We start from the raw sequence: 115,343 nt of genomic DNA, 5'->3' as shown, positions 1-115,343 counted from the left end.
GGGAAATCTGGAGATTTACCTCCAAGAAAAGAATGTGCACCTCTATGGCATACTAGTTTATTAGATGAAATGAAAGAAATACAGCTGATTTTATTAATTGGTCAGTATTCCCAAAAATATTATTTGAAGAATAAAATGAACAAAAATATTACTGAAAACATTTTAAATTTTAACGATTATTTGCCTGATTATTTTCCTTTGCCTCATCCGTCACCACGAAATTTTATTTGGATGAATAAAAACCCATGGTTCAAAGAAAATGTGTTACCTGAATTAAAAAATAGAGTTAAAAATATTTTATAAATAAGTACTTTTGGGTATATTGATTATTTAATTTATGCTATGATTAATCAAGATTTATTAATCCAATTTGGAGGAGAAATTAGAAATCTAAAAAGAGGAGAAATTATTTTTGAAATTGGACATTTTCCTATTTATTATTATCAAATAATAGAAGGTAAAGTTAAAATGAATAATTTTTCTGAAGAAGGTAAAGAATTTATACAGAATTTTTTTATTAAAGGTCAAAGTTTTGGAGAACCTCCTTTATTTATTGATGAGCCATACCCTGCTAATGCGATAGCGGTGACGAATGGAAAAATAATACAAATTTCTAAAGTATCATTCTACAAACTATTGCATTCGCGTCCAGAAGTATCTTTAGAAGTTAACAAGAGTTTAGCACGTCGTTTGTACTATAAGTCAATTATGGCCCCCGAAATATCGTCGCAAAATCCAGAAAGAAGATTGGTAAAACTATTCGATTATTTGCGTAGTCATAACCAAAATAATGAACCAGAATATTTAATTGATTTATCTCGTCAACAGCTGGGGGATTTAACAGGATTGAGAGTGGAAACTGTCATACGAACAATTAAACTCTTAGAAAAAAAAGGAGAACTTGAAATAAGAGGTGGTAAAGTAATTTTAATTGCTAAAGACTAAAATTTTCAATGATATAAAAAGCTGCCCAAGCCATAAATATTATAATAAAAACCCAAACCCAAATTGGTATTGTTCGTGGATTTTCGCTTCCTTTTATAATAAAACTTTGGTTTTTTCCTGTATCATAAGCATTAATCATTAATGGCAATACTCCATTCACTTTTTCATTATCAGAAAGCCCTTCTATATGAAGTATTGGCCCATTAGAAACGGTAAAACGAATAATTTTTAACCCTTCTTTTTGGTCAAACTTGCTTACTATTTTTAATAAATGTTCTCCATCCGTCAATTTAGTTGTATCTAACTTGAACGTAACTGGTGGAACCAATTCTGCAATAGGTTTTTCTTCTTTGTCAATGTACAAGTACACAGTTATATTTTTTTCTGACATAATCCCTTTTTTATTAAAATTTTAAAACAATATTTTTGATATGTTTTTTATCTTTTTCGCCAGGTTTAATAAGAAATTTAAACGAATAAAATAATGTATATAATGTAATTATAGTAATCAAGATCACAATGAACCAATTCCAATTTGATTCGGGACCAGTTCCATGTGTAAAATCTTGCGTAATTTTTGGTTGTTGAAGTTTACAGGCATCACATGCTTTTGCATAGCTATATAAACCTAACAATAATATTGTTTTATATTTTGTCTGTTTCATTTTATTTAATTTTGTCCATGATAGCTTTCACTTCTTCTACTGTTACTTTTTTTCCATTATTTCCCCAGCTTGCTTTCTCATAATTTATAATTGCAGTAACATCTTCTGGTGTAAAATGTGCATTTTCTCCTACAGCTGGCATAGAAGCATATTCTGGTCTTGGATCGTAACCTTTCATGATAATCGTAATATAAAGTTCTAAATTTTCTCCTAAAACAATTGGGCTTCCTTTTAATGGTGGAAATGCTCCAGGTAAACCTTCTCCATTTGTTTGATGACAAGTTGCACAGTTTGTTCCAAATAGTGCTTCTCCGTCAGGAAGATTTGAATCGGTTGAATTTCCTTCAGATTTTTTTTCTTTTTTATATAAAAATTTCACAGGCTCAACATCTTCTGTAAGTTTTACTTGTTGTAGACTGAAGAGATAAGCTACTAAATCTTTTGCTTCTCTTGAAGGAACAATTTTTCCTTTAATTCCTATTCTAAATTCATCTGGAACATTTACTTCTATCTCTCCTTCGTCCAAATAATCTTTTACATTAAATAACCATTTATAAGAAGGCATTACAGATTCTGGTACAACAGATCTTGGATTATATAAATGTGAATATTGCCATTCTAAACTTGGTTGCTTACGACCAATATTAGTTAAATCAGGTCCTGTTCTCTCTGTTCCCATTAGTGTTGCTGTATTCTGAAAAAAGCTAATACGTTTATTTCGTGCATAATCTGCAGCAATACTTGGTCTTTCTCCAAAAACCTGATCCATATCTACATTTCTGATCTGTTGTGTATGACAAGCTACACAACCTTCTCTTATATAAATTTGCTTACCACGAACTTCCTCTTCTGTAGAGACATTACTTCCTGGCAAAGGACGATTTATTTTCTGATTATTAAGTGCAGGTAGAATACAAATAATCAATGTTAGAAAAAGAAAAAATGCCAATGCGGAAAGAAAAAGCTTTTTATGATTATTAAAAAAATCCATTATAATGTTGTTTTTTCTATATTAATAATATCTAAAAGTTCAGCTGGTGATTGCGGTATTTTTATTTCCTTTTTTGGTTTTAACATTCTATAAAAGTTATAAGCGAAAATAAAATGAGATATCCACATCATTGTACCTCCTATAGCCCTCCATAACCAATAGGGCATCATTAAAATTATACCTTCAAGAAACGGTTTTTTATCCATCCATAAAATTCCTTTTTCTGTAGATCCTATCATCAACGAAACAGTATAAACAAGTAAACCTATTAATGCAAACCAAAAATGTAAACCAACAGTAATACTTGGTGGTTCATGAGAAGTAAGTCTCGGTACAAGTGTATAAGTAAATGACCATAACATAAATGTGATAATACCATACATAGTTAAATGAGAATGAGCAACAGTGAAGTCGGTAAAATGCCAAACAAGATTAGTTACCCGAAATGCTTCTACAGTTCCTTGCATTGAACCAGTGAAATAGAAAATAATTGAAACGACATAAAATGGTAGTACATAACTTAATTTTAATCTGTGCCAAGAACCTCGAATAGTCATCATAAAATTAATGCTTCCTGCAGCTACAGGTATTATCATACCTACGCTCGCTACAATTGCAATAGTTTGCATCCACCATGGAATAGCACTAAATATAAAGTGATGAGTTCCAATTAGAGTGTAAAATAAGATTTGAGTCCAAAAAGCAAGTATACTTAGACTATATGAGTACACTGGGCTATTAAGTTCTTGTGGAAGGAAAAAATACATTAATCCAAGATTAAAAAACATGAACCACATACCAACACCTTGATGCATAAAATAACCTTGTGTAATGGTTTCACCTAATCCATCTTGCCAAAACGGAAGATAAGCAACAAGTAATATGACAACAACAAACATCATTGCAGATACTATATACCAATTCGAGACATAAATTTCTTCTGTTTTTCTTGATGATATTGTTTGGATATGATTATAAATACTGATAATAATTCCTATTGCAAAAAGAAGCATAACTGGCCAAACATATTCTCTGTATTCTCCACCGCTATTATTTATCCCAACCATTAAACAAATACTTCCTAATAAAACAGCTGAATTCATTAAAATTAGTGAAGTATAAGCTATTTTTAAGCTAAAGATTTTTGTATTACCTACTCTTGGAATAACATAATACGAAAAACCGACCATAGCAACAGATGCCCAACCCCAGAAAACAATATTCGTATGTACGGGTCTTAATCGACCAAAGCTTAACCAACTAACATGATCAGCATCAGGTGCGACAAATTTTATTCCCAAATACTCTCCTACGGTTGTTCCTATAATAAGCCATAAAATACCACATCCTAAGAACCAAAGTATAAGTTTTTTTTCGTTGTTAGGAATAACTATATTTTTTCTTTCTTTTCGTTTGGTTTGTAAAAAACGAATATCATGTATTTCATTTGTTTGATCTACTAATCCACGTGGATCTTCAACAGAATTATTTAATGAAAGTTCGTTTCCTATTAGTTTAAACTCAAGTTCTATCTTTCGTTTTTCAAGAGCAGCCACTTCTCCTGGTTGAAGATTCTTTAAATCTTCATAGATTTTTTTTAATTCTTTTTTTCTTAACACATTTGATATAATGCTATTGATTTTAATTAAAATAAGAATCAAAGCAAAAAATACAGGAATAAAGAAAAACAAGATAGTCAATTGAAGACCAGGTTCATTTAATAAATTATCCATTATAGTTCTGTTTATATAATTTTGATTTTCTAATTTACATAGGATAGCGTAACAAGACTTATGCGTGTGGTCATAGGTGTGTTAAATAATTGTACTTGTGTCTTTTACAGAAATTATTTATTTAATATTCATCTTATGAAAAGAAGGAAGCCTTATGGAAGAATTATTATTAAATAGAAAAATAGAAGAGTCTTATCGTAGAAAATATTAACCAATAAATTAAAATTTAATTTCTGAAAATTTAATTCTCAATACTTATATCTACTTTTTACAATACTTTAATTTGCATCAAGATTTCTCGAAGGTCATATGAATTCATTTGAAAAATAATAAGAATAAAAAGAGAAAGGAAGTTTTACATTTTAAATTTAAAATCGTAATATTGCGATGTAATAAAAAGAGAAATGGGAATTACTAAAACAGAGATGTTTACAGAAGAACAAAATAGATTAGCCGTGCTGTTTAAGGTTTTGGGACATCCGGCTCGTATTGCTATTTTACAACATATTATCAATCAAAAAGCGTGTATTTGTAACGATTTGGTAGATGAATTGGGCTTAGCACAAGCAACTATTTCTCAGCATTTAAAAGAATTAAAAAATATAGGAATTATACAAGGTTCTATAGAAGGAAAGTCTGTTTGTTATTGTATTGAAGAAAAAGTATGGAATGAGATACAAAACGAATTAGTCACTTTCTTTAATCAAGAGGTGAAAGTTAAACAATGCTGTTAAAGGCATTTTTTTTTAATCTATATACATCGTAATATTACGATGAATAAATAAAGAAAATAAATTTAAAAACTCAATTCATATGACACTTGAACAAATCAAAGAGATATTGCCAAATTTAGACAATGTTGAATTTCAATTAGAAGATGGGACATTTGTACCAGAACATTTCCACGTAACAGAAGTAGGACAAATCACCAAAAACTTTATTGATTGTGGTGGAACATTAAGAACTGAAAAAGTCGTGAATTTCCAACTATGGAATGCTGACGATTTTGAACATCGTTTAAAACCAAATAAATTGCTTCACATCATCCAGCTTTCAGAAAGTAAATTAGGGATTGAGAACAGCGAAATAGAAGTAGAATATCAAGCCGAAACAATTGGAAAGTATGATTTAGAATTCAATGGAAAACATTTTGTCTTAAAGAATAAACATACAGCCTGTTTAGCAGAAGATGCGTGTGGTATTTCAAATCAAAAACCTAAGGTAAAATTATCAGAAATTCAGTCATCTTGTTGCACACCAAATTCTGGTTGTTGTTAAAAATCAAAAACAATGTATCCGATATTAAAAGAAAACATAATTAAGTTTCAAAGTTTTGATACGATATCTATAGATAGAAAGGCTGTTTTACAGCCTTTGGTAGAATATATTCAACAAAAAGTAGATGATAAACTAGTTGTAAATCTCAATTTTATTTGCACGCACAATTCTCGCCGAAGTCATTTAGCACAAGTATGGGCACAAGTTTCTGCTTCGTTTTACAACATACAAGATGTACATTGCTATTCGGGAGGAACAGAAGAAACGTTGCTATTTCCTAAAGTAGTAGAAACTTTGATTAATCAAGGCCTTTACATTTACAAAATTTCAGAAAATAACAATCCAATTTACGCTATTAAATATAGCGAAAATGCTCTGCCTATGATAGGTTTTTCTAAAAAATATGATGATTTTTTCAATCCTATAAACCAATTTGGAGCAATTATGACTTGTTCGCAGGCTGATGGCGAATGTCCATTTATTGCGGGTGCAGAAAAAAGAATATCCCTAAGCTTCGAAGATCCCAAAACTTCAGATGGTATACCACAACAAAATCTTTTTTATACACAAAGAAGTACTGAAATAGCAACAGAAATGTTTTACGTTTTTTCTCGAGTTATATCACCCGATAATCGCTTTTTACCTGCTTCTAAAAATTCTTTATTCCACTTATAAAATTGAGATTGACTTATACTATATTTTCTACAAAGTTGGGCTATGGAGTTTCTGCTCGTTAAGCTTCCATTACAATTAAAATTTGTTCTTTGACTTCTTTTGCAAACTCAACACCATTACCATCAGGTAATTTTACATCACATAAAATAACTTCAGGAGTAAGTGTTTTAATTTTTTTTATCCCTGATTTTAAATTTTCTGCTTGATGTATTTCAAAACCTTCTAATTCGAGCTAGGAGTGTTCTGATTTTTGTTTTATCGTCTATGATTAAAATTGAATGCATTCTTATTACTTGTGAACAATGAAGGTATTATTTTATGCATATAGCTTTTATAAACTCATTATTTTTTTCTTCTTCAAACTTTTTCAAGAATTCCAAAAATATATCGAATGTGGGATTGAGTAACTTTTGAATCCATTGAAAGGAATTTGATTATTTACTATGTTTTTTATAAATCAATCGTCCGTTCTATTTTTATTTGTTCCAAAAATGCTTCGTCGTGTGATACAACGATTAGCGTTCCTTGATATTCGTTTATAGCTTTTGTCAAAATTTCAATGTTCTGAATATCCAAATTATTGGTAGGTTCGTCCAAAATAATAATGTCAGGAGCTTTACTGTTTATTGTTAAACAACAAAGTAATAAACGCATTCTTTCACCACCACTCAACATTAAGCAAGGTTTCTCTCAGTCGTCTTTTGAAAATAAAAATCGGTTTAAACGAATCTTGATTTCATGTTCTTGTAATGCTGAGGTATTGAATTGTTGTGCTTGCTCATAAACTTTTAGTTTATTATTAAGTAACGAATAATCTTGGTCAATGTAAATGGATTTATTTTCTACTCGATAAATTGTTCCTTTTTGCGGTTTTATCTTACCTAAAATAAGCTTTATCAACGTGGTTTTCCCTGAACCGTTTTTTCCTTTTAATGCAATGCGTTCGCGACTTGTAATCTCAAAATTTAAGTTGTTTTTCCAAATCAGTTTATCGTTATAACTAAAGTTAACGTTAGTTGCGGTAAATAAAACTTTTCCTTTATGTAAGTCTGAATGATCAAAACCAAATTTCATTTTATCTAAAGGAGATAAAGAGGAGCGAAGCGTTTGTAAATCTTGAGAAATTCCATTAATTTTTTCTGCATGAACACCTTTTAATTTTGATGTACTATTTTCGGCATTATTTCGCAAAGTGTTCATCATTATTCGAGCAACACCTGATTTTTCTTGTTTACTTTTTCCACGATTATCCAATTTTTGTTGTCGTTCTAAAGTATCTCGTTCTTTCTCTTTGGCTTTCCGCAATGCTTTTTCTTTGCTTTGAATATCTTGATTCAAGGCATTGTTTTCAATCTGTTTTTGAGCTTTATAAAAGTCGTAATTTCCACCATAAACTTTAATCCCGTTTTTACTTAACTCATAAACACTATTTAGAAGGTTTAGAAGTTTTCTGTCGTGGCTTACGATGATTAACGTGCTTTTTGTATCGAGAACTAGATCATATAAAAGTTGACGACTTACATTATCGAGATGATTGCTAGGTTCATCCAATAAAATTAATTCGGGCTGATGAATGGTAATTCCAGCTAAAAAAACCTTTGTTTTTTGTCCACCACTTAGAGTTTCCATTTTGTTGGATAAGTCTAAATTATTGAGTTGCCAATAACTTAATGCTTCATTGCAACGGTCTTCGATTGTCCAATCATCATCGAGTGAATTGAAATTATCTTCACTTGTGTTTCCTTTTAAAATTTCGTGCAATGCACTTAATTTATCTTCAATTTTCAGTACTTGAGCTATTGTTAACTGATCGAATTGTCCGAAAATTTGTGGAACATAATAAGGTTCGGTTTCAATGTTTATTATTCCGTTTGATGATTGACTTTTTTTGGCGATAATTTTCAATAAAGTAGATTTTCCAACTCCGTTATTACCAATTAAAGCAATTTTTTCTTGATTTTGTACTGTTAAATTAATGTCGCTAAACAGTATATCCTTGTTTGGATGTTGATATGAAATATTTTGTAAAGTAAGCATAATTCCTTTCTTTAGAAGTGAAACAATACAGCAACCGTTTTGAGGTTGTTGTTCTGATTTGTCTGAAAGAAATTATTTTTTACATTGTATCTTACTTAAATTTTGATTCTGCGAATATACGAAGTTTATTTAATTAATAAGAAATCAGAGGGAAGCTAAAGATTAGCTACATAGGAACATTAAATACTGATAAAATTTTACTTCTTTATACTCAACGCGCCTGAAGGACATTGGTGAACTTGTTTGATAAGTTCATCACTACTTGCATTTTCTGGTTTTAGCCAAGGTTTTTCTTTCGGATTATATACATTTGGAAGTAGTTTTACGCAAATACCTGCATGTTGACATAATTCAGGCTTCCAGATTATAGTAATTTCTCCGTTGGTATATTCGTGTTGGTTCATTTTGATATTTTTAGATGAATTGAAGTTACTTAAAAATTTTCAATATTCAACGTTAAAATAATTTTAGTTCCAATATTTTGCTTACTCTCAATTCGCATTTTAATATCAGACATTTTAGCTAATTGTGTTGCAATATTTAGTCCTAATCCAGAACCAGAAATATGGAGTGTTGAATCATTTTTAATTCGGAAAAATCGTTCTTGAACAAATTTTAAATCTTCTTGATTCATTCCAATTCCATTGTCTTCAAAAATCAATTCATAGCAATCATTTTCGATGTTAGAAAGAATTGTTATTTGACCTTTTAAGTTAGAATATTTTATAGCATTTGATATAATGTTATCTATAATAATCTCAAAAAATTCTTGGTAATTATCAATTTCAAAAGCTTGAAGTTGTTCCGTATCGACAGAAATTTGTTTTTCTTGTAACAAAACATCAAAACGTTCAATTGATTTTAAAACTTCTGATTTTAGTTCAAATAATGAAGTTTTTAGCTCCAAACTATTATTTTCTACGCGAGAAATCAATAAAAATTGTTCTACCAAACGATCCAAACGATTCACTTGTTTCAATGTGTAATCTATTTTTTCATTGTATTGCTCAGGCGTGCGTTCGCGTCGAATCAAAATTTCCAATGTTCCCTTTATAATCGCCAAAGGTGTTCGAAGTTCATGCGAAGCATCAGCCGAGAACTGTTTAGCTTTTAAAATTTGAAACTCTAATCGATCTAACAGTGAATTTATTGTCACTGAAAGTTGAAATAATTCATCTTTATTTTTAGGTAATTGAATGCGTTCTGAAAGATTATTTTCGGTGATCGATTGCGCTGTATGAATCACATTGAAAACAGGTTTAATCGATTTAGCCGCAATAAAACGAGCTAAAAGAAACGTCAATAAAACCGAAATAGGAAAGATAATAAGTAAGGCAGTTTTTAAATAATCCAATGCTAATTGATTGTGTTTTGTAGAAACGCCTATTACTAAATAACCAACAACTTCGCCATGATGAATCAATTTTGCTTGAGAAATTAATAACTGAATTGAATTATATTCAGCATAAAATGGCTTATTTTCTGGTTCTTCATTGTTCCAATCCAATTGATTTTGAACCATGTTTGGAGAACTTTCAACTAAGTTGAAATTTTTATCATAAATTGAGATAAAAACAGGATTCAGCGCAATGTCTGTATGTTCTACTTCTTCCCATTCGCGCGGTTGTACAAAACTTGTAAATGTAGGTTCGTGTAACACATAATCGACGTGACTGTTAATTTCTTCCTCTAACGTTTCGTACATTGTTTTGTTAATTCCCCTATTTACAACAAAGAAAATTAACCCAAAAATAATGAGTAAAACAGCAGAAAATAAAATGCTGTAAAAGGTTGCTATTCTATTTTTTACAGATAATTTTTTAAACATCGTTTGTTATATAACCCACGCCACGAATGGTATGTAAGCGCGGATCATCTTTTTTTAGATTTAATTTTTTACGAATCGCATTAATAAAAACATCAATCACACTTGTATCATATTCAAAATGAATGTGCCAAACGTTTTCAATGATTTCTTTGCGTGTACAAATTCGGTTTTTATTTTTGAAAAGGTAAGCTAAAAGTTGAAATTCTTTTAATGTTAATTCAACTAAATTATTATCTAAAAAAGTCTGATGTGTTTCTGGATTGATTGAAATATTTCCGAAATTCAAAAGATTATTCGATTCATTTTGACGAAGATAAACGTTAATTCGTGCTACCAATTCATTAAAATCAAATGGTTTTTTGATGTAGTCATTTGCACCAGCATTCAAACCTTCAATCGTATCTTGAACTGTATCTTTCGCTGTAATGAAAATAATTGGTGTTTTTTGGTTCATATTTTCAGAATTTCGGATTGCTTTACAAACGTCTAAGCCCGAAATATTTAACATCATCCAATCTAACAAAATAACATCAAATTTCTCGTTATTTATTTTCACTAAAGCATCTTCGCCGCTTAAACAGTGCGTTGGCGATAAATTTTCTTCTTCTAAACCTTGAAGCATAAAATTGGCAATTCCCAATTCATCTTCAACAATTAAAACTTTTGGTTTGTTCATTTTCTAATTCGGAACAATAACATTCAAAGCATTCGGAACAATCGAAACTTCAATCGAATTTTGGTTAAAAATAACAGCTTCACCATCAACTTGAGCAATTGTTTTAGGTTGGTTGGAATTGAATTTTACTGAATTGACTTGCAATACTTTTGCTTGCTTCATTTTTTCAATTCGTTTTCCTAAAACATTAGCCGAAAACTGAATTTGTTGTATAAAATTAAGCTTTTTTACTGCAAGAAAGTCTAATTTTCCATCATTTAATTTTGCATTGGGTGAAAATGAGATGCCATAACCCGCTTCGTTAGAGTTAGAGCAGAACACAAAATAAAAATCATCATCTAATGTATGTTGATCATCTAATTCGATGCTAAATTTTTTCGGTTGAAAGTTAAAAATCGCTTTTGTACTGGCAGTTACATATCCCAAAAAGTTTCTGGTTTTGGTTTGAGCATAATTGTTAATCACATCTGCATCAATTCCCAATCCCATATTGCTAAAAAAGTAATTTTCGTTGATTTTTCCTGCATCAATTTTATTGATTTTTGCATTCAAAATCGTTTCAAAAGCTTTTTCTGTGGTTTTAGGAATGTTCAAATTAGCCGCTAATCCATTTCCTGAACCAATCGGAATAATTCCCAAAGCAACATTGCTACCAACCAAGGCTTGAGCGACTTCGTTTATCGTTCCGTCGCCGCCACAAGCTACTATGATTTCAGGATTTTTTGTCAGAACTTGATTTGTAATTTCAGTTGCATGACCAATATTTTCAGTTAAAAATGTTTCGAAATCAACATTTTTTTGACTAAAATAGTGTTGAATTTCAGTTTCAATTATTCGTCCTTTTCCCTTTCCAGCAATAGGATTGATGATAAAAATGATTTTATTTTTCATTTAATAAATGATTGCTAAATAAATAATCGGCTGTTTGATAATTAGATATGATAGAACGCTCGAAAATAGGATCAACCTTTGTATCAATTAAATTTTTATCAATCCATTTGTATTGATTGATTTTCTTTTGATCGGATAAAATCGAAACATCTTTGCCTTTTTTCATTCCCAATTTAATATACGTACCAACAAAAGAACGCGATTTGTATTGCGGATCGAAGATGTCTTTTCCATAAAATTGAGACGTATATTTCCAATTGAACAACGAAAATAATGTTGGGAAAATATCAATTTGAGAAATTTCTTTTGTGACATTTTCGTTTGCGTGCGATTTTAAATTATAGATAAATGCCGGAATGTGATGATTTTTTACATCAATTGCATCTTTACCTGCGCTACTTGCACAGTGATCGGCAATAAACACAAAAACGGTATTGCTGAACCAAGGTTTTGTTTTCGCTTTTGCAATTAAATCTCCAATTGCATAATCGGCATATTTTACAGCTCCAGGTCGACCAGTTCCAGACGGAATATCAATTTTTCCATCTTCGTACGTATAAGGTTTGTGGTTTGAAGTTGACATCACAAATGCAAAAAATGGTTGTTTTGTTTTGTATTTCTCATCGGCAACTTTGATCACTTTTCTGTAAATATCATCATCGGCAATTCCCCAAGCATTTTCAAAAGTAACTTCTTCATCATTAATATTGTATCGATTAGTATTGATTTTATCACTCAAAACGCTACCACGGCCGCGATCGTAAATGTCAAAACCATTTCCACCATAAAACGCATTCATATTGTCAAAATATCCATCGCCACCATAAAAGAACATATTGTGGTAACCTTTTGCTTTGAAAACATTCGAAATGGTATATAAATTTTGATTATCAATACGCTTCACAATACTATTTCCAGGCGTAGGAGGAATTGATAATGTAACAGCTTCCATTCCACGAACGGTTCGCGTTCCGTTTGCAAACATATTTGAAAAATAAATGCTGTTATTCGCTATATCGTTGAGGTTTGGAGTGATTGATTTTCCGTTGAATTGCTCTTGCAAAAATGAAGCGCTCATACTTTCCATTAACACAAAAATCACGTTTGGTTTTTGTTCTGCTTGTGACGGATTACTCGCTAAAATTGTTCTTCGTATTGGATTTTTGAATTGTTGATCGAAAACAGTTTTTGAATCTTGCAATTCAGATTTAATCACTGCAAAAGCATCTTCAATAGGAATAGATTTATAATGTTCATCATATTTTAAATGATTATTTCGGAAAGCAGAAAAGAAAGAAAAAATTCCGGCTTTAGAAATTTCGTTGTTGTATCTGTTTTCTGAAGTTGAGCTGCTATCATTATTTAAAAGAAACAATGAGCCAATCGTAAGTAGTAAATTAAATACAAAAACACCAACTTTTTGGCTTGTTTTTGGTTTGTTATGAAATGTGTTGTAAAAGAAATAACCTTTTTTTGTTGCGAAAATCGTTAAGCCTGTAATTAAAACAATTCCGCCAATTAAAACTGATAAAGGATATGATTCTTGAATATTTTTAACAACTTCGTAGGTATAAATTAAATAATCGACCGCAATAAAATTGAATCGGCTTTTGAATTCGTCCCAAAATGTAACTTCGGCAAAAAATGTGAAATAAATGATTACCAAATACAATGTATAAACAAAATACACGAAAATTCGATCAAATAATGAATTGACGAATTTATTGGGTAAAATCATAAAATAAAATGATAAGAATAACGTGAAACAGCTTACAACACTAATGTCGTACACTAATCCGTAAAAAATAGTGTGTAATAACGAACCAATATTCCAGTCGAAATCACTTTTTACCCAAATCGCAAAAATTAGGCGTAGAATAAATGAAATTAGAATAAATAACGAACTGAAAAATAGTAAAATACTGTAACGTCCTTTTAAATTATTTGTAAACATTTTGTTTTTGAATTATTGTTCAAATGTATTGATATTTAATAGATTATTAACATGGAAAAGTGAATCTTAAGCGAATCTTAAGTTTGCGATTCTTGAATGAAAGATAGAAACTGAAAACGTTAATAATTCGTGAAAAAATGGTTTTGATTAGAAATAGTTGTAAATTTGTAATTGGTTTATAAAGTAGGTAGAATGGAAGAGATATTAATCAATGAAAAAGAAGAAAAGTTTTTAACATATTGGGAGAAAAGATTCTCTACAATTTTTAAAGACAATACAAGTTGGACAACTTTGTTTATGACAGTTAACAAAGCTACTTTTCCAGATTCATTAAATATAGAAACGTTTTGCAAAAAGTTTATGCAAGATTTCAATATGAAATTATCATATAAATATGATGAATCAGACAACGAATACGATTTGACAATTACAAGATAATTACGGAAAACGAAAAATCCTTATCAATTTTGATAAGGATTTTTTTGTTGTAAAAAGGGACATTTGATTGATAATCATGCTTAAATTTTAAGAAAAATATTTAACCAAAAAATTAAATAAAATATTGTTGATTTAGATTTGATTTTACTAATTAAAATGTTTAATTTTGCAGTTCACTTTTAAAGGTGATTTAGTTTTTAAAGTTTACAACATTTGTATAGCTCATAATAAGGTTGAGCGTCTCTACGGCAGACCATAAAAAATTGCCACTACAAATGAATTTTTTTTCTACAAAATGAGTCTTGAACCACTCTCGTTAGAAAATAGTTTGTTTGTTGATGTAGATGATACAAATGGTTTAAACACATTAAACCAAATAGTACAGCAAACAATACAATGAACCACAGACTTTTCATTCAGAAGAAATCAAATTTTGACGTTATCAGTCAGAAGACTACAATAGAACTCAAAAACCTTGTACCTACAATTGTGTGCAAGGTTTTTGTTATTTATGATCTATTTAATATAGAAGAAAGCCAATTACAAGAGGTTCAAAATAAGGTGTTTGTCGATCCTGTGACAGACGTTGTTTTCAAATACGTAGAAGATGCAGTTAACGAAAGCATTCCTTATTCTAAAAATTATTTTGCAACCGAATTTTTACCAGGTCAATATAATCAACGCGATGATTCTTCGGAACAATGTTTAGTGTTGATGAATGTTGAAAATGTAACCGTAAAATCTGGTTTACTATATGTTTTCAATGATGATTTGTCTGTGGAAGATTTAAAGAAAGTAAAAGATTACTTAATCAATCCAATTGAGTCGCGCGAGAAAGATCTTTCAAAAATGGAAATTCCAGCTAATCCAGAAGCTACAGAAGTTCCAATTATTGAAGGTTTTATTTCTGCTGACGAAAATAAACTACAAGACATTTACAACCAATTTGGATTATCGTTAGAGATGGATGATTTAGTTTTTATTCAAGACTATTTCAAATCAATCAATCGTAATCCAACCGAAACTGAGTTAAAAGTTTTAGATACTTATTGGTCTGATCACTGTCGTCATACAACTTTTGAGACGGAGATTACAGATGTTCAATTTAATTCTAAATTTAACGAAACACTTCAAAAAACATTCGATTATTACCAACAAGTTCGTCAAGAATTAGGAATAACTAAACCAATTCGTTTGATGGATTTAGCAACTGTGATGGGAAAATATCTTTCTCGTACAGGAGTTGTGAAAAATATTGATGTTTCTGAAGAAATTAACGCATGTTCTATTGTCGTTCCAATCGATGTAGATGGTGTTGAAGAAGAATGGTTATTACAATTCAAAAACGAAACACATAATCACCCAACAGAAGTGGAACCATTTGGTGGAGCTTCGACATGTGTTGGTGGAGCAATACGCGACCCTTTGAGTGGACGTTCTTACGTTTTCCAAGCGATGCGTATTACAGGAGCTGCAAATCCTTTAGAAAAAATTGAAGATACGTTACCAGGTAAATTACCACAACGTAAAATCTCTAAAGAAGCAGCAAACGGATACAGTTCTTATGGAAATCAAATTGGTTTAGCGACAACTTTTGTGAAAGAAATTTATGACGAAGGGTACAAAGCAAAACGCATGGAAGTTGGTTTTGTGGCTGGAGCTGTAAAAAAAGAATATGTTCGTCGTGAAGAACCAGTTGCAGGTGACCGAATTATTTTATTAGGAGGAGCAACAGGTCGTGATGGAGTAGGAGGAGCTTCTGGTTCATCTAAAACACACGATGGTCTTAAATTAGACGATTTATCAGCAGAAGTTCAAAAAGGAAATGCAATTGTTGAACGTAAAATTCAACGTTTATTCCGTAATCCAGATGTTTTAGCATTAATCAAAAAATGTAATGACTTTGGAGCAGGAGGTGTTTCTGTTGCAATTGGTGAAATTGCACGCGGAATTAATGTTAATTTAGATTTAGTTCCATTGAAATATGCTGGATTAAACGGAACAGAATTAGCGATTTCTGAATCTCAGGAACGTATGGCTGTTGCGGTTGAGGCTAAAGATGTGGAAACATTTATCTCATTAGCAAAAGAAGAAAATCTTGATGCGACTTGTGTTGCTGAGGTAACGGGAGATGATACAATGACTTTGGTTTGGAAAGGAACAAAAATTGTTGAATTAGACCGTAAATTTTTAGATACAAATGGCGTTCGTAAACAAGCTAAAATCGAAGTTACGGACGAAGAATATACAAATCCTTTTGAGAATAAAGCCTTCAATAAAGAAGCGTTTATTGCAATGATGCAAGAGTTAAATCATGCGTCGCAAAAAGGTATGGTAGAAATGTTTGACAATAACGTTGGACGTTCTACTATTTTGAATGCTTTTGGTGGACAAACAATGGATACACCAGAAGATGTTTCGGTACAAAAATTCCCAACAGACGGATTTACAAATGCAGTTTCTATTGCTTCATTTGGTTACAATCCTACAATTTCTCGTTGGTCAAATTATCACGGAGCTTATTTTGCGGTAATTGATTCGATGACAAAAATTGTTGCTGCTGGTGGAAATTACGCTGATATTCGTTTAACTTTTCAAGAATATTTTGAAAAATTACGTGATGAAGCTACGCGTTGGGGAAAACCATTTGCGGCTTTATTAGGAACGATTGAAGCACAAAAACAGTTCGGAATTCCTGCAATTGGAGGTAAAGATTCGATGTCTGGTTCTTACCAAGATATTGATGTTCCGCCAACGTTGATTTCTTTTGCAGTTGCGCCTTCTTTGGCTGAAAAAATTGTACAAGGAACTTTAGTTGAAAAGAATTCTAAACTTTCAGTTTTTATTCCAACATTAACAGAAGATTATTTAATCGACGAAGCAAATACAAAAGCTATTTTTGATTTTATCGGAACAATTAATGCTGATGTAAAATCAATGATGACGGTTAAATTTGGTGGAATTGCAGAAACTGTAGCGAATATGGCTTTTGGTAATGAAATCGGATTTGAAATCAAAACTGATTTAGATGTAGCAAAATATTATCCAGCTTCGATTGTAATTGAACATTCAGATGATTTAAATATTCCTGCTGAAATCGCTCAAAATTATCATGTTTTAGGTCAGACAAATGATTCAACTTCGTTCAACTTTAATGGAGAAGAAATTAATTTGATTGAATTAAAACAACAATGGAAAGAAACATTCAATTCATTGTTTCCATATAAATCAACTACTGAAACTGTTGTTGAGGAAAAAGATTTAAAAGCAGAACAAATTTGTTTTGCCTTCGCCGATCATAAAGTAGAAAACCCAAAAGTTTTCATTCCAATTTTCCCAGGAACAAATTCAGAATATGATTCAGCAAAAGCGTTCCGTAGAGAAGGAGCAATCGTTTCGACTTTGCCTTTCCGTAATTTAACACAACAAGATGTTGAAGAATCAGTTGATGCTTTTGTAAATGAAATCAATCAAGCCAATATTTTCTTTGTACCAGGAGGTTTTTCAGCTGCTGATGAGCCAGATGGATCAGGTAAATTTATTGCAACGGTTTTACGCAATGAGAAAATCAAAAATGCAATTCACAATTTATTAGAGCGCGATGGTTTGGTTTTAGGAATCTGTAATGGTTTTCAAGCATTGATTAAATCAGGATTATTGCCTTATGGACGTATTCAAGATTTAGAAGAAGATACACCAACATTAACGTTCAATGAAATTGGTCGTCACATTACACAATTAGCGAAAGTGAGAGTGAATAAATCGCACTCACCTTGGTTAAAAGGAATGGAAGGTCAAGAATTCTGGATTCCATTTTCGCATGGAGAAGGTCGTTTCGTAGCAAATGAGGTTGAATTAGAAAAGTTAATTGATAAAGGACAAATCGCAACTCAGTTTGTAGATTTGGATGGAAAATTAGCTGGAAAAATGCCTTATAATCCAAATGGATCTACGTTTGCGGTAGAAGGAATTGTATCGCCTTGTGGAAAAGTTTACGGACGAATGGGACATCCAGAGCGTTACGAAGAAGGATTATTCAAGAACATTCCAGGAAATGGATATATGAATATCTTCAAAAATGCGGTGGAGTATTTTAGAGGGTAGATTATAGATATGAGATATTAGAAGTTAGATATGAGAAAATTTAACTTCTAAAAATTAAATAAAAAATGTCATTTAGAGTTTGTTGAGGAATCTAAAAAGATTTTTCATTACGCCAAGGCTTCATTCAGAATGACAATTGAAGAATAAAGTTTGAGTCATCCTGAACTTGTTTCAGGAACTCATCTTAAAAAAGTGAGAAGCTGAACTGAATTCAGCTTGACATTGAAAATAAAATAAGGAATTTTGAAGTTAGAAATAAGGTAGAAGAAAAAAAATCTAAATATTAAATATCTAACATCTAAATACTAAAAAAAGAAACAAACAACAAACTAATACCAATTTCGATCCTGAACCAATCGAAATTAATCTCGAAAGTTAACCTTGAACAAGTTAATTTTCAAAACAAACAACAAACACGAAGTGGACTTTTTCATTTCAAACAAAACAAAAAAACGATGTAATGAAGTTAGAAATAAGAAACTAGAAGTTAGATGAATTTTAACTTTGAATTTCGAAAATCGAGCTTCGAAAAAACAAACAACAACGATGAGCTTAACAAAAAAAGACTTCATTTACGAAGGGAAAGCAAAACAAGTTTACTCAACAGAGGAAGCAGACAAAGTAATTGTTTATTACAAAGATGACGCAACTGCATTTAATGCACAAAAGCGCGGAACTGTTGAGGACAAAGGAGAAATGAACAACAAAATTTCGACTTTAATTTTCAACTATTTGATTGAAAAAGGAGTTAAAACTCATTTCATCGAGCAGTTGAATGATCGTGAGCAATTGGTGAAAAAAGTATCAATTATTCCAATTGAAATGGTTGTGCGCAACTATGTAGCTGGGTCTATGGCTCAACGTTTAGGATTAGAAGAAGGAGCGAAATCTCCAGTTACAATTTTTGATATCTGTTACAAAAAAGATGAATTAGGAGATCCATTAATCAACGATCATCATGCGGTTTTATTAGGAGCTGCAACATATGATGAGTTAGATGAAATGTACACACAAACAGAAGTAATTAACGAAGCGTTGAAAGAATTGTTCTTAAAAGCTGGATTAATTTTAGCTGATTTTAAAATTGAATTTGGTAAAGATGTTGATGGTAATATCATTTTAGCTGACGAAATTTCTCCAGACACATGTCGTTTATGGGATGTTGAAACAGGAAAAAAATTAGATAAAGACCGTTTTCGTCGTGATTTAGGTGATGTTTCAGAAGCTTATCACGAAGTATATAATCGTTTGACAGAAGTTTTAAAATAAACATTTTTTTCATTCTATAATGATTGATAAAAAATTACATAAAAGCCAATTAAAAGCTGAATATTTAACGAATTTCTACGAAAGAAATTTATTAAAAAAATATGCAGCCGATACTGTGGATAGTGTAAACGAAGAATGTGGTGTTTTTGGGGTTTATTCGCCAAATAATATCAACACATATTCTATTGCACAGTTTGGTTTATTTGCGCTTCAACACCGTGGACAGGAAGCGTGTGGTGTTTCTTTCTTGAAAGATGGAAACATTAAAACGGTGAAAAAAACAGGATTGGTATTAGACGTTTTCAAAACAATGGAAGCCGAGATTGAAGAATACCAAGGAAATGCTGCGATTGGACATACACGCTACACAACTGCTGGAGGTGGAAGTCGTCGTAACATTCAGCCACTTTACACGTACAATATTTATGGAAAACCTCATTTCTCTATTGCTCATAACGGAAATTTAATTGAAGTTGAAGCATTAAGAGCTGAATTAGAAGCAGAAGGTTTACCATTTTTAGCAACTTCGGATACGGAGGTTTTATTACGTTCTATTCAAAAATATTCGCATTTAGATATTGTAGAAGCTATACAGAAAGGTACAGAAAAGGTAAAAGGAGCTTATTCGGTTTTGTTATTAGCGAATAATCAAATGGCAGCTTTTCGCGATCCAAATGGTATTCGTCCTTTATGTTTAGGAAAATTGGACGATGCCTATGTTTTCTGTTCAGAAACATGTGCATTAGACGCTGTCGGAGCTGAATTTATCCGTGATGTAGAGCCAGGTGAATTGATTGTTGTAAATGAACAAGGTTTGAAATCTTATTCATTAAATCAACCAACGCAGCGTAATATTTGTGCTTTTGAGTACATTTATTTTGCACGTCCTGACTCGAATATCGAAGGAAATGAAATCTACGATTTACGTGTAGAATCTGGTCGAAAATTATACGAACAATCTCCTGTTGCTGCCGATATTGTAATTGGTGTTCCAGATTCTGGGATCCCGTCTGCAATTGGTTATTCAGAAGCTTCGGGTATTCCTTACGAACCAATTTTGATTAAGAATCGTTATATGTCGCGTTCGTTTATCGTTCCTTCACAAGAAATGCGTGAACGTGTGGTCAACTTAAAATTGAATCCCATCAAAAATAAAATCAAAGGAAAACGTTTGGTTGTTTTAGATGATTCGATTGTACGTGGAACAACTTCGAAACTTTTAATCAAAATCTTAAAAGAAGCAGGAGCAAAAGAAATTCATTTCCGTTCTGCTTCGCCTCCAATTATTGCACCTTGTTATTTAGGAATTGATATGCCTTCTAAAGCAGATTTAATTTCAGGAAATAAGTCAATTAAAGAGGTTGAAGATTATTTGAATGTCGATTCGTTAGATTTCTTAACAGTTGATAATCTGATTGATTTATTAGGAAGTAAAGAACATTGTTTTGGATGTTTTACAGAAAAATATCCCGTAAATTATTCTAATGAAGAATGTAAAGAGGTAAAACCTTTGCATATAGATTAATAAGTTATACGAATTTCGAATCTCGTATTTCGAAAAACTAAATCATAATTAAAATGAGCAATACATATAAACAAGCCGGAGTAGATAAGGAAGAAGGTTATCAAACGGTATCGAAAATTAAAGATGCAGTTGCAGCAACACACAATTCAAACGTGTTGAATGGAATTGGAAGTTTTGGTGCATTTTACCAATTAGGAGGTTACAAAAATCCTGTTTTGGTATCAGGAACCGATGGTGTAGGAACTAAACTACGTGTGGCTTTAGATTCTAAAGTTTACGATACAGTTGGGATTGATTGTTTCGCGATGTGTGCAAATGATATTTTGTGTCATGGAGCAAAACCATTATTTTTCTTAGATTATTTAGCTTGTGGAAAATTAGATTCTGATATCGCAGCAGAAATTGTAGGTGGAATTGCACAAGCGTGTAAAGAAACTGGAACAGCATTAATTGGTGGAGAAACAGCAGAAATGCCAGGAATGTACCAAGTTGGTGATTATGATGTTGCTGGATTTTGTGTTGGAGTAGTAGAACGAGATGAAATTATCGATGGTTCTAAAATAAAAGCTGGACAAGTAATTATTGCGTTACCATCAAGTGGTTTCCATTCGAATGGATTCTCTTTGGTTCGTAAAGTTTTCCCAGATTTTAACGAAGAATTTGAAGGTAAACCTTTGTTCGAAACATTATTAGTTCCAACAAAATTATATCAAAATGATATTTTCAAAATCAAAGATGCTGGAATCGAAATGTCTGGAATTGCTCATATTACAGGAGGTGGATTAATCGAGAATGTTCCTCGTATTATAAATGACGGATTAACTGCTGTAATAGAAAAAGCAAAAATAAATGTACCAACAGTGATGCAAGAATTAGCTAAACGCGGAGGAATTGCAGAAAACGAAATGTTTGGAACATTTAATATGGGTGTTGGAATGGTTGTCATCGTTGACCAAACTGATGCTGAAAAAGTATTGAATATTATTGATGGAAGTGCGTTGATTGGAGAAATTCAAGAAGGTGCTGACAAAATTATATTGAAATAGTAGATTAAATAGTTTAAAAAAGCCGGATAAGATTTCTTATCCGGTTTTTTTATTTTTTGGGATTATTTGTTTTTGATTAAGATTGATCCTTGTTATAAAATTTTGTAGTTTTTTTCTTAAATAAAAAAGCTTAATTAAAATACAATAGCTTTTAAAGTTAATTCATTTTCTTTTTTTTAATTTATTAAGCATTTCCTCACCTCATTCAATCTTCGTATCTTTGCATTTCATTCAAAAAACTCCAAATTCACTCATAAGTTATGCAACAATCAAAGGCTTTGGCAATTCTAAAATCTGGTCGAAATGTATTTTTAACAGGTTCTGCGGGTGCCGGAAAAACTTATGTGTTAAATCAATACATTCAATATCTTAAACAACATGGCGTTCCTGTTGCTATAACGGCTTCTACGGGAATTGCTGCGACGCACATGAATGGTCAAACGATACATTCTTGGGCTGGAATTGGAATAAAAGATTATGTTTCTGATCGATATTTGGCTTCGCTTCGCGACAAGAAATATTTCCGAGATAAAATGGACAAAGTAAAAGTCTTAATTATTGATGAAATCTCGATGCTGCACCGAAATCAGTTGGATGCGGTTGATTATGTTTTGAAGTTTTTCAAACAAAACGATGAACCTTTTGGAGGTGTTCAAGTAATTTTTTCGGGTGATTTTTTCCAGTTACCGCCGATTGGTGAAGAGTGGGAAGAATCGAAAGATAAATTCTGTTTTATGTCCGATGCTTGGGTTCAAGCAAAAGTGCATATTTGTTATTTGACAGAGCAATATCGTCAAACAAATAATGCATTGAATGATATTTTGAATGAAATTCGTTCGGGGAATATTTCGCAAAAAACAGTTGATTTATTAGAAACTCGAATCGAATATTTTCCAGATGAAATAGATTCACAAACTCGTTTGTATACACATAATATGGATGTGGACCGAATTAATAAAGGTCAATTGATTAATATTGATTCATCTTCCAAAACATTTGAAGCAAAAGTTGCGGGAAATCCAGCTTTGGTTGAGGTTCTTAAAAAATCTGTTTTAGCAGAAGAAGTTTTAGAATTGAAGATAGGAGCGAAAGTGATGTTTGTTCGTAACAATTTCGAAGTTGGTTTTGTAAACGGAACGCTTGGAAATGTTTCGGGGTATACTGAAAAAGACGAGCCAATTATCAAAACATTAGATGGAGAATTTTACATTGCAAAACCAGAAACGTGGGCAATAGAGGACGAAAGCGGAAAAGCATTGGCTTCATTTACACAAGTTCCGTTGCGTTTGGCTTGGGCGATTACGATTCATAAATCACAAGGAATGACGTTAGATTCTGCGTTTATTGATTTATCAAAAGCGTTCGAAAAAGGACAAGGGTATGTTGCACTTTCACGTTTACGAGATTTAAATTCGTTGATGTTACACGGATTGAATCAAACAGCTTTAGAAATTGATTCACTTGCAATGAAGGCTGATAGACGTTTTCAGGTTTTATCGAATGAAATGGATGAGTTTCTAGATGAAAAAGAATTGCAAAACTCTTGGGCTGCTTTTATCCGATATTCTGGTGGAACTTTGGATAAAAAACAAATTGCAAAAAATATCGAAAAGAATAAAACCAAAGAAAAAGGACAAAAGAAATCGACTTACGAAATTACATTAGAATATGTGAAAGAAGGTTTGTCTTTAGATCAAATCGCAGAGAAAAGAGGTTTAACTACTTCAGCAATTGTCGATCATATTGGTAAAATCAAAGAAAGTGAGCCTGATTTGGATTATTCAAAATTTAAACCTTCTGATAAAATTATTGATAAAGTTCGATTAGCGTATAGTGAAATCGAATTTGAAGAGAATAAAGTTTTAAAACCAATTTATGATTATTTCAATGGTGAAATTGGTTATGAAGACATCAAAAAAGCATTACTTTTTATAGATTAAATAAAAATTGTCAGTTCAAAAATCTAAATAACTGACAAAATTGGTCAAATTATTCGAAAGGAATAGTTGTTGTTAAAAGATAAGTATTAAAAATGAACGCTTTTTAAAAGCATCCATAATTTACAATTTATGTCAATAGAAAACAATAATGTAGTTTCAGTAAACTACTCATTACATACCATCGAAGCGAATGGTGAAAAAGTATTTGTAGAACAATCAAATACAGAAGAGCCATTAACTTTTTTATTTGGAGCTGGAATGATGATTCCAAAATTTGAAGAAGAATTAAAAGAATTAACAATTGGTGATAAAAAATCATTCGTAATTACTCCAGCAGAAGGATACGGTGAAAGAGTAGAAGAAGCTGTTGCTCAATTACCTTTAGATATGTTCAAAGAATCTGGATTGCCACCAGTTGGAGCAATTTTACCTTTGACTGATGATGCAGGAAATCAATTCCGTGCTTCAGTTGTAGAAGTGACAGAAGAGGCTGTAATTGCAGATTTGAATCCTCCAATGGCAGGAAAAACATTAGAATTTGAAGTTGAAATTCTTAATGTTCGTCCAGCAACTGAGGAAGAATTATCTCACGGACACGCACATGGAGTTGACGGAACTCAAGGGCACTAAAAAATATTTTCAAAAGGCTATTTCAATTTGAGATAGCCTTTTTTGTTTTTAATTGTGAATAAATCATTAATAAATAGATTAAATCCACGTTATATTTTTCGACTTGCATCAACTAAAATCTTATCTTTGTAAAACAAACAAGATTACTTACAAACAAACATGAAAATAGCTGTATTTGTTTCCGGTGGCGGAACAAATCTTCAAAATATTATTGATGCAGTTGAAGACGGAACGTTACCAAATGTCGAGATTTCGATGGTAATGGCAGACCGAGATTGTTATGCAATAGAACGATCGTTGGATAAAGATATCCGAACGTATGTCTTAGACCGAAAAACTTTTTCGGAAGATGCTGAACATAATTTAGAAGGAGAAGAAATCGACCTTATTGTTTTGGCAGGTTTTTTAACCATATTATCTCCAGAATTTACCTCGAAATGGGGCTCGAAAATGATTAATATTCATCCTGCATTATTACCAAAATTTGGTGGAAAAGGAATGTATGGCGCGAAAGTTCACAAAGCAGTTTTAGAAGCTGGTGAAAAAACATCAGGAGCAACTGTACATTTTGTAACGGCTGGTGTAGACGAAGGACAAATTATTTGTCAAGGAATTTTTGAAATTGAAGAAGGTGATGAAGTAGCAGATTTACAGCGTAAAGTTGCTGAGGTAGAAAGTGAAATCTACATTAAGGCAATCAAGCAAATCAGCGAAGCATAAAATATAGAATGCCTCAATGTTGTGTACATTGAGGTTTTTCATTTCCAATAAAATAGTAAACAAACAATAAACTTTAAAAACTAAACACAATGCAAAAACAAGCGCTAATAAGTGTTTCGGACAAGTCGAACTTGTTAGAATTTGCAAAATTCTTGGTTGAACAAGATTACAAAATCTTATCAACTGGAGGAACATTCAAACATTTACAAGACAACGGAATCGAAGTTACAGAAGTAAAAGATGTAACTGGTTTTCCTGAGATTTTAGATGGTCGCGTAAAATCTTTACATCCTGCAATTCATGGTGGTATTATGGCGCGTCGTTCGGACGAAAATCATATGGCAACAATTGCGGAACATGGAATTAACCCAATTGATATCGTTATTGTAAATCTTTATCCTTTCTTCGAAAAGATGAATACAGGTCTTTCTGAAGCGGAAATGATTGAATTTATTGATATCGGTGGTCCATCAATGTTACGTTCTTCTGCAAAGAATTTTTATGATGTAACAGTTGTAACGGATGTGAATGATTATGAAGTAGTGATGAATGAAATTCGTGAGAATGGTTCAACTTCTATCGAAACGCGTAAATTATGTGCTGGTAAAGTATTCAACTTAACTTCTGCTTATGATGCGGCGATTTCTACTTACATTTTAGGAGAAGATTTTCCTCAATTTTTAGAGTCTTCTTACGAGAAAGTGATGGATTTACGTTATGGAGAAAATCCACATCAAAAAGCAGCTTATTATGTTGATAAAACGAAAAATGGCGCAATGAAAGATTTCGAATATTTACAAGGAAAAGAACTTTCTTTCAACAATATTCGTGATATGGATTTGGCTTATAAAGTGGTTTCAGAATTTGAGGAAACAACTTGTTGTGCAGTGAAACATTCAACGCCTTGTGGAGTGGCAATTGGAGAGAATGTTTTAGAAGCTTATGAAAAAGCGTATGAATGTGATCCAATGTCAATTTTCGGTGGAATCATCGCTTTCAATAGAGAAGTTGATGGAAAAACTGCGGTTGAATTAAATAAAATTTTCTTAGAAATTGTAATTGCACCTTCATTTACAGAAGAAGCGTTAGAAATTTTTAAACAAAAGAAAAATTTACGTATCATCAAAGTGAAGAATCCTGTGTCGGATAAAGTAACTTACGTAAAAGTTGATGGAGGATTAATTGTTCAGTCTACAGATAATCAGTTTTCAACAGATCTTAAAGTTGTAACAGAAGCTCAACCAACAGATCGTCAAATGACTGATTTAGTTTTTGCTCAAAAAATTGTAAAATGGGTAAAATCTAACGCGATTGTTGTAGCGACAAATGGTCAAGCTTACGGAATCGGTGGAGGTCAAACGAATCGTATTTGGGCGGCTCAACAAGCGATTGCACGTGCAAAAGAAAAAGTGGAAGATGATTTAGTTTTAGCTTCAGATGCATTTTTCCCTTTCCGTGATGTAGCTGATTTTGCAGCAGAAAATGGAATTAAAGCAATTATTCAACCAGGAGGATCAATCAAAGATCAAGAGTCTATCGATGCTTGTAATGAACGCGAAATTCCGATGGTTTTCACAGGAATGAGACATTTTATGCACTAAAATTCGATATGCGATATTCGTTTTGCGATGTTGGAATTTAAGATTAACTTAGTGTAAATGAGAAGTTATAGAAATTTAGACATATGGCAAAAAAGTTTGGAAATTTTAAGACTGGTTTATAATCTTTCTAATAAATTTCCAGAATCAGAAAAGTATGGATTAACTGTTCAAATAAAAAGAGCAGTTGTTTCAATTCTTTCAAATATCGCAGAAGGTTCTGGAAGAAATTCAAATCAGCAAATGATTAATTTTCTATCTATTTCAAAAGGTTCTGATTTTGAGGTTGAAGCTCAATTAATAATAGCTTTTGAGTTGAATTATATAACAGAGTCAGAATTAAATGAAGCTTTAGAATTAATTGATCATTATTGTAGAATGAATAAAAATTTTCAAAACTATTTAACAAAGAAAAACAATGGAACAAAATAATAGCGCAAACCGCGAATCGCAAACCGCAACTCGCATCTTAGTAATCGGTTCAGGTGGTCGTGAACATGCAATAGGATGGAAGTTTGCTGAAGATTTCAAGCAAAAAGGACAAGATTTAGAATTGTTTTTTATTCCAGGAAATGCAGGAACAGCTCAAATCGGAACAAACGTTTCAGTTTCTTCGATTGAAGAAATGAAAAATTTCGCGAAAGAAAATCAAATCGATTTAACTTTTGTTGGACCAGAAGCTGAATTAGCAGAAGGTATCGTTGATATTTTTCAGAAAGAGAATTTAAATGTTTTTGGACCTCATAAAGCAGCTGCGCAATTAGAAGCTTCTAAAGCTTTTGCGAAGGATTTTATGGATAAATATGGTGTGAAAACAGCAAAATATAAAAATTTTCAAGGACCAATGTTGGCGATTGATTATTTGAAAACACAAGATTATCCAATTGTAGTGAAAGCCTCTGGTTTAGCGGCTGGAAAAGGAGTTATTATCTGCCAAGATTTTGAAGAAGCAAAACAAGCTGTTTTGGATATCATGGAAGATAAAACCTTTGGTGATGCAGGAAACGAAGTGGTTATTGAAGAATATTTAGAAGGTTTTGAAGCCTCTATTTTGTCTTTCTTTAACGGGAAAAAAATCGTTCCATTTGTTTCGGCAAAAGATCACAAGAAAATTGGTGAAGGAGAAACTGGTCTTAATACTGGTGGAATGGGCGTTATCGCTCCAAATCCATTGTTTACGGAAGAGCATTTCAAAATGTTCGAAGAAGAAATTATGGAGCCAACAAAATGTGGTTTAATTAAGGAAAGATCAGAGTTTGCTGGTGTTATTTTCTTTGGATTGATGATTACAACAAAAGGTGTTTATTTGTTGGAATATAACCTAAGAATGGGCGATCCAGAAACTCAAACAACTTTACCTTTGTTAGAAAATGATTTGGCTGAGGTTGTAAATAAAGCAATTAAAGGAGAAGATTTTGACTTGACTTTCAAAAATCAACATGCGTGTTGTGTGGTGATGGTTTCGGGAGGATATCCAGGAAATTACGACAAAGGTTTTGAGATTCGTGGTTTAGAAAATGTAACTTGTCCTAATTTTATTGCTGGTGCAAAATTATCAGGTGAACAAATTGTTACTTCTGGTGGACGCGTAATCAACATAGTTGGATTAGGAAATACATTAGAAGAAGCACGTGAAACTGCTTACGAAAACATCAAAAAAGTACATTTTGATTACGAATATTATCGAAATGATATTGGAGTAATTCAATAAAAAATACAGTTTATATTATTAAAAAATGCGTTTCAAATGAAACGCATTTTTTTTAATTTATTCTGAAAATTCGACGTGATAAACATCGCTTTTATTTCGATTTATTTTTCGATATTCAAATCCTCCAGCTTGCGGAATAATTTCGACTAAATCAAATGATTGACAACTTTTTGGCAAACCATTAAAAATTAAAGTGAAATGAAGAGACGAACCTTCTTCGATATACGTCCAATTTGGATACATTGTAATTCCGTCCGCAAAAACCAATTGACAACGTTTTCCTGATTGATTATCAATAATAAAAGTAGAAGGCCAAATACGTGCAGCATTTGCATATTCATCTGCCGCCATACAACAATGTATAATAACCTGACTTTCTTCTTCGATATTGGTTAAGAGCTCAGAATCAATAAAAATCTTTTCTTCAAGAATAGTTGCACTCATTATTTTGCAATTTTCTTAATGTACAATTCTTCTACTTTTGCACGTGCCCAATCTGTTTTTCGAAGAAATTTCAACGATGATTTCAAACTTGGATTATCATTAAAACATCTGATGTTAATTTGATTTCCCAAACCTTCCCAACCGCCGTAATAAATTACTAATTCTTCGATAATATCGTCTAAACGTTTTCCGTGTAATGGATTATTTTTTTGACTTTCCATTTTGCAAATTTACGAAAATGTTTTTGGTGAATTTAGAATAGTTCAAGCTTTCTAAAATTCATATTTTTCTTCCAATTGTTCTGCTAAATGTAAAATATCATTCACTCGCGCTAATTGCTCAATCCAATTGGTCGGAATTGTTTCTGCATCATAATAAATCCCTGCAATTCCACCAGCAATACAAGCAATTGTATCGGTATCATGTCCTAAATTCACCGCTTTCAAAACACAATCTTTATACGAACTTGTATGTAGCAAACACCAAATAGAAGCTTCTAAACTATCCATGACATAACCAGTTGATTTAATTTCATCTTCTTTTAAATCAATTAGTTTTCCACTTAAAATTCGTTCGAAATATGTAAATTCATTTTTATAAATTTCATTTTCTTCTAAGAATAATTTTAACCAAAAATTTGTGTTCAGATAAGCTTCTTCTAGATTTTCGGCATCTAAAACGTTCAACGCAAATTCAATATAATAAATACACGCCAAAACAGAACGATTGTGCGCATGCGTGATAGAAGAAACTTCTTTGACGATTTCACAGCGTTCATCAATCGATAAATCTTTCGTGAAAATTGCTAAAGGAAGAATACGCATTAACGATCCATTTCCATTATCAGATTCGGATGTAGAACCAGCCTCAATTGGATTTTTTACAACTCGTAAACGATTTATTGCTTTTCGTGTAGAAATTCCAACATCAAAGACTTCTCCGTCAGCCGTCCAATAACCTTCGTGCATCCACATCTGAAATTTTTCTGCAATATCATTCACATTATAACCATTACACAACGATTCAGCCAAGCAAAACATCATCGAACTATCGTCAGAAAAAGTGCCAGGAGGCATATTGTATGTTCCATAACCCATCATATCTGTGACAGGATTTTGTTGTAAATATTGCCTACTTTTAAACTCAACTGGAACTCCTAATGCGTCACCAACCGCCGATCCAATTAATATATTTTTCGAAAAATTTTTTCTATTCATAACTTTCTTTTATAAATGAAAAATAATTGATTTTTTTGAATATATCCAAATTATTTTTGAAAATTTATGAATTAATCATAATAAATTTATCTTTTTCGGATAAAATATTAAAAGGTTTAAAATAGATAAAAAAGAATAAGTCGTATTGTCAGTTTTGAAAAAATTGGAACTGATTTTGATTAAATTACCACACAAACTTATTATTACTATGGCTTTTATAGATTATTATACAACATTAGGTCTGCAAAAGACCGCATCACAAGATGAGATAAAAAAAGCTTATCGGAAATTGGCACGTAAGTATCATCCCGATCTTAATCCAAATAACGATGAAGCTGCACAGAAATTTAAAGAATTAAATGAAGCAAACGAAGTGTTGAGCGATCCAGAAAAACGTAAAAAATACGATAAATATGGAGAAAATTGGCAACATGGTGAAGAATATGAAAAAGCTCGTCAGCAACAACAGCAACAATATCAATATAGTAATAGCGATTTTGATGGAGCTGAAGGTTTTGGTGATTTTGATGGCTATTCAGATTTTTTCAGTTCGATGTTTGGACGCGAAGGAAGGAGTAGATCAACAGGTTATAAAGGGCAAGATGTTAATGCCAGTTTGACACTAAATTTGACAGATACATTGACTTCGCATAAACAAACTTTTGCTGTGAATGGTAAAAATATTCGAATTACAATTCCAGCTGGAGTAGAAGATGGGCAAACGATTAAGATAAAAGGTCACGGTGGAAAAGGTTATAACAATGGTCCAAATGGAGATTTGTATATCACGTTTCATATCGAAAATAATACGTCTTTTGAAGTTAATGGAGCAGATTTATCTACAATTGTTGAAATCGACTTATACGATGCAATTTTGGGTGGAGAAGCGATGATTGATACACTTTCTGGAAAAGTGAAAGTTCCAATAAAAGAAGGAACAGAGAATAATAAAAAGGTTAAATTGAAAGGAAAAGGTTTACCAATTTATAAGAAAGATGATCAATTTGGAGATTTGTATGTGACATTTTCAGTAAAAACTCCAACTAATTTATCAGCAGAAGAAAAAGAATTATTCGAGAAATTACGTTCACTTAAAAAAGCTTAAAACCATGAAAAATGTAACGATATCTGTTATTCAGTTTAGTAAATATCATCAGATTGAACCTCAATTTGTGATTGATTTGTATAAAAATGATTTGGTTGTTTTGCACGAGCGTAACCAAGAATATTTTATCGAAGAAAATGATTTGAAATTAATCGAACGATTTATTGAATTTCATTATAATTTGGGCGTTAATATAGAAGGTTTAGAAGTGATTCATCATCTTTTGAAACAAATCGAAACGCTACAAAAACAATTAAAATAAACGAATTCAAAAACAACCTTTGCAGAAAACTGCAAAGGTTGTCTTATTTTTGCATAAATATTTTTGTATGAATACTCCCGAAAAGAAGAGTAAATTAAAAAAATTACATTCGCGCAATCGTCATTTAGCGCCTTATAATTTCGAAAAATTGTGTGCGATTTATTCCCCACTTTCCAAATATATCAAACCCAATAAAGAGAACGAACCAACGATTAATTTCTCGGATAGAGAAGCTGTAAAAGCGTTGAATAAAGCGTTATTGAAAACATATTATGATATTGATTATTGGGAATTGCCAAAAGATAATTTGTGTCCACCAATTCCTGGTCGCGCCGATTATATTCATTATGTTGCCGATATTTTGGGTGAAAGTTTTGATGGTGTAATTCCGCGTGGAAAAGATGTAAAAGTCTTGGATGTTGGTGTTGGAGCGAATTGTATTTATCCGATTATTGGAAATTACGAATACGACTGGAACTTTGTTGGCGCAGAGTTGGATTATGCTTCTTTCAAAAATGCGGAAGAAATTGTCAAGAAAAATGCTCGATTACGTAACAAAGTTGAGATTAGAATGCAATTTAATCCAAACAATATTTTCAAAAAAATCATCAAACAAGGCGAAAAATTTGATATTACAATTTGTAATCCTCCATTTTTTAGATCGAATCAAGAAGTGATGGAGCAAACAATGCGTAAACTGAAAAACTTAGGTCAAAAATCTGATCAAAAACCAATTCAAAACTTTGGTGGGAATAATTCTGAGCTTTGGTGTAGAGGAGGAGAGCGTCTGTTTATCACGAAAATGATAAAAGAAAGTGCGGATTATAAACATCAAGTAAAATGGTTTACAACATTGGTTTCTAAGAAAGAAAATGTTCGAATTTTGGAAGGTATTTTGAAACGTGAAAAAGTAAGAGATTACCGAATTGTAAATATGCAACAAGGGAATAAAATTTCGCGTTTACTAGTTTGGAGATTTTAATTGATTTATTTTTAATTCATTAAAGGTTTTATTTAAAATTATTCCAAATTTTTCTGAAGGGTTTATTCAGTTTAAGATTTGTTTTACCTTTTATAAACAAAATTATTACAAATGAAAACAAATAGAATAATGGTTTCTTTGGTAGTTGTAGCGTTGATGTTTAGTATTTTTTCGTTTACGACTTCTCGTCAAATTGACACAGGAAAAGCAATTTCAAGTTCAGAATGGAAAAATCTAAAAGTGTTACCACAAAACATTTCGGAAGATAGTTTGAAAGGTTTGATGCGCGGATACAACGCTGCTTTAGGAGTGAAATGTAATTTTTGCCACGCCGAAAATCCAGATACGAAAAAGATGGATTTTGCAAGTGATGCAAAAAAAGAAAAGGAATTTGCACGTCATATGATTGTAATGACACGTGATATTAACGCGAAAAATTTCAATTGGGAAAATGCAAAAAATCCTGAAATGATCAATGTTGTAACATGTGTAATGTGTCACAGAGGAAATGAAAGTCCTACAAAATCATTGATTGAGCCTGTAAACGCTGAGTTAAAAAACGTGAAAGATGTTGCAAAAGAAAAATTAGCTCCCACATCTGGTTCAACGAAAGTTGAGAAAAAATAAAGAATAGAAATATAAGCTCCATTTTTGGAGCTTTTTTTATTTTCAAAATTCAATAAATCGTATAACTTTGCTTTCATAATTTAAAGAAATAAAATGTTTAAATTTATTCGTAAGGTTGTAATTTATCTTTTTGTAGCTCATCTTGTATACATTGTTGTGTTAAAGTGGATTAATCCGCCGTTCACGATTACGCAAGTTCAGCAAGGTTTTGAACAAGGAAAATTTAAGCGCGATTATATTTCCTATGAAGAAATGGGACGAAATATAAAATTGGCTGTAATTGGTTCCGAAGATCAAAAGTTTCCTGTACACAATGGATTTGATATGGATGGAATACAAGAAGCGATCGAAAAAAATAAAGAAGGGAAAAAACTTCGTGGAGGTTCTACGATTTCTCAACAAGTAGCGAAAAATGTGTTTTTGTGGCAAGGTCGTTCTTGGTTGAGAAAAGGATTGGAAGTTTATTTTACGTTTATGATCGAAAAAATTTGGGGCAAACAACGTATTTTAGAAATGTATTTGAACACTTCAGAAATGGGAATTGGTGTTTTTGGAGTTGAAGCAGCTTCAGAATATTATTTTAATAAACCAGCTAAAGATTTAACCAAAAATGAAGCGGCTCGAATTGCAGCAGCTTTGCCATTGCCACGAAAATATAATGTGAATCCGCCTTCGTCTTTTATCAGTAGACGCGCTAGTCATATAGAGCGACAAATGCGAAATATACAAGGAAGCACTGATTTGGAAAAGGTTTTAGGAGAATAAAATAGAAAAGAGAAGTTAATAAGCTTCTCTTTTTTGTTTTATTACTCTCTCCAATTAATTTTAACCGCAGAAATTTTCTCTAATTCCAAACGAATTTCAGGAAGTAAATTGAAATCATTTTTCATGTAAAAAGCCAACGGAGAACAATAAGGCTCTCCATTCGCTTTTGTATCTTTTTCATGGTCGATTACCCAACCATTTAGTTCTGTCGAAAATGTTTTTAATCGATTAAGAATTTTACGTCCCAAACCAATTTGATGCAACTCGCTATCCACAATTATTGCAAACCATTTTTCATAATCTCTTTCAAAAATAACCGCCCAAGCTCGCATTTGATTGTTTTCATCTACAGCAAAAAAATGTTTCGCTTCAATCAAACTATTCAAATAATTTTCGGTGTCCTGTAAACTCTCAAAAGCCAAATTAATAGGATATTCGTTGTTCCAAATTTTAAAAATATAGTCTTTATGAATTTGGTTTAATGTTGTAAATGAATAGATTTCGAATGAGTTAAGTTGAGACATAAAATGATTTCTTATTCCGCTAAATATACTAATTTATTTAGTCAAAATTTCTTTTAAAATCAAAGGTTTATCAGTTGTAATATAATCAGCTTTCATATCAATCATTTCTTGCATCACTTTTGGGTCGTTAACTGTCCAAACATTAACCAATAAGCCCAAATCTTTTGCTTCTTTCACCCAAGTAGGATTTTTCTGAAAAACGCTATAATGATAATCAATTCCATTCCAATTTCTCGCTTTTACTTCTTGAGGAGACAAATCTCCAGCTAAATAAGAAACGTGAAATTTTGGAGCTAATTTCTTGAATTCATCACAAATGTTTTTACTAAATGAAATGATTTCAACTTGTTTTTCTACTTTATGTTTTTTGATGATTTCAATTGCTTTTTTTACTGCACGATCTTCATTTTCTTTTGATGAGTGAGGTTTTAATTCGAAAATTAATTTAACTTTCTTATTCTTTTTTCCTTGTTCAAAATATTCTTCTAAAGTTGGCATATTTTCGTTGTTAGCTAATTTCAACGTTTTTAAAAGAGAAGAATTTGTAGTTTCTATTGTATGACCTTGGTAATGATCATCATGATTTACCATCAAAACATTATCAGCACTAATTAATACGTCAAATTCAGAACCATAAGCACTAATTTCTTGTGCAGATTTTAATGATTTAATTGAATTTTTTGCGTTGTTTTCGGTGTCCCAATAACCACGATGAGCAATAATTTTTTGAGCATTTGCCATGTTTGTAAGCATAAAGGTTGTTAAGGCAGTAAATATAATTTTTTTCATGATGAATTGTTTTTTCAAGGTAAAATTATTTCGATTAATCGGTTTTAAAGTTATGAAAATATTAAGTTCTTGGAAAACTATAAAAATCTGCCCAAAAGAATGAAAAATGACGTGAATAAAATTGTGATTGCGCCGAATTTCACTTAATTTTGCACAAAGACAAACACAATGACGCAAGGAATTATTATTTTAGATTTTGGCTCGCAATACAATCAATTAATCGCGCGCCGAATTCGAGAATTTGGAGTTTATACAGAAATTATTCCCTACAACACTTCGATCGAAGAAATCAAAAAACACAATCCAAAAGGAATTATTTTATCAGGAGGACCTTCTTCAGTTTTTGGAGATGAAGCCGCTTTGGTAGAAAAAGAATTATTCGAAATGGGCGTTCCTGTTTTAGGAATTTGCTATGGAATGCAATTGATTTCGCATTTATTAGGTGGAGAAGTTAAGAAAGGAGAAAAAGGAGAATATGGAAAATCTGAATTAACAGTTTTAGCTCAAAACAGTTTATTCGCAGGAGTTCCAGAACAATCTACAGTTTGGATGAGTCACTTCGATGAAGTGATGACAGCGCCAATAGGATTTACAATTTCAGGAAAATCAAATATAGATATTGCGGCAATCGCAAACGAAGATAAAAAGATTTTTGCGGTACAATTTCACCCAGAAGTTACACATTCAGAATATGGTTCAACAATGTTAGAAAACTTTGTTTTCAATATTTGTCAGGCTGAAAAGAATTGGGTTTTAAAAGATTTTATCGAAACAGAAATTGCTCGTATAAAAGAAGTAGTTGGTGATAAAAAAGTGATTTTAGGACTTTCAGGAGGTGTTGATTCTTCTGTTGCAGCGGTTTTAATTCATCGTGCAATTGGCGATCAATTAACGTGTATTTTTGTTGATACTGGTTTATTGAGAAAAGATGAAGGGAAAAAAGTAATGGAAAATTACGGAAAGCACTTCAACATGAACATCAAAATGGTAGATGCTTCAGAACGTTTCTTAACAAACTTGAAAGGTATCGATGAACCAGAAGCAAAACGTAAATCAATTGGTAAAGATTTCGTGGCTGTTTTTGATGAAGAATCAAATAAATTTGAAGATGCAGCATTCTTAGCGCAAGGAACTATTTATCCTGATGTAATCGAATCGCAATCTGTAAAAGGACCTTCTGCAACTATTAAATCTCACCACAATGTTGGTGGATTACCAGAAGATATGAAACTTCAATTATTAGAACCATTACGCGAATTATTCAAAGATGAAGTACGTAAAGTTGGAGTAGAATTAGGTATTCCTCGTGAATTAGTTTACCGCCATCCTTTCCCAGGACCAGGTTTAGGAATCCGTGTTTTAGGTGAAGTAGACGAAGAAAAAGTACGTATTTTACAAGAAGCAGATCAAATTTTTATTGACGAGCTTTATGCACATAATTTATACGACGAAGTTTCTCAAGCTTTCGTGGTTTTATTACCTGTAAAATCTGTTGGAGTAATGGGAGACGAGCGTACGTACGAATATACGGCGGTTGTTCGTTCTGCAAATACGATCGATTTTATGACAGCAACGTGGTCAAAATTACCTTACGAATTCTTAGAATTAGTTTCGAATAGAATTATCAATGAGGTAAAAGGAATTAACCGTGTAGCTTACGATATCAGCTCAAAACCACCAGCAACTATCGAGTGGGAATAAGCTGAAAAATATATCAAAGCCAGCCAATGTGCTGGCTTTTTTTCTATGTAAACTTTAAAAAACTAAATATTAAATGGAACTTTTAAAAGAAAGAATTCTGAAGGATGGAAAAAGTTTCGATGGTGGAATTCTAAAAGTTGATAGTTTTATCAACCACCAAATGGATCCTGTTCTGATGAAAGCAATTGCGTCGGAATTTGTCCAGCGATTTTCGGATTTAAACATTAATAAAATCATTACAATCGAAGCAAGCGGCATTGCTCCAGCGATTATGGTTGGATTAGAATTGAATTTGCCTGTTGTTTTTGTGAAGAAAGCAAAGCCTAAAACAATGACAGATTTTTATGCGTCGCAAGTGTATTCATTCACGAAAGACCGAACGTACGATGTTTGCGTAAGTAGTCAATTTTTGAATGAAAATGATCATGTTATTTTTATTGATGATTTTTTAGCGAATGGAAATGCAGCGTTGGGTGTTGAAAATTTGATTAAACAATCTGGCGCAAACCTTTTGGGAATGGGCTTTATAATTGAGAAATCATTTCAAGAAGGACGCGATCGCTTATTGAATGAAAATATCAGAGTTGAATCTTTAGTAAGATTAAAATCTTTGGGAGACAACTCAATTATTTTTGAAGAATAAAAAATATCAACCAAAAGCCAATTTATATTGGCTTTCTTTTTACTTTTAAAAAACAAAAAACTTACCTTGATAATATGAAAATAAAATTACTTGCCTTAACGCTCTCTTTACTATTCTTTACAAATTGTAATTCGTACAAATCGGCGAATTCAGCATTGGTTTCTGGTAATTTTCAGCAAGCTTTTGAACAATCTACGCAAGCTTATTTCAAAAATCCATCGGAGAAAAATGGAATCAAATATGTTCCATTAATTTTTGAAGCTTATAACAAAGGACAGCAAGAAGATGAAAATAGATTGAAACAAATCGAAACGTTGACTAATCCTTCTAAATATCAGGAAGCGTATCAAATTATTAATCGTTTGCAAGAAAGACAAAAAACGATTGCTGGAATTGATGGAAGATCGATTAGCGGGAAAACGTATAATTTCAAAACAAAAGATTATTCAGTAGCTTATAAAACGATTCAAGAAAAGTATGCGCAATTTTTGTACGATGAAGGAAAATCTTTTCTAAATCAAGGAGGAAAACTGAATGCACAAACGGCTTATCAAAAGTTTCAAGTTTTAGAAAGTGTTTATTCAAATTATAAAGATACTCGTAGTTTGATGAATACGGCTCGTACAAACGGAATGTATAAAGTTTTGGTGCAATTGGTGAACAACACAGAAGTTGTTATTCCTAAACTATTAGAGAAAGATTTGTTAGATTTTAATTCGTATGGATTGGATTCTAATTGGACTGAATTTTACACGGGAAAATTAAATAGTTCTTATGATTATGTAATTCAATTAAGTTTTGAGACGATAAATGTTTCACCTGAACGAGAAAAAATTGAGGTGCATAATTTTGAGAAAAAAATTGTTGATGGTAAAGAAGAATTGGTGCAAAATGGAGTAGTGGTAAAAGATAAAGACGGAAAACCCGTGATGGTAGATCGTTATATTACAGTAAAAAGTCGTTTTGAAGAAGTACAACGCATCAAGGAAGCTGCAATTACGGCAAAATATTATTTGATCGATAATCAAAAAGAGCAAGCCATCGATTCTAAAAATTTAGCAAGTCAGTTTATTTTTAGAGATTCTTACGGAACTTACAAAGGTGATCGACGTTCTTTGGATCGAGATTATATAAATATGATTGGTAGAAGACCAGCTCCATTTCCATCAAATGAGCAAATGATTTTTGATTGTGGGCAAGATTTGAAACGTAAATTCAAGAACGAAATCATCCGTATGAAGCTTTGATAAAAAAAATGTAAAAAATTTAATCATTTTTTAAAATTCATTTTCAATAGCTTATCACATAAAACGTCTGTTTTAGCTAAAAACTTGTAAAATTAGTTTTGGTGAATTAAAAAACCTTTCTATATTTGCACAGCAATTAAGACATAGACCCATGGTGTAACGGTAGCACATCGGTTTTTGGTGCCGCTAGTTGGGGTTCGAATCCCTGTGGGTCTACAAAAGTCTTATGCCTCGATAAGCAATTGTTGAGGCATTTTTATCTAACCTAGTTAAGAGAAAAGTTGCAAAAATTGAAATAAAATTTAGTCAGACCCATGGTGTAACGGTAGCACATCGGTTTTTGGTGCCGCTAGTTGGGGTTCGAATCCCTGTGGGTCTACAATTTTTTCTTTTCAATTTTAACATAATAATCATGGACAGACCCATGGTGTAACGGTAGCACATCGGTTTTTGGTGCCGCTAGTTGGGGTTCGAATCCCTGTGGGTCTACAGATTTTAAGCTTCAATATTTTTATTGAAGCTTTTTTTATACTATATATTTTGTTATATTTATCATAATTGATTTAGTAAATGACATTAGAGGACATAATTTTAGAAGCTAAAAAAGGGAAACGAAATGCTCAGAACGCAGTGATAGAGGTTTTGTGGAACAAAGTTTATCATTATGTATTTTCTAAGATTAGAAACGAAGAAGAAGCCGAAGATATCGCTATAGAAACGTTTACGAAGGTTTTTACAAAATTGAAATTATATAACGAAGATTTTGACTTTACGACTTGGGTAATTTCTATCGCACATAATACGATGATTGATCATATCAGAAGATCTCCAAAACTGAATATTTCTCTTGATGATGAAACCAATTTTTTAGAAATTTTAGAAGATCATCCTTCGCCAGAAGAACATTTGATTTTAAAACAAGATAATGACACGCTGATAAAAGCTATTGCAAAATTGAGAGAACCTTATCAAAAAATTATAGAATTGCGTTATATCGAAGATAAAACATACAAAGAGATTGCTGAAGAACTCAATTTGACCTTACCAAATGTTAAAGTTCGTCTTTTAAGAGCCAAACAATTGTTAACAGAGGTGATGCAAGATAATATTTAGTAAATTTATTCGTTGAAAATTTGTTGAAGAAAACTGGATCGAAAATGAAGAAGCACATATACCTTACAACAATTATTATCGCAAGTTTATTCTTGACGTCTTGTGGAAGTAGTAAAGTAACTTCGTATAAGAAAACTGGTTCTAAAAAAGTTTATACTTCTTCCAAAAAAAACGAATCTACAGAGGTTTTTCGTTCTAAAAATGCTGATGATAGTGCGCCTCGTGATATAAATAAAATTCTAAAAACGGCAAAATCTTACTTAGGAACACCTTACAAATATGGTGGAGTTACGAAAACAGGTTTCGATTGTTCGGGACTGGTTTATGTAAGTTTCAAGGAAATGAATTTAGAATTGCCTCGTCGTTCGAGTGATCAAGCTGAATATGGAAAAGAAATTACAATCGAAAATGTTAAAATAGGTGATTTAATATTTTTTAATACTTCAGGAAATTCAATCTCTCATGTAGGTATTGTAGAAAGTATTAATCATGACGGATCAATCAGTTTTGTACATTCTTCAACTTCGAAAGGTGTCATCATTTCTTCCCTTGATGAAAATTATTGGAAAACTAGATTTGTAAAAGCGGTTAGACTTTTATAACTTGACGTGTGCTTAAAAAAAGAACTATATTATTAACTTTTTTTGGATTACTATTTTTTAGTTTATCCATAGTTGTTAATGCTCAAGAAGATAGTGTCAAAATTGATACAGTTAGAATTGAGAATAAAAATCATTCTAAGTTTAGAAAGTTTTACCAAAAATTATTATTCAAGAAAAAACCAACGAGTTTTCCTATTCAGCCCAATAATAATGTAGGTGATGGAAAATATCAAGGAAAAATTATTCGAAATATTTACTACAAAACACAAGACCCTTTCGGATATTCTTTGCAGGACACGACAAGAAAACCGACAAAATGGATTGAAAGAACTGGAAATACACTACACGGGAAATCTAAGCAATTTGTGTTGCGTCAAAATATGTTGCTGAAACTAGGAGATAAATATGATTCTGTAAAAGCAGCTGAATCTGAGCGTTTAATACGTACCAATCGTTCTATTCGTCGAGTAGAGATTAAGGAAGAAGCTGTCGGGAATGATTCGGTTGATTTATATGTCAATTCAATTGACTCTTGGAGTATGTTTATTACAGGTTCGGTTTCGAGTTCAAAAGCTGGAATTCGCATTAGAGAGCGAAATTTTTTAGGTTTAGGACATGTGTTTGATAATCGTTACCGTCACAATTACAAAACAGGAAATTCGTTATATCAATTTAATTATACGGTTCCAAATATTGCCCAAACTCGAATTATTGGGAATGTACGTTATTTCAAAAATGAAGATAATCATTATACAAAATCAATCAGTTTTGTACGACCTTTTTATTCGCCATTAGCACATTATGCAGGTGGAGTTTCGGTTGGACAAGTGTATTTTAAAGATTCATTAGATTTCGAAAAACCTATTTTGGTTGATAACCATTTCAAATATAATTACCAAGATTATTGGTTGGCAAGAGCGTTTAGAATTGATGATGGTCATTCAGAAAATATTACCAATTTTATTGTTTCAGGGCGATTTTATGATCGATCTTATACCGAAACACCAACTCCAGAAAACGATCCTGTGAACTTTTTTTCTGACCAAACGAATTATTTAGTAGGGATAGGAATTTCTTCAAAACGATATATCAAAACAAAATATATTTTCAATTATGATATTGAAGAAGATATTGCGATAGGGAAATCATTGGGCATTATAGGAGGAATTCAAAATATTCGTCAAACTGATCGTTATTATCTTGGCGGAAAAGCTTCTGCTGGAGGTTTTTTAAATACCGGTTTTTGGGGATTTGGAGTTGAGTTTGGAGGATTTTTTAATAAAGGAAAATTTGAACAAAAAACGCTGTCTGTAGAATTACAATATATGGCAAAGTTGATAAATTGGGGAAAATGGAAGTTCAGAAACTTCATGAAAACTAATTATCTTTTGGGAAATGATCGTTTAGATTCTCCTGCGGATCAACTTTCGCTTCATGAACATGATTATTTGGGAATGGCAGGTTTCAAATCGGATAGAGGATTAACAGGTCAACAAAAATTAATGTTCGAGTATCAATTGCAATCCTATACACCTTACGAGTTTTTAGGATTTCGTATTTCGCCATTTTTTAATGCGATGGTCGCGGCAATTGGAGATAACAAAAAATTTATACTAAATAATAACCCAATTTATTCGCGTTTTAGTTTGGGTGTGATGTTGACAAATGATTATTTTGTGTTCAATAATATTCGTTTTTCATTGTCGTATTATCCTTCAATTCCTGGACAAGGTGATAATCTAATCAAGACAAATTTATTGGATAATAGAGATTTCCAAATGATGGATTTCGACTTCTCAAAACCAAATTATATTCGTTGGAATAGGTGGGATTAAAGCATAAAAAAAGCTTGAAGATTTCTTCAAGCTTTTTTTATGTCTTAATATTTTTTATTTCACTTGTCTGGAAACGATCCACGAAACCAAACTTCCCAAACCTAAAACAGTTACAATAACTGCAACAAAATTTTCGACAGAAAAGATAAATGGAAACGCAACAGTTGGCGAAGCCATAACCAAACCAAAATCTATTTGTAATAATCCAATAACAGAGGCGATTAATAAACCTGTTGTCATCGCAATAAAGGTGATAATAAAACCAGTTTGGAAGAAAATATTACGAATGTTTTTTCGAGATAATCCAAAACTATACATCGTCTGAATTTCTTTCTTTTTATCCAAAATCAAGATAATAATTGTTCCTGCCAAATTGAAACATGCAATAATAATGACTAACGTGAAAATCAAATAACTGATTAAATTTTCCATATTCATTACTTTCAAGAAAGCTGAATCCAGATCTTGTCTGGTTTCGATTTTATAATGAGAACCCAATGCTTTTTGAAGTTGAATTTTCACTTCATTAAACGATTTTTTTCCAGTCGTTTTTACTTCAATCGAATAACACTGATTTTCGTTTAACAACAATAATTCTTGCGCCAAACCTAATGTCGTAAAGATGTGCTTGTCATATTGTTCGTTCAAAATAAAAACGCCAACGCTGTACGCATCTTTGCGAGTAAAAGCATCGCTTTCTTGTTTTATTAAACCTGTTCCAGCTTTTGGCATCATCAAATCTGCTGGCGTTATCGGATCGATATAAAGTTGTAAACGCTCTGCAATTCCATTCGAAACAATAAAATTATCATCGCGATTAAAATCTAAATATTGTCCACCATAAATCACTGTATCTAAACGCGTAACTTTGGTAAAGTTTTCGTCAACACCTTTCAAATAGGCAATATCTTGTTTTCCTTTGTAATCGATGTAGACTTTTTCTTCGATGATTTTAGAAAAAGCTTTGACATCTTTTTGTTGCTTCAATTGATCCACAACAAAAGTTAAACTGTCCAATACTTTTCCTTTCGAAGGTGATATTTTAATTTCAGGATTTACATTGCTATAATACTTTAAATTCATTTTTTCTAAGCCCGAAAAAACGGATAAAATAATAAACAAAGCTGCTGTAGCAACCAAAATAGCACCAACAGCAATCGATGTAATAATGTTTACAGCGTTTGTATTCGTTTTCGAAAAAATGTAGCGTTTCGCAATGTAAAGTGAAATGTTTCTCATTATAAGATTGGATTATTTCCTTCTCCTCTTAGCGCTTTGTCGATTTTATCCATTTCGTCTAATGAATTATCTAAAATGAAAATTAATTCTGGCGTAATACGCATTTGTTTAGAAGCGCTTTTTGATAAAATTCCTCTAAATAATGGTGTATTAACTCTAATTTCTTTAAAAATTTCGTCTTTTTGAGTACTTGGAAAAATACTTACATAGATTTTAGAAACGCTCAAATCTGGTGTTACTTTTACTTCTGTAACACTAATCAAATTTCCAGGGAATTCCTTTACAGCCCATTTTCTAAAAGCTTCTGCTAATTCTTCTTGAAATAATTTACTTACTTTTTGTTGTCTATTGCTATCCAATTCTATTCATTTTTATGAGACTGTAAAATTACTGCATTTTTTCGTGATTAAAAACATTGATGAATTGAATTAAGTTCTTTGTAAATTTGTTTTAATGAAAAAAGATATCGAAACTTCAGAAGATGTTGCTTTATTGGTGAATACGTTTTACGATAAAGTGCAAAAAGATGATGTCATTGGTTACTTTTTTTCGGAAGTTGCAAAGGTAAATTGGGACGAACATTTGCCACATATGATTCAGTTTTGGGAAACTGTTTTGTTAGGAAAAGCAACTTTTGAAGGCTGGCCAATGCGAACACATTTGGTTTTGAGTCAAAAAGAGAAATTAAAACCACACCATTTCGAGCGTTGGATTGAATTGTGGTACGGAATAATTGACGAAAAATTTGAAGGAGAAATAGCAAATGAAGCAAAAAATCGAGCAAAAATTATGCGTGATTTAATTCTTTTCAAAATTGACCAAATGGAACAAAAACAAGGATTTATTCAATAAAAAAATGCAACTTTATAAAAGTTGCATTTTTTTATTATTTTAGATATGATTGAAAAATTATTTCGCAATCATGATTAATTTTTTATTGATAAATTCCATAATTCCAGCTTTAGAAAGTTCGCGTCCGTACCCCGAATGTTTAACACCTCCGAAAGGTAAATCTGGACTTGATGAAACTTGTTTGTTTACGTAAACCATTCCCGAATCTATTCTACGAGCGATTTTCTCCGCATTCGGAACATCTTCTGTATAAATAGAAGCACCTAACCCGTAAGGCGTATCATTCGCAATTTTGATTGCTTCTTCTACATCTTTGACTTTCCAAATACAAACCACAGGTCCAAAAACTTCTTCGTCATAAGCCTTCATTCCAGGTTTTAAATCTGTCAAAATTGTTGGTTGTAAAAAGAAACCATCACGATCAATACGTTTTCCTCCTGAAACAATTGTTGCTCCTTTATTAGCTGAATCATTAATTTGATCCAATAATTTTTCTAACGCGCTTTCCGAACTTACAGGTCCCATATTGGTGTCAGCATGTGTAGGGTCGCCAACTTTCATTCCGTTTATATAGTCCGTAATTTTTTTCAAATATTCATCGTAAATACCTTCTTGTACTATAATACGTTTCGAAGAAGTACAAGCTTGTCCAGCATTACGTAAACGACCGTTAATGGTTCCGTTCATCACTTTTTCGATATCCGCATCATTCAAAACGATCATTGGATCAGAACCACCAAGTTCTAAAACCGAAGGTTTTACATTTTTACCAGCGATACTTGCAACCTCTGCACCAGCAGCTTCTGAACCAGTTAAAGATACACCAACAATTTTTGGATTATTAATAATCGAATCTGTGTCTTTTCCTGACATCAATAAGTTTTTGTACAAACCTTTTGGAGCGCCAGCAGCAGTAAACATTTCTTCGAAAGCGATTCCACATTGCGGAATATTAGAAGCCGTTTTCAAAACAACTGTGTTACCAGCCATAATGTGAGGCCCAGCAAAACGTGCAATTTGAGAAAAAGGAAAGTTCCAAGGCATGACACCTAATAACACACCAATAGGTTCTGAAACCACATAAGCGTCACCTTTTTCTGTTTGTATAGGAACATTTGCCAAGAATTCTTCTGCATTATCAGCGTAATATTCGATGATATTTGCACTATAATCAATTTCGATTTCACTTTCATACAATGGTTTTCCCATTTCTGTTGTAATCAAAGCAGCTAATCGAGCTTTTTGCTTACGCATTTCGTTTGCGACACGTTTCATTACAGCTTTTCTTTCTTCGAAAGATTCGAATCGCCATGTTTGATATAATTCGTTTGCGTCGTCTATATATTGATTGATTTCTTCGCTTGTGTAGGCTTGAAATTCTTTTTCGATTTTACCTGTAGCAGGATTTAATGTTCTGATTGAACTTGCCATTTCACTCTTTATTTAATGTATACAAAGTTGTAGCAATTCTCGTTCCTAACAAAACTTTTAGGATAAATAAAACTGATAGTTGATGAGATTTTAGAAGGTTTGAACAATAAAGTAAGTATAAATGAACAATAGAAATTAGAAGAATGATTATTTATCTAAATCAGTTGCTGAATTTGTTCGTGATAAAAACCAAATTGTTCCGTTTTTACTTTTCATTTTTTTATTTGCTAAAATAATTCCTAATATTAATCCTGTTAGAATGAAGATAGAACCAATAATTAAATTAGAAATTGATTTATTTTGAAAATAAATCAACAATCCAATTATGAAGCCAATAATAAAGGGTGATATAAAGATTTGAATCCAACCATAAAGTTCTGCAATAAATTCTAGATTCTTTTTCATAAAGTAAATATTTATGATTGATTAAAATTATCAAATCTTAATAGAACAATTCGTTCAAAATAAAATCATTCTTTTAAAACGGTAAATTATCGTCGTCGTTGTTCATCGAACTTGTGAATTCTCCGCCGAAATCTCCAAAAGCATCAGAAGGATCGATAGCAGATAAATTCATTGCACTTCCCATTTCTTGAGAACCATCATTCATCGAGCTTTGAATTTCGAAATCTCCACCAAATGAAGTTTCTAAATCGGTAAATTTAGCTTGCTCATTAATGAATCGTAGACGCACATTTTCTAACGCACCATTACGGTGTTTAGCAATGATAAATTCGGCTTGACCAGCGCAAGGTTCACTTTCATCATCCCAATATTCTAATTTATAATATTCGGGACGATAAATAAACGAAACGATATCGGCATCTTGCTCAATCGCTCCAGATTCACGTAAATCCGATAATAATGGACGCTTGCTTCCTCCACGAGTTTCTACCGAACGAGATAACTGCGAAAGTGCAATAACAGGAATACTTAACTCTTTTGCGATTGCTTTTAAGGAGCGCGAAATCATCGAAATTTCTTGCTCACGGTTTCCATTTGCTTTTCCACCAGCAGTCATTAACTGTAAGTAGTCAATCAAAATCATTTTTACACCATGTTGAGAAACCAAACGACGCGCTTTTGCTCTTAAATCGAAGATAGAAAGGGCAGGCGTATCGTCAATGTAAAGCGGTGCATTTTCAAGACCTTTTACTTTTGTATATAATTGTTTCCATTCGTGATCGGCTAATTTTGCTTTACGCAATTTTTCACCCGAAATTCCAGTTTCACCCGAAATCATACGCGTAATCAACTGAACAGAAGACATCTCTAATGAAAAAACAGCAACTGGAATATTTTTGTCCACCGTCATATTTTTCGCCATCGAAAGGATAAAAGCGGTTTTCCCCATACCAGGACGAGCGGCTAAGATAATCAAATCCGATTCTTGCCAACCCGAAGTAATTTTATCAATTTCTGTAAATCCAGAAGATAAACCAGACATTCCTTCTTTGGTAGATTGGGCTTTAATTTTGTCAATCGCTTCTGTAACTAAATCTCTTGCTTCCGAATAACTACGCTTGATTCCACCTTCTGTAATTTCGAATAATTTCGATTCAGAATAATCCAGTAAATCAAATACATCGGCAGTATCATCGTATGATTTTTCAATGACTTGATTCGAAATTTCAATTAAACGACGAAGAATATATTTTTCTTGAATGACACGAGCATAATACTCCACGTGTGCAGAAGAAGAAACTTTTTGCGTTAATTGAATCAAATAATAATCACCGCCAACACGATCTAATTTGCCTTCACTTTTCAACTCATTCGAAACCGTTAATAAATCAATAGGTTCTGAATCGTTAAATAATTTTTGAATGACAGCATAAATCGCTTGATGCTCTGGACGATAAAAAACTTGCGGTGTAAGAATGTCAATGACTTCATCCAACCCTTTTTTATCAATCATCATCGCACCAAGTACAGCTTGCTCTAAATCAACAGCTTGTGGAGGAAGTTTACCTTTCTCTAAACCAATGACATTGTGCTTGTTAGCTGGTATTTCGGGATTATAATTTGCTTGTTCCATAAGAGTTTCAAAATTAAATAAAAAAACGAGATATAACTAATTTTATATCTCGTTTTAAAATTGTATATTCTACAATAAGTATTATTGTAAAACAATATTTTATCCTGAAAATTCTCCGAATTTGATGTAACGTTCTTGACGTTGTTGTTGTAATTCTTTTGGAGAAAGTTTTTTCAATTCGTTGTAAGTGTCTAAAACTTTATTTTTCAAGTTTGTGTACGCAACTTCTGGTTTGTAGTGTGCTCCACCAAGCGGTTCTTGAATGATGTCTTCAATTAATCCTAATTCTAACATATCAGGACCAGTTAATTTCATTTGCGAAGCAGCTTGCTCTTTGTAATCCCAACTTCTCCATAAAATTGTAGAACAGTTTTCTGGTGAAATTACAGAATACCAAGTGTTTTCTAACATGAAAACTTTGTTCCCAACTCCAATTCCTAATGCTCCACCTGAAGCTCCTTCACCAATTACAATTGTAATGATAGGAACTGTAAGTTTCAACATTTCGTAGATGTTTTTAGCGATAGCTTCACCTTGACCTCTTTCTTCAGCTTCTAAACCAGGATATGCACCAGGAGTGTCGACTAAAGTCAAGACAGGAATATTAAACTTTTCTGCTAACTTCATCAAACGTAAAGCTTTGCGGTAACCATCTGGATTAGACATTCCGAAACGACGATATTGTCTTTCTTTGGTATTTTTTCCTTTTTGTTGACCAATAATCATAAAAGTTTGACCATTGATTTTTCCCATACCACCAACCATTGCTTTATCATCAGCAAAAGTTCTATCTCCGTGAATTTCGATAAACGTGTTATCTGTGATCGCGTAAGCGTAGTCTAAAGTATAAGGGCGAGAAGGATGACGAGACAATTGTACACGTTGCCATGGCGTTAAATTACCATAGATTTCCTTCTTTTTATTTTCAATTGCAATTTCAATTTCAACGCAAGCCTGTTTGATGTTAACACCGCTTCCTTCGCCGACGATTTGACAGCTTTGTAACTGTTCTTCTAAATCTTTGATAGGTTGTTCAAATTCTAAATATTCCATACAAAAGTGTTTGTTCAATCCAACAAATATAGAAAAGGTTTTTAAGCCAATTATAATAAATGTCGAATGTTTTTCAGATTTTTTACAAGTATTTTAATTTCAAAAGATAAAAAAGCGTCTACAGATTAGACGCTTTCATCGTGTATTTGATCTAAAATTAGATTTTTTCGATAATCATTGCAGATGCTCCACCGCCACCATTACAGATAGCTGCACCACCAATTTTTCCTCCGTTTTGCTCTAAAACATTTAATAATGTAACCAAAATTCTTGATCCAGAATTTCCAAGTGGATGACCAATAGAAACCGCACCACCATTTACATTGACTTTAGAAGCATCAAGGTTTAATAATTTAGTATTTGCAATTCCAACAACTGAAAACGCTTCGTTAAATTCCCAGAAATCAACATCAGCAGCTGTCATATTTGCTTTTTTCAATAATTTTTCAACCGCTTTAGCTGGTGCAGTTGTAAATTTTGAAGGTTCTTGAGAAGCATCAGCATAAGCAATAACTTTTGCAAGAGGTTTTAATCCTAATTCGTTTGCTTTATCTAAAGACATTAATACTAAAGCAGAAGCTCCATCATTAATTGTAGAAGCATTTGCAGCAGTTACAGTTCCGTCTTTAGAGAAAACAGCGCGCAAACCTGGAACTTTATCAAAGTTTACATTTTTATATTCTTCGTCTTCTTTAAAAATAACTGGTTCTCCTTTGCGTTGAGGAATTTCTACAGGAACAACTTCGTTGTCAAATTTTCCAGCAGCCCAAGCAGCAGCAGATTTTTTGTAAGAATTAATTGCAAACTCATCTTGCTCTTCACGAGAAATATTGAACTCAGTTGCACAAGTATCTCCGAAAAGTCCCATCATTTCTTTGCTGTAGTAATCTTGTAAACCATCGTTCACAATTCCATCTAACAAAACAGTATTTCCGTATTTATTTCCAGTTCTTGCATTTGGTGAATAGAAAGGAACCATCGACATGTTTTCCATTCCTCCAGCAACTACAACATCTGCGTCACCTAAACGAATTGCTTGTGTAGCAAACATTACAGCTTTCATACCAGAGGCACAAACTTTGTTTACCGTTGTTGCAGGAATTGTATTTGGTAAACCTGCTTTTATCATTGCTTGCTTAGCAGGTGCTTGTCCTTCACCAGCTTGCAATACATTTCCCATATATACTTCATCAACCAAAGATCCATCTAAGTTGATTTTATCTAAAGCTCCTTTAATAGCTGTTGCGCCTAAATCTGTAGCTGGAACGTTAGATAAACTTCCCAAAAAAGATCCCATTGCTGTACGAACAGCTGAAACTATTACGACTTCTTTCATTTAATTTGTGATTTGTTGTTTTTATTATGATAACTTAATAATGCAAGATATAAAATTTATAGTAGTATTAATTTGATTTACTTTTTAAAGATTTTTTAAATTTGTTATTGACTTAATATAGATAATTGATTTTTTTTGTTAAAATGATAATTATCTTAGAATAGAATATTTTTTGAAGAATAAAATGATTAAAATGCTGAAGAATAAAATGATATTATTTGGTTTGATTTCGTGTTTTGTAATTACAATCGGAAATGCGCAAACCTTTGATCAAAAATATTTTAAATCAATTTTAGATTCGCTTACGTCAAATTCGTTTGCTGGCAGAGGTTATGTAGAAAATGGAATGACAAATGCTGGAATTTATTTACAAAACGAATTTCAAAAAAATGGATTGAAGTCTTTTTCTAATCGTTATAATCAAACATTTACTTTTCCGATTAATATTATCAAAGATGCAAAACTGAAAATTAATGGAAAAGAATTAAAATATGGAATTGATTTTATTGTAAAACCAATTTCTAAATCAATTTCGAAAACCAATTCACCTTTTTATATTTTTGACACAAAAGCCTATGTGGAATCTTTTCAGTCGAAAGATAAAACGAGGGATTTTATTGTGAAAGATGATGAATCGCAAAAAGGAAAACATATTATTTTGCCGCCTTTAGTGACTTCTGTAGATTCTATTCAGAAATATTACAAACAATGGGCGAATATTTATGAGAAAAATGAAAATAAAAATCGAGCGATTTTTAGATTTACATCAGATAAATTGACTTCAAGTCTTAGTCAACGACAATCTTCTATTTCAGAATTTATTATTTCGGATAAATTTTATTCTAAAAATTTAAAAATAAACGATTATTCTATTGATTCAGAGTTAAATAATTCATTCGAAGCAAATAATATAATTGGTTACATTGACGGAAAGAACAATGATAGCGTAATTGTTATTTCTGCTCATTATGATCATTTAGGGAAAGTTGGACAAACTATTTTTCCTGGAGCGAGTGATAATGCGAGCGGAACTGCAATGATGATGGCGCTGATGAAGTATTATTCAAAACATCAGCCTAATTATAGAACAGTTTTTATGGCTTTTGCAGGTGAAGAAGCGGGGATTTTAGGCGCAGATTATTATGTTAATCATCCTCTTTTTCCATTGAATCAAATCAAATTTTTAGTCAATTTAGATATTATGGGAGCGGGCGATCAAGGAATTCAAGTTGTGAATGGTAAAGTTTTTAAAAATCAATTTGAAAAATTAGTTGAATTCAATCAAACAAATAAATACCTAAAAGAAGTTAAAATTCGAGGAGAATCGTGTAATTCCGATCATTGTCCGTTTTATTTGAAAGGTGTTCCGTCGTTTTTTATTTACACATTAGGAGGAAAAGGTTTTTATCATGATCCCAATGATACAGCTGAAAGTTTGGATTTGAGTTCCTCTGAAAAAGTATATAATTTGTTGAAAGCTTTTATTGATAAGCTATAAAAAAATAATCCGTTCAAAGTGAACGGATTACTAACCAACCTAAACTACTATAAAAAACTCTAAAAAGTAAAAAGAGTGCGAGTAATTCCAAACTTCATAAATCAATTTCGTTATACTCGTTGTTACTCTTTGTCTTACTATCTATGAATAAATTATTTGACACTGCAAATGTCTAACTTTTATGTCTTGTTTGGAAAAATTGTAAAAGATTTTATTTATAATAGTTATAGAGAATATTTATAATAAACGTTTGTTGTCGGATATTAAACTTTGTATTAATTTGTTAAAAATAAACAATAATAGTTAAAGTGTAATTGTATGAAAGCGTACTTTAACACCTTTTTAACTATTTGTTTACGAAAATATGATGAAATGATAAGATTTGAAATCTTTTCAACTAAATTTGATTTTTGAATCGTAAAGACTTCATAAATTTAAACAAATTTTAAACCAAAACGCCAAAATGAGACTTTTTTTATTGGTTTTTTCCTTACATATTGTGTTATTTGTTGATGCGCAAAATGTTAACCCAAATCAAATTCGAACAAAAATTTACGATACTATTTTACAAGATATCCAAAAACAAAGTTTAGAATTTCCGAACAAAAAAATTGTGGTAGATCCTACGATTAATAAGTTTGAAGATTATAAAATGGACGAATTTGGGCTGAAATTAGATTCGGCGAAATATCTACAAGACACTTCAATTTGTTCTAAATTAACAACCTATAAATGCGTTTCGAAATTTGAGATTGATAATTATTCGATTACCAATGTTTACAAAGATGAAGCAGATGCGTTATATCCTGACTTTTATGGGATTTATGCACCAATCGATTCGTGGTACAATTTGATTTATTATGCGGCTGTTAATCATTTTGAGAAGGATAGAGAATTTCAATTTAACGTCTTAATTCCAGTTCGAAATGTGCAAATGAAAAATAAAACGATGAAGGAAAAAATGTTCTTTTATAACGTTTTGTTTGATGAGCAATTTAAGATTCTAAAATTTGAAAAATTATTATTAAAACATTAAAATTCAATCAGAAAAGTTGTAAATTAGCAAGACTCAAATTTTTAATTGATGTTAAACGTTAGCGCTTATATAGACGAGCTTTTGCAGTTATCAAAAGGCAATTTACGGATTTGCCGTATGAATTGGTGGCTTTTAAAATACGAAGATGAATTTGAGAAAGCAATAGAACAAACGTCTTGTAAAAAGTGGCAAAGATGGCTTTATAATGGAGAACATCCATATCCATGTGTTTGTCCAAAGCGCGAAAAATTATGCGTTTTTATCGATTTATATCGCGAATTGGATCGTTTGACACAAGTGCAACGTTTAGAGAATTTTTTTCAAGAATATTTTCAAAAATTTGAGTTGATTAAAGATTCAAAAGAATCTTTGAGAAATTGGATGAATGATATTCGTCCAACGATTTCTTCCATTTATTTATTATTGGATAAGAATGATAATCTAAAAATTAGATTTTATAATTCGGATCCAGTTTTGGAAGTGGATATCAATAAAAATGATTATAAATACACCTTGTTGTGTTTGGATATTTTTAACTACAACATGTACGTAAGAGGAATGTAAAAGAAAAGAGAGTTGACGAAAATCAACTCTCTTTTTTATGAAATATTAGATTAAATATGGCTTATTTAATTAAACCAATTTCTCTTAAACGCTGAGTTAAGAAATCCCCAGCTGTAATATCTTCAAATTGTTTTGGATTTTCTTCTGTTACACAATCTTCTAAAACAGATAAGTCCATTTCAGAAACTGGATGCATAAAGAATGGAATAGAAAAACGAGATGTTCCCCATAATTCTTTCTCTGGATTAACCACTTGGTGAATTGTAGATTTCAATCTGTTGTTTGTGTGACGAGATAACATATCACCAACATTAATCACCAATTCGTCGTCAGCAGCAATAGCATCAACCCAAGTTCCATCGTGACGTTGCACTTGTAATCCACGACCTTGCGCTCCCATTAACAATGTAATCAAGTTAATATCTCCGTGAGCACCTGCGCGAACCGCATCTTTAGGCTCTTCTGTGATAGGAGGATAGTGAATTGCTCTCAAAATAGAGTTTCCGTTTTTCACTTTATCATCAAAGTAAAACTCGTCTAAACCTAAGAATAAAGCCAAAGCACGTAAAACGTAAACACCAGTTTTTTCTAATTGTTTGTATGTCTCTTCACCATAAGTGTTAAAACCTGGAACTTCGTTTACATCAACATTTTCTGGATAGTTGTATTTCGCTTTATCTTCTTCAGTTAAATACTGTCCAAAATGCCAAAATTCTTTCAAGTCACCAACAGTTCTACCTTTAGCATGTTCGTTTCCGAAAGCTGTATAACCGCGTTGACCACCAATTCCTTCTACTACATAAGTTTGTTTTGTTTCTGTAGGTAAAGCGTAAAATTCGCGAACGCTTTTATATAAATTTTCAACTAATTCGTCAGATAAAAAATGTCCTTTCAAAGCAACGAATCCGATTTCTTCGTATGCTTGTCCAATTTCGTTGACAAATTTTTGTTTTCTTGCTGGATCATCAGATAAAAAGTCTGCTAAATTAACCGATGGAATTCCGTTTTGTGACATTTATATTTTGTTTTATAAAATTTCTTCTGCAAAGGTATAGAAAGATTTCTTTTGTGAATAATATTGTTAATAACTTTTTTGGATTGCTATTGGTTTGATTTAAAATTAAATCGTTTAAATGATTTTAATTGGCTAAAATATTTATTTTTAATGCTATTAAGTTTATTTTGAAGGTTCTATTGATTTTGATAAATATAAGTATTTACTATTTAAAATTGTATTTTAATATATATTACTTATAATTCTGATAATGGATATGGGTTTTGTTATATTACAAAAAATTAAAATGAATGAAATTACTATTTACTTTTTTATTATTTAGTTCAATTGTCTTTGCTCAAGAAAAAGGGAAGGCTAGGATGATGATTTATCCTGGTTGTGAAAAATTTGAAAAGAAAGGTGTAAAGAAGTTAGCAGACTGTTTTAGTAAGGATTTTAATAAACAGCTATTGCTTGAAGTTGAACAGGTGTTAAAAAATAATGGTTTGACAATTAATGAAATAAATGTAAATGCAAAAGTTAAATTTGAGATAAATAAAGAAGGTGAATTTCAAGATTTAGAAATAAATGGGAATGATTCAGAAAAATTACTTATAGAAGAGGCTTTTGTGAATTATGTTTTAAAATTGAAAAAAGACAACAAAAAAATAATTCCAGCTTTTACTGAAAAAGGAGAACCTGCAAGATTAATTTTTGATATACCATTTAAAATTATAAATTAAGGTTTGAAATTTTATTAATCTTAAGGCTAATTTTATCACAAGGAGATTTCATTCTATATTTGCAAAAATATTTATGATGAAAGATCAATTTTTTCAATATATACAAGACTTACAAAGTAAAATTATAGCCAAACTTGAAGAAGTTGATGGTAAAGCTAAATTTTTACGAGATAATTGGGAACGCGAAGAAGGAGGTGGTGGATTATCTTGTGTTTTAACTGACGGAGCTGTTTTTGAGAAAGCTGGCGTTAATATATCTAAGGTTTATGGTGAATTACCAGAAACCATGCAAAAGGCTTTGAATGTTTCTTCGGGTAAATTTTTTGCTTGTGGATTGAGTTTGGTTATTCATCCAACAAGTCCACATATTCCGACGACTCATGCAAATTGGAGATATTTTGAAATGTATGACAAAGAAGGAAATATTGTCGATCAATGGTTTGGAGGAGGTCAAGATTTGACGCCATATTATTTGGATGAAAAAGATGTGATGCATTGGCATACAATCTGTAAAAAAAGTTGTGATGCGCATGATGCGGCTTTTTATTTAAAGTATAAAGAAGAATGTGATAAATATTTTTGGAATACGCATCGAGAAGAAGCGCGTGGAATAGGAGGTTTGTTCTTTGATTACTTGAAACCAACTTCAGAAAAAACAGTTGAACAATGGTATGATTTCGTAACAGAAGTAGGAAACTCATTTTTGGAGGCGTATATTCCGATTGTTGAAAAGCACAAAAATGATGAATTTTCTGATGAACAAAAGGAATGGCAAGAAATTAGAAGAGGTCGTTATGTGGAATTTAATCTAATTCATGATAGAGGAACTTTGTTTGGTTTGAAAACCAATGGACGAATAGAATCTATTTTGATGAGTTTACCCAAACATGTACAATGGCATTATAATCATCAGCCAGAAGAAGGTTCTGAAGAATATAGATTAGTAGACGTGTTAAAACATCCAAAAGATTGGATTTAATCAATAAAATATAAAATGCCTGAACATTTGTTCAGGCATTTTTTTAATCTTCTCTCGATCCGTCATCTGCCATTCTGACCATTTTAGGTGTAAAAGTAGCCACAACATCAACCAGATCTTGTTGTGCAGCCATTACTTCGTGAATATCTTTATACGCCATCGGCGCTTCATCTTTTCCGCCTCCAATTAGTGTAATTCCAAAATCATTCAAATAATCGTTTATCTTGTTTTGTGATAATGATTTAATTGCTTGTGTTCGGCTCATCTTTCGACCAGCACCATGAGAAGCCGAATGAATAGAATTTTCTTCACCTTTTCCGCGAACCAAAAATCCTGGCGCAGTCATTGAACCTGGAATAATTCCCATCACATCTTTAGAAGCTGGTGTTGCACCTTTTCGATGAACAATTACTTCTTCGCCATTGTAAATTTCTTTCCAAGCAAAATTATGATGATTTTCTACTTTAGCTAAAACTTCTGCACCGATAGATTTTTTAATTTTTTGATGAATAATTTCGTGACAAGCCGAAGCATATTCACCAGCCAAATTCATCGTAATCCAATATTCTTGACCTTCTGCAGAATCCAAATCCAAATAAGCTAAATTTTGTGCTTTATAAGGAAGTTTACAAATTTCTTTTGCAATTTTTGTATAATGTCCAGCGATTGTAGCACCGAAACCTCTCGATCCAGAATGCGTTAATAACGCTAAATACGAACCTTTTTTGATGTTCAGTTTCTTATCATCTTCTTTGAAATCAATCAGACCAAATTCTACAAAATGATTTCCTCCTCCAGAAGAACCCAATTGCGACCACGCTTTATCTTTTAAATTTTGAATAAATGAATTTGTTTCGAATTTTGCATCATCCAAAATCTGATGTTCGGCTTTGTATTGACCATGAAAACCATGTCCTGCACCAAACTTTGTGTTTTTTATTAAAGTTTTTTTTAAAGAATCATGATGCTTAAAATAATAAGAAGCAGGTAAATCATAAATCGATAAAGCCATTCTACATCCAATATCAACGCCGACACCATAAGGAATAATTGCATTTTTTGTTGCTAAAACTCCGCCAATCGGTAAACCATAACCTTGATGAGCATCTGGCATTATTGCGCCGGCAACTGTTACAGGAAGTTTCATGGCTACTTTCATTTGTTCTAAAGCACCATCTTCAATATTTTTTGCACCATAAATGTTGAAATCGTTCGGATTTTCATTCAATTCAATTAAGTTTTCATCTTGTTGAGGTAAATGAATTCCATTGATAAAACCATTTGCAAGCGTTTTGAAAATTTTATCTTCTAAGAAATCTTGTGGCGAAGACAAAACTTGCGCATATTTATCAAGCATTTCGGCTTTTGTATAACCATTTCTTTTTCGGTTAATTTTTAAGGCAATTCCTAAAATTTCATTCTCAGGATAACCCAAGGCAATCAAATCATTTCCATTAATTGGTTTGTTTTGTTGTTCGGTTGTTTTCATATAATTTGGTTAGAATATTATTTAGTAAACATTGTTTTTAGTTCATTTAACACATTCGATCCACCAGAAATTGAGATTTCTCCCACTTTATCGGCAATTTTTTCGATGTATTCCATTTCTTTTAATTTCCATAACGTTTCGTTTTCTTCCATCAATTTCGCAGTGTTCAATAAACTTCTTGTCGAAGCAGTTTCCTCACGACGCGTAATCGAATTAGCTTGAGCCGTTTTTTCGGCAATCAAAACACGGTTCATAATTTCTCTTATTTCTCCAGGAAGAATAATGTCTTTCATACCTGCGTCAATCAATTTTAGACCAATTTCTTGGCATTCAGCTTGATATTTTTGAATGATATAATTCGTTACCGAATTTTTATCTGACATCAAATCATCAAAATTCATGTTTCCAATAAATTCTCTCAAACCTAATTGAATCGCTTGATAAATCATTTTTTCGAAATCTTTGTTCGATTGATAAGCGTTTAACAAATCAGTAATTTGATAATTTACCATAAAATTGATTCGTAATTGCGCTTTATCTTTCGTCAAAATTTCTTGTCCCGAAATTTCAATTGTTTGCGGACGCATATCAAAAGATACCATCGAGATTTTAACTTCGTTGTTATAAAATTTATACTCGCCAGCTTTTAAAACTGAATTAAATTCATTGTCTTTAAATAAAATTCCTTCATGATAAGTTGGAATAGAAATAATACGAATCGCACCAGCTTTTCTTAAAATATCTATTTCTCTTTTTGTTAAATTCTTAATTTCGTCAGTAGAATTTAAATCAAATTTTACAGCTTTTAATTGAGTCGAATTTTTCCAAATCATCACGTTTTTATTGTAAAATGAATCATAGATTTGATTGTTTTTGTAAATAATCAACACTTCGTTATGTAAAACTTCGATAAAATCTACCATATTTTTTAATGTTTCATTTTCTAAAAATATTGCATAGTATTTTTCATCAATTATTTCGTTAATGTTTAATTTTTCGATGTTTTTATTAAAGAAAATCCAATAGTTTCCTTTTGTATAAATTTTTTCTACTTCGTTATTTTTGATATAGATTCCAATTTCTTGGTTGTTAATTGGTAATTTTTTCATTATCTAATTTTTTATAGGTTTTTACTATTTTATATTTCTCCTTTATCGAAGAATCTTTTTCTAAATTTTTTAATTAAAAAAGCTAAATCATTTTCCTTTTTTAAAACGGAATTTGAAGTTTGAGCAGCTTATTTTGATTTCTTGTTTTAATCATTTTTTTCAAATCATTTTGACTTGATTTTTTAGTTTAAACTTTTGAAATCAATCATCAACTAAAGTTTCAAATTCAGGTTTTAAAGAAGTTTTTGATCTTATTTCAAATTCATTTCTAGGAAATATATTCTCTATTCGAAAAGAAAACTTTTTAGCTTTTGTTTCCAATGGTACCCTTTCGGGCGATAAACAGATTAAAGTCTGTGTGAATTGCTCTACCCACTGAGCTATTTCAGTTTCCTGAAAGTAGGAATCGAACCTACGACCCATCCGCTGGAGATTTTAATTATTCAGAATAGAAGTGATGAAACAATTTCTACTACAATGCTATACTGAAACATTTGTCAAGGAATAATTAAAATCGTTTGGTTTTTAAACCTTTGACAAAGTTGGAGTAGAAGTGTGCAAGTGAATTGCGCAATAAAATATTTTTTCGAAATAATTTGTAAACGATGATTAACAGAGGGTTTTATATTGAAAATATTTTGAATAAAATTTGAAATAAAAATTTCTGCGCAAATAGATTGCGTACTTTGATTTGAAATTTGTAGTATTGAACAAAGAAATCAACCATGGCAACCAATAAAATTGCATTAATACGTTATCAAACGATCGATAAATGTCTTCAAAATCATTTCAGAAAATGGACATTAGAAGATTTGATAGAAAAAGTTTCGGAAGCTTTGTATGAATACGAAGGAATAACTTCTGGCGTTTCGAAACGGACAATTCAAAGCGACATTCAGGTGATGCGAAGTGATAAATTGGGTTATAATGCGCCAATTGTTGTTCGAGAAAAAAAGTTTTATGAATATAAAGATCATGACTATTCGATTCATAATTCACCAGTTTCTTCTGCTGATTTAGATAAAATGAAAGAAGTGATTTCGGTAATGAAACAATTGAATGGGTTTAATTATTTTGATGATATGAACGAGATTATTACGCGTCTCGAAAATAATTTATCCAAACAAACGCATCAACAACCAAATTATATTCAGTTTGAGGAAAATCCATTGTTAAAAGGTTTGGAGCATTTGAATCGATTGTATCAAGCAATAGTGAAGAAGCAACCTCTGTTGATTTCTTATCAATCATTCAAAGCAAAAAATCAAGAACCAAAACAACAAGTTTATTATCCGTATTTGTTGAAAGAATACCGTAATCGCTGGTTTTTATTGGCTAAATCGAGAAAAGATAAAAATTTGTATACGTTGGCTTTGGATAGAATTGTTGAGTTTTATGAATTGGCAAATGAACCTTTTGTAGATGAGCAAGAAATTAATTTTGATACGTATTATAACAATGCGATTGGCGTAACGAAAAGTGTGAAAGAAAGGGAGCAGCGTGTTGTTTTTCGTGTGAATAAAAAATTAGCGCCCTATGTGGTGACAAAACCAATTCATGCGACGCAAAAAGTGTTGGAAGTGACGGACGAAGGAACTTTATTTTCGATAGAAGTTGTACATAATTTTGAGTTGGAACGAGAACTTTTAGGATTTGGAGAAGAAATAGAAATTCTTGCTCCAAGATTAGTGAAAAAAAGAATCAAAACACGATTAGAAAAAGCATTAGAAAAATATAAAAAATAGAATTTCTTTCATACATTTAATTCATTAAAAACTAACTTAAATGATATGGAATAAAAGAATAATGACACTTTTGAGTGTCTTTTTATTAATCTTCTCGACAAGTTTGTTTGCACAGAAAGCGAGTGATTCTGTGAAAAAATATATCTATTTAACTTTTGATGATGGACCTTTGAATGGAAGTGAAAATATTGATGAGGTTTTCAAAAATGAGAAGTTAAAAGTGACTGTTTTTCTTGTTGGAGAACATGTGGAGAAAAATAAAACAATGACGGATTATTTTAAATATTACGAAGATAATCCTTACATCGAAGAATGTAATCATAGTTGGACGCATGCGAATGATCAGTACAAAAAGTTTTATAGTAACGAGCAAACGTCGGTTGAGGATATTTTGAAAAACCAATCGATACTAAAATTACAAGATAAAATTGTTCGTTTACCAGGAAGAAACATGTGGAGATTGGACGGAAAATCGAAGAATGATGGAGCTTCTGGTGTACAAACGGCTGATGGTTTAGCAAAGTTGGGTTATAAAGTTATTGGTTGGGATTTGGAATGGACGCATCATGGAAAAGATGGAACACCGGTGCAATCTGTTCAAGCGATTTATAAACAAATTGTTAATCAATTAGAATCGAATAAAACCTTTACAAATAATAATATAGTTGTGTTAATTCATGATGAGATGTTTCAGAATAAATGGGAAGAGTCCGAATTGAAACAATTGGTTGATCTTCTTAAAAAACATGATAACTATATTTTTGAGCAAATAAAATTTTATCCTCAATAAAACTTTTATAAAATACAAAAGCTGTCCAAAATTAGACAGCTTTTTATATGTAGTAATTTGTATAAATTAGTCTCCCATCATTCCTCCAACTAAAGAATTGACAATTGCTAAAACAATACCAAATAATAATGCGTACCAGAATCCGTCAACATGAAAACTATCTCCCATAATTGCGCTTGCTAATAAGATAATAATTGCTGTAATCACAAAAGAAAATAAACCTAATGTTAAGATTGTTACAGGTAAACTAATAATGTTTAAAATTGGTTTTACAACGGCATTTAAAAGTCCGATAACAAGTGCAACAATAATCGCAGAACCATATCCTTTTACAGATACTCCAGGTAAAATGTTAGCAAGTCCGAAAACAACTAATGCTGATACCAAAAGATTAATAATAAAGCCCATAATTTGTATTTTTTAGATTAATATATCTAAATTAAAATCAAAAGTTTTGCCAAATTGTTAAAAATTTTAATAAAAATGAAAAAAGCTCAGAAATTTCTGAGCTTTAGTATTATTGTATTGAGAAGATATTCTTTTTATAATTGTTCAAAAAGATATTTCATGTTGACTTCTTTGTCGATAATTTGAGCTAACTCATTAATATTAACACGTTTTTGCTCCATTGTATCACGGTAACGTAAAGTAACAGAATTATCGTTTAATGAATCGTGGTCAACAGTGATACAGAAAGGTGTTCCAATCGCATCCATACGACGGTAACGTTTACCGATAGTATCTTTTTCTTCGTACATTACGTTGTAATCTAAACGTAATTTCTTCAAAATTTCTTTCGCTAATTCTGGTAAACCATCTTTCTTTACCAATGGTAAAACAGCAGCTTTAATTGGCGCTAATGCAGCTGGTAAAGATAATACAACACGTTCTGATCCATCTTCTAAAACTTCTTCTTTCAATGAATTTGAGAAAACTGCTAAGAACATACGATCCAAACCTACAGAAGTTTCTACAACATAAGGTGTGTATGATTCGTTTGTTTCGTTATCGAAATATTGAATTTTTTTACCTGAATGTTGTTCGTGTGCTTTCAAATCGAAATCTGTACGTGAGTGAATTCCTTCTAATTCTTTGAATCCGAATGGGAATTTAAACTCAATATCAGCAGCAGCATTTGCATAGTGCGCTAATTTTTCGTGGTCGTGGAAACGATAATTTTCATTTCCTAAACCTAAAGTTTGATGCCAACGTAAACGTGTTTCTTTCCATTTTTCGTACCATTCTAATTCAGTTCCTGGTTTTACGAAAAATTGCATTTCCATTTGTTCAAACTCACGTTGACGGAAAATAAATTGACGTGCAACAATCTCATTACGGAAAGCTTTACCAATCTGAGCAATTCCGAAAGGTAATTTCATACGTCCAGATTTTTGTACGTTCAAGTAATTTAAGAAAATACCTTGAGCCGTTTCTGGGCGTAAATATAAATCCATTGCTTGATCTGCTGTTGCTCCTAATTTTGTTCCGAACATCAAGTTGAATTGACGAACTTCTGTCCAATTTTTAGAACCAGTTACAGGATCAGCAATTTCTAATTCTTCAATCAAAGCTTTTATATCGTCTAAATCTTCGTTTTCCAAAGATTTTCCCATGCGCGCTAAAATTGTATTGATTTGATTTTGATATTCTACAACACGAGGATTTGTCGCAACAAATTGATCTTTATCAAAAGCATCACCGAAACGTTTTGCAGCTTTCGCAACTTCTTTCTCTATTTTACCTTCAATTTTTGCACAATGATCTTCAATTAAAACATCGGCACGGTAACGTTTTTTAGAATCTTTGTTATCAATCAAAGGATCATTAAACGCGTCAACGTGGCCCGAAGCTTTCCAAGTAGTAGGGTGCATAAAAATAGCAGAATCAATGCCGACAATGTTTTCGTGCATTTGTACCATTGCTTTCCACCAATATTGTTTGATGTTATTTTTTAGCTCAGCTCCGTTTTGACCATAATCGTAAACGGCTGATAATCCATCATAAATCTCACTCGATTGAAAAATGAAACCATATTCTTTCGCATGAGAAACTACTTTCTTGAAAATATCTTCTGACATAATTAATTGTGTGTTCTTATTTAAAGTGCAATTTTAGTGATTTTTGATGACTATTGAGGTATATTTTGATAAAATCGTAAGGCTTTAATCGCTTATTCTATTTTTTGAGAAGATTATTAACAAAATGATTGATTTTACTATTCGAGTTATTTCAATTTCAATCAAAAAAAACATACTTTTAAATCATTAAAAAATGATAACCTTATGAAAAAGTTTATTCTTCCTATTCTATTATTAAGTTTTGTTACAAGTTGTAATTCTAATAATTCATCTAGTTCATCAACAGAAAATAAAATTGAAAGTGAAGTGAAAGATTCGGTTAAAGAATCGGATGTTAATTATAATGTTGCGCTTGATTTTATGAATAATTATGTTGATTATATCATGGATACAATTGTTAAAATAAACGAAGATGAGTATATCAAGCAAAATGAATTGTTGACGCAAAGTTTTAAAGATCGATACAAATTTGTGCAAGATTCTGCTTTTAAAGTTGAGCCAGAAGTTGGGTTGGATTTTGATCCAATTGTCGATGGACAAGATTTTCCTGATAAAGGATTTAAAATAAAATCGATTGATAAAGCAACAGGTTTAGTGACTTTGCAAGGGATAGATTGGCAAAATTTTGAAGTTGTTTTGAAAATTGTTAACGAAAACGATAAATCGTTGGTAAATGGTTCTGGGATTATTAATATTCCGACGAACAAACAGGCAAGAAGATAAAGTGATGAAAACTGAAAATTCTATAAGAAACTTTGAAAATGATATAAATTTCAGTTTGTTTTGATTTGAATTTTTTGTTTATTTTTGTCCAACATGAAAATGCAACATTACATAAAGTATGTTTTGTCGGTGGTTTTGATTTTTTCAAATCTTAGCTACGCATTTTCTATGCATTTTTGTCAAGGAGTGGTGGAGCAAGTGAAGTTGAATCATTTGGATAATAATTCGCACGAAATGGGAGTTTCTACTTCGTGTTGTCCTCCAAAAACAGAAAAAAAACATTGCGAATTACCGGAAAACAATAAATCTAAAAAAGATGATTGCTGTAAGGATATTTCATATTCGGATAAGTTTGTAGAAAAGCAAACTGTCAAAATTCAAAAACTTATTCCGATTAGTTTTATAGTTTCTGAAATTCTTCAAATTAGAATTCCGATTCAAGATGAAGAGGTGAGCAATCAATCTAGTTTCCTTGATTTTTATGTTGCGTCAAATGCACCGCCAAATTATATACTCAATTCTCAGTTAACATTTTACGAAGGGTAATACCCGTTTATTTTTTGATTAAATTAATCAGAAAACAATACGCTATTATCTAAATATTAAAGTATTTGATGAAAATCTAATCAACAAGTACACAATAATAAATAGGCATTGAGCCTTAAATCGTAAAAATGAAAAAAATATTCACTTCAGTATTTATACTAAGTGCTGCGTTTTCTTACGCACAATCTACTTTAAAAGGAAAAATTACAGATCAAAATCAACAACCAATCGTTGGAGCAGAAGTGTTTTGGCAATCGTCAGATATTACTGTTATTACAGATGAAAAAGGAAACTTTGAGATCGAAAATTATCAACCAACCTCAATTTTAGGTGTTTTTTATGACAATGAAACAACAACTTTTAAGGAATTAAAAGACGAATTTCAGAATATCACCATCAATGTAAAAGATCATTTTGGGGATACTTCGTTGAATGAAGTTGTGGTTCGTGATACAAGTAGTTCGCTTAAAAAATCGAAGTTTGCAACCAATATGACGACAATGACTGGAAAAGAATTGTTGAAAGCAGCATGTTGTAATTTAGCTGAATCTTTCGAGACAAATCCTTCTATTGATGTCAATTTTTCGGATGCTGTAATGGGAAATAAGCAAATTAAAATGTTGGGTTTAACCTCTCCTTATATTTTGATTGCAGAAGAAAATATACCAAATGTTCGTGGAGCTTCGCAAGCTTTTGGGCTTAGTTTTACGCCAGGAACTTGGGTAGAAAGTATTCAGGTGACGAAAGGTGCGGGAACGGTGATTAATGGTTATGAAAGTATTTCTGGGCAGATTAATACAGAATTAATCAAACCTTCAAATGATATTCCGTTGTTTGTGAATCTTTATGGTTCTACAGATTCGCGCTTCGAAGGGAATGTGCATTTGAACAAAAAATTGAATGATAAATGGAGTACTTCTTTGTTTATGCATGGAAATGCACGCGTTTCGAAGAATGATATGAACGATGATGGGTTTTTAGATAATCCGCTTGGACATCAAGTTAATGTGATGAATCGTTGGCAATATCAAAACTTAGAAAAAGGTTGGGTTGGATTTTTATCTGCAAGATATTTGAATGATACAAAACAAGCAGGACAAGTTGATTTTGATAAAGATCGTGATAAATTAACAACAAATTATTGGGGGTCAGAAATCAATACAAATCGTGTGGATGTTTCGTCAAAAATTGGGTATGTTTTTCCAGAAATGCCTTATCAAAGTATGGGATTACAAACGGCGTTTAGCTATCATAAACAAGATTCTTACTTTGGATTGAATCAATATGATATTGAGCAACAAAGTTTTTATTCCAACTATATTTTCAGTTCGATTATTAGCAATACAAAAAATAAATTCTCTACAGGAGCGAGTTTTACGTATAATAAATTCAAGGAATTTGTAGCGCTTCCGATTGATGCGAATTATGATCGAATTGATAATTCTGCAGGAGCATTTTTCGAATATACGTTTGATAATATGAAGAATTTCAATATGATTGCTGGGCTTCGTGGAGATTATCATAATCGAATGGGATTTTTCTTAACACCTCGTTTGCATACACGTTATACACCTGTAAAAGGAACAACAATAAAAGCTTCGGTTGGTCGTGGAAAACGAATCAATAATATATTTGCAGAAAATCAGAATTTATTTGCTTCTTCAAGACAATTTAATATTTTGGGCGATGGAAATGGAAAAATATATGGTTTAGATCCAGAAATTGCATGGAATTATGGATTTAGCGTAACTCAAGAATTCAAATTATTTGGAAAAAATGCTGATGTTACAGCAGATTTTTATCGAACAGATTTCGAAAATCAAATTGTGACGGATATCGATTATTCAGCGCGCCAAGTTAGGTTTTATAATTTAGAAGGAGATTCGTATGCAAATTCGTTCCAATTCGATTTTAATTATAATCCATTTACGCATTTCAAAATTAGAGCATCATACAAATATTATGATATAGCAACCGATTATGAAAACGGAAAATTAGAACGTCCATTGCAAGCGAAGCATCGTTTCTTTACAAATCTTGAATATGAAACACATGAAAGAAATGGAAGAAATTGGCGTTTTGATGCGACGTATAATTGGATTGGAAAACAGCGTTTACCAAATACATCAGATAATTTGCCAGAAAATCAGTTGAATGAATATTCGAATCCATTTGGGACAATTAATTTCCAGATTACACGTGTTTTTTCAAAACATTTTGAAGTATATATTGGAGGAGAAAATGTAACGAATTATCAACAACATCGCGTAATTTTAGGAGCAGATAATCCTTTTGGTTCAAATTATTTCGATAGTTCGATTGTTTATGCACCAATTTTTGGACAAATGTATTACGCTGGATTAAGATTTAGTTTAAAATAAAAATCATAAAAAATATAAAATAATGAAAAAATTATTAGCCTTTGCTTTGGTTGCGACTTTAGGAATTAGCGCACAAGCACAAAATAAAAATGCGAAACACGATTTACACGTTAAAGGAAATTGTGGACAATGTAAAGACCGTATTGAAAGAGCGGCTTATGGTGTAAAAGGCGTAAAATCTGCTGAATGGGATAGTAATACGCAAAATTTACATATTATATTGAATGAAAAAAAGAGTAAAGTGGATGATGTAGAAAACGCTGTAGTAGCGGTTGGACACGATACTGATAATAAACGTGCAGAAGAAAAAGTGTACGGAAGTTTACCTTCTTGTTGTTCGTATGATCGTGAAGGTTCAGCTGGGGAAGCTAACACGCATAGTCATTAAAAGATTTTAAAATATAAAAAAATCCATCTCATTTGAGATGGATTTTTTTATATCATTTGATTTTCAATTACTGAAACATATCTTTCACACGTTCAAAGAATGATTTTTCATTTTTCGAAGGTTCTGGTGAGAAATGATCATCGTCTCTCATTTTTTCAAAATACGCTTCTTGATCTTTCGATAAATGAGTTGGTGTCCAAATGTTAACATGCACAAATAAATCACCTTTTCCGTAACCGTTCAAATCTGGTAAACCTTGACCTTTTAAACGTAATACTTTTCCTGATTGAGTTCCTTTGTCAACTTTAATTTTCACTTTTCCGTTAACCGTCGGAATTTCTTTCGAAGCACCTAAAACAGCATCAGGAATAGAAACATACAAATCAAAATGTAAGTTGTTTCCATCACGTTTTAATGTATCGTGTTCTTCTTCTTCAATCAAAACAAGTAAATCACCAGGAATACCATCAAAAGGCGCATCGTTACCTTTTCCACGAACTTGTAATTGAATTCCTTCTCTTGCTCCAGCAGGAATTTTAAGATCGATTGTTTCCTCAACTTTGATTAATCCTTGATTATTTGCTCCCGAAGGAATTTTGTCTGCAACTTTTCCTACTCCTTGACATGTTCCACAAGTTGTAGCAGTTTGCATTTGTCCTAAAAATGTGTTGGTAACACGAACTTGTTGTCCAGAACCGCCACAAGATGGACATGTTTTAGATGTAACGCCATCTGCTTGTTTAAAACGTTTAACTTTTACTTTCTTTTCGCAACCGTTAACCATTTCTTCTAAGTTCAATTTTACGCGAATACGCAAATCAGAACCTTTCATTCGACGTGGACCACGAGATTGACCTCCAAATCCACCACCGAATCCTCCGCCTCCAAAGATATCGCCGAAATGAGAGAAAATATCTTCCATATTCATTCCGCCGCCACCGCCGAATCCTGCGCCAGCAGCTCCGCCCATTCCTGCATGTCCGAATTGGTCGTAACGTGCACGTTTGTTGTCGTCGCTTAAAACTTCGTAAGCTTCTGCAGCTTCTTTAAATTTATCTTCTGCCTCTTTGTCACCAGGATTTTTGTCAGGGTGATATTTGATGGCAAGTTTACGATAGGCTTTCTTGATATGCTCTGATGTTGCAGATCTTTCGACCTGCAATATTTCGTAATAATCTCTTTTTGATGACATTTTCTTAATCTAAATTATAATCCAACAACAACTTTAGCGTAGCGAACTACCACATCATTTAATAAATAACCCGTTTCTACAACGTCTACAATTTTTCCTTTTAAATCCTCTGTTGGAGCAGTAATTTGAGTAATTGCTTCGTGTAAATCAGTATTGAAATCGTCTCCAGCTTTAGTTTCCATTTCTTTCAAACCTTTTGCACGTAACGTTTCTACTAATTTATTATTGATTAATTCAACACCTTGATGTAAGCTGTCGTCTCCAGACTTTTCAATTTGATTTAAAGCGCGTCCAAAATCGTCTAAAACAGGCAATAAAGACGTAATAACTTCTTTATTTGCTGTCTTGAAAATGTCCATGCGTTCGCGCGAAGTACGTTTTTTGAAGTTGTCAAACTCTGCAAATAAGCGTAAATATTGGTCTTTTTCTTTTGCTAATTGTTCCTTAACAATTTCTAATTCTGACTTTCCAGCAGTTTCTTCTTGTGGTTGTTCTACAGTGTTATCACTCTCTTGAACGTTTTCTTGAAGATTCTCGTTCTCTAATTCTTCGTGTATATTTTGGTCAGACATATTCTTATTAGTTTTTTTGTTTCTGATTGAATCAAATAGTTTGCCAATGCCCATTATGTGTCGTTTTGTCAGATTTTAAATAAAAAAGAAGCACTTCTGTCGCGAGAAGTGCTTCGGTAAATGTATAAAGTTTTTTTTGATTTGAGTTTTACTTTGAGGATGCGAAGTTGAAATGAATTCAACTTGACAAAGAGCGTATAAAAAAACATTTTATTCTTTACAATTATCTTAGCCTGTCTTTTTGTCTTTCCATTTTTTTGGAAAAAAATTAGTATAACCCGTTGTGCATTTTGATTAATAAAGAATAAAGTTGTTCATTTGATTGAAAATCAGTAAATTGTTTTAACTACAAAACATTTACAATGAACAACTTACTTGCAAATTACGAAAGAATATTGGAAGTTCTACGGAAAATATCAACAGATACACTTTTAATTTATCAACGTAGAAGACCTAAACTTTTTGATTTAGAACTCATCAGTCTTGTCTTAACCGCTGAATTTATGGGTATTGATAGTGAAAATCATTTATTTCGAAATCTTCCTAATGCGTTAAGTTGTAAAATTGAGCGTAGTATTTACAATCGTAGAAAACGTAAATTATCAGAGCAAATTAATAGTATTCGCCTCAAATTAGCGAAAGAATTTAATGAATTTGAAAATTGTTTCATAGTTGATAGTATGCCGTTGGAAGTGTGTAAAATAGCAAGAATTAATCGCTCGAAAATTTGCAAAGAACATCAGTATAGTGCACCAAATAGAGGTTTTTGTGCTTCTCAGCAAATGTCTTTTTATGGCTATAAACTTCATGCTATTTGTTCTTTAAATGGTGTTTTCCAGAGTATTGATATCAGTCCCGCATCTGTTCATGACATTCATTTTTTGAAAGATGTTAAAACTCAAATGTATGATTGTTTGCTACTTGGAGACAAAGGATATTTGTCACAAACAATTCAAATTGACTTATTTAATGAAGCTAATATTCGATTAGAAACTCCGAAAAGATCCAATCAAAAAGATTATAAACCTCAGTTTTATCCATTTAAAAAGTATCGAAAAAGAATTGAAACGTTATTTTCTCAACTATGTGATCAGTTTATGATTAGACGTAATTATGCAAAGACTTTCGAAAGGTTTAAAACCAGAATTCTAGCTAAAATTACTGCACTTACTGTGGTTCAGTACATTAATAAAACATACTTTAATCGAAATATTAATAAGCTAAAAACCCAAATTATTTAAAATGCACAACGGGTTAGTATACTTTGTTTCTTTTATTATTCTTACTTTTTAAATATAAAATAAATGGAGTTAGTATTCCTGATATAATTGAAATTGGAAATATCCAAAATGGAAGTAAAATCCATAAAAAATAATATTCTAAAGTTTTATAAAAATTGAAAAAAGTAAAACCTTTTAAGTTTTGATTTTCAAAGATTTCATTTAATGATATGAAAAATAGTAAAAATGAAAATAACCAAAATATAAAACTATAAGTCTTTAAATATTTTATTTTACCTATTTTCTTGTTCATGAAAAAAATAGGTAAAATTGAAAAAATAAATATAATTGGAATGATGATATAACCGATATATTTTTGAAAATCCATTATTAATAAGAATTAATTTATCCTAATATTAATTTTGAATAGTTTTAAAACATAAAATTAATCTTTCCATTCAAGAAACGTCCTGTCAAATAATTTGGCATTGTGTAAACTGCACTCGAATTTACGTCGCGAATCCATGAATTACTGATTTCGTTTTTAATATCAAATACATTGAAAACATCTACACCAATTGAAATTTCTTTGAAATTACTCCAGAATGTTCCTTTTGATGGTTTCAATTCTTTTTGATTAATAATTTCTTTTACAAAACCAATGTCAACACGTTTGTAATCTGTCAACGTTGTTTGGTATTGGTAAGGATCTACAAATTGTGGTGCTCCATTTGGCAAACCAGAAGCATAAATCAAATTTACATTCACTTTGAAAGATGGTAAAAACTCCATATAATCTTGGAAAAATGCAGATAATTTGAAACGAGGATCTGTTGGTAATGGAATATTTCCTCTGTCATCAATATTTTGATAAGCTCTCGCATACGAAGCCGAGAACCAAGAATCTATACCAGGAACAAACTGCCCAAATAAACGCATGTCAAGTCCATACGCATAACCTTTGGAGTTATTATCTGCCGTATAACGAATTCTTACATTGTCTACATAATACGGATTCAAATCGTTTAAGATTTTGTAATAAACCTCAGTTGTTAATTTGAACGGACGATCCATCCATTTGAATTCGTAATCGTTTCCAAATATAAAATGAATTGATTGTTGCGATTTTACTTTATTATTCAAAGAACCATCTAAACGACGAATTTCGCGATAGAAGGGAGGTTGATAATAAATACCTGTCGAAATACGGAACAACATATCGCTTTCCCAATCTGGTTTAACAGCGATTTGAGCACGAGGCGAAATAGTTGTTTCTTCGTTAAAATCCCAATAAGCCGTACGCACACCAGCATTGAACAATACTTTTGAATCATTCCACATAAATTTGCTCGTATATTGCGCATAACCTGAAATACGATTTGTTTTTAAATTATTTTTAGAGTTCACATAATAACTTAAATTCAAACCATTTCCTGGATTTGGATTCACAACATATCCTGTCGAATCGATTGCTTGCCATTCACCTAATAAATCACGAATATCTTCTTGTTGAAATTTTGCACCCCACTCAATATCATTGTTTCCATTGATTTTATATTTTCCTTTGTGTTGAATTCCAGCAACCAACGCATCAAAATTATTTCGTGCATGATCGATTTGCGAACCAACATCATTCGTAGAAGTTGCAAAGCCTTTTTCGTCTACTTCGGAAATGAAATAAGAACCTTGAATATCAAAATATTCGCGCTCTTTCGAATGATAAGCAAAAAGATCTAACCCTAAATCTACTTTAGAATTTGGTTGATATGTAAATGATAAACTTCCTGTTTCTGTCGCAAATTTATCATCTTCTTTTCCGTCATAAAAAACAGTTAGCAACAACGGCGTATCCATTGTATTGATATAAGTTTCACGTTTTATAGGAAACATTTCGTAGCGCGAACGCGACATTGTTCCCAAAAATGCAACATTCCATTTATCATTTAATTTATAATTGATATTGGCTTGTACATCGTAATATTCAGGATTGAAATTGGTATCACCTTTTAAGGTATTCAACACTAAATTTCTGTTTTGATAGCGCGCTCCAACAATTGCTGAAAGTTTTTTGTCTTTAGAACCTCCGCCTAATGTCAAACTTCCGCCCATTAAACTTGCTTCTAATTGTCCTTCAAATTTAGTGGGACGTTTGTAGGTAACATCTAAAACAGAAGACATTTTGTCGCCGTATTTTGCTTCCCAACCACCAGCAGAAAAGTTGATAAATTGCGTCATCGCAGGATTTACAAAACCTAAACCTTCTTGTTCGCCAGAACGAATCAATTGAGGTTTATAAACTTCGATTCCGTTAACGTAAATTAAATTTTCGTCATAATTTCCTCCGCGAACCATATATTGCGAACTCAATTCTGTATTCGAATTTACGAAAGGTAACGTTTTCAATAAATCGGCAACTCCGCCAGTCAAACTTGGTCCTTGTTGCATTTGCGCAGCACTCAAAACGGTACTTTGCAAAGGTTTATTTTTATTAGATTGAAAAGAAATTGTTGCTTCACCTAATTCAATCGCATTGGTTTGATCAGGAACTAATTGAACAAAAATTTCTTTCTTGTTTTTATCTTTTAGCGTAAATGTTTGTGCAAACGAATGATAACCATTGTTGTTAAAAGTTACGGTAACGGAAGAGTTTGATGGAATTTCTATTTTGAAATTACCATTTTGATCCGTAAAATAAGATTGATCGTTGACAATAATCTCAGCTTCACTAATTGGAATTCTATTTTCGTCGACAACTTTACCATTAATTTGCGCAGTTTGAGCAAATAAAATTCCACCCAAAAGAGATAAACTTATGGTACTAAGAAATCTTTTTGAATGTTGTAGAGTACGTTGCTGTGTTGTTTTTTTCATCTTTCACGTTTAATTCTAATTGATGGTCACCAACCGAAATCTGTTCTTTGTTCAAATTAATCGATAATCGTTTAATTTTTTGATCATATTCGGCTAAAACCCACTTACCATCGATATAAGCTTTATAATCTTTTATCCCAGATTGTGCATCATCAATTGTAAATTTGATAATAGCATTAGCTTGAGTAAATTGACTATCTGATTTGATATTTAACGGAGTAATTGTCGGTTTAGTATTGTCAATTAAAATAGAAAAAACACCAAAATCTTTTGGATTTGCAACAAGCTTTCCATTTTTGAGCTCTGTTGTTAAATAATCTTTTTTCCAAGCACCTCTTTTTTGATATTCGCGTACAATAACAGCTTTGTCCAATTGCGCTGTCGGAATGTCAGCAGTCGGTTCTATTGCTAACGTGTAAGTTTGATGAACTGGCATATAATAATCGCCCACCCAATGTTTACCATTCGAGAATTTATAAGCTAAATCAAAATCTTCATAAAAAATATTTTTAGGGAAAAATATTTCGATTCCATCAGATTTGAAATGATTTTCTTTGTTCCATAACATTGGATTTGTTTCAGGAAGTTTCGCAGAATCTACAAATGCTTTTCCATTAACAGTAAAAGATTGCGAAGATAAATTTCCTGCATAATCAGAAACATCAATTTTTACTTTGTATGATTTTCCATCTTCAAGCTCTAAAATTCCATTGTTTTTTAAGTTAGAATACATTCTGACAGGATTTCCATTTTTTACAAATCCTTGGTACACCCAGCTATTATTTTTCTGAATATCGCCATAATCGCAAACTGTATTTATAGCTCGCGCTTCATCAAACGAAAAACGGCTAGAAGTAAACGTATAAATAGGTTCATCATTCACATAAATATTTATTTGATGAACACCGTTATTATTTTCTGCTCCATTGTGCTTGTCATACGCTTTTACACCAAAACCTATTACACCAGAAGCAGAAATTGTTCCACCATTTGCCACAACAATTCGATTGGTTTTTTGATTCACATCGCCATAAATAGGATAAGCATATAAACCTAAAATAGATGGTTTTCGTGTATCAGGCAAATCAAAACCAAAATAAAAAGGATTAATTGGTTCTTCCGCTTCGGTATCACGAATTTCGAAATGTAAATGTGGACCACCAGAGCCTCCAGAATTCCCTGAAAGCGCAATCAAATCGCCCATTTTAACAGGAATTTCGTTTGGTTTTGGATGCAATTCGATCTTAAACGTTTCATTCGCATATTGTTGTTTGCGCACATATTCTTGCAATTCTGGTATAAATTCTCTCAAATGCGCATAAACAGAAGTATATCCATTTGGATGATCGATATAAAGAGCATTTCCATATCCTGTTGGCGAAATATTAATACGAGAAATGTAACCATCTCCAACCGCTTTTACTTTCAGACCTTCGCGTTGTTGCGTTTTGATATCAAGCCCAGCGTGGAAATGATTGGCACGTAATTCTCCAAAATTACCAGCCAAATAATTGGTGATTTCTAAAGGATTTTGGAAGATATTTTTTGGATACGTTTCGGATTTTGGTTGTTCTGCTCGTTGTCCAAAAACAACAGAACTTAGTAATAAGTTTAGGAAAATTGGCTTAATCACTTTCATTTTTTCTTTTCAATAATTAACAAATCAGTTAAAAGTAAACTAAATCTTTTACAAACATCTTTAATCTTTTGAATTTCTGAAAATTATTTCAAGATAAATCTTTGAAAAATAAAATTAAACAATTGATTATAAATAGCTTGTATTTGTAAAATAATAAACAAGTAAAAGAAAAGGATTTTGGTGAATGATTGAAAAATGATGCAACTAATTTTAAATCAACCATTAAAAAACATCATTATTAGAAAAATTATTTTAGCACTTTTTATAGGTGCTTCTATCGCAAGTTGTAATGAATACAAAGGTTCAGAAAGTAATGCAGAATTGGCTGCTGATGCGAAAGAAGAAGTTGCGGTTTCTAATGCTGCAAATTTAGAAGTAGAAGGGAAGGTTTTTAAATCGAATGCGTTGATCGAAATGAAAGTAAAAGATGCGATGAAAGATGCGGTTCAAATCGAAGAAAATGCGATTTCGTTGAATGGATTTGTTTTGAATAGTGAAATGATTAATCAAATTTTAGATTCGGATATAGTTGAATTATCTGAAGAAAGCGTTAAGAAAATAGACAAAATTCAACGTTCTTATTTGATTGAATTGAAAGTTCCGTCAAATAAATTGCGTGAGCATGTCAAATTTGCAGTGGAGAAAGGAATTATTATCGATCATATTTTGATTAATAATGAAGAAATGACCTTTGAGAAATATGAAAATGAGTTGAAAAATGAAAACAATAAAGCAATGAAAATCTCGAAACAAATCGAAAATAAAGTGAATAAAGCGTTGATAAATGATGCTACTTCTTATGCGACTATTGCGTATCAATTATCAGAAGAACCACGAGTTGTAACGAATATTTTACCACAAACTGATTTGAAAGCTTATAGAGAAATCAACTTAGGATATGAGTTAAAACAAAGTTGGAAAGATGGAATGTATTATTTCAAATCAATTTTGATTATTTTCTGTCAATTTCTGCCAACTATTCTTTCGGTATTGTTTTTGTTTTTTAGTATCAAGTATGTTGTGAAAGTAGTGAAGAATAGAGAAACGAAACAAAAAATGTAAGTAAATCTCTATTTGTCAAATGAATAAGAAAAAACTGATAATATTTAGGTTATTGTATTGATTAGAAGTAAAAAAATACTATTTTTGCAATAGAAGCTAGAATAATTGAAATTCTCAGGAGATGGAAAAAATGGTAAAATTTAATGAACTTGAAAACAAAGTTTTAAGTGTTTTAGGCCAACTTGGGAATTATAAAGATATATTGAAGGGCGCTGAAAACTCGATACAAGAATTGGAAAAATTGCAAAATGAAATCAATTCTCTAAAAGAAGAAAATGCCCGATTGAAAAATAAATTGAGAGATTCGCAAGCGAATAACTTAAATTTAAATGAGGAAGTAAAACGATTAAAAGTCGTTAATGCAATGAGCGGAAATCAGGAGTACAAACAAATGATGAAGCAAAGAATGAACAAATTAATAAAAGAAGTCGATACGTGCATCGCTCAAATTAAAACTAATAATTAATAAAAGAATGTCAACTCAACGAATTGAGATAAAAATTGCTTCACGTCATTACCCAATGACGATTAATTCTGACGAGGAAGAAATGTTACTTTCTTGTGCAGAAGAAATAAATGGTATTTTGAAACAATTTGAACAAAAGTACGCTGTTTCTGACAAACAAGACGCGCTTGCAATGGTGACAATTCAGTTAGCTTTACGTGAAGCAAAGCTGAAAAAGCAAGTGAAAGATAACGAAGAAATGACAACAGAGCGCATTTCGAAGTTATTAGAATTGATTGATCAGTCAATCGCAAAATAAGAGAAGTTCTGACAGTTGTGAAACTGTCCACTAAACAATATTCCTACATTAGTTCTAGCTATTTTGGTTAACTCAACACTAGTTTTGTTACCGAGTGAACACCGTTCGGAAAGCGGGCCGCAACCTTTTAGGTTCATTTATTTGACAGCGGATACTTGACTGACGGACTAACTCAAATCCTGTTTACAGGAGTTAACTCAAAACATACTTTACTAATGTAGGTTTTTTTATATATAAACATTACATAATCTATGGACCCAATTATGACAATAATTATTGCAATTGTTACATTAATCATAGGTGCAGCGGTGGGATATTTCTTATCAAAAAAATCAGTTGATAAACAGAATCAAGAACTGATTGACGAAGCAACTCGCAAAGCACAAAATTTGATTAATGATGCTGAGAAAGATGGTGAAGCCATTAAAAAAGAGAAAATTTTTCAAGCCAAAGAAAAATTTTTAGAATTAAAATCTAAACACGAAGAAGTTGTTAATCAACGTGAAAGAAAAGTAGCTGATGCTGAGCTTAAAGTAAAAGAACGTGAAGAGAGAATCAAAACGGACTTAGCAGAAATTCAGAAACAAAAAGATCAGATTAAATCTGAGAAAGGAAATATACAAGCACGTACAGAGAAGCTTAACATTAAGCAAAAAGAAGTGGATACGATGCACAAAAAACAAGTAGAAATCCTTGAGAAAATTTCAAACTATTCTGCTGATGAAGCACGTGCTGAATTGATTGAAGTCTTGAAAGACGAAGCAAGAACGAAAGCACAAGCTCATATCCAAGAAATTATGGAAGAGGCTGAATTGGATGCGAAAAATGAAGCGCGTAAAATTGTGATTTCTTCTATTCAACGAATCGGAACAGAGCAAGCGATAGAGAATGCAGTTTCTGTGTTTAACATTGAATCTGATGAAATCAAAGGACGTATCATTGGTCGTGAAGGACGTAATATTCGTGCAATAGAAGCTGCTACAGGAGTTGAAGTGATTGTTGATGATACGCCAGAAGCGATTATTCTTTCATGTTTTGATCCTGTTCGTCGTGAAATTGCTCGTTTATCTTTGCACCGTTTAGTAACGGATGGGCGTATTCACCCAGCACGTATTGAGGAAGTTGTGGCAAAAACAACAAAACAAATTGAGGATGAAATTATCGAAGTTGGTAAGAAAACAATTTTAGATTTGGGAATTCACGGTTTACACAAAGATTTGGTTCGTATTGTTGGACGAATGAAATATCGTTCTTCTTATGGTCAAAACCTGTTACAACACTCTCGCGAGGTGGCAAATTTGGCAGGAACCTTGGCTGCAGAATTAGGATTAAATCCTAAGTTAGCGAAACGTGCAGGTTTATTACACGATATTGGTAAAGTTCCGGAGCAAGAATCTGAATTGCCTCACGCAATTTTGGGGATGCAATGGGCAGAGAAATATGGAGAACATCCAGACGTAATTAATGCAATTGGAGCTCACCACGATGAAATAGAGATGACTTCTTTAATTTCGCCACTTATACAAGTTGCCGATGCAATTTCTGGTGCTCGTCCAGGGGCTCGTCGTCAAGTTGTGGAATCGTATATGCAACGTCTGAAAGATTTAGAAGCTACGGCTCTTAACTTTGATGGTGTGGAAAAAGCATACGCTATCCAAGCTGGTCGTGAGTTGCGTGTGATTGTAGAAAGTGATAAAGTTGATGACACAAAAGCAGCTGAATTATCGTTCTTAATTTCGGATAAAATTCAAAACGAAATGACTTATCCAGGTCAAGTTCGTGTAACTGTAATTCGTGAAACACGTGCAGTAAATATTGCAAGATAAAATTTAGAATTTAATCATATTCTTTAGGCAAGTCTATAACAAGGCTTGCCTATTTTTTTGTTAAATTATAGAAAATTAATCCAAGTTATAGTTGTTGTTTTGATAAAAATTATTAAATTATAACGAATAAAAATTCAAAAATAATTAATTAATAATCAAATAATTAACAACTTGTTGATAACCTTTTTATTTTTTAAGATTACAAAATTTTTAATTGTAAAATCTTATCTTAATTTTGAAAGAATCGATGAGTAATTGAAACGAAAATGTAACCCTATTGAGGTTCAAATTTCTAAATAAAATAAAAGAACCAACTTCATTTATTTTGATGAAAGAATTCGTTTTTACCAAAGTTTATTAATCTAAAAAGTCCAAAAAACTATGTCTATTTTTGATAAAAGGGTAAATTATAAACCATTTGAATATCCTGAAATTTTAACCTTTACAGAAGCAATCCAAAAAGCATATTGGGTACACGGAGAAGTAGATTTTACTTCAGATATCCAAGATTATCATGCCAATTTAGATGATGCGAAACGCGAAATTCACAAACGTTCTATTTTATCAATTGCGCAAGTTGAGGTAACGGTAAAAGGATTTTGGGGAGATTTGTATCACTATTTTCCAAAACCCGAATTGAATGGATTAGGTGCTACTTTTGCAGAATGTGAGTTTAGACATAGTGAAGCGTATTCGCGTATTTTGGAGGTAAATGGTTATTTAGATGAGTTTAATGTAGCCTTGCAAAATCCAATTTTCAAAAGTTATAATACGTTTGTTGGAGAAATTATGCGTGACGAGAACAAATCAATTGTAGAGAAATTATTGTTCTTTGCATTGGTAATCGAAGATAGTTCGTTATTCTCGAAATTTGCAAATATTTTGGCATTTACACGTTTTGATGGTTTAATGAAAAATACAGCAAATATCATTGCTTGGACATCTACAGATGAGCAAATTCACGCAAATGCTGGGATTTATTTGATTAATAAAATTCGTGAAGAAGGTTTATTACCAGAGGAATTAGATCAAAATTGGGTAGAAACTGCTGTTCGTGGTTATATTGACCAAGAAGAAATGATGTTAGATTGGATTTTCGAGAAAGGAGAATTTAGTTATTACTCAAAAGCAGATTTATTAAATTATATGAAATACCGTATTGATGAAGCAATTGCTAAAATTGGATACAAAAAAATATTTCATATTTCCCAAGAACAATATAAGCCGATGGCTTGGTTTGAGGAAGAAGTTTTTGCAAGTAGCTTAGATGATTTCTTCGCAAAAAGACCAGTAGATTATACTAAACACGACAAAAGTATTTCGGCCGACGATTTATTTTAAACCGCCAAAACTTTTTATCAAAAACACAACTATAAATAAAATTATTTAACAATATCACATCATTATAAATTCTAAAGCTATGGACAATCCAATACCACACGACGACATTCAAAATATATTTTTTGACGGTGAAGCACCAAAATTATGGTGGAAAAACTCTGAATCTGAACAAATTTTGAATAGAGGTTATTTATTGAAAGGGGAAACAGTTGAAGGAGCTATAGATCGTATCACGGCTGCGGCTGCAAAACGTTTATACAAACCAGAATTGCAAGAATCTTTCAAAGAAATGATAGAAAGAGGTTGGATGAGTTTATCATCTCCAATTTGGGCAAATATGGGAACAGAGCGTGGTTTACCAATTTCTTGTTTCAATGTTCATATTCCAGATAGTATTGAAGGAATTACGCATAAATTAGGAGAAGTTATTATGCAAACTAAAATCGGTGGTGGTACTTCTGGTTATTTTGGTGAATTGCGTGAGCGTGGAGCGGCGATTACAGATAACGGAAAGAGTAGTGGTGCTGTTTCGTTTATGGAATTGTTCAATTCTGCGATGAATGTGGTTTCTCAAGGTTCTACACGTCGTGGAGCTTTTGCGGCTTATTTGGATATTGATCATGATGATATCGAAGAATTTTTGAAAATTAAATCGATAGGAAGTTCAATTCAGAATTTATTTTATGGTGTTTGTGTGCCAGATTATTGGATGCAAGAAATGATTGATGGAGATGCGGATAAACGTCAAATTTGGGCGAAAGTTTTAGAATCACGTCAAGAAAAAGGATTACCATATTTATTCTTTACAGATAACGTAAATAAAAATAAACCACAGGTTTACAAAGATTTAGGAATGTCAATTAATGCTTCTAATCTTTGTTCAGAAATTATGTTGCCTTCATCTGCTGATGAATCATTTATTTGTTGTTTATCTTCTATGAACTTAGAGCTATACGATGAATGGAAAGATACTGAGGCAGTACGTTTAGCAATTTTCTTTTTAGATGCAGTTTTACAAGAATTCATCGAAAAAACAGAAGGAAATCATTATTTAGCATCAGCTAATCGTTTTGCAAAACGTCACCGTGCATTAGGTTTAGGTGTATTAGGGTGGCACTCTTACTTACAACGCAACATGATTCCTTTTGAAGGAATGGAAGCGAAATTACGTACAACAGAAATTTTCAAGCATATTCAATCTAAAGCAGATAAAGCTTCGGAAGAATTAGCTCGTATTTATGGTGAACCAGAGGTTTTAAAAGGCTACGGACGTCGTAATACAACAACTTGTGCAATTGCACCAACTACGTCTTCTTCTGCGATTTTAGGACAAACTTCTCCAGGAATTGAGCCGTTTGCTTCAAATTATTACAAAGCAGGTTTATCGAAAGGAAACTTTATGCGTAAGAATAAATATTTGACTAAATTATTACAAGAAAAAGGAATCGATAACGAAGATATTTGGCGCGAAATCATGTTGAATGGTGGCTCTGTGCAACATTTAGAACAATTGACAAAAGAGGAAAAAGATGTGTTCAAAACATTCAAAGAAATTTCTCAATTAGAAATTGTTCAACAAGCAGCGATTCGTCAAAAATATGTAGATCAATCGCAGTCATTAAACCTAAATATTCCACCAGATTTACCTGTGAAAGAAGTTAACCGTTTGATGATCGAAGCTTGGCAATTAGGTGTAAAAACATTGTACTATCAGCGTTCACAATCAGTTTCTAAGGAATTAGTTGCAAACTTAGTTTCTTGTTCTTCTTGTGAAGCTTAATAGGAAATGATATATTTTATTACAAATAGAAAATCCGCTCATTGAGCGGATTTTTAGATTTTATGAATTTTTTAGATTTAGTTATTATTGAACAAAAATTTACTGATTTAAAGTCGTTGAAAAGAACGGCTTTATTAATTAATATTATTGGATGCATTTTAGGTTTGAGTACATTAGTTTTTCAGTTTTTTAATGAAATTTTAATTTATTTATCTTTTGTTTATCCTATTTTTTGCATCATTTTAGTTAGATATTATCGAGGTTTGATCTCAATTGAGCCTGAAATTAGACCAAATCTTCCAACAATTTCTATAGGTTTTATGTTATCTTGTTTTGGATTAATCATTAGAACTGCTATGGATTACAATGTCTTAGATTATAAAAATGTATGGGTTCCTTCGAGTGTTATAGCGTTATTAATCTTAATAATCTATTATTTTAATCAATTTAAAATATTGATTTACAACAAGAAAAATTTTGTTTATAATGTTTTTATCATAATATTAATTGAAGTATTTTCTATTTATTCTGTTATATTCATTAATTGTAAGTATGATCAATCTACTCCTCAAATTTATGAAACTCAGATTTTGAAAAAAATTAAGAAAAATAGTAAAGGAGGTAGTAGTTATTATTTAATAATTGAAGATTGGAACAATACATTTATAGAAAAAGAGATAAAAGTAGATTATAAAAAGTATTACTCAAGTTTTGAAGGAGAAAAGCTTAAAGTAGCAGAAAGACGAGGAAGATTTGATATACCTTGGTCTTATTTTATAGAGTAATTATCATCTAAAAGACTCGTTACAAATTGTAACGAGTTTTTTTGATTGAATAGAAGTATTTTACTTCTTACTATCTTGCGCTCCGAAAACCTGTTGTAACAACGATGTTGTACGCAAAGCTTTATTCCCGCGAATTCCTTCTTCTTTTTCTGCAACCATGTTAAACACACCATTTATTGTTTGTTGTGTTACATAAGCATTCAGGTTTGGATCAATTTGATTTCCAGTTAACGTATTGTATTTTGTAATCAAATTATTCCAAACTTTATCCGCACTAACTTTACCTAAAGACGCTTCCACTTTTGGTTGAAAAGCCTTTGTTAAATCAGATGTTGTTTTTAGTTTTAAATAATTGGTAGCCGAATTATTTCCTCCTAATAAAATATCTTTCGCATCTGTAATTGTCATTGATGTCACAGCGTTTACGAAAATAGGAGCAGCTTCAGAAACAGCATCTTCAGCAGCAGAATTTAATAATTTGATTCCTTTATCTGCCAAAGTTCCCATTCCCAAAGAACGTAAAGTTTTTTCTACATTTTGTAATTCTTCTGGCATCAAGATTTTCGCAACTGAATTATTGTAAAAACCATTTTTTTGACCCAATGTTTTTATTCCGTCCGTTAATCCTAATGACAAAGCTTCTTTTAATCCAGAGGCAACAGTTGCGTTAGATAAACCATTTAACTTTGTTAAGGATTCGGCAGAAATTGTTTTAGTATCAGTTGAACCATTTACAACTTTTATAGAGTCAACTTTTACAGTTGAGGTATTTTCTTTTGATGTAGTTTGAGCGTTAGCTTTTTCGAATTCTTTCTTTAAAGTTCCAAAAATTGATTTCAAATCTTGTGCTTTTGCATTAACGGCAAACGCTGAAATCAATGTTAAACTTAATATGATCTTTTTCATTTAGATTTTTTCTAAAAAATATTTCAGTTGGTTAATTCAATTATCTGACCAAAATTTAAAACTCACTTACAAAATGTAATTTCACTGAAGGAAATTTATCTTGCGTCATTTGAATTGTAAAAGCAGAATCTGCTAAAAATACCAATTGATTAAATTTATCTCTCGCTAAGTAACGTTGTTTAACACGTTTGAATTCTAAGAATTCTTCTGATTTTTCATCTTCAACTTCTACCCAACACGCTTTGTGAACAGAGAAAGGTTCGTACGTTGCTTTTGCACCATATTCGTGCTCCAAACGATATTGGATAACCTCATATTGCAGTGCACCAACGGTTCCGATAACTTTACGATTATTCATTTCTAATGTAAATAACTGCGCAACACCTTCGTCCATTAATTGATCAATTCCTTTTTCCAATTGTTTTGCTTTCATTGGATCAGCATTGTTGATGTAACGGAAATGTTCTGGCGAGAAAGCAGGAATTCCTTTGAAAGAAAATTTTTCACCTTCTGTCAACGTATCACCAATTCTAAAGTTTCCTGTATCGTGTAAACCAACGATATCACCCGCAAACGATTCGTCAACCACTTCTTTTTTATCAGCAAAGAAAGCATTTGGCGCAGCGAATTTCATGTTTTTACCTTGGCGAACGTGGAAATAGTTGGTATTACGTTCAAATTTACCAGAAACGATTTTGATAAAGGCTAAACGGTCGCGGTGTTTCGGATCCATATTCGCGTGAATTTTGAACACGAAGCCAGAAAATTTATTTTCATAAGGTTCGACAATTCTCAAATCTGTTTCTTTAGATTGTGGAGTTGGTGCAATATCAACGAAAGCGTCTAACAATTCGCGAACACCAAAATTATTAAGAGCAGAACCAAAAAATACAGGTTGTAAATTTCCGTCCATATATTCTTGCATGTCAAATTCTGGATAAACTCCATCAATTAAATCAATCTCATTACGAAGATTTTCGGCGTAAGTTGTTCCAATTAATGTGTCTAAATCTGGACTTGATAAATCCTCAACTTTCGTTGTTTCAGAAATTTTTTGTTTATTATCTCCAGAAAAAATATTGATGTTTTTCTCCCAAATATTATAAATTCCTTTGAAAGTTGCTCCAATACCAATTGGCCAAGAAAGAGGTGTTACTTGTAAGTCTAACTTTTGTTCAACTTCGTCCATTAAATCAAACGCATCTTTTCCTTCGCGGTCCATTTTGTTAATGAAAACCAACATCGGAATTTTGCGCATACGACAAACTTCTACCAATTTGATTGTTTGTTCCTCAACCCCTTTTGCAACGTCGATTACCACAATCGCAGAATCTACGGCAGTTAGTGTACGGAAAGTGTCTTCGGCGAAATCCTTGTGACCAGGCGTATCTAAGATATTAATCTTTTTTCCTTTATATTCGAATGCTAAAACTGAAGTAGCAACCGAAATACCACGTTGGCGTTCAATTTCCATAAAATCGGAAGTTGCTCCTTTTTTAATTTTGTTACTTTTTACGGCACCAGCTTCTTGAATTGCGCCTCCAAAAAGTAATAACTTCTCTGTTAAAGTTGTTTTACCAGCATCGGGATGGGCGATAATTCCAAAGGTTTTTCTTTTATTTATTTCTTGTTCTAAAGACATCTTAATCAAATTTTCAGGTTGCAAAGATAGTTTATCTCACGAAAATTAGAAACATTATGGTTGATAGAATATTCTAAAGTAAATTGCGTTATTCTAAAAATAGTTGACGAAAGACGTATGAAAAAGATATTTTACTTTTTATTGTTGATAATTAGTGGGATTGTTTGGGGGCAGCATCTGTAATCTTCCCCTTGTTAAGAACACTTAAAAGTAGAGTTTTTATTTAATATTATTGTATTATTATTTTGATTAATTTGAAATGTAGGAAAATCATTAGGATTTTTGACCTTACCATATTTCAATAAAAAGTTTCTAGGAGAAAGATATTGCAAAGAACTATGTGGTCTTTCATTGTTATACATCCACATCCAAATTTCTGTATAATTTTTCATTTCTTTGATATTTTCAAATAAATAAGCATTTAAAAAATCTGTTCTAAAAGTTCTATTAAATCTTTCAATCAAAGAGTTTTGCGTAGGTTTCCCAGGTTGAATATAATATAATTCAATGGCTTTTTTTGACAAAATAGTTTTAGTTTTTCAGCAATAAATTCTGTACCATTATCTACTCTAATTTTCTCAGGTTTCCCTCGCCATTCGATTAGTTTTTCTAGTTCAGAAATTACTTTAGCTGAAGGTAAACTTGTGTCGATACAAATACTCAAAATTTCTCGATTAAAATCGTCTATAATATTCAAACTTCTCACGCTTTTTCCGTTTTCTAAACTATCATGCATAAAATCCATACTCCACGTTACATTTGGATAAATCGGACGTAAAAGCGGCTCTTTAATACTTGCAGGAAGTCTTTTTTTACGTTTATTACGTAGGTTAAGTTTCATCGAAGTATAAATTCGATAAACTCGTTTATGGTTCCAAGTAAAGCCTAAATTTCGTAAACGATAATGCATCATCCAAAAGCCCCAAGTTTGATGCTCGTTAGATAGTGCTATCAATTGAAAACGTATTTTATCATCCTCATCTTTACGTACTTTTTGATAATAAAAAACGGATGTTCTTAAGCTAAATAGACGACAAGCCCTGCGAGAACTTAGTTGATGTTTTGCTTTTGAATACAACACCAATTCTCGTTTTTCACAAGGCGTTATAGCTTTTTTTCGATAACATCTTTTAAAACTACGTTTTCTAAAGTAAGCTCTGCTACAATTTTTTTATATCGGGACAATTGCTTCTCTAGTTCCTTTAATTGAGCTAATTGATGGGCTTCCATTCCGCCATATTTACTCTTCCATTTATAAAAAGTGGGTTGGCTTATTCCATGTTCACGACAAATTTCATTGACTGTTTTGCCTTGATTTTGTTTTGATAAGATCTTGACGATCTGAACTTCTGTAAAATTGCTTTGTTTCATAATTATCCCTAAGTTAATAAACTATATTTTTAAACGTTCCGTTTTTTAGGGAAGATTACAACATAACAAAAGAGAAGGGTTTAAAGGGTGGTAAATTAAATGATTGTATATCAAATTCTACAGATGGTTTTGTAAGTGCTTTTGAAAATGGAAGTAAGTTAAAAGAAGGAGAAATTATTGTAATAGCAATTTATGGTACAGATAATCCAATTTTAGAGTTAACAATTAGTGGAGCTAAAACAGTAGATAATCTTGTTTTTGATAACCATTGTTATACAGATGATTATTTATTATCAGATGTGAAGACCAAAATTATAAATGATATTAGAGTTTCAGACCCAAGTATAAATGTTGGGAATATAGAATTTTATAAACCAGATAATACATCTACAAATGATAATATCAGCTATATTAACGGAATAGAACAAATTTTGTATGCCAGAGTTTATGATAATTCTAATAAATTAGTTTATATCTATAAATCTATAAAATTCAAATTTATTCCAGAGTTGATTTATACAGTTCAAAACAAAACAGAACAATATTGTGCTACGTCAATAACTTTTTTAAAAGAGGATTTAATTAGTAGAATATCTCCATCTATTAATTCCTCTAAATATGCAGATTATGAAGTATATGTTGATGACGCAATTGTTAATGGAAATATTCCTTTAAATAATTCTAATAATTATAGAATCAAATTAAAATATATTGGTGCTGAGTTCTGTTCTATAGATTTATTTTCAAGAGAAGTTGAATTTAAGCTAATTAACTCAAATCTTATTTTACCTTCTGGAAAATTTGCAGAAGTTTGTAATACTGAAATTTTATCAGAAGCTGAAATTTTAACTGCTTTAGGAGTTGACTCAACTATTTATCGTTTAGTGAATATGCCAACAACACCTTATAATTTTATTGGGAATGAAGCTAAGTTTAATGTTCAGATTGAAGATCGTTCTGATGCATCTTGTACAAGTAATATTGTAGAGTTTACAGTTAAGAAAAAAAACAAATGTAGATTTGGATAATTTGACTTTAACTTTTTGCCGAAGTGATTTTTCTTTTTCTGAATTTGAATTAATCATCAATAATGTAAAAAAGAATGATAATTTAGTTACTATAAATTTGGTTTATAATGGTACAAGTTATATTGAATCACAACTTCAAAATTTGTATAATGAGATTTACAACAATAGAACACAAACAAGTTTTAATTTATCAATTACAGGAAATAAAGCTGGTTTTTGTGAATCTACAGCTCCGTTGAAAATTACGTTAAATGATTCTTCTATTCCTACAAAACCTTTTGAAGTTTTATTCAATCCTGTTTGTTTAGGTGTGACACAAAATTATACTTTTGATATAGATGAAATAAAAGAACATATTAAAGATAAATTTGGAATTTCAAACATTACAGATTTTGATATTTTTAATTTAGATGGAACACCATTTTTACCAGTTAATGTTAATGCAAATTCTAATCAAACATTAAGTTTTAAAATAAAAAAAGTTGGTGAAAGCTGTTTTTCAGAAGATATGTATTTAATTGTAAAAACAGTTAATCAACCAAATGTTGTATCTGCAACATTTTCAGGTGTGTTTTGCGAAGGAGAAACATTAACAATTGATGATGATTTATTAAAAAATAATTTCGGACTAAATGTTTTTGATTACAAAATATTTATTGATGGAACAGAATATATTCAAGGAAATTCTATCCAAAGAATATTGAATTTTGGAGGAAATACTTCTTTGAATATTCCAATTGAATTTAAAAATACATTAAGAGAGATTTGTTTAACAGCTGTAGAATTAACGGTCAATAAAAAACAAGATTTAATTGTTGATGTTCCTTCATTAGAAAGTTATACAAAAGCGAATCCAATTGTTTTTTGTGAAGGTGAAAACGATGATGCGAAAACTCAAATTCAAGCAATTTTAGATTACATTCAAACTAATTATTCTTTAACAAGTTCTAAAACAAAAGATCAAATTTTTGATCAATTTAATTCTAATCAAGGTTCAGTAGATGTTGATTTTTATAATTTGGACTATTGTGGTGTGATTACCTTAAAATTAAACTACAAGAAAAATTCTTTACCTAATATCGAGGTTGAAAATCCAGATCCATTGTGTACAGGAGAAAAATATAAGTTAGATTTTACAACTCAAACAGATTACGATAAGTATTATTATGAGGTAGAAAAAGAAGATGGAACTAGAATTTTAGGAACATATATTTTTGAGCTTGATGCAGGTAATTATAAAATTACAATTGAAGATAAATTATCGGGTTGTTCTATTGTTAAAACGTTAGTTGTTTCTCTTTCAGTATTGCCTACAATTGATAAAATTACAATCAACGAAAAAAGTATAATTGTTTCTGCAAAAGGAAATGGAAAGTTAGAATACGCTTTATTTGATTCTAAAGGTGATATAATTATAGATTGGCAAACAAAGAATGAATTAATTATTCCAGATAATATCAAAAATAATAATTTTACAGTAAGAGTAAGATTGAATAATTGTGGAGTTTCGGAGCGTAAAAATGTTATTTACCTTGCTTTACCAAATGTTGTAACACCAAATAATGATGGTTTTAATGATGTTTGGCAACCAATGACAAAAGATGGTAAAGTTACCGATACATCAAATTCGTACAAATTGATTATTTTTGACCGTTATGGAAAACAGATATTGACACAAGAAGGAACAGATATTATAAAATGGGACGGAACGCTGAATGGTAAACCTGTTGCAGATGGAACATATTGGTATTTGTTAGAATTTTCGAAGCAATCAGATGATTTACAAGTTTTATATTCTGGTAGTATATTAGTTAAACGAAAAATCAATTAATTGATTGAAAAATATTTATGAAAAAAATAACACTATTCATATTAACACTATTTTCACTTTCGAAAGTAGAAGCACAACAAGGATTACCGTTTTACAATCATTATTTGGTGAGCGATAAAATGTTAATTAATCCTTCGTACGCAGGACAAGACCCGAATGTGATTTCTATAACAGGAACGCATCGCAATCAGTGGGACGATTTACCTGAAAGTCCAAGTACACAAACGGTAAGTGCGCACGGAATTATTGTCGATCGTTTGGCGTTGGGAATGCAATTTTTCAACGATAGAAATGGGGCAGTTAAAATGACTGGTTTCGGAATTAATGCAGCATATCACATTCCTATTGATGATAGAAGTTATGATGGAGATGAAATCTATGTTTTCTCTTTCGGTGTTGGTGCTTCTAATGTTTCGCAGCGTTTTGATTATTCAAAAATTATCGCGGAAGATCCGAATGACCCTGCTTTACAAGAAGATAAATATTCTACATATTTTGCGAATTTGGGATTGTCTTTCAAATATGCTGGTTTCTCCGCTGGAGTGTCGGTTTTGGATATTCCGTTAAGCCAAAATGTGTATTATGTGAACAATGTAGAGCCTTTGCCAACGTGGTATTATTTCAATGTTGGATATAAATGGAACGTTTCCGAAGGAATTGCGTTAGAACCTTCTTTGGTGTATATTTGAACTCGAATTCGGAGCGTCATTTGGATATAAACTTGATGTCGCATATTGGTTTTGGAGACAATAATCAAGGCGTTGATATTGGAGTAGGGTACAAGCAAGGAATGGATTCTAAAAATAGCAATCCGTTGTTTGTTTCTCCAATTCTAAAGTTTAAAGTAGGTTCTTTAAAAGCAGGAATTTCATACGATATTGGTTTGTCCGATTATCAAGTGGATGGACGTAAGAACGGAATGTTATTTAGTTTAGGTTTCGATTTACAAAATCCTTGGGGAGCAAGATTTGATTAATGATTTAAGTATAAAACACTAAACAATTATACTATGAAATTATCGTTATTACTTTTTATTATTTCATTCAATATTTATGCACAAAATATTGAAGTTTTGTACGAAAAGTATACAATTTTTGATGCGCAAAAGTCAAATTATTCTATGACTGTAAATGATGTAAAGCTATCAAAATCAGAGGTTGTAAAAAGACTAAATGAACAAATGAAGATTCCAAAAGAATTTAGTTTAATAACCAATAAAGAAATTTCTAATTATAAAGCGTACGAAAAAATTGATAATAATAATGAAGGATCAAGAACAACAAGCTATACATTATCTTCGAATGGAGGAAATGGTGATTTAGTAAAACAATTTGTATCTGGATTTTATTACCATGAAGCTGATGTTTATGGAAAAAAGTTTGTTATAAAGGATACATTGCAAAACTTTAATTGGGTTCTTACGAAAGAAACAAAAACAATAAATGGATTCAATGTTAAAAAAGCTACAGCAAAAATAAAAGATGTTAATTTAACAGCATGGTATGCAGTTGATTTGCCTTATAAAACTGGTCCGGATAAATATCAGGGATTACCAGGGTTAATCTTAGAGGTTGTACAGGTGAATAATGATGATATTAATACTGTGATTTCTTATAAAGCCGTTTCCATAATAGAAAATAAAAAGAATAAATTAGAACTTCCTAAAAAAGGAAAAATTGTTTCATTAGAAGAATATAAAGTCAATTATAAAGAAATTATTGATAAACAGAATGAAATGATTAGTGAGGGGGTTAGTAAAGATTAATAAAAAAACCTTCCAATTCGGAAGGTTTTTGTTATTGTATCGGTTGTTCTAAATTATTAATCTGAACTTCTCTTTTAAATATGTAATAAGGTTGAAGACTTTCGCGCGTCACAATTTTCTGTCCACGTTGTGATCCTACAAATCGCGTAAATCCAGCGCCAATTCCAAAACCAACTTCATTTTTTAGGATATAAATTTCGCGATAAAAAGGATAAACACCATATTTCAAATTCGGAATAGTTGGTAATGCTAAATTTCCTTTATCATCTGCAATGGCTAATATTTTTACCTTTTTTAGGTATTCTTCAACTTTCGGATTTCCTTTGTCGCTCAAAATATTCAAGCCTATAATCCCGATTGCTGTTTTATCTTTTTGCAAATAATCAATCACTTTTTCTGCATCGCCCATTGCATTTACTTTTGCCCCTTTTTCTACTGTTAATTTTAGTTTATCATTTACAGTATTGTAATTGGCAGAGTTTGGATGATCAAAAACAAAGGTCATTTTCGGATCATTTTTATACAAATTATCTTTGATATCTGTAGTCGTAATAGAATTGATTGGATGATCAACAGAAGTAATGAAAACAGTTGCATCCAATGCAATTACAGATGAGATATACTTGGTTGTCGTTTTGTTAAATAAGTGTTGTTCTTGTGCTTTTGTTAACGGTTTACTTACCATTAATAATGGAATTTTACCTTCATAAAAATCTTTGATTGCTTTTTCTTCAATCTCTTCATTTATTGTGATTTTTACATCTGGATAATCAACCATATACATATTTGCCAACGAATTAGCCAAATTTTTAAAACTTGGATCTACGGTCATTGTCAAATTTCCATATTCGTGTAAAGCTCGTTTAACAGGAGTTTTTTGTTCGGCTTTTGTTAATTTTTCTTTGTCTTTACAACTAAAAGTGGAAAAAACAAGAAAGGCTGAAAGTGAAAGTAAACTAATTTTTTTGATCATTTTTATAAGATTTTATTCCACGATATACGCGAAAAGCTCCATAAACAATAAATAAAATCCCCATTAACATCGCGTTTGTATCATCTAATTTGACGATAAAAAACTGATATTTCCAAGTAAAAATTCCGATCAAAAAATAACCGAAACCAATCAATCCGTAAACAATACTCTTATTCATAATTCGCGACGAAGTTACAATTTTATTGTGTTAAGATTGACTTAAAACTTAAATTTTATACGATATATATTCATTTTTAGCTAAGTTTTTTTGAGAAATTATTTCTTAAACAAGATGAAACCATCGCACTTAAAAATAGAATGCAATGGTTTCAGAAAGAAAAGTATGATGAATTATTCTGCTGTTTGAAATTTGACAGGGATAGAGAAAATTAAATTTGCATCAGAACCATCTTCTAATTTGGCAGGTGTTATTTTTTTACCTTTTCGTAGAATTTGTTTATTGATTCGTTCTAATGCAGATTTAGCTTCTTTTCCTAAATCTTGATTACTTCCGTTTAATGGTTTTACCTGCGAAATTTCACCATTTTTATTCACGACAAATTGCATTTTTGCAACCGCTGTACTCAAATTATTTCGAGATGCAGTTTCACTAAAATCACTTAATTCATATCCCAATTCTTTTGAGATTTTATCGCTCATACATTTTGTTAAAGCGACATTTCCTTTTTTACTTTCATTTTCACAACCAGGATAAATCGCCATCACAGCAGCATTTTTAGCTGTAATTGTAACATTCGTATTAATCATAGGTTTTTCAACTTTTGGTCCTTCTGCAATACTTGTGTTTTGTCCGCCAGTTTTATTCCCTGTGTCACTTACTTCGCCGCCACCAACTTGTCCAGTTGATGCTTCCTTCTCTATTTTCTGTTCCAAGATCAACACCTTTCAATTCATTAACAGGTTTTATCGTTTCTTCAACTTGAGGATTCTCTTTTGGTGTTGGGATAACATATTTCACTTGTTCTGTTTTCAATTGAATTGTTTTCTCTTCCATCGGAGGATCTTCTTTTGGTGGAGTTACATCTTCTTTTTTTGGAGGTTTTACAGGGTTAAAATCTTCCATATTAACAGTAACTCCAGGAAGATCAGTAGAAATTGTTGTAGCTTTCATTGCTCTGTTATTCGCATAAATAGTTCCTCCTGTAATTAATGCAACAAGACCAATCCCTACAAAAAGAGATTTCATCAAATCTCGACTTGCAACTTGTCTTAGTTGATAAGCACCATATTCTTTGTTTCGATTTTCGAAAAGAATGTCTAAAAAAGCTTTGTTACTCATATCAATATAATTTTAAGGTTAATACTTGTTTTTTCTTTATAGATTCATCTTTTAACAAAAAGGTTGGTTGAGGTTTGAAAAATTTTCGAAAAAAGTTTAATTTTATTGAAAAGTATTGGATATTATGTTGAGGTTTTATTGTAGTTTTTTAATGATTTATTGTTTTAATTATATAATTTTTGGGCAAAATAGAGTTTCAGATTCTATCCAGATTAATGGGGTTTATCGCGATGTCGATGGGTTTGCAATGGCAGATTATGATGTAAAATTATATGATAGCAACATTTCGACTAAAACAGATGATAATGGAAAGTTTACTTTAAAAATTCCAATAGAAATAAAGGATAGAGTTTATTTGGAATACAAAGATTTTAATGAGGTCATTTATAAATTAAAAGTGGATGATTTTCAAAAAGAATTACGACTTAGAATGTACGAAAATCCAGCTGTTAAAAAGAGTTATGTAACAACTTCAGATGGTCCAAGAAATTATAATTTTATTGTTAAAGAGAAATCATTTTTCAGAAAAATAGGTCGCACAATTTCTTGGCCATTTCGGCAAATTGGGAAGCTTTTTTAGTTCATCCATATGTTTTTCGTCATTCTAGTCAATTAATTCAAATAAACTTCTCGTTACAATTGGTGCATTTCGTTGATTAAGTTTATCTTTGCTTCTTAAATTTTTAAACAAATGCCAAGAATACTTACAGGAGTTCAAGCTACTGGAACTCCGCACTTAGGAAATATTTTAGGAGCAATTTCTCCAGCAATCGAATTAACGGAGAAAGAAGGAAATGACTCTTTCATTTTTATTGCTGATTTACACGCTTTAACGCAAATTAAAGATGCGGAAGTGTTAAAACAAAATACGTACGAAGTGGCTGCAACTTGGCTGGCATTAGGTTTAGATCCTTCGAAAGTAGTTTTTTACCGTCAATCTGATGTGACTGAAACAACAGAATTAACATGGTATTTATTGAACTTCTTTCCATTTCAACGTCTTACTTTAGCGCATTCTTTCAAAGATAAAGCAGATTATTTAGCAGATGTAAATGCAGGATTATTTACGTATCCAATTTTGATGGCTGCGGATATTTTATTGTATGATGCTGAAGTTGTACCTGTTGGGAAAGATCAATTGCAACATTTAGAAATTACACGTAGTGTTGCCGAAAAATTCAATCACCAAATGGGAGAAACTTTTGTTTTACCACAAGCTGCAATTGATGAAAATATTATGTTGATTCCAGGAACTGATGGAAACAAAATGTCTAAATCAAGAAATAATTTTATCAATATTTTCTTACCAGAGAAACAATTGCGCAAGCAAGTAATGTCGATTGAAACGGATTCAACTCCATTAGAAGATCCTAAAAATCCAGATACAGACAATGTTTTTGCTTTATACAAATTATTGGCAACGCCAGAACAAGTAGAGGAAATGCGTCAAAATTATTTGAATGGAGGTTACGGATATGGTCATGCAAAACAGACTTTATACGAATTAATTTTAGAGAAATATGCTGATGCGCGTACTAAATTTGATGAGTTGATGAATGATAAAGTGACTTTGGATGCATTTTTAGAAAATGGTGCATTGAAAGCAAGAGATGTTGCACAAAAAGTATTGAAACGTACGCGAAACAAATTGGGATTGAAGTAATTTGATCAAATTGTAAGTTGGCGATAAATAATATAACTTAAGCGATTGTTAATATTTATATCGTTCATTATTTGAAGTCATTTTAAATAAGTATCTTTGCAATATAAAATTAGAATCAAATGATTAAGGTTTCAGAATCAGCAAAAAATAAAATAATATCACTTTTACAAGAAGAAGGAACTTCTATAGAAGAATCTTTTGTTCGCGTAGGAGTTACGAGTGGAGGATGTTCAGGTTTAAACTATAATTTAGAGTTTACGAAAGAACAAAGTGCAGAAGACAAATTGTTTGACGACAATGGTGTAAGAATTTTGGTTGACAAAAAATCATTCTTATACCTTGTTGGAATGACATTAGAATATTCAGGAGGGTTGAATGGAAAAGGTTTCGTGTTCAATAATCCAAATGCATCTCGCACGTGTGGTTGTGGAGAAAGTTTTGCAGTTTAAGATGAAAAAAATAGCTTTATTCGTTACGTTTTTGATTGGTTTTGTCGCTTTTGGACAAAATACAATTGTAGAAAAAGATTTGATGGTTTTTCAACCAACAGAATCTTCAAAAAAGTTGAATAAAGCTTATTCAGAACATATGTTTTTCGGTTTGTTTAATGTAAAACCTTTTATAAAAGCGTTAGACTTAGACGAATCAAAAATCAAAACAATTACCATTACCAATGCATCAAACAAAAAAGTTGCGTACAAAGCAAATTATGATGCGACAGGAAATCTTCTTGATTTTGAATTGACAGATGAGGTTGCAACGCCAACTAAAGTAAGTTATACGTACAAAGATGGTGTAATTTCTGCCGAAACAATAGCAAGAAAAGGAAGTGAAGTAAAAACAAATCAATTCTTTTACGACCAAGAAAATATGTATGTCAAAAACGGAAATAAACTTTTTGATATCATTTGGTTAGAAGGAGATGTGATGTTGAAGAAAACCTATATGGAGCAGAAAATTGGTTTTGAAGACCGATTAATGCACGATTGTAGAATTACAAAATCATTAGGTCAAGACATAAATAAGATTTGTTATAGCAATTCGACATTTAAGGTGCCATTCAAAATAAAAGAATATACGCCAGATGTTGCACCAAAAACAGAAAGAATTAATTTGGTAGAAGGACCTTTGTCAGAAATTAAATTAATTGCTCAAAATAAATATCAGATTTCGAAAAATAATCAACCACAATTTGAGGTGATTTTAGATCAAAATCAACGATTAAAAGAATTCAAATTTTTAGGAAATAAAGCTGATAAACAGCAACCTTTACAGTTTAATTTTACCTATACATTTTATAAATAATAAGATGAGTAACACAAAATATACAGAAGACGATCTACGTGAAGATCTTGCTAGCCAAAAGCAATATGAGTTTGGTTGGACGACTGAAATGGAATATGAAGAATTCCCAGTTGGATTGAATGAAGATATCGTGCGTGCTATTTCAGCCAAAAAAGAGGAGCCTGAGTGGATGACGGAATGGCGTTTGGAAGCTTACCGCGCTTGGGTTAAAATGGAAGAACCAGAATGGGCAAACGTAACTTACGAAAAGCCAGATTTTCAGGCTATTCAGTATTATGCAGCTCCAAAACCAAAGAAAGAATTAGCAAGTTTAGACGAAGTTGATCCTGAATTATTAAAAACTTTCGAGAAATTAGGAATTTCTTTAGATGAACAAAAACGTTTGTCTGGAGTTGCGATTGATGTGGTTTTTGATTCAGTTTCAGTAAAAACAACTTTCCGCGAAACATTAGCAGAAAAAGGAATTATTTTTATGTCAATTTCGGAAGCAATTAAAGAACATCCAGAATTGGTGAAAAAATACATTGGTAAAGTAGTTCCGCCAACAGATAACTTTTATGCAGCTTTAAACTCGGCAGTTTTCTCGGACGGATCATTCTGTTATATTCCAAAAGGTGTTCGTTGTCCAATGGAATTATCAACGTATTTCCGTATCAACTCTGCAGGAACAGGACAGTTTGAGCGTACTTTATTAATTGCGGACGAAGGTGCTTATGTTTCGTATTTAGAAGGTTGTACAGCGCCAATGCGTGATGAAAACCAATTACACGCTGCTGTGGTTGAGTTAATCATTATGGATGATGCTGAGATCAAATATTCTACTGTACAAAACTGGTATCCTGGTGATGATAAAGGAAAAGGTGGAGTTTTCAACTTTGTAACAAAACGTGCAGTTTGCGAGAAAAATGCAAAAGTATCGTGGACGCAAGTTGAAACAGGTTCTGCGGTAACATGGAAATATCCATCTTGTATCTTAAAAGGAGATAATTCGGTAGGTGAGTTTTACTCAATTGCGGTAACAAATAATTATCAACAAGCGGATACAGGAACAAAAATGATTCACATCGGTAAGAATACGAAATCGACAATTATTTCGAAAGGTATTTCTGCTGGTAAATCTCAAAACTCTTACCGTGGTTTGGTGAAAGTGATGAAAAACGCTGAAGGAGCACGTAACTTCTCTCAATGTGATTCATTGTTGATGGGTAACGAGTGTGGTGCGCATACTTTCCCTTACATCGAAATCGAAAATAAATCGGCTCAATTAGAACACGAAGCAACAACTTCTAAAATTGGTGAAGATCAATTGTTCTATTGTAATCAACGTGGTATCGATACTGAAAAAGCGATTGCATTAATCGTAAACGGATTTAGCCGCGAAGTATTAGACAAATTACCAATGGAGTTTGCCGTTGAAGCGAAAAAATTATTAGAAATCTCATTAGAAGGTTCTGTAGGATAGTTATTAATAATGAGTTGATGTGATAATTTGTTAATGAGTTAATGATGGAAAAAGATAATATCATTTTAAAATTAACTTTAGAATTTTCACTATTAATTATAGAATATTGTGAAGAACTTGAATTGGATAAGAAATTTGTTATTTCAAATCAATTATTAAAATCAGGAACTTCAATAGGAGCAAATATTAGAGAAGCTCAAAACGCTGAAAGCTTGAATGATTTTATTCACAAGTTTAAGATTGCAGCAAAAGAAATTGATGAAACCAAGTATTGGTTAGAATTATGTCAATTATCTAAAAATTATCCAAATACAGAAAGTTTATCTGATAAATTGGTAAACATTTCTAAAATTGTGAATAAAATTATAAGTACATCAAAATCAAGATAATTAAAGAATTATCACATTAACTAATTTACAAATTAGATTATGTTATTAAATATAAAAGACTTACATGCTCGTATCGAAGAGCGCGAAATTTTAAAAGGTTTAAACCTTCAAATTAATCCAGGTGAAGTTCACGCGATTATGGGACCTAATGGTGCAGGAAAATCAACTTTATCTAACGTTATTACAGGTAAAGAAGATTACGAAGTAACCGATGGTGATATCGAGTTTGATAATGAATCAATCTTAGAATTAGCACCAGAAGAAAGAGCACAAAAAGGAATTTTTATGTCTTTCCAATATCCAATCGAAATTCCTGGAGTTTCTGTAACAAACTTCATCAAAACTTCTATCAACGAAACGCGTAAAGCGCAAGGTTTAGAAGAAATGGGAGCTTCTGAAATGTTGAAAGAAATTCGTGCAAAAGCTGAATTATTAGGAATCAAAAAAGATTTCTTATCTCGTTCGCTTAACGAAGGTTTCTCTGGAGGTGAGAAAAAACGTAACGAAATTTTCCAAATGTTAATGTTAAACCCAAAATTAGCCATCTTAGATGAAACTGATTCTGGTTTAGATATTGATGCTTTACGTATTGTTGCGGATGGTGTAAACGAATTCAAAAATGAAAACAATGGAGTGTTAGTAATTACACACTACCAACGTTTATTAGACTATATCGTTCCTGATTTTGTACACGTTTTAGCAGACGGAAAAATCATTAAATCTGGTGGTAAAGAATTAGCTTTAGAATTAGAAGCAAAAGGTTACGACTGGGTAAAAGAAGAAGCAGGAATCTAAACATTTTGTAAAATGTAAAATGTATTAAGTCCAAAGTACTTTTTACTTCTTACATAATACATTAATACAATATCTAAAATGATTGATTTAAAAGAAAATTTAGTTTCTCGTCATTTAGTGTTCAACGAAAAAAACAAAGTGAATAAAGAAATCGAAGGTTTACGTCAAGAAGCCATCGAAATCTTTAATCAAAAAGGTTTTCCGACACGTAAAGACGAAGAATGGAAATATACAAATCTTGCTCCTTTGTTGAAGGTGGATTACAAATTGTTCCCAGAAGACGAAGTTGCAATTGAGTACAAAGACATCAAGAAATATTTGATTAATGATATCGATACGTACACAATCGTATTCATTAATGGAAAATATTCTTCGTTTTTGTCAAATACAACACATGATGAAGCTGATATTTGTGTCTTGTCAAGCGCAATGCATAAAACAACTCATCAAGCTGTAATTGAGAATTATTACGGAAAAATTGCGAAAAAAGGTGAAAGTTTAGTTGCTTTAAATACAGCTTTTGCAAAAGATGGAGCTTACATTTATGTTCCAAATAATGTAATTTTATCTAAGCCAATTCAGATTGTTTATTTCTCAACAGGAGCTTCTCAAGAAGCGATGTATCAACCACGTAATTTGGTTGTAGTTGGAGATAATGCGCAAGTTCAAATTATCGAAAGACATCAAACATTAGACGAAAAAGCAAACTTAACAAATGTTGTTTCGGAGGTGAATGTTGGACGTAATTCTGAGATTCATTGGTACAAATTCCAAAATGATTCTAACGATGCTTCTTTAGTTGATAATACATACATCAATCAAGAAAGAGATTCTCGTGCCAATGTATTTACGTTTGCTTTTGGAGGAAAAATTGTACGTAACAATTTGAATTTCTTCCAAAATGGAGAAAATTGTAACTCTGTAATGGACGGAATTACGGTGATTGATGGAAAACAACATATCGATCATCATACATTTGTGGAGCATAATTTCCCGAATTGTGAGTCGCACGAATTGTACAAAGGAATTTATGATGAGAAAGCGCAAGGAGTTTTCAATGGTAAAATCTATGTTCACAAAGAAGCGCAAAAATTGAATGCATTCCAACAAAATAATAATGTTTTATTATCTGATGGAGCTTCAATTAATACAAAACCTCAATTAGAGATTTTTGCTGATGATGTAAAATGTTCGCACGGATGTACAGTTGGACAATTAGAAGAAGAATCTTTGTTCTATATGCAACAACGTGGTATTCCAAAGAAAGAAGCGAAAGCAATGTTATTGTATGCCTTTGCTGCAGACGCTTTGCGACATGTACAAATTCCACAAATCTCAAATCGAGTAAACGCTATAATTGCAAAAAAATTAGGAGTTAGTTTAGATTTCGAATTATAAAATATAGTTCTGAGTTATACGTAATAAGTTTTAAGTTGAACTTATTTTGAAATATAAAGTAAGTATTTGAAACTATTTTGAATACTTACTTTTTTATTACACATCACTCATAACTCATTACTCAAAACTTAAAAAAATGTCAATAGATATTCAACAAATAAGAAGTCAATTTCCAATTTTAAATAGAGAAGTCAACGGAAAACCATTGGTTTATTTAGATAATGGTGCAACTTCTCAAAAACCGAAAGTTGTTTTAGATGTTTTGGACGAATATTACGAAAAGTACAATGCAAATGTACATCGTGGAATTCATACATTAAGTCAAGAAGCAACAGATTTGATGGAAGAATCGCGTCGTAAGATTCAGAAATTTATCAATGCGAAACACGATTACGAAATTATTTTTACGCGTGGAACGACGGAAGGAATTAATTTAGTTTCTAATTCACTTCGTAATGTTTTATCAGCCGATGATGAAATTATTATTACCGAAATCGAGCATCATTCTAATATCGTTCCTTGGCAATTGTTGTGTCAGCGAACTGGTGCTAAACTAAAATATATTCCGTTAACTGCAGAAGGTATTTTGGATATTGAGAAGTTGGATGATTTATTGACAGATAAAACCAAATTAGTTTGTGTTAATCAAGTTTCAAATGCATTAGGTGTTGTAAATCCGATCAAAACAATTATCGAAAAAGCGCATGCAAAAGGTGCTTGGGTTTTGATTGATGCGGCACAATCTGCTCCACATACTGCAATTGATGTTCAAGCAATGGATTGTGATTTCTTGGTTTTTTCTGGTCATAAAATGTACGGTCCAACTGGAATCGGTATTTTGTATGGAAAAGAAGATATTTTGAATGAATTACCACCTTTCCACGGAGGAGGAGAGATGATAAAAGATGTAACAATGGAGGTTTCAACATACGCTTGTTTACCTTTCAAATTCGAAGCTGGTACACCAGATATTGCAGGAATTATCGGACTTGGAGCTGCGGTAGATTTTATCAATTCTATTGGAATGCAAACGATTCACGATTACGAAAAAGAATTGGTAGATTATACAATTCAACGTCTATCAGAATTTGATGAAGTGGAGATTTATGCAAAAGATGCAGAACATTCTGGCGCAGTTTCTTTCAACTTAAAATTTGACGGCGTTCATTCATCTGATGTCGGAATGATTTTGGATAAAAAAGGAATTGCTGTTCGTACTGGTCATCATTGTGCACAACCAATTATGCAGCATTTCAATATTCCGGGAACGGTACGAGCTTCATTCGCTGTTTATAATACAAAAGAAGAAATAGATACATTTATTGAAGGTCTAAAAACCGCGATTCGAATGTTAGGATAATTCATATTCCAAATTTATTTTGGAATCTTATAAAATAATAAAAGGGAAACATCACTGTTTCCCTTTTATTTTAAACGCTAAAGAAGTACAATTTCATCAATTATAATTTCTGTAATCGTTTTTTGTTGACCATCTTTATCTTGATAATCTCGGTAAGTCAATTTGCCTTCTATAGCAAGTTGCTTCCCTTTTTCTACATGTTTTTCGATCACATTTACAATTGGTCCGTAAGCAACTAAATTGTGCCACGTCGTTTGCTGAACTTTCTCACCTTTGCTATTTGTGTAGCTTTCGTTCGTTGCTAGACTAAATTTTGTAAACTTCTTTTCGTTTTCTAATGTTTTAACATCAGGATTGCTACCAACATTCCCAATTAGCTGAACTTTGTTTCTTAATGTACTCATGGCGATAAATAATTTAAAATTAATGTATGACCAAATTTAAGAAAATATTTTTAAAACATTCGTTTTTAAGCGTTTAACTTTTATAAAACATGTTCTTTATATAATTGATCCAAGGTTTTATCAAGGTTTGTTGTTTTACCAGGATGCGGACGAGAACTTTGGATAGACGAACTTCTGACAGCTGTTAACCAACGAAAACGTTCAGGGGTTTCGAAATTAGATACAGCAGATTCGGGATGAATTCCTTCGGCAATTTTAGACAAAGCATTCAAATTACTGTCAATAAAATCAAGATCTAATTCGTGGCAAAAAGCATTGATTCTACTATCATTAATAAAATATTTTACTTTCAAATAATCTTCTTTTTTCGAAAATAAAATTACTCCAACATTGATAAACTCTTCGCGTTCAACTTTAGGAACCAAACGAAGAATTGCATACTCATATAAGATTTTTTCTGGCATTATTCGCTTCGTTTATAAAAAGTTCGGAATGTTGTAATCGTGTTTTGATAAATGTTTTGTAAACCGTTCTCATTTCTTCGTGAGTAGCATGTGTAACTTCTGTTTCTAACCATTCATCAGGAATCAAATCGACAATTTTATCAATGATTTCATCATTCAAAATCGCTTTAAATTCTGTATCAACTTCTTCAAGTTTTGTAGCATTTTTCAATAGAACATGGTCTTTAATTGGCGTAAAGGGTGCAAGAGCTGCTTTTTCCCAATTGTCCCACGAATGATGAAAATAATAGGAAGCACCATGATCAATCAACCACAATTCTTTGTGCCACATTAACATATTTGTATTGCGAAAAGTACGATCAACATTCGTCAAAAAAGCATCTAACCAAACAATTTGAGAAGATAATTTATCATCAATTTTCATTACAGCAGGATCATAATTGATTGCACCAGATAAATAATGCAAAGCCAAATTAGTTCCTTCGCTAAATTTTAACAAATCCTGAATTTCTTCATCTGCTTCGGATTGACCAAAATATTCGTCCAAATTTGCAAAAACTAATTCAGGAACTTTAAATCCTAAAACACGTGCAATTTCTCCTCCTAACAATTCGGAAATCAACATGCGAGGGCCATGACCAGCACCTTTAAATTTTAAAACATATTTAAAACCGTCATCTGCATCAGCTAGTGCAGGCAAAGAACCACCTTCGCGCAAAGGTTGCAAATATCGTTCAACGGTAACTGTTCTTAACTCAATCTCATTCATTCTCTAAAATTACGATGAAAAATTTAAAATAATTTTCACATTTATAATTTTTAAATATCACTAAACTTATAGACTTTTGAATGTTAAAATTTTTTAAAACAAAAGATAGTTGAGTAAACTTGTAAAATAGGTAGATTTGTAATGCGTAAAAGTATGTTTATCGCTGGATTAATAGCGGTTTTTACTTTGATCGTTGCATTGATTATTCAAGTTTTTACTTCGTATTACATTTATAATTATCAAGGAAATATTCCGTCAGATTATCGTGTGGCAGTTGTCTTTGTTGCAAAAGTGCAAGCTAATGGACAACCAACTCGTTTTTTGGAAGATCGTTTGGATGCTGCAATTCGACTTTACAAAGAGGATCAAGTGGATGTAATTTTACTTTCTGGAGAAAAACTTCACGAGAATTTTAATGAAATTGATGTGATGGAAAAATACTTGTTGGATAGAGGTGTCAAAATTGAAGATACTTATCTCGATGGGGCAGGTTTGGACACGTATAGCACGATTTATAGAACCAAAAATATTTATCAATTTGATAAAGTGATTTTAATTTCTCAATCTTATCATCTCAAAAGAGCGCTTTTCTTAGGAAAAGTTTTCGGATTGGATTGTATATAATGCGGATAGCGGACCTTATAAAACGGAAGGTAAACAGAGTTTTAGAGAAATTTTAGCGAATATAAAAGCTTTGTTGGATATTGGGAATGAAAGAGCGCCAGAAGTGATTATAGCGCCTAAAAAATAAAAAAAACTCCGCTCAAAATTTTGAGCGGAGTTTTTAGTTTAATATTCTATTAAAGTAACAATATCAGTTGTAAAAGATGTTAATTTATCTTTTCCGTTTAAGAAAGTCAAATCAACAATAAAAGAAAACTGTGTTGTTTTTCCACCACATTTTTCTACTAATTTAGCACAAGCTTCGGCAGTTCCACCAGTTGCTAAAACATCGTCGTGAATTAGAACTCGCGCACCATCTTTGATGTAATTCGAATTTACTTCGATAGTTGCTTGTCCATATTCCAAATCATAAGATTGACTAATTGTTGGAGGAGGTAATTTACCAGCTTTACGAATTAATACAAAAGGAACTTTTAATTTTTGTGCAATCTGAATTCCGTACAAAAATCCACGGCTTTCAATTCCACAAACAATATCCACTTTACCTTTTGCTTTTTCTACAAAAGCGTCTACAATTTCATCCGAAAGTTCAGGATTTAAGAACAATGGAGTAATGTCTTTGTAGACAATTCCTTCTTTTGGAAAATCGATAACGTCTACAATCGTTTGATTGATTTTTTCTTGAAGTGTTGACATTCGTTTTTTAATCATGTTTTGTTAAGGAACAAATTTAATGAGAAATCATTTGCAAGAATTTGTTTTAACGAATAATTAATGATTCTAAATAATATTATAAACCTAAACTTGTCCAAATACGTTCTGGAATACGAACAGGACGACGAGTTTCGGCATCAATACAACATAAAATAGTGTATCCTTGATTAATTATTTTTCCCGCTTCATTATATATATTATAATCAAATCGAATGCGAACACCTTTGTCACGCTCATGAACTATAGTTTCAATTTCGATTAATTCATCGTACAAAGCGCTACCAATATATTTTGTATGCATTTCGATAATCGGCATCTGAATTCCCATTGCTTCCAATTCGACATAAGGAAAACCACGTTCACGCATCAATTCTACACGACCAATTTCATAAAACTCTGGATAGTTTCCGTAATAAACCACTTTCATTTGATCGGTGTGTTTATACAGAATACGAGTTTTGGTGCGAAAAACATTTAATTGTTCGGTTTGTTCTATCTTCTCCATAATTTTCTAAAACATCATTTTAATCTTCAAAAGTAGAGAACAAAAAAAAGACTTTATCATTAATTATATAAAAAATGAAAAAGTCTATTCAGTAATTTTTTTGTAATCCATCCAACTAAAAGAAGTTTGCGAAGAATCTTTTTGCTCTTCTTTTAAAAAATCATATTGAATTTGAATAATCGTTTTGAAAGTGGGATTTGCTATTTCATAATAAAAAGTCCTTACATTTTCTTCTTCACCTTGTTCAATTCGTAAAAGAGAAAAATTATTTTTGATGCCCAAATCATTTAAATGATTTTCTACTTTGATAATTGCGAAGTCAATTTTTTCTTGTGTAATTTCCATAGTAATACAAAAATAAGAATTAATAGTTTTATAAGCCAAAATATGTCCGAAAAGATTATCTTTGCAGTACTTTTATTTTGTCTAAAACTACTTATTGATTATTTTGAATTATACAAAGTATTTTTTAATATATCAATACCTAAATCATTTTTTTTATTCAAAATTTGTTCACAATTTTGTAGAGAAGTGTTGATGAAAATTTAACATTGACTTTCAATATTTTACATTAAAACTTAAGCACTTTTGGACAATATTATGACGATAACTGCAAATTCTGTGTGGGAAAAATGCTTGTCTTTTATAAAAGATAACATTGCAGAAGATGCCTTCAATACTTGGTTTGTACCGATACGTCCGGGCAAACTAAATAATAATGTTTTAACAATACAAGTACCAAGTAAATTTTTTTACGAATGGTTAGAGGAACATTATATCAAAATTTTAAAAAGTGCCTTACAAAAAGAATTAGGTTCTGATGCAAAATTGGTATACAGTATTTTGATGGATCAAAAGTCGCAAGGACGTGAACCATTTACAGTACGTATTCCAAGTTCGAACAAAGAAAAACCTCGCCCACAAGAGGTAGAAGCGCCAATTAATTTGCAAGCTGGTAAAATGATGAATCCTTTCGTTATTCCAGGATTGCAAAAATTAAAAATTGATTCGCAATTAAATCATAATTATACATTCAATAATTTTATCGTAGGAGAATCAAACCGATTAGCACGTGCGGCTGGTCGTGCGATTGCCAAACGCCCAGGAGGAACTTCGTTCAATCCACTATTCATCTATGGTGGAGTAGGGTTAGGAAAAACTCATTTGGTGCATGCGATAGGTTTAGAAGTAAAAGATTTACACCCAGAGAAAACTGTTTTGTATGTTTCAACTGAGAAATTTACACAACAATTTATTGAAGCTGTAAAAAATAATAATCAAAATGATTTCATTCACTTTTATCAAATGATTGATGTTTTGATTATGGATGATATTCAGTTTTTATCTGGAAAAGCAAAAACGCAAGAAGTTTTTTTCCATATATTTAACCATTTACATCAAAGAGGAAATCAGATTATTTTGACTTCGGATAAATCTCCAGCAGATATTCAAGATATGGAAGATCGATTAATTTCTCGTTTCAAATGGGGATTATCAGCCGATTTGCAAAACCCTGATTACAATACACGTCTTTCAATTTTGAAACAAAAATTAGAAAACGATGGTATCGAATTTCCTGATGAAGTAATGGATTATATTGCACAAAATATTGATACAAATGTGCGTGAATTAGAAGGTTCATTAAACTCAATCATTGCGCAAGCAACGTTGAATAAACGTGAAATTACCTTAGATTTAACATCACGTACGTTATCTAAATTAGTACAAACAGCTCGCAAAGAAATCTCGATTGATTACATTCAGAAAACAGTTTGTGAATACTTTAAAGTGAAGATTGAAGATATTCAGTCAAAAACACGTAAACGTGATGTCGTACAAGCGCGTCAATTAGCAATGTATTTTGCAAAACAATATACAAAAGCGTCTTTGGCAAGTATTGGAACACAAATCGGTAAACGTGATCACGCAACAGTTTTACACGCTTGTAAAACAGTGAAAAATTTACAAGAAACGGACAAGCAATTTCGTGGTTATATTGAAGATATTTCACGTAAAATTTCAGATTAATCTATAAATATTTTTTCAATGAAAATTTTGATGGTTTGTTTAGGTAATATTTGTCGTTCTCCGTTGGCAGAAGGAATTTTACAATCAAAGGTTGGCGACAATCATTTGGTAGATTCTGCTGGTACGGGTGATTGGCATGTTGGTGAACAACCAGATAGACGCTCGGTTGCGGTTGCTAAAAAATATGGTGTTGATATTTCTGATCAACGTGCAATGCATTTCAATCCAATTTTTTTCGATGAGTTTGATTTAATCTTTGCAATGGATAAACAAAATTTAATTAATTTGCAACAATTAGCTCGAAGCGAAGAGGAGCAAAGTAAAATCAAATTGATCTTGAAAGATGGAATAGGGCAAACGCAAAATGTTCCTGATCCTTACTACGATGGAGAAGATGCTTTCGAGCATGTTTATCAATTATTAGATGAAGCCACAGACGGAATCATCAAAAAATATAATCTTTAAAATTATACAATGAAAACGGCTAAAGTTTATTTGATTCCTTCACTTTTAGGTGAAAGCGAACACAGTAGAGTATTGCCTTTATACAATCTTGACATTATTCGAGCAATTGATACGTTTGTGGTAGAAAACGAAAAATCTGCACGTAAATTTATCAAACAAGTTTGCCCCGAAAAAGTTCAAGCCGATTTAGATATTTACATTCTAAACAAAGATACAGAGCCAGAAGAAATGTTAGATTTGATCAAATTATTTGATCAAAACAAAACGATCGGAATTATTTCCGAAGCTGGTTTGCCTGCGGTTGCAGATCCGGGTGCGCAGTTGGTAAAAGTTGCGCAACAGAAACGCATCCAGGTAGTTCCTTTGGTTGGTCCATCGTCGATTTTGTTGGCGTTAATGGCTTCTGGAATGAATGGTCAAAACTTTGCTTTTCACGGTTATTTACCAATCGATAAAACAGAACGTAAAAAGAAATTAGCGCATTTGGAAGCTGAAAGCGCGAAAACGGGAATTGCTCAAATTTTTATGGAAACGCCTTATCGTAACAATCAAATGGTAGACGATTTAACGAAGATTCTTCGTGCCGAAACCAAGATTTGTGTCGCGTGCCACATTACATTAGAGGACGAAGATATCCGCACGTTATCGATCAAAGAGTGGAAAAATGAAAAGTATGATTTTCATAAACGTCCTGCTATTTTTGTGATGCAAGCTTAAAATTTTATAATATAGATCAACACTTCGTGTTGCTTTTCACGAGTCGTTTATCCAAAGTAAATAAAATAGCCAACTTGAAAAAGTTGGCTTTCTCGTATAATCGTTTTTTGCGGTGAAAATAGTTGAAGTGAGAAAATTAAAAAGTTTATTCTTTTATACGATTCTTCAAATCCATTTCCGCACCGAGAATTCTTGTTATTTCAATTTCATCTTTAGTTAGAATTCTATAAAAGATAATGTGTTGATTGGCTAAAAATCCGTAAAGTTCAGAATTAATCTCACTATAATTTCTTCCAATCATGGGGTTTTCGGCTAATAACTGACAAAAATTGATTAGTTCTTCATAATATTTATCCGCTTGATTCTGTGACCACAATTCAAACGTATATTCATATATTTTCGAAAGATCTTCAACAGCTTTATTTGTCAAGAAATACTTAGCCATTATTTTTTATTTTGGCTTTCAAAGTTTCGAGGTGTTTTTTTGCATCAAAATCCTCTGCAATTCCACTATCTATACCTTCTTGTATCGAATTTTTCAATAACTGAATTTTATCTTCTTCTTCTTCCAAAAGTCTCAAACCAGCTCTAATAACCTCACTTGCATTTTTGTATCTTCCTTGAGAGACTTTTGTATCAACAAATTCTTCAAAATAATTTCCCAAAGAAACAGATGTATTTCGTCCCATAACGTCTTATTTAGTTTAATAAAATAAAGTTACCAAATTTTGGTAACTATTGCTAATGTTTTAATATTGAATTTGTTTTATTTAGAAAATAGGTGGTATAGGATTCTCAATTTTATTTCTTTTTATATAATAAACTGTCATTAAAATGATACATAATGTAGCGATTGTAGTTATTCCGGTTAAAAAATAGTAGGTGGTTTTGTGCGTATTATAACTTAATAAAATTTTATTTTCTTTCTCTATTTGAACTATATCCAAGTTATTTTTATTAGAATTTGAAGGTGAAAAATATACTTTTACTTTGTCACCGTGACTAATATTATTATCAAGCTCTGAATAATTTTTAGTCATTTTGTATACTGCGAGATTTTGAGGATAATTAGAAAGTTTTAAAAAGAATATTTTAGAATTTTTGTTTGAATTTATAATACCTTTATTTGTTATTATACCTTCAACTTGCGAATATTTAGATAAATCTTTAGAAGCTTGATTATAAAAAATATAAGTTAGTAGGGTAAAGAGTGTGATACCAAATAGTATTGCAAATACATTTATAATTTTTGTAAACATTAATTGGATTTTGTAAGATATTTCAAGTTATATTCAAATTTACAACTATAATTTTGGTTTTAAAGTTTAATAATCAAACAAATTCAACCTATATTTAAGTTAAAATCATCCAATATGAGAAAAATAGAACAACTTTTTAGTGAATATGGAGAAAGTCATCAAAATGGAACAAACAAAACTATTCATTGGATTTGTGTTCCTTTAATCTTTTGGACGATTCTTGGTTTTATATCCTACATTCCAGCGCCGCATTTGTATGTTCAGAACTTTGGTTATATCAGTATAGCTTCAATCATTGCATTGGTTATTGTTTCAATATTTTATTTTAGATTATCGGTTGTCGTTGGTTTCATTATGATTTTTCTAATGTTGATTATGGAATATTTTATTTCGTTGTGCAATGTGCAATTCGGTACAAAATCTTGGTTAGTTTATCTGGTAGTATTTATTATCACGTGGCTTTTACAATTTGTAGGTCACAAAATAGAAGGGAAGAAGCCAAGTTTTCTCAAAGATTTACAATTTTTGTTGGTTGGACCTATTTGGTTGTTAGGTTTTATTTTGAGAAAAGTTGGTATAAAGTATTAATCTATTTCTTACTCAAAATTTCATTTACTTTTTTTTCAATGACTTCTGATATTCTGCTAAAACCTAAATCATTTGGATGAATTCCGTCTGTAGAACCTTCGTTATCCGAACCGATTAAATTATCACCTTTCAAAAAATACAAATCTTTTATGCCTTCTTTTATCAAAGCATGGTATTGTGCACGATAGGTTTGATTTTGTTTTGTCATATCTTCGTGAGCGGTTAAATCAAATTTACTCATTGGTCGAATTAAGCTTTCAACCATCAAAATAGGAGTTTTTAGATGATGTTTTCGGAGTAACTTGACGAACGGAATTGTTCTACTTTTGATTTCTTCAGGAGAACTATTTGGAACACAATCTAATATAAATAAATCAACCCCTTGAATATCTTTAATCATTTCAGCCAATTCAATTTCAATTTTTGCACTTCCACTTAAACCAAGATTAATGAATTCATAGCCTGTTTTTCGAGTTAAAATTGAAGGGTAATTCATTCCAGGACGACTTGCCGAAGCACCTTGCACAATGCTTGAACCATAAACCACGATTTTCTTTTTATACGCAATCGGTTGATTGATAAAATTAGCGGAAGCATCAATTCCTATTTTTAAATCTGTAATTTCGTTCCAAAGTGGCAAATAAAGTATGAATTCCTTTTCTGTCTTTGATAAATTCTTGACGATATCAATTCACTTTTGATATTTTGCTGATTTGGTAAAGCCGCACCTGCAAAAATCCACTTTCCGTTTTCTTTGATATACAAATCCAACCCACGCGCCATAATTCCAGTTGTATTCGCGCCCAAATAAGTAGAACGAGTTGTCCAATCCAGTTTTATTTGTGAAGTATTCGATTTGAATGTTACATATAATCCAGCGGGAGCAGTAAATAAACTTTTTACTTTTTCAGGAAGATTTGCGTATTTGTTGGTATCGATTCTATGGTAAAAAGGTGTATTATCAAAGGCTTTTCCTTGTACAGTAAATTCTTTGTTCGTGATATATTTGATTTGTCCAACTACGTGAAAAGAACAAATAAGTGCAAAAAACAGAATGAATTTTCTCATTGGTTATAATTGATTAAATGTTAAAATTAAAAAAAGACTTCCAATTCGGAAGTCTTTTTTTGTTTCATGTGTTGTTTTAAGCGTGTTTACACTTTAAGGTCTGTATGAGCGCCTAAAAGTGCTTTATTTTCTTCGATAATTGGATCAACCAAATCTTTTAAGAACTCTTCTGTTTGTTCAGAAGCAAATCCTGTAAAGTTTTTCGGATCTAATAATTCGACTAATTTCTCTTTGTCAATTTTTACATTATCATCTGCAATGATACGTTCAATTAAATCGTTAGATTTTCCTTCCATTTTCACTTGTTTTGCAGCTTCCATAGAATGTGTACGGATAATTTCGTGTAATTCTTGACGATCTCCACCATTTTTAACACCTTCCATAATGATATATTCGGTTGCCATAAATGGTAATTCTTCCGCGATATGCTTTTCGATGATTTTAGGATAAACGACTAAACCATCTAAAATATTGTTCCAAATGATTAAAATTGCATCAATCGCTAAAAATGCTTGAGGTACTGCTAAACGTTTGTTAGCCGAATCATCTAATGTTCTTTCGAACCATTGTGTAGAAGCAACCATTGCAGGAGAAGTTGCCAAAGACATCACGTATTTCGCTAAAGAGGAGATACGCTCTGAACGCATTGGGTTGCGTTTGTATGCCATTGCAGAAGATCCAATTTGATTTTTTTCGAAAGGTTCTTCAATCTCTTTTAAATTTTGTAATAAACGTAAGTCGTTTGTAAATTTATGTGCAGATTGTGCAATGTTTGATAATAATTCTAATGCTTGAGCATCAATTTTACGATCGTACGTTTGTCCTGAAACTGCAAAAACATTTTTGAATCCGAAACGTTCAGATAATTTTTTGTCTAATGTTTTTACTTTTTGGTAATCTCCATCAAATAATTCTTTGAAAGAAGCTGCTGTACCAGTTGTTCCTTTTACTCCACGAAAACGTAACGTATCTATTCTGAATTCTAATTCTTCTAAATCTAATAAAACAGATTGTAACCAAAGAGTTGCACGTTTTCCAACTGTTGTTAATTGTGCTGGTTGGAAATGTGTAAATCCTAAAGTTGGTAGATCTTTGTATTGACGAGCAAATTTTGCTAAACCATCAATCACATTGATTAATTGTCCTTTTACGTGTTGAAATCCATCACGAATCTGAATCAAATCTGTATTATCACCAACAAAAGCTGAAGTCGCACCTAAGTGAATAATCGCTTTTGCGCTTGGTGCAACATCTCCGTACGTATGCACGTGAGCCATTACATCATGACGAAACTTCTTTTCGTAAGCCGCAGCAACATCATAATCAATATTTGTTGCGTTATCTTTTAACTCTTGAATTTGTTCGTCTGTAATATCTAATCCAAGTTCCTTTTCAATTTCAGCTAAAGCAATCCAAAGCTGTCTCCATGTTGTAAATTTTTTCTCAGGAGAAAAGATATATAGCATTTCGTCACTACAATATCTCGATTCTAAAGGATTTTGATACTTGTTCATTGTATTTGTTTGTTTTGTTTTTTAAAATTTTTTCAAAATGGTTTGCACATCTTTCACATAATAACCTTCGAAAAGGTAAGCGTGTATCAGCAATGGAAATAATTGTGCAATTGGTAAACGCTCTTCGAAATTTGGTGCTAAAGGATTATTTTCGTGATAGGCATCAAAAAATACATCATCAAATCCTCCAAAAAGCTTTGCAATAGCCAAATCCATTTCGCGATGACCATAATAAATTGCAGGATCTATAACCGAGAATTCGCCTTTTTTGTTGGCTAAAATATTTCCATTCCAAAAATCTCCATGCAATAAAGCAGGTTTTTCTTCTGGAAATATCGAATTCAATTGTTTACATAAACTCTCTGCAGATTTTATTTGTTTTGAATTGATTAATTGTTTGTTTTGCAATAGTTTCATCATTGGCATGATGCGATTTTTTGCATAAAATTCGCTCCAAGAATCTGTTAAACTATTCGGCTGAACGACAATTGCAATGTAATTATCTTCTGACCAACCAAATTGTTTACTTGTATTTTGATGAAGTTTTGCTAAATTTTTTCCTAAGTTTTCCCAATTTACAACAGTTGGAGTAGAGGTTTCCATCCATTCTAATAATAAATATTGAAAATCTTTTCCAGCTTCGCCAACATTTACCACTTTCGGAACCGAAAATGTTTTGGTCTTTTTGATGGCTTCTAAAGCACGTGCTTCTTTCTTGAAAAGATGAGGAAAGTTGTTTGCGGAATTTACCTTTAAAAAATATTTTTTATCAAACGATTCTAATCGAAAAGCATCGTTAATATCACCACCTTTCATCGGGACGATAGAATCTATACCTAAATTCAATTGTTTTAATCGTTCTAAAATTTCGTTCATAAAAATATCTCATAAAGTTATAGCCCAACAAAAGTCAGGCTATACTATTTAATTTATTAAAATAAAGTTGTTCTAATAATGTTTTGAGAACGCTCTGGTCCAACCGAAACTAAATAAACTTCGATTCCTAAGTATTTCTCAATGTAGTGAATGTAATCTTGCGCTGTTTGCGGTAACTCATCAAAAGATTTTACGTTTGTAATATCTTCTTTCCATCCTGGTAATTCGTCGTATTGCGCTTCGTAATCAGCTAATTTAGTTGTAGAAGAAGTGAAATAATCAATGATTTTTCCGTCTTCTGTTTTGTAACCTGTACAAACTTTTACTGTATCAATATTCGACATTACATCTAATTTAGTAATTACTAAATGTGTAATTCCATTAATCATACAAGCGTGTTTCAATGCAACTAAATCTAACCAACCTGTGCGGCGTGGACGACCTGTCGACGCTCCGAATTCGTGACCAACTTGACGAATTTGTTCTCCTAATTCGTTGTCCAATTCTGTTGGGAAAGGACCGTTACCAACGCGTGTACAATATGCTTTCGAAACTCCAATCAAATTTTTCAATTTTGTAGGAGGAACTCCAGCACCAACACAAACTCCACCTGTTGTTGGAGAAGATGATGTAACGAATGGATATGTACCAAAATCGATGTCTAACATTAATGCTTGAGCACCTTCGAATAATACATTTTTACCTTCGTCAATTGCGTGGTTAATTTCTAACTCAGAATCTAAGATACGTTCTTTCAAACGCTCACCATAAGCTAAATATTTTTCGTAAATGTCTTCGAATTTTAATGGTTCTTTATTGAATAATTTTTCGAATAAAGCATTTTTAACCACTAAATTTTCTTTGATTTTTTCTGCTAAAACTTCAGGATTTAATAAATCAATTGCACGAATACCAACGCGCGCTACTTTATCCTCATAACAAGGACCAATTCCGCGTTTTGTTGTACCAATTTGACTATCTTTTCCTGCAAATTCTTCACGATATTCGTCTAACAAAATGTGATAAGGCATGATGATATGCGCTCTTCTCGAGATAAAAACGTGATCTGTAGATAAACCTTTTGCTTCTAATTGTTCAGTTTCTGCAAAAAAAGCTTCAGGATTTACTACGACACCATTCGCAATAATACATTTTCCTTTGCATTGTAAAACTCCAGAAGGTAATAAGTGTAAGACAAATTTATCATCGCCTACATATACCGTATGACCAGCGTTGTTACCACCTTGGTAGCGTACAACATAATCCGATTTTTCGGCTAATACATCTGTAATTTTTCCTTTTCCCTCGTCACCCCATTGAAGACCGACTACTACGTGTGTTGACATATTGTTTGTTCGTTATTTGATTTGGAATAAAAATGAAACTAATCATCTTTTCTTGGTTCACTGCAAAGGTAATTTAAACCTTGTCTTAAACAAATTTAAAACTCAATTTAGCACGATTATTTTTCAAGATTTTGTTAATAATTTTTCAAGATAAAATTAACCGAAAAATAACCGAATCCATTCAAATAAAAAGCGTATTTTTACAAACTTTTACACCAAAAATTTCTATAATGAAAATTG

At 31.7% G+C, this 115,343-nt stretch carries 119 protein-coding genes, 3 tRNA genes, 4 pseudogenes and 1 riboswitch (2 of these 127 cut by a window edge); of the genes and pseudogenes, 70 read left to right on the top strand and 56 right to left on the bottom strand.

Annotated elements, in window-relative coordinates:
* Nucleotides 1-303, top strand: partial view of a uracil-DNA glycosylase family protein gene (locus ACTS9J_RS12185; RefSeq protein ID WP_125349005.1) — the 3' portion only. Its footprint begins 279 nt before the window's first position; only the last 303 of its 582 coding nucleotides appear in the window; its start codon lies off the left edge, out of view; the stop codon is at nt 301-303.
* 39 nt (nt 304-342) lie between these two features.
* Complete coding sequence (locus ACTS9J_RS12180) at nt 343-945, top strand: Crp/Fnr family transcriptional regulator (RefSeq protein WP_125349006.1); 603 nt, start codon at nt 343-345, stop codon at nt 943-945.
* Here the strand turns inward: ACTS9J_RS12180 and ACTS9J_RS12175 are convergent.
* Genes ACTS9J_RS12175 through ACTS9J_RS12160 form a run of 4 tightly spaced genes read right to left on the bottom strand, consistent with a single transcriptional unit; the run spans nt 935 to nt 4,334 of the window.
* On the bottom strand, nt 935-1,336 hold the full coding sequence (locus tag ACTS9J_RS12175) for a cytochrome C (protein ID WP_125349007.1): 402 nt from the start codon (nt 1,334-1,336) through the stop codon (nt 935-937). The genes ACTS9J_RS12180 and ACTS9J_RS12175 overlap by 11 nt on opposite strands.
* Nucleotides 1,337-1,349: 13 nt before the next feature.
* Nucleotides 1,350-1,610, bottom strand: coding sequence for a hypothetical protein (locus tag ACTS9J_RS12170; protein WP_125349008.1), 261 nt, complete (start codon nt 1,608-1,610; stop codon nt 1,350-1,352).
* A 1-nt stretch (nt 1,611) separates the two neighbouring features.
* Entirely contained in the window at nt 1,612-2,601 is a 990-nt protein-coding gene (locus tag ACTS9J_RS12165) for a cytochrome c (protein WP_125349009.1), read from the bottom strand.
* Nucleotides 2,601-4,334: a cbb3-type cytochrome c oxidase subunit I gene (locus tag ACTS9J_RS12160; RefSeq protein ID WP_291050531.1), complete on the bottom strand. Its 1,734-nt coding sequence runs from the start codon at nt 4,332-4,334 to the stop codon at nt 2,601-2,603. Before ACTS9J_RS12160 ends, ACTS9J_RS12165 begins: the two co-directional genes overlap by 1 nt.
* Before the next feature lie 404 nt (nt 4,335-4,738).
* Here ACTS9J_RS12160 and ACTS9J_RS12155 point away from each other — a divergent pair, with 404 nt between their 5' ends.
* The 3 genes and pseudogenes from ACTS9J_RS12155 to ACTS9J_RS12145 all read left to right on the top strand — a co-directional run.
* Nucleotides 4,739-5,068 carry an ArsR/SmtB family transcription factor gene (locus ACTS9J_RS12155; RefSeq protein ID WP_125349011.1) on the top strand — a complete coding sequence of 110 codons (330 nt, stop codon included), beginning with the start codon at nt 4,739-4,741 and terminating at the stop codon, nt 5,066-5,068.
* 79 nt (nt 5,069-5,147) lie between these two features.
* Nucleotides 5,148-5,612: a DUF6428 family protein gene (locus ACTS9J_RS12150; protein ID WP_448353280.1), complete on the top strand. Its 465-nt coding sequence runs from the start codon at nt 5,148-5,150 to the stop codon at nt 5,610-5,612.
* A gap of 12 nt (nt 5,613-5,624) precedes the next feature.
* Nucleotides 5,625-6,230: pseudogene (locus ACTS9J_RS12145) on the top strand (protein-tyrosine-phosphatase); the annotation flags it as partial.
* On the opposite strand, the pseudogene ACTS9J_RS12140 reads toward ACTS9J_RS12145, so the two are convergent.
* From ACTS9J_RS12140 to ACTS9J_RS12105, 8 genes and pseudogenes are all read right to left on the bottom strand, one after another.
* Nucleotides 6,215-6,349 (bottom strand): annotated as a pseudogene (locus ACTS9J_RS12140) (IS3 family transposase); the annotation flags it as partial. The pseudogenes ACTS9J_RS12145 and ACTS9J_RS12140 overlap by 16 nt on opposite strands.
* A complete protein-coding gene (locus ACTS9J_RS12135) occupies nt 6,346-6,459 on the bottom strand; it encodes a hypothetical protein (RefSeq protein ID WP_376741540.1) in 114 nt (37 codons plus the stop codon). The pseudogene ACTS9J_RS12140 and the gene ACTS9J_RS12135, both read right to left, overlap by 4 nt.
* A 278-nt stretch (nt 6,460-6,737) precedes the next feature.
* Nucleotides 6,738-8,324 (bottom strand): annotated as a pseudogene (gene abc-f, locus ACTS9J_RS12130) (ribosomal protection-like ABC-F family protein).
* A gap of 197 nt (nt 8,325-8,521) precedes the next feature.
* Entirely contained in the window at nt 8,522-8,728 is a 207-nt protein-coding gene (locus tag ACTS9J_RS12125) for a (4Fe-4S)-binding protein (RefSeq protein WP_180904884.1), read from the bottom strand.
* 29 nt (nt 8,729-8,757) lie between these two features.
* Nucleotides 8,758-10,152, bottom strand: coding sequence for a sensor histidine kinase (locus tag ACTS9J_RS12120; RefSeq protein ID WP_448353279.1), 1,395 nt, complete (start codon nt 10,150-10,152; stop codon nt 8,758-8,760).
* Nucleotides 10,145-10,828: a response regulator transcription factor gene (locus ACTS9J_RS12115; RefSeq protein ID WP_286495794.1), complete on the bottom strand. Its 684-nt coding sequence runs from the start codon at nt 10,826-10,828 to the stop codon at nt 10,145-10,147. The genes ACTS9J_RS12120 and ACTS9J_RS12115 overlap by 8 nt, the downstream gene beginning before the upstream one ends.
* Before the next feature lie 3 nt (nt 10,829-10,831).
* Nucleotides 10,832-11,719 (bottom strand): diacylglycerol/lipid kinase family protein, encoded by an 888-nt coding sequence (locus ACTS9J_RS12110; RefSeq protein ID WP_286495795.1) that lies wholly within the window; start codon nt 11,717-11,719, stop codon nt 10,832-10,834.
* On the bottom strand, nt 11,709-13,673 hold the full coding sequence (locus tag ACTS9J_RS12105) for an LTA synthase family protein (protein ID WP_448353278.1): 1,965 nt from the start codon (nt 13,671-13,673) through the stop codon (nt 11,709-11,711). Before ACTS9J_RS12105 ends, ACTS9J_RS12110 begins: the two co-directional genes overlap by 11 nt.
* 192 nt (nt 13,674-13,865) lie before the next feature.
* Between ACTS9J_RS12105 and ACTS9J_RS12100 the strand changes: the two genes are divergently transcribed.
* The 11 genes from ACTS9J_RS12100 (at nt 13,866) to purD (ending at nt 28,654) form a co-directional block, all read left to right on the top strand.
* The gene (locus ACTS9J_RS12100; protein ID WP_038332385.1) at nt 13,866-14,111 is read left to right on the top strand and encodes a hypothetical protein; all 246 of its coding nucleotides are present in this window, start codon (nt 13,866-13,868) and stop codon (nt 14,109-14,111) included.
* A 193-nt stretch (nt 14,112-14,304) separates the two neighbouring features.
* A riboswitch (purine riboswitch) is annotated at nt 14,305-14,403 on the top strand.
* A 104-nt stretch (nt 14,404-14,507) separates the two neighbouring features.
* On the top strand, nt 14,508-18,215 hold the full coding sequence (locus ACTS9J_RS12095; protein WP_125349019.1) for a phosphoribosylformylglycinamidine synthase: 3,708 nt from the start codon (nt 14,508-14,510) through the stop codon (nt 18,213-18,215).
* Between the two features lie 546 nt (nt 18,216-18,761).
* A complete protein-coding gene (gene purC, locus ACTS9J_RS12090) occupies nt 18,762-19,484 on the top strand; it encodes a phosphoribosylaminoimidazolesuccinocarboxamide synthase (protein WP_038332381.1) in 723 nt (240 codons plus the stop codon).
* 19 nt (nt 19,485-19,503) lie between these two features.
* Nucleotides 19,504-21,009 carry an amidophosphoribosyltransferase gene (gene purF / locus ACTS9J_RS12085; RefSeq protein ID WP_125349020.1) on the top strand — a complete coding sequence of 502 codons (1,506 nt, stop codon included), beginning with the start codon at nt 19,504-19,506 and terminating at the stop codon, nt 21,007-21,009.
* Between the two features lie 53 nt (nt 21,010-21,062).
* Nucleotides 21,063-22,055, top strand: coding sequence for a phosphoribosylformylglycinamidine cyclo-ligase (gene purM, locus ACTS9J_RS12080; RefSeq protein ID WP_114999539.1), 993 nt, complete (start codon nt 21,063-21,065; stop codon nt 22,053-22,055).
* A gap of 260 nt (nt 22,056-22,315) precedes the next feature.
* A complete protein-coding gene (locus ACTS9J_RS12075; protein WP_219034720.1) occupies nt 22,316-23,995 on the top strand; it encodes an AAA family ATPase in 1,680 nt (559 codons plus the stop codon).
* A 129-nt stretch (nt 23,996-24,124) separates the two neighbouring features.
* On the top strand, nt 24,125-24,625 hold the full coding sequence (locus ACTS9J_RS12070) for an FKBP-type peptidyl-prolyl cis-trans isomerase (RefSeq protein WP_038332370.1): 501 nt from the start codon (nt 24,125-24,127) through the stop codon (nt 24,623-24,625).
* Nucleotides 24,626-24,784: 159 nt separating this feature from the next.
* Nucleotides 24,785-25,345 carry a phosphoribosylglycinamide formyltransferase gene (purN, locus tag ACTS9J_RS12065; protein WP_038332368.1) on the top strand — a complete coding sequence of 187 codons (561 nt, stop codon included), beginning with the start codon at nt 24,785-24,787 and terminating at the stop codon, nt 25,343-25,345.
* An 89-nt stretch (nt 25,346-25,434) separates the two neighbouring features.
* A complete protein-coding gene (gene purH, locus ACTS9J_RS12060; protein WP_280036526.1) occupies nt 25,435-26,946 on the top strand; it encodes a bifunctional phosphoribosylaminoimidazolecarboxamide formyltransferase/IMP cyclohydrolase in 1,512 nt (503 codons plus the stop codon).
* A 57-nt stretch (nt 26,947-27,003) separates the two neighbouring features.
* A complete protein-coding gene (locus ACTS9J_RS12055; RefSeq protein ID WP_125349023.1) occupies nt 27,004-27,375 on the top strand; it encodes a four helix bundle protein in 372 nt (123 codons plus the stop codon).
* Nucleotides 27,362-28,654, top strand: coding sequence for a phosphoribosylamine--glycine ligase (gene purD, locus ACTS9J_RS12050; protein WP_125349024.1), 1,293 nt, complete (start codon nt 27,362-27,364; stop codon nt 28,652-28,654). The genes ACTS9J_RS12055 and purD overlap by 14 nt, the downstream gene beginning before the upstream one ends.
* 57 nt (nt 28,655-28,711) lie before the next feature.
* On the opposite strand, the gene ACTS9J_RS12045 is transcribed toward purD, so the two are convergent.
* From ACTS9J_RS12045 to ACTS9J_RS12035, 3 genes are read right to left on the bottom strand one after another with little or no spacing between them, the layout of a single operon-like run.
* A complete protein-coding gene (locus ACTS9J_RS12045; protein ID WP_114999543.1) occupies nt 28,712-29,098 on the bottom strand; it encodes a hypothetical protein in 387 nt (128 codons plus the stop codon).
* A complete protein-coding gene (locus tag ACTS9J_RS12040; RefSeq protein WP_038332359.1) occupies nt 29,098-29,319 on the bottom strand; it encodes a VF530 family protein in 222 nt (73 codons plus the stop codon). Before ACTS9J_RS12040 ends, ACTS9J_RS12045 begins: the two co-directional genes overlap by 1 nt.
* A gap of 51 nt (nt 29,320-29,370) precedes the next feature.
* Complete coding sequence (locus ACTS9J_RS12035; protein WP_114999545.1) at nt 29,371-30,315, bottom strand: ADP-ribosylglycohydrolase family protein; 945 nt, start codon at nt 30,313-30,315, stop codon at nt 29,371-29,373.
* A 208-nt stretch (nt 30,316-30,523) separates the two neighbouring features.
* Between ACTS9J_RS12035 and ACTS9J_RS12030 the strand changes: the two genes are divergently transcribed.
* The 5 genes from ACTS9J_RS12030 (at nt 30,524) to mtgA (ending at nt 34,056) form a co-directional block, all read left to right on the top strand.
* Nucleotides 30,524-31,420: a DnaJ C-terminal domain-containing protein gene (locus ACTS9J_RS12030; RefSeq protein ID WP_221855517.1), complete on the top strand. Its 897-nt coding sequence runs from the start codon at nt 30,524-30,526 to the stop codon at nt 31,418-31,420.
* Nucleotides 31,421-31,424: 4 nt separating this feature from the next.
* On the top strand, nt 31,425-31,682 hold the full coding sequence (locus ACTS9J_RS12025) for a chaperone modulator CbpM (RefSeq protein ID WP_135834956.1): 258 nt from the start codon (nt 31,425-31,427) through the stop codon (nt 31,680-31,682).
* Nucleotides 31,683-31,749: 67 nt separating this feature from the next.
* Nucleotides 31,750-32,664 (top strand): 23S rRNA (adenine(1618)-N(6))-methyltransferase RlmF, encoded by a 915-nt coding sequence (gene rlmF, locus ACTS9J_RS12020; RefSeq protein WP_038332349.1) that lies wholly within the window; start codon nt 31,750-31,752, stop codon nt 32,662-32,664.
* Between the two features lie 111 nt (nt 32,665-32,775).
* Complete coding sequence (locus tag ACTS9J_RS12015; protein ID WP_125349029.1) at nt 32,776-33,291, top strand: c-type cytochrome; 516 nt, start codon at nt 32,776-32,778, stop codon at nt 33,289-33,291.
* A gap of 93 nt (nt 33,292-33,384) precedes the next feature.
* Nucleotides 33,385-34,056, top strand: coding sequence for a monofunctional biosynthetic peptidoglycan transglycosylase (mtgA, locus tag ACTS9J_RS12010; RefSeq protein ID WP_291049037.1), 672 nt, complete (start codon nt 33,385-33,387; stop codon nt 34,054-34,056).
* A 41-nt stretch (nt 34,057-34,097) separates the two neighbouring features.
* Here the strand turns inward: mtgA and ACTS9J_RS12005 are convergent, their stop codons facing one another.
* Nucleotides 34,098-34,580 (bottom strand): N-acetyltransferase, encoded by a 483-nt coding sequence (locus ACTS9J_RS12005; protein WP_291061899.1) that lies wholly within the window; start codon nt 34,578-34,580, stop codon nt 34,098-34,100.
* A 33-nt stretch (nt 34,581-34,613) separates the two neighbouring features.
* Complete coding sequence (locus ACTS9J_RS12000; protein WP_313304025.1) at nt 34,614-35,369, bottom strand: glycerophosphodiester phosphodiesterase; 756 nt, start codon at nt 35,367-35,369, stop codon at nt 34,614-34,616.
* A gap of 168 nt (nt 35,370-35,537) precedes the next feature.
* Between ACTS9J_RS12000 and guaA the strand changes: the two genes are divergently transcribed.
* The 9 genes from guaA to ACTS9J_RS11955 all read left to right on the top strand — a co-directional run bounded on the left by guaA (nt 35,538) and on the right by ACTS9J_RS11955 (nt 42,510).
* Entirely contained in the window at nt 35,538-37,070 is a 1,533-nt protein-coding gene (guaA, locus tag ACTS9J_RS11995) for a glutamine-hydrolyzing GMP synthase (RefSeq protein WP_125349033.1), read from the top strand.
* Between the two features lie 73 nt (nt 37,071-37,143).
* The gene (gene xpt / locus ACTS9J_RS11990) at nt 37,144-37,713 is read left to right on the top strand and encodes a xanthine phosphoribosyltransferase (RefSeq protein WP_219034709.1); all 570 of its coding nucleotides are present in this window, start codon (nt 37,144-37,146) and stop codon (nt 37,711-37,713) included.
* A 74-nt stretch (nt 37,714-37,787) separates the two neighbouring features.
* Nucleotides 37,788-38,960, top strand: coding sequence for a hypothetical protein (locus ACTS9J_RS11985; protein ID WP_286495801.1), 1,173 nt, complete (start codon nt 37,788-37,790; stop codon nt 38,958-38,960).
* Nucleotides 38,961-39,105: 145 nt separating this feature from the next.
* Nucleotides 39,106-39,176: transfer RNA gene (locus tag ACTS9J_RS11980), tRNA-Gln, on the top strand.
* A 92-nt stretch (nt 39,177-39,268) separates the two neighbouring features.
* Nucleotides 39,269-39,339: transfer RNA gene (locus ACTS9J_RS11975), tRNA-Gln, on the top strand.
* A 39-nt stretch (nt 39,340-39,378) separates the two neighbouring features.
* A tRNA-Gln gene (locus ACTS9J_RS11970) sits at nt 39,379-39,449 on the top strand.
* 81 nt (nt 39,450-39,530) lie between these two features.
* Nucleotides 39,531-40,073: an RNA polymerase sigma factor gene (locus ACTS9J_RS11965; RefSeq protein WP_038334626.1), complete on the top strand. Its 543-nt coding sequence runs from the start codon at nt 39,531-39,533 to the stop codon at nt 40,071-40,073.
* A 44-nt stretch (nt 40,074-40,117) separates the two neighbouring features.
* A complete protein-coding gene (locus ACTS9J_RS11960; RefSeq protein ID WP_038334631.1) occupies nt 40,118-40,675 on the top strand; it encodes a C40 family peptidase in 558 nt (185 codons plus the stop codon).
* Nucleotides 40,676-40,683: 8 nt separating this feature from the next.
* The gene (locus ACTS9J_RS11955) at nt 40,684-42,510 is read left to right on the top strand and encodes a hypothetical protein (protein WP_448353277.1); all 1,827 of its coding nucleotides are present in this window, start codon (nt 40,684-40,686) and stop codon (nt 42,508-42,510) included.
* A gap of 54 nt (nt 42,511-42,564) precedes the next feature.
* On the opposite strand, the gene ACTS9J_RS11950 is transcribed toward ACTS9J_RS11955, so the two are convergent.
* The gene (locus ACTS9J_RS11950) at nt 42,565-43,749 is read right to left on the bottom strand and encodes an ABC transporter permease (protein ID WP_448353276.1); all 1,185 of its coding nucleotides are present in this window, start codon (nt 43,747-43,749) and stop codon (nt 42,565-42,567) included.
* Nucleotides 43,749-44,108 (bottom strand): 30S ribosome-binding factor RbfA, encoded by a 360-nt coding sequence (rbfA, locus tag ACTS9J_RS11945; protein WP_038334637.1) that lies wholly within the window; start codon nt 44,106-44,108, stop codon nt 43,749-43,751. The genes ACTS9J_RS11950 and rbfA overlap by 1 nt, the downstream gene beginning before the upstream one ends.
* A 94-nt stretch (nt 44,109-44,202) precedes the next feature.
* Between rbfA and ACTS9J_RS11940 the strand changes: the two genes are divergently transcribed.
* Nucleotides 44,203-44,601 (top strand): group III truncated hemoglobin, encoded by a 399-nt coding sequence (locus ACTS9J_RS11940; protein WP_019975256.1) that lies wholly within the window; start codon nt 44,203-44,205, stop codon nt 44,599-44,601.
* A 57-nt stretch (nt 44,602-44,658) separates the two neighbouring features.
* On the opposite strand, the gene ACTS9J_RS11935 is transcribed toward ACTS9J_RS11940, so the two are convergent.
* The 5 genes from ACTS9J_RS11935 to ACTS9J_RS11915 form a co-directional block, all read right to left on the bottom strand.
* Entirely contained in the window at nt 44,659-46,032 is a 1,374-nt protein-coding gene (locus ACTS9J_RS11935; RefSeq protein WP_219034703.1) for an NAD-dependent succinate-semialdehyde dehydrogenase, read from the bottom strand.
* Between the two features lie 147 nt (nt 46,033-46,179).
* Nucleotides 46,180-46,437 carry a hypothetical protein gene (locus ACTS9J_RS11930; RefSeq protein ID WP_125349038.1) on the bottom strand — a complete coding sequence of 86 codons (258 nt, stop codon included), beginning with the start codon at nt 46,435-46,437 and terminating at the stop codon, nt 46,180-46,182.
* Between the two features lie 73 nt (nt 46,438-46,510).
* Nucleotides 46,511-48,070: a replicative DNA helicase gene (gene dnaB, locus ACTS9J_RS11925; protein ID WP_115001280.1), complete on the bottom strand. Its 1,560-nt coding sequence runs from the start codon at nt 48,068-48,070 to the stop codon at nt 46,511-46,513.
* A gap of 99 nt (nt 48,071-48,169) precedes the next feature.
* Nucleotides 48,170-49,123 carry an acetyl-CoA carboxylase carboxyltransferase subunit alpha gene (locus tag ACTS9J_RS11920; protein WP_038334644.1) on the bottom strand — a complete coding sequence of 318 codons (954 nt, stop codon included), beginning with the start codon at nt 49,121-49,123 and terminating at the stop codon, nt 48,170-48,172.
* A gap of 157 nt (nt 49,124-49,280) precedes the next feature.
* Nucleotides 49,281-50,459 carry a thiolase family protein gene (locus tag ACTS9J_RS11915; RefSeq protein WP_115001279.1) on the bottom strand — a complete coding sequence of 393 codons (1,179 nt, stop codon included), beginning with the start codon at nt 50,457-50,459 and terminating at the stop codon, nt 49,281-49,283.
* Nucleotides 50,460-50,652: 193 nt separating this feature from the next.
* Here ACTS9J_RS11915 and ACTS9J_RS11910 point away from each other — a divergent pair, with 193 nt between their 5' ends.
* The 3 genes from ACTS9J_RS11910 (at nt 50,653) to ACTS9J_RS11900 (ending at nt 53,557) form a co-directional block, all read left to right on the top strand.
* Nucleotides 50,653-51,957: a M28 family metallopeptidase gene (locus ACTS9J_RS11910; protein WP_291049058.1), complete on the top strand. Its 1,305-nt coding sequence runs from the start codon at nt 50,653-50,655 to the stop codon at nt 51,955-51,957.
* 463 nt (nt 51,958-52,420) lie between these two features.
* Nucleotides 52,421-52,993: a hypothetical protein gene (locus tag ACTS9J_RS11905; RefSeq protein ID WP_125349041.1), complete on the top strand. Its 573-nt coding sequence runs from the start codon at nt 52,421-52,423 to the stop codon at nt 52,991-52,993.
* Between the two features lie 117 nt (nt 52,994-53,110).
* Complete coding sequence (locus ACTS9J_RS11900; protein WP_448353275.1) at nt 53,111-53,557, top strand: hypothetical protein; 447 nt, start codon at nt 53,111-53,113, stop codon at nt 53,555-53,557.
* 61 nt (nt 53,558-53,618) lie between these two features.
* Here the strand turns inward: ACTS9J_RS11900 and ACTS9J_RS11895 are convergent, their stop codons facing one another.
* Nucleotides 53,619-54,572, bottom strand: a complete 954-nt coding sequence (locus ACTS9J_RS11895; RefSeq protein ID WP_291049064.1) for an isopenicillin N synthase family dioxygenase — start codon at nt 54,570-54,572, stop codon at nt 53,619-53,621.
* Between the two features lie 290 nt (nt 54,573-54,862).
* Between ACTS9J_RS11895 and ACTS9J_RS11890 the strand changes: the two genes are divergently transcribed.
* Together ACTS9J_RS11890 and hemF are read left to right on the top strand one after the other, a co-directional pair.
* Nucleotides 54,863-55,294: a hypothetical protein gene (locus ACTS9J_RS11890; RefSeq protein WP_291074332.1), complete on the top strand. Its 432-nt coding sequence runs from the start codon at nt 54,863-54,865 to the stop codon at nt 55,292-55,294.
* A gap of 76 nt (nt 55,295-55,370) precedes the next feature.
* Entirely contained in the window at nt 55,371-56,273 is a 903-nt protein-coding gene (hemF, locus tag ACTS9J_RS11885) for an oxygen-dependent coproporphyrinogen oxidase (protein WP_448353274.1), read from the top strand.
* Between the two features lie 43 nt (nt 56,274-56,316).
* Here hemF and ACTS9J_RS11880 read toward each other — a convergent pair whose 3' ends face one another.
* Together ACTS9J_RS11880 and ACTS9J_RS11875 are read right to left on the bottom strand one after the other, a co-directional pair.
* On the bottom strand, nt 56,317-57,762 hold the full coding sequence (locus tag ACTS9J_RS11880) for an RtcB family protein (protein ID WP_221855970.1): 1,446 nt from the start codon (nt 57,760-57,762) through the stop codon (nt 56,317-56,319).
* 17 nt (nt 57,763-57,779) lie between these two features.
* The gene (locus ACTS9J_RS11875; RefSeq protein WP_448353273.1) at nt 57,780-58,871 is read right to left on the bottom strand and encodes a slipin family protein; all 1,092 of its coding nucleotides are present in this window, start codon (nt 58,869-58,871) and stop codon (nt 57,780-57,782) included.
* Between the two features lie 725 nt (nt 58,872-59,596).
* On the opposite strand from ACTS9J_RS11875, the gene ACTS9J_RS11870 reads away from it, so the two are divergent.
* Both ACTS9J_RS11870 and ACTS9J_RS11865 read left to right on the top strand, forming a co-directional pair.
* Nucleotides 59,597-60,616 carry a helix-turn-helix transcriptional regulator gene (locus ACTS9J_RS11870; protein ID WP_448353272.1) on the top strand — a complete coding sequence of 340 codons (1,020 nt, stop codon included), beginning with the start codon at nt 59,597-59,599 and terminating at the stop codon, nt 60,614-60,616.
* Between the two features lie 40 nt (nt 60,617-60,656).
* Nucleotides 60,657-61,406 carry a polysaccharide deacetylase family protein gene (locus tag ACTS9J_RS11865; RefSeq protein ID WP_115001267.1) on the top strand — a complete coding sequence of 250 codons (750 nt, stop codon included), beginning with the start codon at nt 60,657-60,659 and terminating at the stop codon, nt 61,404-61,406.
* A gap of 66 nt (nt 61,407-61,472) precedes the next feature.
* On the opposite strand, the gene ACTS9J_RS11860 is transcribed toward ACTS9J_RS11865, so the two are convergent.
* Nucleotides 61,473-61,814, bottom strand: coding sequence for a phage holin family protein (locus ACTS9J_RS11860; RefSeq protein WP_115001266.1), 342 nt, complete (start codon nt 61,812-61,814; stop codon nt 61,473-61,475).
* 134 nt (nt 61,815-61,948) lie between these two features.
* Nucleotides 61,949-63,484 carry a glycine--tRNA ligase gene (locus ACTS9J_RS11855; protein ID WP_219035232.1) on the bottom strand — a complete coding sequence of 512 codons (1,536 nt, stop codon included), beginning with the start codon at nt 63,482-63,484 and terminating at the stop codon, nt 61,949-61,951.
* A 204-nt stretch (nt 63,485-63,688) separates the two neighbouring features.
* On the opposite strand from ACTS9J_RS11855, the gene ACTS9J_RS11850 reads away from it, so the two are divergent.
* The 4 genes from ACTS9J_RS11850 to ACTS9J_RS11835 all read left to right on the top strand — a co-directional run bounded on the left by ACTS9J_RS11850 (nt 63,689) and on the right by ACTS9J_RS11835 (nt 67,522).
* On the top strand, nt 63,689-64,207 hold the full coding sequence (locus ACTS9J_RS11850; protein WP_286495819.1) for a hypothetical protein: 519 nt from the start codon (nt 63,689-63,691) through the stop codon (nt 64,205-64,207).
* A 99-nt stretch (nt 64,208-64,306) separates the two neighbouring features.
* Entirely contained in the window at nt 64,307-64,753 is a 447-nt protein-coding gene (locus ACTS9J_RS11845) for an HYC_CC_PP family protein (protein WP_125349052.1), read from the top strand.
* A gap of 128 nt (nt 64,754-64,881) precedes the next feature.
* On the top strand, nt 64,882-67,134 hold the full coding sequence (locus ACTS9J_RS11840) for a TonB-dependent receptor (RefSeq protein WP_286495820.1): 2,253 nt from the start codon (nt 64,882-64,884) through the stop codon (nt 67,132-67,134).
* 22 nt (nt 67,135-67,156) lie between these two features.
* The gene (locus ACTS9J_RS11835) at nt 67,157-67,522 is read left to right on the top strand and encodes a heavy-metal-associated domain-containing protein (RefSeq protein ID WP_221856639.1); all 366 of its coding nucleotides are present in this window, start codon (nt 67,157-67,159) and stop codon (nt 67,520-67,522) included.
* A 67-nt stretch (nt 67,523-67,589) separates the two neighbouring features.
* Here ACTS9J_RS11835 and dnaJ read toward each other — a convergent pair whose 3' ends face one another.
* Together dnaJ and ACTS9J_RS11825 are read right to left on the bottom strand one after the other, a co-directional pair.
* Complete coding sequence (dnaJ, locus tag ACTS9J_RS11830) at nt 67,590-68,714, bottom strand: molecular chaperone DnaJ (RefSeq protein WP_286495821.1); 1,125 nt, start codon at nt 68,712-68,714, stop codon at nt 67,590-67,592.
* A gap of 14 nt (nt 68,715-68,728) precedes the next feature.
* Nucleotides 68,729-69,286: a nucleotide exchange factor GrpE gene (locus ACTS9J_RS11825; protein WP_286495822.1), complete on the bottom strand. Its 558-nt coding sequence runs from the start codon at nt 69,284-69,286 to the stop codon at nt 68,729-68,731.
* A gap of 362 nt (nt 69,287-69,648) precedes the next feature.
* On the opposite strand from ACTS9J_RS11825, the gene ACTS9J_RS11820 reads away from it, so the two are divergent.
* On the top strand, nt 69,649-70,527 hold the full coding sequence (locus ACTS9J_RS11820; protein WP_448353065.1) for an IS982 family transposase: 879 nt from the start codon (nt 69,649-69,651) through the stop codon (nt 70,525-70,527).
* A gap of 411 nt (nt 70,528-70,938) precedes the next feature.
* On the opposite strand, the gene ACTS9J_RS11815 is transcribed toward ACTS9J_RS11820, so the two are convergent.
* Together ACTS9J_RS11815 and ACTS9J_RS11810 are read right to left on the bottom strand one after the other, a co-directional pair.
* Entirely contained in the window at nt 70,939-73,377 is a 2,439-nt protein-coding gene (locus ACTS9J_RS11815; RefSeq protein WP_416411129.1) for a TonB-dependent receptor, read from the bottom strand.
* A complete protein-coding gene (locus ACTS9J_RS11810; RefSeq protein WP_448353271.1) occupies nt 73,325-75,016 on the bottom strand; it encodes a M23 family metallopeptidase in 1,692 nt (563 codons plus the stop codon). The genes ACTS9J_RS11815 and ACTS9J_RS11810 overlap by 53 nt, the downstream gene beginning before the upstream one ends.
* Before the next feature lie 195 nt (nt 75,017-75,211).
* Between ACTS9J_RS11810 and ACTS9J_RS11805 the strand changes: the two genes are divergently transcribed.
* The 7 genes from ACTS9J_RS11805 to ACTS9J_RS11775 all read left to right on the top strand — a co-directional run bounded on the left by ACTS9J_RS11805 (nt 75,212) and on the right by ACTS9J_RS11775 (nt 82,574).
* Entirely contained in the window at nt 75,212-76,078 is an 867-nt protein-coding gene (locus ACTS9J_RS11805) for a hypothetical protein (protein ID WP_448353270.1), read from the top strand.
* Between the two features lie 121 nt (nt 76,079-76,199).
* Nucleotides 76,200-76,544, top strand: coding sequence for a hypothetical protein (locus ACTS9J_RS11800; RefSeq protein ID WP_019975371.1), 345 nt, complete (start codon nt 76,200-76,202; stop codon nt 76,542-76,544).
* Between the two features lie 7 nt (nt 76,545-76,551).
* Nucleotides 76,552-76,842 carry a cell division protein ZapA gene (locus tag ACTS9J_RS11795; RefSeq protein WP_038335658.1) on the top strand — a complete coding sequence of 97 codons (291 nt, stop codon included), beginning with the start codon at nt 76,552-76,554 and terminating at the stop codon, nt 76,840-76,842.
* 263 nt (nt 76,843-77,105) lie between these two features.
* Complete coding sequence (gene rny, locus ACTS9J_RS11790) at nt 77,106-78,668, top strand: ribonuclease Y (RefSeq protein ID WP_371875740.1); 1,563 nt, start codon at nt 77,106-77,108, stop codon at nt 78,666-78,668.
* A gap of 381 nt (nt 78,669-79,049) precedes the next feature.
* Complete coding sequence (locus tag ACTS9J_RS11785) at nt 79,050-80,009, top strand: ribonucleotide-diphosphate reductase subunit beta (RefSeq protein ID WP_291061799.1); 960 nt, start codon at nt 79,050-79,052, stop codon at nt 80,007-80,009.
* 79 nt (nt 80,010-80,088) lie between these two features.
* On the top strand, nt 80,089-81,789 hold the full coding sequence (locus ACTS9J_RS11780; RefSeq protein ID WP_115001235.1) for a ribonucleoside-diphosphate reductase subunit alpha: 1,701 nt from the start codon (nt 80,089-80,091) through the stop codon (nt 81,787-81,789).
* Nucleotides 81,790-81,851: 62 nt separating this feature from the next.
* Nucleotides 81,852-82,574, top strand: a complete 723-nt coding sequence (locus tag ACTS9J_RS11775; RefSeq protein WP_286496359.1) for a hypothetical protein — start codon at nt 81,852-81,854, stop codon at nt 82,572-82,574.
* A gap of 60 nt (nt 82,575-82,634) precedes the next feature.
* On the opposite strand, the gene ACTS9J_RS11770 is transcribed toward ACTS9J_RS11775, so the two are convergent.
* The 5 genes from ACTS9J_RS11770 to ACTS9J_RS11750 form a co-directional block, all read right to left on the bottom strand.
* On the bottom strand, nt 82,635-83,480 hold the full coding sequence (locus ACTS9J_RS11770) for a DUF4197 domain-containing protein (protein ID WP_416411010.1): 846 nt from the start codon (nt 83,478-83,480) through the stop codon (nt 82,635-82,637).
* A 55-nt stretch (nt 83,481-83,535) separates the two neighbouring features.
* Nucleotides 83,536-85,122 carry a peptide chain release factor 3 gene (locus tag ACTS9J_RS11765; RefSeq protein ID WP_038333563.1) on the bottom strand — a complete coding sequence of 529 codons (1,587 nt, stop codon included), beginning with the start codon at nt 85,120-85,122 and terminating at the stop codon, nt 83,536-83,538.
* Between the two features lie 194 nt (nt 85,123-85,316).
* The gene (locus tag ACTS9J_RS11760) at nt 85,317-85,586 is read right to left on the bottom strand and encodes an integrase core domain-containing protein (RefSeq protein WP_284583996.1); all 270 of its coding nucleotides are present in this window, start codon (nt 85,584-85,586) and stop codon (nt 85,317-85,319) included.
* Nucleotides 85,583-86,203 carry a DDE-type integrase/transposase/recombinase gene (locus ACTS9J_RS11755; RefSeq protein WP_448353071.1) on the bottom strand — a complete coding sequence of 207 codons (621 nt, stop codon included), beginning with the start codon at nt 86,201-86,203 and terminating at the stop codon, nt 85,583-85,585. Before ACTS9J_RS11755 ends, ACTS9J_RS11760 begins: the two co-directional genes overlap by 4 nt.
* A gap of 23 nt (nt 86,204-86,226) precedes the next feature.
* Nucleotides 86,227-86,493, bottom strand: a complete 267-nt coding sequence (locus ACTS9J_RS11750) for a transposase (RefSeq protein WP_219033924.1) — start codon at nt 86,491-86,493, stop codon at nt 86,227-86,229.
* 299 nt (nt 86,494-86,792) lie between these two features.
* Here ACTS9J_RS11750 and ACTS9J_RS11745 point away from each other — a divergent pair, with 299 nt between their 5' ends.
* The 5 genes from ACTS9J_RS11745 to ACTS9J_RS11725 are packed head-to-tail and all read left to right on the top strand — an operon-like array spanning nt 86,793 to nt 91,117.
* Nucleotides 86,793-87,521: a hypothetical protein gene (locus ACTS9J_RS11745; protein ID WP_448353269.1), complete on the top strand. Its 729-nt coding sequence runs from the start codon at nt 86,793-86,795 to the stop codon at nt 87,519-87,521.
* A complete protein-coding gene (locus tag ACTS9J_RS11740; protein WP_416410841.1) occupies nt 87,514-89,352 on the top strand; it encodes a T9SS type B sorting domain-containing protein in 1,839 nt (612 codons plus the stop codon). The genes ACTS9J_RS11745 and ACTS9J_RS11740 overlap by 8 nt, the downstream gene beginning before the upstream one ends.
* A 17-nt stretch (nt 89,353-89,369) precedes the next feature.
* Nucleotides 89,370-90,041, top strand: a complete 672-nt coding sequence (locus tag ACTS9J_RS11735) for a PorP/SprF family type IX secretion system membrane protein (protein ID WP_416410842.1) — start codon at nt 89,370-89,372, stop codon at nt 90,039-90,041.
* The gene (locus tag ACTS9J_RS11730) at nt 90,038-90,328 is read left to right on the top strand and encodes a hypothetical protein (protein WP_448353268.1); all 291 of its coding nucleotides are present in this window, start codon (nt 90,038-90,040) and stop codon (nt 90,326-90,328) included. Before ACTS9J_RS11735 ends, ACTS9J_RS11730 begins: the two co-directional genes overlap by 4 nt.
* Before the next feature lie 33 nt (nt 90,329-90,361).
* Nucleotides 90,362-91,117, top strand: a complete 756-nt coding sequence (locus ACTS9J_RS11725; RefSeq protein ID WP_448353267.1) for a GLPGLI family protein — start codon at nt 90,362-90,364, stop codon at nt 91,115-91,117.
* 31 nt (nt 91,118-91,148) lie between these two features.
* Here the strand turns inward: ACTS9J_RS11725 and ACTS9J_RS11720 are convergent, their stop codons facing one another.
* The 4 genes from ACTS9J_RS11720 to ACTS9J_RS11705 all read right to left on the bottom strand — a co-directional run bounded on the left by ACTS9J_RS11720 (nt 91,149) and on the right by ACTS9J_RS11705 (nt 93,390).
* Nucleotides 91,149-92,090 carry a PstS family phosphate ABC transporter substrate-binding protein gene (locus ACTS9J_RS11720; RefSeq protein ID WP_260542555.1) on the bottom strand — a complete coding sequence of 314 codons (942 nt, stop codon included), beginning with the start codon at nt 92,088-92,090 and terminating at the stop codon, nt 91,149-91,151.
* Nucleotides 92,074-92,268 (bottom strand): C4-dicarboxylate ABC transporter, encoded by a 195-nt coding sequence (locus ACTS9J_RS11715; RefSeq protein ID WP_171623327.1) that lies wholly within the window; start codon nt 92,266-92,268, stop codon nt 92,074-92,076. The genes ACTS9J_RS11720 and ACTS9J_RS11715 overlap by 17 nt, the downstream gene beginning before the upstream one ends.
* Nucleotides 92,269-92,441: 173 nt before the next feature.
* The gene (locus ACTS9J_RS11710) at nt 92,442-92,984 is read right to left on the bottom strand and encodes an energy transducer TonB (RefSeq protein WP_448353266.1); all 543 of its coding nucleotides are present in this window, start codon (nt 92,982-92,984) and stop codon (nt 92,442-92,444) included.
* Nucleotides 92,923-93,390, bottom strand: a complete 468-nt coding sequence (locus ACTS9J_RS11705) for a hypothetical protein (protein WP_448353265.1) — start codon at nt 93,388-93,390, stop codon at nt 92,923-92,925. Before ACTS9J_RS11705 ends, ACTS9J_RS11710 begins: the two co-directional genes overlap by 62 nt.
* A 124-nt stretch (nt 93,391-93,514) precedes the next feature.
* On the opposite strand from ACTS9J_RS11705, the gene ACTS9J_RS11700 reads away from it, so the two are divergent.
* From ACTS9J_RS11700 to ACTS9J_RS11660, 9 genes are all read left to right on the top strand, one after another.
* Complete coding sequence (locus ACTS9J_RS11700) at nt 93,515-93,970, top strand: hypothetical protein (protein WP_415542231.1); 456 nt, start codon at nt 93,515-93,517, stop codon at nt 93,968-93,970.
* Nucleotides 93,971-94,081: 111 nt separating this feature from the next.
* A complete protein-coding gene (gene trpS, locus ACTS9J_RS11695) occupies nt 94,082-95,053 on the top strand; it encodes a tryptophan--tRNA ligase (RefSeq protein WP_286495867.1) in 972 nt (323 codons plus the stop codon).
* Nucleotides 95,054-95,172: 119 nt separating this feature from the next.
* Nucleotides 95,173-95,502, top strand: coding sequence for a HesB/IscA family protein (locus ACTS9J_RS11690; protein ID WP_291047513.1), 330 nt, complete (start codon nt 95,173-95,175; stop codon nt 95,500-95,502).
* Nucleotide 95,503: 1 nt separating this feature from the next.
* Nucleotides 95,504-96,358, top strand: coding sequence for a hypothetical protein (locus ACTS9J_RS11685; protein ID WP_416410846.1), 855 nt, complete (start codon nt 95,504-95,506; stop codon nt 96,356-96,358).
* A gap of 4 nt (nt 96,359-96,362) precedes the next feature.
* On the top strand, nt 96,363-97,820 hold the full coding sequence (gene sufB / locus ACTS9J_RS11680; RefSeq protein WP_114999857.1) for a Fe-S cluster assembly protein SufB: 1,458 nt from the start codon (nt 96,363-96,365) through the stop codon (nt 97,818-97,820).
* Between the two features lie 44 nt (nt 97,821-97,864).
* A complete protein-coding gene (locus ACTS9J_RS11675; protein WP_219035200.1) occupies nt 97,865-98,209 on the top strand; it encodes a four helix bundle protein in 345 nt (114 codons plus the stop codon).
* Nucleotides 98,210-98,248: 39 nt separating this feature from the next.
* Nucleotides 98,249-99,004 (top strand): Fe-S cluster assembly ATPase SufC, encoded by a 756-nt coding sequence (gene sufC, locus ACTS9J_RS11670; RefSeq protein ID WP_219035199.1) that lies wholly within the window; start codon nt 98,249-98,251, stop codon nt 99,002-99,004.
* A 78-nt stretch (nt 99,005-99,082) separates the two neighbouring features.
* The gene (gene sufD / locus ACTS9J_RS11665) at nt 99,083-100,402 is read left to right on the top strand and encodes a Fe-S cluster assembly protein SufD (protein ID WP_291051193.1); all 1,320 of its coding nucleotides are present in this window, start codon (nt 99,083-99,085) and stop codon (nt 100,400-100,402) included.
* A gap of 136 nt (nt 100,403-100,538) precedes the next feature.
* A complete protein-coding gene (locus ACTS9J_RS11660) occupies nt 100,539-101,762 on the top strand; it encodes an aminotransferase class V-fold PLP-dependent enzyme (protein ID WP_257468255.1) in 1,224 nt (407 codons plus the stop codon).
* 77 nt (nt 101,763-101,839) lie between these two features.
* On the opposite strand, the gene ACTS9J_RS11655 is transcribed toward ACTS9J_RS11660, so the two are convergent.
* From ACTS9J_RS11655 to ACTS9J_RS11645, 3 genes are all read right to left on the bottom strand, one after another.
* The gene (locus ACTS9J_RS11655; protein WP_125349072.1) at nt 101,840-102,166 is read right to left on the bottom strand and encodes a single-stranded DNA-binding protein; all 327 of its coding nucleotides are present in this window, start codon (nt 102,164-102,166) and stop codon (nt 101,840-101,842) included.
* An 80-nt stretch (nt 102,167-102,246) separates the two neighbouring features.
* Nucleotides 102,247-102,630 carry a DUF3037 domain-containing protein gene (locus tag ACTS9J_RS11650; RefSeq protein WP_125349073.1) on the bottom strand — a complete coding sequence of 128 codons (384 nt, stop codon included), beginning with the start codon at nt 102,628-102,630 and terminating at the stop codon, nt 102,247-102,249.
* Complete coding sequence (locus ACTS9J_RS11645; RefSeq protein WP_219035197.1) at nt 102,608-103,399, bottom strand: HipA family kinase; 792 nt, start codon at nt 103,397-103,399, stop codon at nt 102,608-102,610. The genes ACTS9J_RS11650 and ACTS9J_RS11645 overlap by 23 nt, the downstream gene beginning before the upstream one ends.
* Before the next feature lie 141 nt (nt 103,400-103,540).
* Between ACTS9J_RS11645 and ACTS9J_RS11640 the strand changes: the two genes are divergently transcribed.
* The gene (locus ACTS9J_RS11640; RefSeq protein WP_416403966.1) at nt 103,541-104,023 is read left to right on the top strand and encodes a SanA/YdcF family protein; all 483 of its coding nucleotides are present in this window, start codon (nt 103,541-103,543) and stop codon (nt 104,021-104,023) included.
* Nucleotides 104,024-104,188: 165 nt separating this feature from the next.
* On the opposite strand, the gene ACTS9J_RS11635 is transcribed toward ACTS9J_RS11640, so the two are convergent.
* From ACTS9J_RS11635 to ACTS9J_RS11625, 3 genes are all read right to left on the bottom strand, one after another.
* Nucleotides 104,189-104,719, bottom strand: coding sequence for an adenine phosphoribosyltransferase (locus ACTS9J_RS11635; protein WP_291063341.1), 531 nt, complete (start codon nt 104,717-104,719; stop codon nt 104,189-104,191).
* 94 nt (nt 104,720-104,813) lie between these two features.
* On the bottom strand, nt 104,814-105,242 hold the full coding sequence (locus ACTS9J_RS11630) for an acyl-CoA thioesterase (RefSeq protein ID WP_448353264.1): 429 nt from the start codon (nt 105,240-105,242) through the stop codon (nt 104,814-104,816).
* A gap of 84 nt (nt 105,243-105,326) precedes the next feature.
* Nucleotides 105,327-105,587 (bottom strand): hypothetical protein, encoded by a 261-nt coding sequence (locus ACTS9J_RS11625; protein ID WP_114999876.1) that lies wholly within the window; start codon nt 105,585-105,587, stop codon nt 105,327-105,329.
* Between the two features lie 255 nt (nt 105,588-105,842).
* Here ACTS9J_RS11625 and dnaA point away from each other — a divergent pair, with 255 nt between their 5' ends.
* The 3 genes from dnaA to ACTS9J_RS11610 are packed head-to-tail and all read left to right on the top strand — an operon-like array spanning nt 105,843 to nt 108,452.
* Nucleotides 105,843-107,270, top strand: a complete 1,428-nt coding sequence (gene dnaA, locus ACTS9J_RS11620) for a chromosomal replication initiator protein DnaA (protein WP_448353472.1) — start codon at nt 105,843-105,845, stop codon at nt 107,268-107,270.
* A gap of 18 nt (nt 107,271-107,288) precedes the next feature.
* Entirely contained in the window at nt 107,289-107,735 is a 447-nt protein-coding gene (locus tag ACTS9J_RS11615; RefSeq protein WP_219034670.1) for a low molecular weight protein-tyrosine-phosphatase, read from the top strand.
* 9 nt (nt 107,736-107,744) lie between these two features.
* Nucleotides 107,745-108,452 carry an SAM-dependent methyltransferase gene (locus ACTS9J_RS11610; protein WP_286495863.1) on the top strand — a complete coding sequence of 236 codons (708 nt, stop codon included), beginning with the start codon at nt 107,745-107,747 and terminating at the stop codon, nt 108,450-108,452.
* Between the two features lie 145 nt (nt 108,453-108,597).
* Here ACTS9J_RS11610 and ACTS9J_RS11605 read toward each other — a convergent pair whose 3' ends face one another.
* From ACTS9J_RS11605 to ACTS9J_RS11595, 3 genes are all read right to left on the bottom strand, one after another.
* On the bottom strand, nt 108,598-108,897 hold the full coding sequence (locus tag ACTS9J_RS11605) for a type II toxin-antitoxin system RelE/ParE family toxin (RefSeq protein WP_219034672.1): 300 nt from the start codon (nt 108,895-108,897) through the stop codon (nt 108,598-108,600).
* Nucleotides 108,890-109,141 (bottom strand): type II toxin-antitoxin system ParD family antitoxin, encoded by a 252-nt coding sequence (locus ACTS9J_RS11600; protein ID WP_219034673.1) that lies wholly within the window; start codon nt 109,139-109,141, stop codon nt 108,890-108,892. The genes ACTS9J_RS11605 and ACTS9J_RS11600 overlap by 8 nt, the downstream gene beginning before the upstream one ends.
* Before the next feature lie 81 nt (nt 109,142-109,222).
* Nucleotides 109,223-109,711: a hypothetical protein gene (locus ACTS9J_RS11595; RefSeq protein WP_286495862.1), complete on the bottom strand. Its 489-nt coding sequence runs from the start codon at nt 109,709-109,711 to the stop codon at nt 109,223-109,225.
* Between the two features lie 114 nt (nt 109,712-109,825).
* Between ACTS9J_RS11595 and ACTS9J_RS11590 the strand changes: the two genes are divergently transcribed.
* The gene (locus tag ACTS9J_RS11590; RefSeq protein ID WP_448353263.1) at nt 109,826-110,299 is read left to right on the top strand and encodes an Mpo1 family 2-hydroxy fatty acid dioxygenase; all 474 of its coding nucleotides are present in this window, start codon (nt 109,826-109,828) and stop codon (nt 110,297-110,299) included.
* A gap of 1 nt (nt 110,300) precedes the next feature.
* On the opposite strand, the gene ACTS9J_RS11585 is transcribed toward ACTS9J_RS11590, so the two are convergent.
* The 5 genes and pseudogenes from ACTS9J_RS11585 to ACTS9J_RS11565 all read right to left on the bottom strand — a co-directional run bounded on the left by ACTS9J_RS11585 (nt 110,301) and on the right by ACTS9J_RS11565 (nt 115,103).
* Nucleotides 110,301-110,939: an SGNH/GDSL hydrolase family protein gene (locus ACTS9J_RS11585; protein ID WP_312150009.1), complete on the bottom strand. Its 639-nt coding sequence runs from the start codon at nt 110,937-110,939 to the stop codon at nt 110,301-110,303.
* Nucleotides 110,940-111,367, bottom strand: a pseudogene (locus ACTS9J_RS11580) (SGNH/GDSL hydrolase N-terminal domain-containing protein); the annotation flags it as partial.
* Between the two features lie 86 nt (nt 111,368-111,453).
* The gene (gene purB, locus ACTS9J_RS11575) at nt 111,454-112,881 is read right to left on the bottom strand and encodes an adenylosuccinate lyase (RefSeq protein ID WP_291063349.1); all 1,428 of its coding nucleotides are present in this window, start codon (nt 112,879-112,881) and stop codon (nt 111,454-111,456) included.
* A gap of 21 nt (nt 112,882-112,902) precedes the next feature.
* A complete protein-coding gene (locus ACTS9J_RS11570) occupies nt 112,903-113,757 on the bottom strand; it encodes a fructosamine kinase family protein (protein WP_291047529.1) in 855 nt (284 codons plus the stop codon).
* Nucleotides 113,758-113,813: 56 nt separating this feature from the next.
* A complete protein-coding gene (locus ACTS9J_RS11565; RefSeq protein WP_219034680.1) occupies nt 113,814-115,103 on the bottom strand; it encodes an adenylosuccinate synthase in 1,290 nt (429 codons plus the stop codon).
* Nucleotides 115,104-115,333: 230 nt separating this feature from the next.
* Here ACTS9J_RS11565 and ACTS9J_RS11560 point away from each other — a divergent pair, with 230 nt between their 5' ends.
* Nucleotides 115,334-115,343 carry the beginning of a DsbA family oxidoreductase gene (locus ACTS9J_RS11560; protein WP_286495857.1) on the top strand. Its footprint extends 680 nt past the window's final position, so 10 of the gene's 690 nt are visible here — the first part of the coding sequence; it begins with the start codon at nt 115,334-115,336; the stop codon falls past the right edge of the window.

The sequence above is a fragment of the Empedobacter sp. ULE_I140 genome (assembly GCF_053482575.1).
This window is presented reverse-complemented; position numbering and strand designations above follow the sequence as displayed.

Excerpts from the sequence above, each read along its gene's own strand:
- ACTS9J_RS12180 (WP_125349006.1), top strand. The coding sequence starts at position 343 with ATGATTAATCAAGATTTATTAATCCAATTTGGAGGAGAAATTAGAAAT.
- ACTS9J_RS12175 (WP_125349007.1), bottom strand. The coding sequence starts at position 1,336 with ATGTCAGAAAAAAATATAACTGTGTACTTGTACATTGACAAAGAAGAA.
- ACTS9J_RS12170 (WP_125349008.1), bottom strand. The coding sequence starts at position 1,610 with ATGAAACAGACAAAATATAAAACAATATTATTGTTAGGTTTATATAGC.
- ACTS9J_RS12165 (WP_125349009.1), bottom strand. The coding sequence starts at position 2,601 with ATGGATTTTTTTAATAATCATAAAAAGCTTTTTCTTTCCGCATTGGCA.
- ACTS9J_RS12160 (WP_291050531.1), bottom strand. The coding sequence starts at position 4,334 with ATGGATAATTTATTAAATGAACCTGGTCTTCAATTGACTATCTTGTTT.
- ACTS9J_RS12155 (WP_125349011.1), top strand. The coding sequence starts at position 4,739 with ATGGGAATTACTAAAACAGAGATGTTTACAGAAGAACAAAATAGATTA.
- ACTS9J_RS12150 (WP_448353280.1), top strand. The coding sequence starts at position 5,148 with ATGACACTTGAACAAATCAAAGAGATATTGCCAAATTTAGACAATGTT.
- ACTS9J_RS12125 (WP_180904884.1), bottom strand. The coding sequence starts at position 8,728 with ATGAACCAACACGAATATACCAACGGAGAAATTACTATAATCTGGAAG.
- ACTS9J_RS12120 (WP_448353279.1), bottom strand. The coding sequence starts at position 10,152 with ATGTTTAAAAAATTATCTGTAAAAAATAGAATAGCAACCTTTTACAGC.
- ACTS9J_RS12115 (WP_286495794.1), bottom strand. The coding sequence starts at position 10,828 with ATGAACAAACCAAAAGTTTTAATTGTTGAAGATGAATTGGGAATTGCC.
- ACTS9J_RS12110 (WP_286495795.1), bottom strand. The coding sequence starts at position 11,719 with ATGAAAAATAAAATCATTTTTATCATCAATCCTATTGCTGGAAAGGGA.
- ACTS9J_RS12105 (WP_448353278.1), bottom strand. The coding sequence starts at position 13,673 with ATGTTTACAAATAATTTAAAAGGACGTTACAGTATTTTACTATTTTTC.
- ACTS9J_RS12100 (WP_038332385.1), top strand. The coding sequence starts at position 13,866 with ATGGAAGAGATATTAATCAATGAAAAAGAAGAAAAGTTTTTAACATAT.
- ACTS9J_RS12095 (WP_125349019.1), top strand. The coding sequence starts at position 14,508 with ATGAACCACAGACTTTTCATTCAGAAGAAATCAAATTTTGACGTTATC.
- purC (WP_038332381.1), top strand. The coding sequence starts at position 18,762 with ATGAGCTTAACAAAAAAAGACTTCATTTACGAAGGGAAAGCAAAACAA.
- purF (WP_125349020.1), top strand. The coding sequence starts at position 19,504 with ATGATTGATAAAAAATTACATAAAAGCCAATTAAAAGCTGAATATTTA.
- purM (WP_114999539.1), top strand. The coding sequence starts at position 21,063 with ATGAGCAATACATATAAACAAGCCGGAGTAGATAAGGAAGAAGGTTAT.
- ACTS9J_RS12075 (WP_219034720.1), top strand. The coding sequence starts at position 22,316 with ATGCAACAATCAAAGGCTTTGGCAATTCTAAAATCTGGTCGAAATGTA.
- ACTS9J_RS12070 (WP_038332370.1), top strand. The coding sequence starts at position 24,125 with ATGTCAATAGAAAACAATAATGTAGTTTCAGTAAACTACTCATTACAT.
- purN (WP_038332368.1), top strand. The coding sequence starts at position 24,785 with ATGAAAATAGCTGTATTTGTTTCCGGTGGCGGAACAAATCTTCAAAAT.
- purH (WP_280036526.1), top strand. The coding sequence starts at position 25,435 with ATGCAAAAACAAGCGCTAATAAGTGTTTCGGACAAGTCGAACTTGTTA.
- ACTS9J_RS12055 (WP_125349023.1), top strand. The coding sequence starts at position 27,004 with ATGAGAAGTTATAGAAATTTAGACATATGGCAAAAAAGTTTGGAAATT.
- purD (WP_125349024.1), top strand. The coding sequence starts at position 27,362 with ATGGAACAAAATAATAGCGCAAACCGCGAATCGCAAACCGCAACTCGC.
- ACTS9J_RS12045 (WP_114999543.1), bottom strand. The coding sequence starts at position 29,098 with ATGAGTGCAACTATTCTTGAAGAAAAGATTTTTATTGATTCTGAGCTC.
- ACTS9J_RS12040 (WP_038332359.1), bottom strand. The coding sequence starts at position 29,319 with ATGGAAAGTCAAAAAAATAATCCATTACACGGAAAACGTTTAGACGAT.
- ACTS9J_RS12035 (WP_114999545.1), bottom strand. The coding sequence starts at position 30,315 with ATGAATAGAAAAAATTTTTCGAAAAATATATTAATTGGATCGGCGGTT.
- ACTS9J_RS12030 (WP_221855517.1), top strand. The coding sequence starts at position 30,524 with ATGGCTTTTATAGATTATTATACAACATTAGGTCTGCAAAAGACCGCA.
- ACTS9J_RS12025 (WP_135834956.1), top strand. The coding sequence starts at position 31,425 with ATGAAAAATGTAACGATATCTGTTATTCAGTTTAGTAAATATCATCAG.
- rlmF (WP_038332349.1), top strand. The coding sequence starts at position 31,750 with ATGAATACTCCCGAAAAGAAGAGTAAATTAAAAAAATTACATTCGCGC.
- ACTS9J_RS12015 (WP_125349029.1), top strand. The coding sequence starts at position 32,776 with ATGAAAACAAATAGAATAATGGTTTCTTTGGTAGTTGTAGCGTTGATG.
- mtgA (WP_291049037.1), top strand. The coding sequence starts at position 33,385 with ATGTTTAAATTTATTCGTAAGGTTGTAATTTATCTTTTTGTAGCTCAT.
- ACTS9J_RS12005 (WP_291061899.1), bottom strand. The coding sequence starts at position 34,580 with ATGTCTCAACTTAACTCATTCGAAATCTATTCATTTACAACATTAAAC.
- ACTS9J_RS12000 (WP_313304025.1), bottom strand. The coding sequence starts at position 35,369 with ATGAAAAAAATTATATTTACTGCCTTAACAACCTTTATGCTTACAAAC.
- guaA (WP_125349033.1), top strand. The coding sequence starts at position 35,538 with ATGACGCAAGGAATTATTATTTTAGATTTTGGCTCGCAATACAATCAA.
- xpt (WP_219034709.1), top strand. The coding sequence starts at position 37,144 with ATGGAACTTTTAAAAGAAAGAATTCTGAAGGATGGAAAAAGTTTCGAT.
- ACTS9J_RS11985 (WP_286495801.1), top strand. The coding sequence starts at position 37,788 with ATGAAAATAAAATTACTTGCCTTAACGCTCTCTTTACTATTCTTTACA.
- ACTS9J_RS11965 (WP_038334626.1), top strand. The coding sequence starts at position 39,531 with ATGACATTAGAGGACATAATTTTAGAAGCTAAAAAAGGGAAACGAAAT.
- ACTS9J_RS11960 (WP_038334631.1), top strand. The coding sequence starts at position 40,118 with ATGAAGAAGCACATATACCTTACAACAATTATTATCGCAAGTTTATTC.
- ACTS9J_RS11950 (WP_448353276.1), bottom strand. The coding sequence starts at position 43,749 with ATGAGAAACATTTCACTTTACATTGCGAAACGCTACATTTTTTCGAAA.
- ACTS9J_RS11940 (WP_019975256.1), top strand. The coding sequence starts at position 44,203 with ATGAAAAAAGATATCGAAACTTCAGAAGATGTTGCTTTATTGGTGAAT.
- ACTS9J_RS11935 (WP_219034703.1), bottom strand. The coding sequence starts at position 46,032 with ATGGCAAGTTCAATCAGAACATTAAATCCTGCTACAGGTAAAATCGAA.
- ACTS9J_RS11930 (WP_125349038.1), bottom strand. The coding sequence starts at position 46,437 with ATGAAAAAGAATCTAGAATTTATTGCAGAACTTTATGGTTGGATTCAA.
- dnaB (WP_115001280.1), bottom strand. The coding sequence starts at position 48,070 with ATGGAACAAGCAAATTATAATCCCGAAATACCAGCTAACAAGCACAAT.
- ACTS9J_RS11920 (WP_038334644.1), bottom strand. The coding sequence starts at position 49,123 with ATGGAATATTTAGAATTTGAACAACCTATCAAAGATTTAGAAGAACAG.
- ACTS9J_RS11915 (WP_115001279.1), bottom strand. The coding sequence starts at position 50,459 with ATGAAAGAAGTCGTAATAGTTTCAGCTGTTCGTACAGCAATGGGATCT.
- ACTS9J_RS11910 (WP_291049058.1), top strand. The coding sequence starts at position 50,653 with ATGCTGAAGAATAAAATGATATTATTTGGTTTGATTTCGTGTTTTGTA.
- ACTS9J_RS11905 (WP_125349041.1), top strand. The coding sequence starts at position 52,421 with ATGAGACTTTTTTTATTGGTTTTTTCCTTACATATTGTGTTATTTGTT.
- ACTS9J_RS11900 (WP_448353275.1), top strand. The coding sequence starts at position 53,111 with ATGAATTGGTGGCTTTTAAAATACGAAGATGAATTTGAGAAAGCAATA.
- ACTS9J_RS11895 (WP_291049064.1), bottom strand. The coding sequence starts at position 54,572 with ATGTCACAAAACGGAATTCCATCGGTTAATTTAGCAGACTTTTTATCT.
- ACTS9J_RS11890 (WP_291074332.1), top strand. The coding sequence starts at position 54,863 with ATGAAATTACTATTTACTTTTTTATTATTTAGTTCAATTGTCTTTGCT.
- hemF (WP_448353274.1), top strand. The coding sequence starts at position 55,371 with ATGAAAGATCAATTTTTTCAATATATACAAGACTTACAAAGTAAAATT.
- ACTS9J_RS11880 (WP_221855970.1), bottom strand. The coding sequence starts at position 57,762 with ATGAAAACAACCGAACAACAAAACAAACCAATTAATGGAAATGATTTG.
- ACTS9J_RS11875 (WP_448353273.1), bottom strand. The coding sequence starts at position 58,871 with ATGAAAAAATTACCAATTAACAACCAAGAAATTGGAATCTATATCAAA.
- ACTS9J_RS11870 (WP_448353272.1), top strand. The coding sequence starts at position 59,597 with ATGGCAACCAATAAAATTGCATTAATACGTTATCAAACGATCGATAAA.
- ACTS9J_RS11865 (WP_115001267.1), top strand. The coding sequence starts at position 60,657 with ATGATATGGAATAAAAGAATAATGACACTTTTGAGTGTCTTTTTATTA.
- ACTS9J_RS11860 (WP_115001266.1), bottom strand. The coding sequence starts at position 61,814 with ATGGGCTTTATTATTAATCTTTTGGTATCAGCATTAGTTGTTTTCGGA.
- ACTS9J_RS11855 (WP_219035232.1), bottom strand. The coding sequence starts at position 63,484 with ATGTCAGAAGATATTTTCAAGAAAGTAGTTTCTCATGCGAAAGAATAT.
- ACTS9J_RS11850 (WP_286495819.1), top strand. The coding sequence starts at position 63,689 with ATGAAAAAGTTTATTCTTCCTATTCTATTATTAAGTTTTGTTACAAGT.
- ACTS9J_RS11845 (WP_125349052.1), top strand. The coding sequence starts at position 64,307 with ATGCAACATTACATAAAGTATGTTTTGTCGGTGGTTTTGATTTTTTCA.
- ACTS9J_RS11840 (WP_286495820.1), top strand. The coding sequence starts at position 64,882 with ATGAAAAAAATATTCACTTCAGTATTTATACTAAGTGCTGCGTTTTCT.
- ACTS9J_RS11835 (WP_221856639.1), top strand. The coding sequence starts at position 67,157 with ATGAAAAAATTATTAGCCTTTGCTTTGGTTGCGACTTTAGGAATTAGC.
- dnaJ (WP_286495821.1), bottom strand. The coding sequence starts at position 68,714 with ATGTCATCAAAAAGAGATTATTACGAAATATTGCAGGTCGAAAGATCT.
- ACTS9J_RS11825 (WP_286495822.1), bottom strand. The coding sequence starts at position 69,286 with ATGTCTGACCAAAATATACACGAAGAATTAGAGAACGAGAATCTTCAA.
- ACTS9J_RS11820 (WP_448353065.1), top strand. The coding sequence starts at position 69,649 with ATGAACAACTTACTTGCAAATTACGAAAGAATATTGGAAGTTCTACGG.
- ACTS9J_RS11815 (WP_416411129.1), bottom strand. The coding sequence starts at position 73,377 with ATGAAAAAAACAACACAGCAACGTACTCTACAACATTCAAAAAGATTT.
- ACTS9J_RS11810 (WP_448353271.1), bottom strand. The coding sequence starts at position 75,016 with ATGAAAGTGATTAAGCCAATTTTCCTAAACTTATTACTAAGTTCTGTT.
- ACTS9J_RS11805 (WP_448353270.1), top strand. The coding sequence starts at position 75,212 with ATGATGCAACTAATTTTAAATCAACCATTAAAAAACATCATTATTAGA.
- ACTS9J_RS11800 (WP_019975371.1), top strand. The coding sequence starts at position 76,200 with ATGGAAAAAATGGTAAAATTTAATGAACTTGAAAACAAAGTTTTAAGT.
- ACTS9J_RS11795 (WP_038335658.1), top strand. The coding sequence starts at position 76,552 with ATGTCAACTCAACGAATTGAGATAAAAATTGCTTCACGTCATTACCCA.
- rny (WP_371875740.1), top strand. The coding sequence starts at position 77,106 with ATGACAATAATTATTGCAATTGTTACATTAATCATAGGTGCAGCGGTG.
- ACTS9J_RS11785 (WP_291061799.1), top strand. The coding sequence starts at position 79,050 with ATGTCTATTTTTGATAAAAGGGTAAATTATAAACCATTTGAATATCCT.
- ACTS9J_RS11780 (WP_115001235.1), top strand. The coding sequence starts at position 80,089 with ATGGACAATCCAATACCACACGACGACATTCAAAATATATTTTTTGAC.
- ACTS9J_RS11775 (WP_286496359.1), top strand. The coding sequence starts at position 81,852 with ATGAATTTTTTAGATTTAGTTATTATTGAACAAAAATTTACTGATTTA.
- ACTS9J_RS11770 (WP_416411010.1), bottom strand. The coding sequence starts at position 83,480 with ATGAAAAAGATCATATTAAGTTTAACATTGATTTCAGCGTTTGCCGTT.
- ACTS9J_RS11765 (WP_038333563.1), bottom strand. The coding sequence starts at position 85,122 with ATGTCTTTAGAACAAGAAATAAATAAAAGAAAAACCTTTGGAATTATC.
- ACTS9J_RS11750 (WP_219033924.1), bottom strand. The coding sequence starts at position 86,493 with ATGAAACAAAGCAATTTTACAGAAGTTCAGATCGTCAAGATCTTATCA.
- ACTS9J_RS11735 (WP_416410842.1), top strand. The coding sequence starts at position 89,370 with ATGAAAAAAATAACACTATTCATATTAACACTATTTTCACTTTCGAAA.
- ACTS9J_RS11725 (WP_448353267.1), top strand. The coding sequence starts at position 90,362 with ATGAAATTATCGTTATTACTTTTTATTATTTCATTCAATATTTATGCA.
- ACTS9J_RS11720 (WP_260542555.1), bottom strand. The coding sequence starts at position 92,090 with ATGATCAAAAAAATTAGTTTACTTTCACTTTCAGCCTTTCTTGTTTTT.
- ACTS9J_RS11715 (WP_171623327.1), bottom strand. The coding sequence starts at position 92,268 with ATGAATAAGAGTATTGTTTACGGATTGATTGGTTTCGGTTATTTTTTG.
- ACTS9J_RS11705 (WP_448353265.1), bottom strand. The coding sequence starts at position 93,390 with ATGAGTAACAAAGCTTTTTTAGACATTCTTTTCGAAAATCGAAACAAA.
- ACTS9J_RS11700 (WP_415542231.1), top strand. The coding sequence starts at position 93,515 with ATGTTGAGGTTTTATTGTAGTTTTTTAATGATTTATTGTTTTAATTAT.
- trpS (WP_286495867.1), top strand. The coding sequence starts at position 94,082 with ATGCCAAGAATACTTACAGGAGTTCAAGCTACTGGAACTCCGCACTTA.
- ACTS9J_RS11690 (WP_291047513.1), top strand. The coding sequence starts at position 95,173 with ATGATTAAGGTTTCAGAATCAGCAAAAAATAAAATAATATCACTTTTA.
- ACTS9J_RS11685 (WP_416410846.1), top strand. The coding sequence starts at position 95,504 with ATGAAAAAAATAGCTTTATTCGTTACGTTTTTGATTGGTTTTGTCGCT.
- sufB (WP_114999857.1), top strand. The coding sequence starts at position 96,363 with ATGAGTAACACAAAATATACAGAAGACGATCTACGTGAAGATCTTGCT.
- ACTS9J_RS11675 (WP_219035200.1), top strand. The coding sequence starts at position 97,865 with ATGGAAAAAGATAATATCATTTTAAAATTAACTTTAGAATTTTCACTA.
- sufC (WP_219035199.1), top strand. The coding sequence starts at position 98,249 with ATGTTATTAAATATAAAAGACTTACATGCTCGTATCGAAGAGCGCGAA.
- sufD (WP_291051193.1), top strand. The coding sequence starts at position 99,083 with ATGATTGATTTAAAAGAAAATTTAGTTTCTCGTCATTTAGTGTTCAAC.
- ACTS9J_RS11660 (WP_257468255.1), top strand. The coding sequence starts at position 100,539 with ATGTCAATAGATATTCAACAAATAAGAAGTCAATTTCCAATTTTAAAT.
- ACTS9J_RS11655 (WP_125349072.1), bottom strand. The coding sequence starts at position 102,166 with ATGAGTACATTAAGAAACAAAGTTCAGCTAATTGGGAATGTTGGTAGC.
- ACTS9J_RS11650 (WP_125349073.1), bottom strand. The coding sequence starts at position 102,630 with ATGCCAGAAAAAATCTTATATGAGTATGCAATTCTTCGTTTGGTTCCT.
- ACTS9J_RS11645 (WP_219035197.1), bottom strand. The coding sequence starts at position 103,399 with ATGAATGAGATTGAGTTAAGAACAGTTACCGTTGAACGATATTTGCAA.
- ACTS9J_RS11640 (WP_416403966.1), top strand. The coding sequence starts at position 103,541 with ATGCGTAAAAGTATGTTTATCGCTGGATTAATAGCGGTTTTTACTTTG.
- ACTS9J_RS11635 (WP_291063341.1), bottom strand. The coding sequence starts at position 104,719 with ATGTCAACACTTCAAGAAAAAATCAATCAAACGATTGTAGACGTTATC.
- ACTS9J_RS11630 (WP_448353264.1), bottom strand. The coding sequence starts at position 105,242 with ATGGAGAAGATAGAACAAACCGAACAATTAAATGTTTTTCGCACCAAA.
- ACTS9J_RS11625 (WP_114999876.1), bottom strand. The coding sequence starts at position 105,587 with ATGGAAATTACACAAGAAAAAATTGACTTCGCAATTATCAAAGTAGAA.
- dnaA (WP_448353472.1), top strand. The coding sequence starts at position 105,843 with ATGACGATAACTGCAAATTCTGTGTGGGAAAAATGCTTGTCTTTTATA.
- ACTS9J_RS11615 (WP_219034670.1), top strand. The coding sequence starts at position 107,289 with ATGAAAATTTTGATGGTTTGTTTAGGTAATATTTGTCGTTCTCCGTTG.
- ACTS9J_RS11610 (WP_286495863.1), top strand. The coding sequence starts at position 107,745 with ATGAAAACGGCTAAAGTTTATTTGATTCCTTCACTTTTAGGTGAAAGC.
- ACTS9J_RS11605 (WP_219034672.1), bottom strand. The coding sequence starts at position 108,897 with ATGGCTAAGTATTTCTTGACAAATAAAGCTGTTGAAGATCTTTCGAAA.
- ACTS9J_RS11600 (WP_219034673.1), bottom strand. The coding sequence starts at position 109,141 with ATGGGACGAAATACATCTGTTTCTTTGGGAAATTATTTTGAAGAATTT.
- ACTS9J_RS11595 (WP_286495862.1), bottom strand. The coding sequence starts at position 109,711 with ATGTTTACAAAAATTATAAATGTATTTGCAATACTATTTGGTATCACA.
- ACTS9J_RS11590 (WP_448353263.1), top strand. The coding sequence starts at position 109,826 with ATGAGAAAAATAGAACAACTTTTTAGTGAATATGGAGAAAGTCATCAA.
- purB (WP_291063349.1), bottom strand. The coding sequence starts at position 112,881 with ATGAACAAGTATCAAAATCCTTTAGAATCGAGATATTGTAGTGACGAA.
- ACTS9J_RS11570 (WP_291047529.1), bottom strand. The coding sequence starts at position 113,757 with ATGAACGAAATTTTAGAACGATTAAAACAATTGAATTTAGGTATAGAT.
- ACTS9J_RS11565 (WP_219034680.1), bottom strand. The coding sequence starts at position 115,103 with ATGTCAACACACGTAGTAGTCGGTCTTCAATGGGGTGACGAGGGAAAA.